Source organism: uncultured Altererythrobacter sp. (assembly GCF_913057185.1).
GTDB lineage: Bacteria > Pseudomonadota > Alphaproteobacteria > Sphingomonadales > Sphingomonadaceae > Erythrobacter > Erythrobacter rubellus.
In genome coordinates this window covers 1,075,983-1,189,984 of record NZ_CAJXNK010000001.1, presented here as the reverse complement: position 1 = coordinate 1,189,984, position 114,002 = coordinate 1,075,983, and the positions used below count along the sequence as shown (strand labels likewise).

Below are 114,002 nucleotides of genomic sequence, written 5' to 3'. Positions count from 1 at the left end.
CGGGTAACCCGCCAGGTCGTGGTTTGATCGCTGCGCGATCCGCCAGATCCTGAGAAATGGCCGTTAGCGTAGCGCCCGTATCGACGAGGAAATTTGCCGGCACACCGTTAATCTGTGCGCGCAGCCAGAAATGCCCGTCAGGTGCCATGGGGATGCGGGTTTCGCCGCCTTCAACGATTTGTTCGGGCAAGCCAAACTGCGGAACAGCTATCTCCAGACGTGAATCGAAGCGCGACAATTGCAACACAACGACCAGCAGAACGCCGCCCAATACAACCGTGCTGGCGCGCCGAACCATCAGCCCCAGTGGCACTTTCCGGCGAACCATTAGCGATCCGATCGCGCTTACGGCGATTGCCGCGACCACCATCAACAGCAATCCCGAACGCGGGATCGCGGAAATGGTCATCGCCAGATATTCCCAGAGGGCCTTGATCGACATCACCGGAATATAGGAAGCTAATGGGCGCAGGTCCATCTGCTGCCAACTAGGGTGCGCTGCGCGGGATCGACGCGTCGGCCAACACGAGCGAGAAGCGTTCCTTGCTATCAAGCCATCGATGTGTTGGTGTCCACCCACCTGCCAACAGCAATGTGTTCCCCGTACGTCGGCTGAATTTGTGGCTGTTTTCAGTGTGCAAACTCTCGCCTTGAGCCAGTGCAAATGGCTGGCCTGACACGCTGAAGCTAATGTCTTTCTGCGCGACCAAGTGCATCTCGATCCGCGCAAAGTCATCATTCCAGCGCGCTTCATGCCGCAAGAATTCAAGCGGAATGTCGCCATCGAGCTCACGATTAATCCGACGGACAAGGTTGTAATTGAATTCAGCGGTTACACCCGCCGCATCATCATAGGCGGCGATCAGGACATCGGGATCCTTGATCAGGTCCATACCGATCAAGAGCTTTGAGCCCTCGCCCAGCGTTTCGCGCACTGTCCGCAGCAGATCCACTGCAGTACGCGCGACCATATTGCCGATGGTGGAACCCGGGAAAAAACCAAGTTTGGGCATGTCCGAAACTGCATCAGGCAGTGCGACCTTGCGCATGAAATCCGCCTCGACCGGATAGACTGGAAGGCCGGGAAACTTGGCTGCGAGCTCAGCGGACGAAGCGCGCAGAAAGTCACCAGAGATATCAAGCGGCACATAGGCCGCAGGCGCAATAGCAGACAGCAAAAGCGGAGTTTTAACGGAACTGCCAGAGCCGAATTCGACCACTGCCCTGCCCGGACCGATCAATTCCGCGAATTCACCGCCGCGCGTTTTCAGAATATCGGTCTCCGCGCGTGTCGGATAATATTCGGGCAGCTGCGTGATTTCCTCAAACAATTGTGAACCGGCATCGTCATATAGCCAGCGTGCCGGGATCGCCTTGGGGACTTGCTTCAGCCCTGCCAAAACGTCCTGCCTGAACGCGCGGTCCACGCCATCTTCGTCAAGATTGATCAGCCTCATGCCTTCAGACGCGTTCATCAAAAGTCCTTTGCCAAGCGCAGGCCAGTGAATTGCCAACGCTGATGCGGGTAGAAGAAATTGCGATAAGAGGAACGCGAGTGCCCGCGCACCGTAGCGCAGCTGGCACCTTTCAACACAAACTGGCCGCTCATGAATTTGCCGTTGTATTCGCCCACTGCGCCCGGCGCGGGCTTGAAGCGGGGGTACGGCAAGTAGGCCGAGCGGGTGAATTGCCAGCAATCGCCGAACAGACTGTCGCCGCCAGTGGGTTGCACCCCGCTTGCATCATCCAGCTGGTTACCTGCCGCAGAGTCTTGTGCCTGTCCCATAGCTTCCCATTCGAACTCGGTCGGCAATCGGTTACCAGCCCAGCTGGCAAAGGCATCAGCTTCGAAATAGGAGATATGCGTGACCGGCGCGTCGGGATCGCGATCCTGCCATCCGTTCAGAGTGAATTGCTCGCCTTCGCGCCAATAAAGCGGCGCAGAGATGCGATCGCCTCGAACCCAGGCCCAACCATCAGACAGCCAAAGCGAAGGATTGGTGTAACCGCCATCCGAAATGAACTCTGCCCATTCGCGATTGATCACAAGCCGTTTTGACAGTGCAAAGGGTTCCAGCAAGACCCGATGGCATGGCCCTTCATTGTCGAACGCAAAGCCACTGCCTTCGTACCCAATCATTGCGATACCGCCAGGATGTTCGTGCCAGCCTTCTTTCGCTGATCCCGATTCTGGTAAAGCGCCGTCAAACATCGCTGGGCCGAGCGGGTTCTGGAACAGCGCATGCTTGATATCTGTCAGCAGCAATTCCTGGTGCTGCTGTTCATGCGCGATACCCAGTTCAATCAGATCGCTGTGCGCCGGATCATCAAGCAAACGCTCCATCGCAGCGTCAACATGTGATCGCCATTCGAGGATTTGCTCCAAAGTCGGGCGCGACAGCATCCCGCGCGAGAAACGGGCAATCCGTTCGCCCTCTGCTTCGTAGTAGGAGTTGAACAGGAATGGATACTGCTCGTTGAACAGCTGATACCCGCGCGCATGACCGCGCAGCAGGAATGTTTCCCAGAACCATGTCGTGTGGGCCAGATGCCACTTCGCTGGCGAAGCATCTTCCATCGACTGGATCGTGGCGTCGGCATCGCTGAGCGGCGCAACCAACGCTTTGCTCAAACGCCGTGTTGCGCGAAATCTATCGGCTAGCCCAGCCGCCCGATCAACAACAGCGCTGGCAAGCGATTCAGGCACGTTACTTCTCCCGCGTCAGCTTGTGCTGGCAAGATCATGCCCGAAAGGCGTTACAATTGAAAGGCATGCCCAGCGACTGAAGGTGGCAAACGCTGGTCAGGCCGCGTTGGCCTGTTGCTCGTTCACTTGCTGGTTGAGCATCTCCGCGATCAGGAATGCCAGCTCTAGCGACTGCGCCGCATTCAAACGCGGATCGCAATGGGTGTGATAGCGATCGCCTAGCGCCTCATCTGTAATCGCCACTGCCCCACCGACACATTCGGTTACATCCTGCCCGGTCATCTCGATATGGATGCCGCCCGGATGAGTCCCTTCCGAATGATGCACATTGAAGAAGCCCTTCACTTCCGAGAGGATGCGATCAAACGGACGGGTTTTGTAGCCGCTGTCCGACTTGATCACATTGCCGTGCATCGGATCACAGCTCCAAACCACCGGATGCCCTTCGCGTTTCACCGCGCGCACGAGTTTGGGCAGCCCCTCCTCGACCTTGTCATGGCCAAAGCGGCTGATCAGCGTGATCCGGCCCGCTTCTCGCGATGGATTGAGCACGTCGAGCAGTTCAAGCAGAGCGTCCGGTTCGAGCGACGGTCCGCACTTCATACCCAACGGATTGCCGATGCCGCGCGCAAATTCAATGTGCGCGCTGCCCGGGAAGCGTGTTCGATCGCCGATCCAGACCATATGCGCGCTGGTGGCGTACCAATCTCCAGTCAGAGAATCTTGGCGCGTCAGAGCTTGCTCGTATGGCAGCAGCAGCGCTTCGTGGCTGGTATAAAAGCTTGTGCCCTGCAATTGCGGGACAGTTGCCGGATCAACGCCGCAAGCTTCCATGAAATCGAGCGCGTCGCCAATCTTGTCAGCGGTTTCCGCGAACTTTTCCGCCCAGGGCGTGCGCCCCATGAAATCGAGCGTCCACTGGTGCACCTGACGCAGGTTGGCATAGCCGCCACCGGCAAACGCGCGCAGCAGATTGAGCGTCGCGGCCGCTTGTGAATAGGCCTTTACCATCCGCGCCGGGTCATTGCGGCGCTGCACCGGATCGAAATCGATCCCGTTGATGTTGTCACCGAAATAACTCGGCAATGTCAGGTCGCCTTGCGTTTCCGTTGCGGAACTGCGCGGCTTGGCAAACTGACCAGCCATGCGGCCGACCTTCACCACTGGCCGCTTGCTGGCGAAAGTCATCACAACCGCCATCTGCAAAAGCACGCGGAAAGTGTCGCGGATATTGTTCGGGTGGAATTCGGCAAAGCTTTCCGCGCAGTCACCGCCCTGCAACAGGAATGCATGGCCGTTGGCCACGTCTGCCAGATCCGCCTTCAACGCACGTGCTTCGCCGGCAAAGACTAGCGGCGGATAGACGGACAGCGTCGCTTCCGCCTCGGCTAGTTCAGCTGCGTCTTCGTAATGCGGCAAATGCCGCGCTTCATGGGCTTTCCAGCCGTCGAGTTTCCAGTTGTGCGCCACTGTCACATTCTCATTCCATTAAAATTCAGTCAGAGCGTTAACACGCCCGGACTAAGAAGCACAAAGCACAATATGGACAAAAGGTAACAAAATTTCACGTCATGACCCAAGCTTTGCTTGTCTATCGGCCCATTACAGCAGGCGCCGCTGGCCGGATTGTAGGCGTAGTTTCCGCCAATTCCTGCCCGTGCGGAATCACCGCCAATTGCCATCCGGGACGCGCCGCCAGATAACGTCGCGCTAGCAATTGCATTATTTCAGGCCGCGTGCTGGAATAGTCTCGGATCAAGGTTGGTACCAGCTTTACCCGCTTGGGATCAGTGCTGGCACCTTCCAATTGCAGCAGCCAGAAAAAGTTGCTGGTCGCCGCCCTGCTGTAGAGTTGCCCCAATGGCTGCGTGGCGCGCGCGATTTCCTCTTCTGTCAGTGTTGTTTCGGCCAGATCCTTTGCGATCTGGTTAGCCTCAGCGAAGAACACTGGAACATCTTGCGGCTCCAGCTGAGCCAGAGCCATGATTGTCCCGCCTTGCGGGATGTCGGCCGGCCAGCGAGAGATAGCTTGCGGCGCATAGCTAGCGCCCAACTTCTCTCGCAGCGCATCCATCAGGCGATTGTTGAATATCTCTGTCAGGATTTCGAGCTGGCGAGATTCGCGCAGACGAATAGTGCCGCCTCCAGTGGGCCAAGCGATGACCGCTGCGGCCTGGTTGGCATCGCCGCGATGAGCCAACACCTCGGTCGGCGCGTCAGGTGCGGGGAATGCTGGCAATCGATTGGCGATTTCCGGCGTCAACGGCATGCGCGCTGGCAAGGCACCAAAGGTTTCGCGCAATGTCTGGACCACAGCTTCGCGGTCAAATTCGCCGAATACCAAAACTTCAACCGCCCCTTCTTTAAGGCGAGGCTCCCACACCTCGCGGAAGCCCTCAGGTGTTACCTTTGCCATCATTTCCGGTGTCGATGTGGCCCACCGTTCATCCTTGTCACGCAAGAGGTAATCCAAATCGCGCGAGATCATGGAAGCCGGGCTGGATGAGTAGGACGCATAACCGATCTCTGCTGCAGCCTTGGCGCGCAAGACCGGGTTGGGATCCCAGCGCGGCATGCCCAGTTTGGCCGCGAACAGATAAAGTTGATCTTGCACATCTTCGGAACGGGTTTGCGCCGTGAATGTGAAGACTGCGTCTTCGATCGAGAAATCGAAGCCCATTTTGCGACCGTTTGCGAGACGATCGAGATCATTTTCGTCAATCTCGCCCAGACCCGAGGATACAAGCGCGATTTCGCCGAGCGAAACATAAGGTGCGTCTTCGGCCTCGAATGCGCGATAGCCCGCGCCAAACCGAACCTTGGCCGACACGCGGCCGGGCTCGTCATTGTTCGACCACAAGATGACATTCACACCATTGGCAAATGTCAGCTGCTCAATGTCCAGCAGGCCAATGTCCTTGCGCTCGAGAATCGTCCCGATCGGCCCAATCGCAGGCAATTCGTCGAATGAGATTGTCCTGTTGGCCAAACGCGCATTCTCATCGGGCGATGTGTCGCGGGCCAAAGCCAAACGCAAAGCTGCCTCTTCGGCTTCGCCACTAACAGGTGTTACATAGACGCCGCGAACAACGTCGCCCTCGAACAGCTTTTGCGTTGCAGCGAAAACTTCAGCGGGGTTGAAACGCGGATTGGTCCCGCGAAAGATGTCGAGCGCAACCTGCGCCGAAGCAACCGTCTCGCGAATATCAACCGCGCGCACGATATTGTCAGCCAGCCGCCCGCCTGCAGTCACGCGGGATTGCTCGACCTCGCTGGCAAAGGCGATGTCGAATTCAGCGACCTCGCGGTCGATCTCTTCCTGGCTGGGCGGTGTAGCCAATGCATCCGCGACCACGCCGCGAACATCGGCCAGGGCTGCGTTCCAGTCCCCACCCAAAGGCGCGAAGCTGATAATCGTCGCATCGGCAGAGCGGGAAATGTCGTCTTGCTGGACTTGCGCATAGAGGAAGCTTCCCCCGCTGCGTGCGCGGGTCTCAAGTCGGCGATTGATGATCGCCTGCGCAATGGCTTCGATCATCAGGCCTTCGTTGTAGACCACGGTGTCTTGCACCGGGCGCCACGGGCGCATCACTGCATAAGTCAGGCTGCGCGGCATGTCCGGCTCTGCAATGACGGCAAGCTCGCCCACCGTCGTACCGCCGCTTGACCCAGCCAGCGGGATCGGATCGCCAAAGTCGGGAGCAGGGGTCAACGGCCCCTCGCCCTGCCAATCTCCGAAATAGGTTTCGATCAGTTTAGCCAGGAGCAGCGGATCAACATCGCCCACCGCAACTACCACGGCGTTCTCGGGCCGATACCAGCGCGCATGGAAGGCCTGAACAGTCTCGCCCGTTGCTGCGCCCAGCGTTTCCGGCGTGCCAATCGGTCGACGGTTGGCCAGGCGTTGTCCTGCAAACAGCGTTTCCAGCGTTTTCTCACTGACCCTTTGCTGCGCCCCGCCCTGCTCGCGCATTTCGGCGAGCACGATCGGCACCTCTGCTGCAACATTGGCATCGCTCAACACAGGTTCGCGGATCATGCCCGACAGCAATTTGAAGCTCTCTTCAAGATTCGCTGGGGTAAATGCCGGCAAATTGATGTTGTAGACCGTAGCAGTGGGGCTGGTGCTCGCATTGGTGTCATGCCCCAGCGTCGCGCCCAGCCGCTGCCAGCGAGGGATCGCTTCGCCCTCACCAAGGTATTTGCTTTCACGGAACAGCATATGCTCTAGCAAATGCGCAAATCCCTGCTCGCTATCTTCTTCATGCAAGGAGCCAGCATCGATGCGAACGCGGATCGAAACCTGACCCGGCGGAACGCCATTGTTGCGCACTGCATAGCGCAAGCCATTGTCGATCTCGCCGAACTGCCATTCGCGGTCCACCGGAACATTGCTGCCTTCATACAGCCACGGTGTTTCGTCTTCCGCCTGAAGGAATTGCGGATCAGGCGCGGATTGCTGAGTTGCCGCAATATCCTGAGCCAAGAGCTCAGAGGCGAACACAACCGGAGTTGAAAGGAGAATGATTGCGCCAAATGCGCCGGCAATTGATTTCATGAAATTCACTATAGGGGCGCAACAAGTGAAGGGATAGTGAATGATCGCCAAGCTTTGCTGCCTTGTCGGCAGGCTGCGTCGCGCCTACATTCACACCTATGTTCATTGAAACCGAAACGACACCCAACCCATCCAGCCTCAAATTCCTGCCTGGCCGGCAGGTTATGAGCGCAGGAACGCACGAATTTGCGACACCCGAGGCCGCCGAAGCGAGCCCCTTGGCGCAGGCCATCTTCGACACCGGCGAAGTCACCAATGTCTTTTTTGGAGCAGACTTCATCAGCGTCACATCAGCGCCCGGCGTCAGTTGGAGCGATTTGAAGCCGCAAGTGGTCGCGATCCTGCTCGACCATTTCGTTTCAGAAGCGCCGCTGTTTGCTGGCGGTGACGCATCGGGGATATCAATCCCCGCAGACGAAGCAGACACACTGGTTGTCGAAGATGATCCGGCCAATGCGGACGTCGTGGCTCAGATCAACGAATTGCTGGAAACGCGAGTGCGCCCTGCGGTTGCCGGTGACGGCGGCGATATCGCCTATCGCGGTTTCAAGGACGGCGTGGTCTACCTAACCCTGCAAGGGGCATGCTCGGGATGCCCTTCCAGCACAGCGACGCTCAAGCACGGCATCGAAGGCCTGTTAAAGCATTATGTTCCCGAGGTGCTGGAAGTGCGCGCAGCCTAACACTCAAGGACGATTGATGACCAAGCAATTTCATGGAACCGTGTTGTCTGTCGACGCGCTCGATCAGCTGTTCAACGAAGCGCGCACCTATAATGACTGGCTCGACAAGCCGGTGACTGACGCGCAATTGCATGCGATCTGGGACCTGCTGAAAATGGCGCCAACATCGGCGAACATGCAGCCTGTGCGGATTGTCTGGGTCAAATCTGACGAACAAAAACAGGCGCTTGCAAACTGCGCCATGGAAGGCAACAAGGCAAAGATCCTTGCCGCGCCAGTGACTGCCGTGATCGGTTACGATATCGATTTCCATGAAGAGCTGCCCTGGTTGTTTCCGCATAGCGACGCGAAAAGCTGGTTCGAAGGCGACGAAGAAGGCCGCAAGGAAGGCGCGTTCCGCAATTCTACGCTTCAGGGCGCCTATCTGATGCTGGCGGCACGCGCGGTCGGGCTCGATTGTGGGCCTATGTCGGGCTTCGATGCAGACGCAGTCAACGCCGCATTCTTTGCCGATGAACCGCGCCACCGCGTCAATTTCATCTGCTCGGTGGGCTATGGCGATCTGGAAAGCATCTTTGATCGCAGCCCAAGGCCGGATTTTGACACGTTCAACACAATCGTCTGACTTGAAGCGTTTGGCCGCTTGAGGCATCGCAACTTCCATGCGGACGCCCAAACGAACACTCGCAATCGAAACAGCAACTGAGGCCTGCTCGGTCGCCGTGTTCGAGGGAGACCAATTGCTGGCGGGCCAACATGTTGTATTGGGCCGCGGCCATGCCGAACGGCTCGTGCCGATGATCCAAGCGCTGCCCGACAATGGCAAAGCGGACCGTATCCTGGTCTCGCTTGGCCCGGGTAGCTTTACCGGCGTCAGGATCGGGATCGCTGCAGCGCGCGCATTGGGCCTTGCATGGGATGCTGATGTGCAAGGTTATCCAACACTCACGCTGCTCGCAGCAATGGCTCAGAGCGAGCGACCGGATGCGCCGCTTATGGTCTGCATGAATGGCGGGCATGGCGAATGGTTCGTTCAGAACTATTCGCATGGCAGCAATCCTGAAAGCGAAGTGCAGTCACTTACGCCGGATGAAGCTGTCGCTGTCTGCAACTACCAAGTCATTGCAGGAAATCGGGCGCAGGAAATGGCTGATCAATTGGGAGGTCAGAGCGTGGCACTCAATATACTGCCCGATGCCCGCAAGACCTACCTGCTCCGCGAAGCCCACCTAACAACCAACCTTGCGCCGATCTATGGCCGCGGGCCTGATGCGAAGTTGCCAACCGGATGAACAAGATCAGCCAAGTCGATCAGATCATGGCGGTTATGGAGACCGCCTTTGACCCGCAATGGGGCGAAGCATGGAACAGGCGCCAAGTCGAAGATGCGCTTCTTCTTCCCAATACTTTTGCCATTCTCAATACTAGCGACAGCCAAGATGAAACAGCAACCGGCTTTCTTATAACGCGCCACGCTCCGGGGGAAGAAGAGCTTCTGCTGATCGCGGTCGATCCAAATTATCGAAGACAGGGTACAGCAAAGAAAATGCTATCGCAATTGAAGGTTGACGCACGCACTCGCGGGGCATCACATATTTTTCTTGAGATGCGCGAGAACAACCCAGCCAAAGTATTATACCTTCGGGCAGGCTTTGAACCCATCGGCAGACGCAGGGCATACTACTTGCTTTCAGACGGAAATCGTATGGATGCCATTACTTATGGATTGTCTATTTGATGTGAATTAGTACTCATTTATGTAGAATTTCACACATACACGCCTTGAAAATCTCGCAGATTAGGTGCATCCGAAACAAATCGGGGGGCTACACTCCGAAGGGCAAAATATAATAAAAGTGAGGAACTCTATGGATATGACCGAAGTAGACATGAAAGAAACGCTGATCACGCTGACTTCGGATATTGTCGCTGCACATGTCAGCAACAATAATGTCGATGTCGAAAGCGTACCATCGCTGATCAGCAATGTGTATTCAGCTCTCTCGACGCTTGGTGGGGTGGCCGGCGTAAAGGAAGAGCGCCCAGAGCCTGCTGTTACCGTCCGGGCTTCAGTGAAGAAGGATCACATCGTTTGCCTGGATTGCGGCAAGCGCATGAAAATGCTCAAGCGTCACTTGTCGACAGAGCATGGCATGACGCCTGACGAATACCGCGCCCGGTGGGAGCTCGGACCCGAATATCCTCTGGTCGCGCCGAACTACGCAGAAACGCGCCGCAAATTGGCCAAGGAAATCGGCCTTGGCCGCATGCCCGGCCAGAAGCGCGGTCGCCGTAAAAAGACCACCTAAAGACGCAGGCCGTGGTCTGTTGAAGAGCGCCTTGTTTCGCCGCAGCTTGTGGCTATACAAGGCGTACTCCAACACTAGCGGAGGCAGGATTGTCGCAGAAAATCGATCTTGAGCAGCTTTGCGCCGACAAGGGGCTGCGTATCACAGAGCAGCGCCGCGTGATCGCGCGCGTGCTGTCGGATAGCGAAGATCACCCTGACGTCGAGCTTCTGCATCAACGTGCTTCTTCTATCGATCCGAAGATTTCGATCGCCACCGTTTATCGCACAGTCCGCCTGTTCGAAGAGGCGGGAATCCTGGACAGGCATGACTTTGGCGATGGCCGCGCGCGCTATGAAGCCGCGCCGGAAGCTCACCATGACCATCTGATCGACGTCGAGACGGGCAAGGTCGTCGAATTTGTCGATCCTGAACTGGAAGCCTTGCAAAAAGTTATAGCAGAGAAGCTCGGCTATCGCTTGGTCGACCATCGAATGGAACTGTATGGCGTCCGCATCGCGCGCGAAGACTGACGCCGAGTTACGGGCAGCCGCGGCGCGCGGTGAGCCAACTCCAATATCGCCAATGGGCTGGGTGCGTCTGGGCAGGCGGGTATTCCTGCTGTTCCTGGCATTGCTGCTGCTCGTACCAGTGCATTACCTGTATCGAGCGCTCGCCTATGGCTCGCCTTTTCCGATGTACTTCCTGCGCTTCGCCGCATGGGTCGCCGGGGCGCGAGTCAAAGTGATCGGCACACCCTTGCGCCGCGATGTGTTCTTCATATCGAACCATCTATCATGGCTTGATATCCTGGCGCTGGCTGGCGCGAGCGGCACCGCATTTGTCGCCAAGGCAGAACTCAACGAGGTGCCAATCGTCGGATGGCTGTCGAGGCTCAACCGCACGGTTTTCGTTAAGCGTGAGAACCGCATGGGCGTAGCCGAGCAAATCAACTCATTGCGTGAAGTGCTTTCGGACAATTGGTCCGTCACGGTATTTCCCGAAGGCACTGTAACCGATGGCCAGTCTCTGCTGCCGTTCAAGACTAGCATGTTGCGCGTGCTCGAGCCGCCGCCGCCAGGAGTGCTCGTTCAACCGGTCATGCTATTCTACGGCGAGATTGCAGAATGGGTTGGCTGGGTCGGTGATGAGACCGGGCTTAACAATTTCAAACGCGTCATGGCGCGCAAGGGCACATTCCCGCTTGAGCTGCATTTTCTGGAGCCGTTCAGCCCGGAAGATCATCATGGACGCAAGGCGATTGCCGCAACGGCTCGAAACGAAATCGAGTCCGCACTGGTCAATGCGCTCGGCAAACCTTTGCGCGAATTCGAGTTTTCGGTTGATCCGGTGCGTTATCAAGCGCCGGAAAAGATTTTCCCGATCGAATAGCGGGCTTAAAGCCCCGCACTGACCAGCCAATCGTGGAACAGGCGGACAGGCCGTTCTTCCAGCGCGGTCGGCTTGCACACAAACCAATAGCTGTACGGGCTTTCAACTTCCGCCCCATATAGGTCAGTAAGACGATTGTCGGCCGCACGGCGCAAATGGTCATCATGCATGATTGCTATGCCAAGACCCTGCGCCGCTGCTTCCAGCATCAACTGGCCAGAGTCGTAATGGTCGATCGCTGCAGGCTCCAGATTCTCCAAACCAAGTGCCCGCTTCCATGCTTCAAAACTAAATGGCAGCTCGTTGTGGATTAGGAAGGTTTGCTTGCCGAGCTTGTCGATATCAACCTCGTCCCCCAGCGTGCCCGCCATTTCCTTGCTGCAGATCGCGTGCACCATGTTGTGATCGAGCCGCACCGCATGAAGGCCTTGCTCTGGCCCCTGGGACAGGATGATGGCTGCATCGAGAGTATCGCCAACACGGCCCTCCAGATGCGGCCCGGTGTCGATGTCGATATGCAGCAAGGGGTGCCGCTTACGCAGCTCGCCCAGCCGTGGAAACAATCGCTGACTACCAAACAGTGGCAGCACGCCCAACCGCAATCGCAGCAAGGAGATATTGTCCGATTGGCTTTCCACCGCACGAGCGAGCGCTTCCATGTGCGGGTTCACCGCTTCGTAGAACGCCTGACCTTCGTCGGTAAGCTGCATCGATTGGCGCGCCCGGGTGAACAGCTTCTTGCCGACGAATTCCTCAAGATTGGTGATCCGACGCGACAACGCCGAAGGGCTCAGGCCGATCTCTTCAGCGGCGGCACGAGCAGAGCCCAGGCGGACTGTTCGCATGAACGCTTCAAGAGCGCGGAGTGGGGGTAGGCGACGAGCTGGCATTTCAATTTCTCTCTTTCCAAGAAAGATACGCTTACGCCAGTCAAAAGATGCAAAAAATCGAAGAAAAGCCCAAATTTGTTAGGCTTTTGTTGTTGTTTCCGCATCCTTTGGCGCGTGCAAACGCAGCCGCGTGACGTGGGTTTCATCGCCGTCTATCACTTCGATGCGCCACCCACTGGAATGTTCAACCACTGCGCCAACCGGCGGAACCTGTTCGGCCAGAACGAACGTCAGGCCGCCCAAGGTATCAACCGATTCAGCAACTTCTGCCAAGCGCGGGTCCACGATTTCAGCGACATCATCCAGCTCGGCACGCGCATCACAATCCCACATACCGTCACCAATCGGCACGATCAGCGCTTCTGGCGCATCGTCATGCTCGTCTTCAATGTCACCGACAATTTCTTCGACCAGATCTTCAATCGTGATGAGGCCATCTGTTCCCGAGAATTCATCGAGGACAACTGCCAGATGAACGCGCCGTGCGCGCATGTCGGCCAATACATCCAATGCGCCGCGCACCTGCGGCACATAGAGTGGTTGCCGCATCAGCGTGGTCCAATCCGCCGGCGGCGGCTTGCCATTTGCAAGGAAAGCAAAGACGTCCTTGATGTGGATCATTCCGATCACATCATCCAGTTTTTCACGGTAAACCGGCATGCGCGAATGGCCATGCTCGCTAAATGCGGCGACCAGCTCATCCCAGCTGATCGACGCTTCCACAGCGATGATTTCGCTACGCGGCACCGCCACGTCATCGGCATCGTGTTCGCTGAAGTGCAGTAGATTGCGCATCATCTGCCGTTCAACCGGCGACAGATCGCCACCAGCATCTTCGGATGGAGCGGCATCACAATTGCCGTCTTCATGCTCATCAATCGCATCTTCGAGCTGCGCGCGAAGGCTGCGATCGCCATTGCCGATCTTTAGCAAGTTCTTGAGAGTGGTCATCAGACCGCTGCTACTGTCCGCGTCTCCCGCGGTAGATGGGGAATCGGGCATGGCCCTTAGTGGCTACTCCTATCAGTCACGATCCATATATGGGTCTGCGATACCAAGTTTTGCAAGTATTGGGATCTCCAAAGCCTCCATATTGTCCGCATCTTCTTCACTAATCTCGTGGTCGTAGCCCGCAAGATGCAGCAATCCGTGGACGATCAAATGCGCGGCGTGATGGTCCAGCGGTATCGATTTCGCCCCTGCTTCGCGAGCGCAAGTCTCATACGCAAGTGCCAGATCCCCCAGCATGACAGGCGGGCCGTCAGGCGCCAGATCGAGCAATTCTTCGCGGGTCAGCATGGGAAAGCTTAAAACATTGGTGGGTTTGTCACGACCCCGCCACTCGCGGTTGAGCGTGCGAACCTCTTCGTCCGAGGTGAACAGCAGGCTTGCGCTCAGGCGCACATTGGCAAGCTCGGGCGCGTTGTCTCCACAAGCCTGCGCAGCGCTCGCGGCCAACGCCTCCCAATCGCCCGAAGGCCAACCATCAATGTCGGTGTCTAGTTCCACCTACTCGGACGGGCCCTCATAGGCCTCAACAATACGGCCCACGATCGGGTGGCGCACCACGTCTGCGCTGGTGAAGCGCGACACCGCAATCCCTTCAACATTCTCCAGCTTGGTTACTGCATCCGCGAGGCCGCTCATCCGGTCACCACCCGGAATGTCGATCTGTTTGGGGTCGCCGCAGATCACCATCCGGCTGTTCTGGCCAAAACGGGTTAGAAACATTTTCATCTGCTCGCGCGTGGTGTTCTGGGCCTCATCCAGGATTACAAATGCATCGGCCAGTGTCCGCCCGCGCATGAATGCAATCGGCGCGATCTCGATCTCTCCACTTTCGATCCGTCTTTCCACCTGTTCTGGCGGCATGCAATCGAACAGCGCGTCATAAAGCGGACGAAGATAGGGATCGACTTTGTCCTTCATATCGCCGGGCAGAAAGCCCAGCTTTTCGCCAGCTTCCACCGCCGGGCGCGACAGGATCAGGCGTTGTACGCTGCCCGTTATCAACTGACTGACGGCCTGTGCCACCGCGAGATAGGTTTTTCCGGTCCCCGCTGGGCCCAATGCAAAGATGATATCATCCTTCGCCAGTTGCCGCATGTAAGGGATCTGCCCGGCACTGCGCGGCACGATCGTCTTGCGCCGGGTCCGGATCATCACCGGCGGGCCATTGTCCTCATCGCCCGAGATGATCCCCTCCAACGTCGGCTCATTCGACATTGCGATCAGCGATTCAATCGCGCCAGCATCCAGATCCTGCGCTTGGGCGAGCCGGTCATACATTGCTTGCAACGTATCGCGGGCGCGCGCCACGCTGTCTTGCGGCCCCTCGATCTGTAGCTGGTCCCCGCGGGCAGAGATAAACACGCCCAGTCGGTTTTCGACCTGCACCAGATTGGCATCGAACTCGCCGAACAATGGGACCAGCAACGACTGATCCTCAAAGCTCATTTCGATCCGCGCGCGGCGCGGCCTGGCTGCTGCTGGAAAGGGCGAAACCTTCGATCCGGTTTCGCGGGGCGATTGATTGGCGGGTTTACGTGCCATGCGCTCCTTTGGCGTTAACGCCAGCTGTGTTTCTGAGTCGAAAATGTAAGCGGGTTTTCGCCGCTGGCAAGCGCGCGCCCTTCACGAAGCGGTGGAAAGTCACTCAGCTGTCACGCAATTCCCTCAGGCGAATACCGGCTGCTTGAGCTTGCCCATCAACGAATTGGGGCCGCCTTCAACGATCTCAACCGTTACCATATCCCCTATCTGGGCGTCATCCTCGAACCAGACCGAGGTAAGCCAGGGCGACTTGCCCAGCCATTGGCCGTCCAGCTTGCCCTTGCGCTCCACCAGCACGTCGCAAGTTTTGCCGACCAGCGCTTGGTTGAATGCATGCTGGTCGCGATTAAGCCGCGCCTGCAAGCGCTGAAGCCGGTCATCCATCACCTCTTTGGCGAGCTGATTCTCCATCGTAGCTGCGGGCGTGCCGGGACGCGGCGAGTATTTAAAACTGAACGCCTGAGAATAGCGGACCTCGTCCACGATCTTCAGCGTGTCTTCAAACTCGGCCTCGGTCTCCCCTGGGAATCCGACGATGAAATCGCCTGACAGCGCGATATCAGGGCGCACTTCACGGAACCGCTCAAGCAGCCGCAAATAGCTTTCCGCGGTGTGGCTGCGGTTCATCGCTTTCAGCACGCGATCATTGCCCGACTGCACCGGCAGATGAAGATAGGGCATCAGCTTGTCGACTTCGCCATGCGCCGCGATCAGCGCATCATCCATGTCATTGGGGTGGCTTGTTGTATAACGAATGCGTTCGAGCCCATCGATCCTGGCTAGCGCATGGATAAGGCCCGCCAGACCTACTGTGTGTCCCTTTGTGTCCTCTGCGGACCAGGCATTCACATTCTGCCCCAGCAACGTGATTTCGCGCGCGCCGGCTTCAACCAGTTTCTGCGCTTCAGTGATCAGATCATTGAATGGACGCGAGATTTCCGCACCGCGTGTGTAGGGTACCACGCAATAGGTACAGAACTTGTCGCAGCCTTCCTGGACCGTGAGGAATGCGGTGGGGGAGCGACGCTTGCGCTGAGGCAAGCTGTCAAACTTCGCAATCGCAGGCATGTCGGTATCGGTCGCGCGTTCGCCCTTCACTGCCCGGTCCAGCATTTCAGGCAGTCGATGATAGGCTTGCGGCCCAACCACCATGGAAACTGCCGGCGCGCGCTTCATGATCTCTTCGCCTTCGGCCTGCGCCACGCAGCCAGCGACCGCAATCATCGGCGCTTTTTTCTGCGTCTTGCCTTTGGTCAGGCGGCCAATGTCCGAATAGATCTTCTCCGCTGCTTTCTCGCGAATATGGCAAGTGTTAAGAACCACCAGATCGGCGTCCTTGCCTTCGGGTGCCTCAGTAATGCCTTTTTCAGTAAGCAGTTCCGCCATGCGTTCGCCATCATAGACATTCATCTGGCAGCCGAAGCTTTTGACGCGGTACGTCTTGGGGGTCTCTGTCGGTCTCATGATGGCGCGCGCTTTAGCGGGAAGACCGCGCGGGTTCAATCATTCTGCTATAGAGGCGGCGCGGCGCACGTCCTTCTCGCGGCCAAAGTCGCACCACCCGCCCGGCTCCATCCGGCAGGGGCTGCGCGACCGGGTGATGTCAGGATATGTGACGCAACCGCTGAGCAGCGATGCCAGCAGGACCAGTGCTGCTCTGCGGTGCGTCATGATAGTTGGATCAGGAAACCGTGGCTTTCACGATTTTGCTCGGATTGGCTGGTGGTTCACCCACTGCCAAACCATCGATCAATTCCATGCCGCTCTCGACCTGGCCCCAAACGGTGTATTGGCCATCAAGGAAATGCGCATCATCGAAACAGATGAAGAACTGGCTGTTCGCGCTGTCCGGAACTTGCGTGCGGGCCATAGAGCATGTGCCGCGCACGTGCGGCTCTGCATTGAATTCCGCCTTCAGGTCAGGACGGTCGCTGCCGCCCATGCCGGTCCCGGTCGGATCGCCGCCCTGCGCCATGAAGCCGGGAATCACGCGGTGGAACACCACGCCATCGTAAAAGCCTTCCTGTGCCAGATCGGTAATGCGTTCAACATGGCCCGGTGCCAGATCGGGGCGCAATTTAATCACAACATCGCCGGATTCGAGGGTAAATGTCAGCTTCTCAGCCATGGGTAGAATCTCCTTTGTTGGCGCAGCGGTATAAAGAGTTGTGAGCGTGAGTCACCCTGCACCTTGCCTTTTCCCCCTGCCTGCCTAGACCAAGCGCTATGTCCGATGATGCGCGCCTTGAAGAGGAAGACCTGCTGACGGCTGAAATGCCGGAAGAAGACGGCCCGCATCCTGACGACCGCATCGATGACGAGCGGCACGATGAAGAAAACCGGCTAAAACCCAAATATATCCGCAGCGTACGTGACGCATTTGAGTCGGGTGACAACAATGCCGTGTATGATCTGGTGGAGCCGCTTCACCCAGCTGACGTCGCCGACTTGCTGGAGCTGTTTGACAAGGATGAGCGCGGACAGCTCGCCGCTGCGATAACAGACTTGATGAGTTCTGAAGTGGTCGCCGAGCTGAACGACCACGTGCGCGAAGACATGATGGAAGCGCTCGCGCCTGAAGCGGTTGCGACCATTGTCGAGCAGCTCGAAACCGATGATGCGGTTCAGCTGATCGAGGATCTGGACGAAGACGATCAGCAAGCAATCCTTGCCGAGGTCGATTCCGAAGACCGCGCGGCGATTGAAAGCGCGCTCGCTTATCCGGAAGAAACCGCTGGCCGTTTGATGAGCCGGCACTTTGTGGCGGTACCGGAACATATGAATGTCGGCGGTCTGATCGACTATATGCGTCACGAAGGCGATCTGGCTCAGGAATTCTACGAAGTATTCGTCGTGGATGAACGGCACCATCCGGTTGGCACTTGCGCGCTAAGCTGGGTGCTGACCACGCCGCGTCACATCAAGCTGACCGATGTAATGAAACGCGATCAGACTCTGATTCCGGTCGATACCGATCAGGAAGAAGTCGCGCTGATGTTCCAGAAATACAATCTGATATCAGCCGCTGTGGTCGACGAGAGCGGGCGCCTGGTCGGGCAGATGACAGTGGACGACATCGTCCACATTATCTCCGAAGAAGCCGGTGAAGATGTGCTGCTGCTGTCGGGCGCGGGCGATGGCGATATTAACGAGCCGATCCGCGAAGCTTTTTCCAGCCGCGTGCGCTGGCTGATCGCGAACCTTGGCACAGCCGTGGTTGCCTCTGCCATCATCGCCTTCTTTGGTGCCGCGATCGAGAAACTGGTCGCACTCGCGGTGTTGATGCCGATCGTTGCCAGTATCGGCGGCAATGCCGGTACACAGACCATGGCTGTCGCTGTGCGCGCAATCGCGACCAATCAGCTGACGCGGGCCAACACTTGGAAAATCGTGAGCCGCGAATTGCGCGTTGCGTTGCTGAACGGTGTAACCATCGCTGTGCTGATCGGAATCGCAACCGCAATACTATTCACGCCTCAGCTAGGTACGGTGATCGCGGTTGCGATGGTGATCAATATCATCGTTTCCGGCATGGCCGGCGTTCTGGTGCCGGTGATGTTTGAACGTCTGGATCAGGACCCGGCTGTGGCATCATCAGTTTTCGTGACGATGATCACTGACAGCATGGGCTTTTTCGCCTTCCTTGGCCTGGCTGTCCTTGCTGGCCTTGCCTAGCGGCAGTTTTTCTAGCGGGCGCGGCTGCCTCGCTATCTACCTAATCGCCACCGGATTGATCACCGCTTGCACTGATCCCGCAAATCGCGGCTGACCCAGTACAAAGAAGAACTCGTGCACACCGTCTGCTGCAAGATCGTTCGTATTCATGGTCTCCAGAATGTAGACACCGGCATCCACCAACAGGAATTGGTGGACAGGAAAGACACGGCCCTCGCCGAAGTCCTGCGTTTCAAGCCCTGAGCTATCCGCACCGATGGCCACAACGCCCAGTTCGGCAAGATACTCCGCTCCGTCCATATTTATGCCCGGCTGCTGCTCGATATAGGCTTTTGGGTCTTCGTCCGCCATCGAGAGCCATCCGGTATGGAACAGCACAATATCGCCCGCTTCGATGGTTACACCCTGCGCTTCGGCAGCGGCGGAAATCTCCTCGCGCCCGAAACCCTGCATGGGAGCAAGCCGGTCCACGCCGAAATGCTTTGCCATATCGAGCATGATCCCGCGCGTGGCGATGGGCGGAATGTGCTCTATTCCTAGAGCCTTCAATCCATCTTCAGAAAAGATATCCTCACGCCGGACCCCTCCATAGTGCACTCCGTCACGCCCGATATGCCCGAACCCGTCGATCTGGCTGCCGATCCCGACATGCGTTTCGAGCCGGTCATCATGCGCGGTGGCTTTGTTCGAACCCATCGGCTCATTAATGCCTACAACACTGATTGAATAGCTCCGCCCCGGATAAGGAACCGTGTCAGGGCCGGTGATCACCCCCAGCGCATAGGTTTTGCCTTCAGTGACCAATCGCGCAGCGCGCGCGGTCATTCCCGGCGTGATCGTGGTCACCATGCCCAGCTGAGGATCAGGTTCGCCAACAGCGACGGGAGCATCCTGCGTTGGAGCTTGCGAGCAAGCGGCCACCGCCAAAAGTACTCCGGCAAGCACGCCGCCTTGGAAATTCTTCGTATTCATTGAAACTCTCCCCTAACAAAACTGCCCCAGCGGGCTTGAATCTGCGGCCTCATGTGCCAGATCATACCCATGCCGCTCAATTTGACCAAGATTGCATTTGGAGCGCAAAGCTTCGACGATATCGAGAGCTGGTATGCCGGACGGCGCAGCCCGCATCTGACGACAAAGTATCGGCCCACCAAGTGGGAGCAATGCATTGGCGGATCACTTTACTGGATTCATCAGCACAATCTGGTCGCGAGATCGAAGATCACAGGATTTTCACAAACCGACAGCGGCCGTTGGCTGATCGAGTTGGAGCCGAAGCTGATCCGGGTGCACCCCCAACCCAAGCGCGCGCATCAGGGTTGGCGCTATCTCAAAGGCGAGCCACCGCGTGACTTGGAAGACGACGAAGACATCGGCGATGCGCTGCCCGGAAAGATGGCGGTCAAGTTGCAGAAACTGGGGCTGATTTAGGACGGCACTGCGCGATGGTTGACCCTGTAGAAGCATTCAAACGCCAGTTCGATCCAGTCGATGACGGATATCTCTATTACCCCTCCCCCAATAGTGGCGGGAAGCTCGTTAGCCACGAGGAGTATGAGGGTCTCCTGCGAGACTGGACGGATGCGAGCAAAGGAAAGCGATTCTGGTTGATGCTTGGCGCAATCATTGGCGCCATTTTTGTATTCGTTGCAGTTGAACGAACGCTGGCCCTGCCAGAGTGGGGTTCTGGAGTATTTCTGGCCACAGTCGTATTGGCTGTAGTGGGCTGGCTTTTCTGAGCATCATTTGCCCCACGCCGACTTGTGAAAGGTCGCCCCGACTTCGGGCCGCCGCGCTCAAAAGAACTCAACCGGCAATTGGCGCATGAAGCAATTCCCTAGAGACTGATCTCTTTTGTCTTTATCTTGAGCGGCACCATATTTGGAAGCAAGCTCCTTGCAGGTCCAAAGAGCCTTGGTGATTGGTTGTGGACCGGCGGAGCGGCCGTCTTTTTTGGGATGTATCTGATTGTCGGGTACCGAAAGTGGCACGGCTGGAATTGATCTAACCCTCGCGCGCTTTCATCAACTGCGCCATCACCAATTGCACATCGTGCTTCGCGTCTTGTTCCGGCGGCAGCGCATATTCGGCGTAGCTCTCGGCAAGTTGGTCCATCCGTTCGGCGATGCGCACCATGTTGTAGCCATGGCTGACCACAAAACGTCGTCGCGCAAGCAATTGCGGCACAACGATTCTGGCATATTCATCGACCGGCATACCCAGCTTCATAAACTGCTCGGGACCAAGCGGGGTGAAGACCCAGCCGGGCACAATCAAGCCGGCATGGACGTGATCCGGCAAATCCTCCCGCAAGCTTTCCGTCATGCCCAGCACAGCATGTTTCGCGGCAATATAGGCTGCGGATTGCTTGACCGCACAGAACCAGCTGTTTTCGCTGCCCGTGTTATAGATCGCTGAATGGGCTTCTTGTTCGATCAAGCGCGGCGCGAATGCTTTGCAGCCGTGCCAAACGCCCCAGAAATTGACGTCGAAGTGCTTGCGCGCCGCCTCTGGATCGACTTCCCACATCTTGCCGCGAACGCCGCCCTGCCCCGCGTTGTTCAGCACCAGATGCACTTCGCCGAGCTGGTCAAATGCCACCTCTGCAAGTGCTTCAACCTGTTCCAGATCACTCACATCGCAAGGCTGCGCGATGGCCCCGTCAAGTGACGAAGCGGCCTTCTCGAGCTTGTCTCCAGGTAAGTCTGCCAGCATGACCTGAACGCCGCGCGCGGTAAGGTCCTGAGCGATCGCAAAGCCTATCCCGCTCGCCCCGCCGGTTATCACCGCAGTGCGAGGGGTGAATCCACTCACGCCACAGTCTTCTCGGCAACTCGCCGCAGTGCGTTGACGTAGGTTTCGGGCGATTGCGCGCCCGGGATCATGAACTTCCCGTTCACAATCATCGCCGGGACGCCAGATATGTTGAGATCCCACGCCTGACGCTCTTCAGCGATTACGCGCGCCTCCAATTCGTCGTCCGTCAGCGCGGCCTTCGCCGCTTCGCGATGCAAGCCGATACCTGCCGCGACATCCAGCAATACGCCCTCGTCAGATACGTTTTGCCGCTCGTTAAAATGTGCCTTGAACAGCGCGAGCTTCAGGTCGGTTTGCACCGAGGGCCCTGCCTCTTCTAGCGCCCATGTCAGCAGCTTGTGCGCCGCGCGCGTATTCCACATCATTGCCGGCGGCGCTTCGCCGGAACCCTCATAGCTCAGCGAAACCCCCGCACTGTCTGCAATCGACTTCAACTGGCCACGAACTGCTGCGCCCTCTTCAGCGCTGCGGCCATATTTGCGTTGCAGATGCGCTTCTTGTTCCTCGCCTTGTTCCGGCATATCAGGATTGAGCTCAAAAGGGCGCCAGCGCAGTTGCGCTTCGATCTCTCCGTCAAGTTCACCAAGCGCTTTGGTCAGCTGGCCATAACCGATCAGGCACCACGGGCACATGACATCCGAATAAATGTCGATGGTCATGCGGTGCGGTGCGGGATCGGTCATTTTTCAAGCCACCATTTCATAAGGTTGTAAGCAATAGCATGCAGCGGCGGAGCACGAAATGGCCCGTTGCCTGCAAGCGAGGATTCGACCTGTTCGCGCGTGAACCAGATGATCTCCGCCATTTCGGTTTCATCAATGACCAATGCGTCGTCATCGGCATAGCTATGGCATCCGATCATCAACTGGCTGGGAAACGGCCACGGTTGGCTGGCAATGTAAGAGACATCGCGCACGCGCACCCCCGATTCCTCGAACACTTCGCGTTGCACAGCTTCCTCGATGGTTTCGCCGGGCTCGACAAAGCCCGCCAAGGCAGAGAACGCGCCCTCCGGCCATCCCTTGCCTCGACCAAGCATCAGCCGCCCTTCATACTCGACCAACATGATTGTGACCGGATCGGTTCGCGGGAAATGCTGCGCGGTGCAGCTTTCACAGCCGCGTTGCCAGCCGCCCTTGGCGACCTTGGTGTTGCCGCCGCACTCCGCGCAAAAGCGATGGCGCGCGTGCCAGTCTATCAGGCTGCGTGCCCCGCCATAGAGCGCAAGGTCACCAGCATCGAGCGTTGCCATCAGTGCCCATAGCTGCGGGTTCGCCATGCGCGGACTCGCGTCGCCTTTTGCCGGGACAGCCGCAAAGCATGGCTTCTCCCCGCCGTCGGTGCGGTCAATGCCCAGGAACACCAACTCGGCATCTTCGGGCGCATCAGCCAGCGTGCCCCAGACAAGTCGGTTGTTATCATCCAGCGACGGCATCAGCTGATCAAGAGCGAGCAGCCGCGCTTTCCAGTTCATCATCCCGGCCAACGCATCGGGATCCGCACGCAAATTGTCCGCACGGTCAATTGGCGAGCCGGAAAAGGCGATCGGTGCGCGTTGCCCCATTTAAGCTGCACCCCGCATTACAGTAAGGTCTTGCTCGATGGCCGAAAGGAAATCTGCCCGGATCGAATAGGCTTCAGCCGGCATGTATTGCGTGAACAGACCAACACGCATGTCTAACCCGAAATCTACGCTGGCGAGTGTGCCGGCTGCCCCGCCCCAGCCAAAGCTGGTGCCAGTCGAACGACCGCCTGCACCATGGCCTTCGCCTTCGATCCAAGAGCCCGCTGTGTCCACCGATTTTGGCAAAAGGTTGGATGTGCCGACGCGCACCGCAAGTTCGCCCATAACGCGGCGCCCATCGATCTTGCCATAGCCCAGCAGCATGCGCAGGAACCGGTCATAGTCGCGCGCGGAGCTGACCAAGCCGCCGCCACCGGACGGCACGCTTGGCTTGTCGAGGTAAATAGAAGTGGCCCCAGGATCGATTGGCAGCGGAACGGGCAGCATTTCATTCACACCATAATTGGTGGTCAGTCGGCCAACCTCGCTTTGCGGGACAGTGAAACATGTACTGCCCATACCGCACGGTTCAAAAATCCGCTGTTGCAGGAAGCTTTCAAAATCCTGCCCTGATGCAACTTCGATAACCCGGCCCAGCAAGTCGATGCTGGCTGAGTAAATCCATTTCTTGCCCGGCTGTGCGACAAGGGGCAGGCTCGCCAGCCGCTCTGACCAGGTTGCCAGATCGGGCGCAGGTGTAACCTCGGGCAGACCGGGAATAGGCATGCGGCTAACCCGCCCGCCAACCAGCCCGTTCTGCGCATAGGCTGCGAGTAGAGGCCCCTTCACGCCAATGATGTATCCCAACCCTGCGGTATGGGTCAGCAACTGGCGAATTGTGATGGGCCGCTCTGCCGGTACAGTGTTGTCGAGTGAACCCTCGGGATCGACCATCACTTGCATATTGCTGAATTCAGGCAGGATTTCCGCAACCGGCTGATCCAGGCCGATCTTGCCTTCGTCGACCAGCATCATGGTCGCCATGCCTGTGACCGGCTTGCTCATCGAATAGATGCGATATAGCGAATCTAGATCAACTTGCTGCGAGCTTCGAAATGATAGCGTTCCGCCGCCAACCGTATGCGCGATATCGTCTTGCCCTCGGCCGAATGCGACAAGCAGGTTCGGCACCTTGTTGGAACTAAGATAGCTTTTTGTCATCGCCGCGACATTGGGCCACATCGCGCCGACATCGTGGGCTCTCAGAATGCTGCCCGAAAGTGGCAGCGTCGTAAGCGCGCCGCCAGCGGCGAGATAACCGCCGCCTCTTAGAAGTGAACGGCGGGAAATTTGGGGGGAATCAAACTCGCGGAATGCCATTTATGCGTACTCTTTCGAAATCTATTTCCGAGGGTGTTTGAGCGATTGGGCACGCTTGGTCAATTGATCGATAGATTGAGTCTTGAAACTGTTCGGTGTTGTGGTCATATAACACACATGTTCAACGTGCTCTCATACATCATCGGCATCATCTCTCTGGTGATTGTCATCCCCGCAACTATCCCTTTTCTGGGCTGGGCCAACTGGATCGCGCTTCCGTTGATCGTGATCGGCCTGATTATAGGCCAGATATCTTCGAGTGACGGCGGGCGGAATTTCTGCCTCGTTATTCTCTTGATCGCGGCTGTCCGTCTGACCCTTGGCGGTGGAATTTTCTAACGCTGCGCCAGCGCCAGTCGCGCAGCCTTGGCGAAGAGTGTCGGTAGCCCCACATCCTCTATTTTCTGGAGCGGCCACCACTCGCCCTCACCCCCCGGCGCCGCGTCGAGCCGCACCACTTCAAGCGTGAGTGACGCATGAGTGAAGACGTGCCGCACCGCACCAAGCGTTTGGGCAGCTCCCGCGAAAGGAGCCATGCCTGATCCGTCTGCCTGCGCGCTCCAGCCGTCATCGGGCAAGGCGCGCATCCCGCCCAACATGCCAGTGCCGGGGCGTGTGACCAGCCAGATCTCTGTGCCATCGGGGCCATCCCGCTCGATCCAGAATGCGCGGCCCTTGCGCTCGGGCTTGGGCTTCTTGGGTGCCTTGACGGGTAGCCTTGCCGGATCGCCGCCCGCCTTGGCCTCGCACATCCCGGCCAGCGGACACAGCAGGCACTTGGGATCGCGCGTGGTACAGAGTGATGAGCCAAGGTCCATCATCGCTTGGGCAAAATCGCCCGCGCGTTTCGCGGGGGTGATCTCCTCCGCTCGCGCTCGGATAGCCTTGCGGGCACCGGGCAATGGCTCTTCGATATTGAATAGCCGCGATACTACCCGCTCGACATTTGCATCAACCACCACGGCGCGCTCATCAAACGCGATCGCGGCAATCGCAGCGGCAGTGTACGGGCCCAAGCCCGGCAATTCGCGCAGTTCAGCCTCTGTTTTCGGGAACCCTCCGCTTGTCGCCACTTCGCGCGCACATTTCACCAGATTGCGGGCGCGCGAATAATAGCCCAGCCCTGCCCAGGCGCTCATAACATCGGCTTCGTCGGCCGCTGCGAGAGCCTCGACCGTCGGCCAAGTCTCAATAAACTTCGCAAAGTAGGGCTTCACCGCAGCCACAGTGGTCTGCTGCAACATCACTTCAGACAGCCAAACGCGATAAGGCCAAGCGGGATCATTCGGCACAGCCCGTCGCGGCGGATTGCGCCAGGGTAGATCGCGCGCATGCACATCATACCAGTGGAGCAAAGCGTGCTCGATTGTCTTCGTACTGGCGGTCACGTGCCCGCTATGGCATTGGCTTTGCTGCAATGGAACGGGACAAAACCTCCAAAACCACAAAAGGGCACAAAGCGAAGACCGCGAAACCGTTTCAGCGGCGGCGCGGTGGCACGGCGAAACCTATTGGCGAGCTGATGCCGCAAATCGGGCGAACAGCCTTTCGCCGGTTCGGCTTCGTGCAAAGCTCCATCGTGACACGCTGGCCCGAGATCGTCGGCCCGACGCATGCCAGAGTTTGCGCGCCAGAGGCGATCCGTTTCCCCCCTGGAGAGAAATCCGAAGGCATATTGCAATTGGTGGTCGTGCCCGCGAATGCTCCGCTGATCCAGCATGTGATCCCGGAAATTATCGAGCGGGTGAACCGCTTTTTCGGATATAAGGCGGTGTCACGAGCAAAGATCCGGCAAGGCGCGGTTAAGCCGCCATCTGCTGAAACGCCCGCCAAAGCGCCGCCGTCGCTCAAGCCGATCCCGATGGAATTGGGAGACAGTTTGCGCGATATTGGCGATCCTGAAATGCGCGCTGTGCTGGAATCGCTCGCGCGAACGATGACAGATAAAGAGGAAAGATCGGAATGAAGGCTGCAAAGACAGCGTTTTTGGCTGGTGCGATGGTGCTGAGCACCGGGTTTGCCACCAATTGGGCCGTAACCGTCACTGAGACCCCTGCAGGGCATTTGATCGGTAACCCCGATGCGGAAATCAAGCTGGCAGAATATGTCAGCTATACTTGCAGCCATTGCGCCGAGTTTGCTCGCAGCGGCGACCCTGTGCTGAAACTCGTATATGTTCGCTCTGGCAAGGTATCGGTCGAGATCCGCCATATGCTGCGCGACCCGATTGATCTGACCGCGGCCATGCTGACCCATTGCGGCGCCCCTGATAAGTTTGCGCAGAACCACTCGATTTTCATGCTGAAGCAGAACGAGTGGTTCCCGATTGCCGTCAATTCCACGCCGGCCCAGCAACAGCGCTGGTCAGTACCCGATCGCGCCGCAGCCCACCGCGCCATCGCCAGCGACCTCGATTTCTACGAAATTATGGAAACACGCGGCTATCAGCGGTCAGAAGTTGATCGATGCCTGGCAGACAGCGCCAAGGAAACCAAATTGATTCAGGCCTCACGAGCCGACTCAGAACGCCTTGGCATTCGCGGAACGCCCAGTTTTACCATCAATGATCGACTACTGGACGGTGTCCATCGCTGGCAGGAACTTCAGATCGCGCTGGACGAACGCACCAAACCTGCGCCCGCAGACGGACAATAATGCCGGGTCGTTAACCACAGACTCCTGTGGAAGCGCCTGTGGAAAGCAGGTTTCCACGCTTCACCCCCAACACGGCTTGGTATAGCCTTCACCGTTCGAGACAAAGGACTCACAAAGCTTATGAAACTCTCGCGCCGAATTCTCTCCGCCACCCTCGCTGGCAGCCTTGCTCTTTCGCTGGCAGCCTGTGGTGAAACCGAAGATGCAGATACCGCGGCTCTCGATGGTGAGCCAATTGCGGCGATTGAAGCGCCTGAGGGCCAAAGCTGGACCGATGTTGTTACGGTAACCGAATCTGACGGCTATCTGATCGGCAACCCCGATGCACCGCTGAAACTGATCGAATATGCCAGCCACACTTGCGGCGGTTGTGCCTATTTTTCTGAGAACGGCGCCCCTCCGCTCAAAGAGAATTATGTTTCGACAGGTGTTGTGAGCTTGGAGTTGCGCAATTTGGTGCGTGATCCGATCGACCTCACAATTGCCTCGCTGGTTCGTTGTGGCCAGCCGGAGAATATGGAACCACTATCTTCACAAGCATGGAACGCGCTCAACGATATCTTCGCCAATGTGAACCAAAACGGTGCTGCATTTGAGGCCGCTTCGAGCCTCCCGGAAGACCAACGTTTTGTGGCAATCGCAGAGGCTGCTGGTTTGATCGACTTCTTCAGCGCGCGCGGTTTGAGCGCTGATCAGGCGCGAACCTGTCTCGCCGATGCGGACGCCGTGCAAGCTATCGCGACCCGCTCTCAGGATCAGGTCAACGAGTTGGGGCTGACTGGTACGCCAACCTTCATCCTCAACGGACAAAAATTGAACGTAAACCAGTGGGAAGCCCTTGAGCCGATCCTACAACGCGCTGGCGCGCGATAAACCGCACTAGGGAGGGGCAATAGACACGCATGGAGATTCACCGGCTAAAGCTCAGTGGTTTCAAGAGCTTTGTAGAGCCGGCTGAATTGCGTGTGGAGCCGGGCCTAACCGGCGTTGTCGGCCCCAACGGTTGCGGAAAATCCAACCTGCTCGAAGCGATCCGCTGGGTCATGGGCGAAAACTCGCCCAAATCCATGCGCTCGGGCGGGATGGATGATGTTATCTTTGCAGGCACAGAGACACGGCCACAGCGCGACTTCGCCGAAGTCATTCTTCAAGGTCGCGACGATGACAATGAAGAACTGGAGGTCACCCGCCGGATCGAACGCGGGGCGGGCAGCGCCTATCGCGTAAACGGGCGGGACGTGCGTGCGAAAGACGTGGCGCTGACCTTTGCCGATGCCGCGACCGGCGCACACAGTCCCGCGCTCGTGAGCCAGGGCAAGATCGCACAAGTCATCTCTGCCAAGCCGACCGAACGCCGGCAAATGCTGGAAGAAGCAGCCGGCATTGCCGGACTTCACGTGCGCCGAAAGGACGCAGAGAGCAAGCTACGCTCGACGGAAAAGAACCTGGAGCGGCTTGAAGATTTGATGGCCGGGCTGGATTCGCAAATGTCGTCCTTGCGGCGACAGGCAAAGCAGGCAGAGCGCTACACCAAACTATCCGAACAGATCAAAGTGGCCGAGGCCCGCTTGCTCTATGCCCGCTGGCGCGATGCAGCGCGGATGGCTGAAGAAGCGCGTGAGGCTGCTAAAAAGGCTGATGATCGCGTGGTCGCCGCAAAGCAAGCTGCGGACGAGGCGCAAAAGGCCCAGGCCGCTGCAGCACACACCGTAGCTGAAGCGCGCGACGAGCTGGCGGACCGGCGCGATGATGCCAGCGCGCATGGACACCGCATGGCGGCGCTCACCAGCCAGCTGGAAGCAGCCGAACAACGGTTAGCGGACCTTGATCGGCAAAGGACCCGGTTGGAAGAAGACCGCGGCGACGCAGGCCGCATTACGACTGATGCGACCGAAGCGCTGAAACGGCTGGAGCGCGACATTGCTGCTAGCAAGGCTGCGCTGGAGGAAGACGAGGCACGCCGCCCGGAAATCGCGCGCAAGGCCGAAGAAGCCGAGCGCGTGTCACGCGCCGCAGAGCTGGCACTGGCCAAGGCGACCGCCGATCATGCGGGTGTCGAGGCTGAATGGCGTGTTGCCGAGGCCGAGATTGCGCAAGCCAAGTCTCGCCTTTCTCGGCTGCAGGAAGATCAAGCGCGCATCGAACGGCAGCTGGAAGAGCTGACCGGAAACGGTGATCCAATCGCCGCGGTTGAGCAAGCGCGCAAAGATGCCGAGCGTGCTGCGAAAGCACTGGCTGACTTGCGCAGCGAACTGGAAACCGCGCAGGCGCGCAAGGCGGAACTGCAGGAGCAGCGCGATGAAGCAGGATCAGCGACAGCCTCTGCCAAGGCTGAACTGGCCGGGATCGAGCGCGAATACAATGCGCTGGTGCGTGATCGCGAGGCGCGTGAACGCCAGGCGAAGAACCGTGCTGGCCTTCCCGCCGCGCTCGACAATATCGCCGTCAAAAGGGGCTATGAGCGGGCATTGGCTGCCGTTCTGGGCCGCGACGGTAAATCACCATTGGGCAGGCCGGAAGACGGCAGCGACGGACGTTTCTGGACCGGCGGCAACGCTCCGTCAAACGTGCCTGACAGCATGCTTACGCACATTACCAATTGCCCTGCCGAGCTGAAAGCACGGCTTGCGCTGGTCCATTTTGCCGAAAGCGATGACGGTCGCGATTTGCAGCCGGGCGAATGGCTGGTCACGCGCGGTGGGCATTTGCGCCGTTGGGACGGGTTTATCGCGCGCGGCGAAGGCGCAGCGCAGGCCGCACGCCTTGAAGCGGCGAACCGGCTGGAAGAGCTGGAGAAGCAATTGCCAGCGCTGCGCTCGGCAGCCGAAACCGCAGAAGCATCCGAGCGAACCATTCGCGATGAGTTGACCGCGCTACAGACCAGCCTGGTGGCACGTGAACGCGAATTGTCCGAAGCGGCAAATGAAGAACGGCAGGCCTTGCGCGCGCTCGACCAGGCCGAAGCAGTGCGCGAACGCCAAGCGCTGCGCAGTAAAGAGCTAAGCGAAGCCAAGGCAGGTCTTGCGGACGATCTGAGTGCAGCCACCAAGGAGTTGGAGGCCGCAGAGGCGAAGCGGGCGGATCTGCCCTCTCCCGACGCAGGCCGTGCGTCTCTGGAAGCAGCCCAGGCACGCAATGAAGCGGCGCGGAGCGGAGTACAGGGTACAGCAGCGGAACTGGCCGCGCATGACCAAGGCCTGGCGGTTGCACGAGAGCGCTTGGCCGCGCAATCCTCTGACAAGGCCAATTGGGAAGCGCGCTCAGGCGAAGCCGAACGCCGCTTGGCCGAAGTCGCACGGCGGCTCGAAGAGATTGAAGAAGAGCGCAACGTTGTCGCGGCCAAGCCAGCCGGCCTGATCGAAGAGATCGAGCAAGGCGATGTCATGCGTGAAAAGCTCGGTAAAGAGCTTGCACAGGCAGAAGACGTGGTCGCTGAAACACAAGCCAAGCTCGACGCCGCCGATCGCGCCTTTGCCGAAGTCAACGAAACGCTCGCAACCCAGCGCGAAGCCCGCGCTGGCCTCGCCGCACGCGCTGAAAACGAAGAAGCGCGGCGCGGCGAAATGGCACGTATTTCAGGCGAGCGATTCCAATGCCCACCCCCGATGCTGGCTGAACGGTTCGAATTTGAACCCGAACAGATCAAGGATGCCAGTGCGGAATCGGACGAGATGGAACGTCTGACCGCCAGCCGTGAGCGTATCGGACCGGTCAATCTCGTCGCGGCTGAAGAACTGAAGCGGATCGAGGAAGAGCATGGCGCCAGCGCGACCGAACAGGCCGAGCTTGCTGAAGCGGTAAACCGTCTGCGCGGTTCGATCGGTAATCTCAACCGCGAGGGACGCGAGCGTCTGCGCGCGGCGTTCGAAGAAGTCGATGGCCACTTCCGTAAGCTGTTTACGCGGCTGTTCGAAGGCGGACAGGCGCATCTCGCGCTGGTCGACAGCGATGATCCGCTGGAAGCCGGGCTGGAGATCTACGCACAACCGCCGGGCAAGCGATTACAGAGCCTCAGCCTGTTATCAGGCGGCGAACAGGCCCTGACCGCAACAGCGCTGATCTTTGCCTTGTTCCTGACCAATCCAGCGCCAATCTGCGTGTTGGACGAAGTCGATGCACCGCTTGATGATGCCAATATCGAGCGGTTCTGCGACTTGCTCGATTCCATGGTGCGCGACACTGCGACGCGATATTTGATTGTGACCCACAATGCCGTCACAATGAGCCGGATGCACCGCCTTTTCGGCGTGACGATGGCCGAGAAGGGCATCTCGCGACTGGTCAGCGTCGATCTGGGCGAAGCGGAGTTGATGGCCGCAGAATAATCGAAGGAGGGGATGATATGATGCGAATGATGGCAGGAACTCTAGGAATGGGGTTTGTTGCCGCGGCATCTCTATCCATTCCTTCCGCAACGCAGGCGTAATCCAACCGAACCGAGCAACAGGTGCAATGCAGCCGCACTGTGCTTCACTACACTGAGCGGGGCTTTGCGTTCGAATGCGCCGATTCAAGGAATGAGAATTTCTTCCTCTCCGTGGTCAAGCCCGGTCAGGGCTATGATCGTGTGTCGGAAGTGATTTCCATACTGCGCGAACACAACACACGTGCTGCTCCATCTGGACGAACGCGCACGTTGAACGGTCTGTGGGTCAAGTACCGCAATGCAGGCGGGCCAGATCAAGCAATCTGCGCGGATGTATGGCGCCAGTTCGGCTCCAATGCGCAGTGCCGCGTCGCAGTCGACGTCGCGTTTCGCTGAGCGCGCTAGGCCTCTAGCGCAGCCTCCAGCCGGGAACGGATCGATTTCAGTTGCGCAAGCACATCGCCAACATCGTTATTCGTTGCGACTGAAATAACCGAACTGGCTTGCTCGGCAAGTGACGGCCTTGTAGCCGCACCTTTGCCTTCTCGAATCGCCGATTTGGCGCCTTTGAGAGTGTAACCTTCGCGGTTCACAAGCCGGTCGATCGTTTCAACCAGCTCAACATCAGCAGGCCGATAGTACCGCCGCCCGCCGCTGCGCTTCAAAGGTTTGAGCATCGGGAACTGTTGCTCCCAATACCGTATAACGTGCTGCTTGATCCCGAAAGCGTCGCTGACTTCGCCGATGGTTCGGAGAGCTCCTTCGTCCTTGCCATCTGCGAAGTCACTCATCGCTTAGCTCGCTTTCGCAATCTTCTCTTTGAGCAGCTGGCTCGCGCGAAATGTCATGACGCGGCGCGGCGTAATCGGAACTTCAACGCCGGTTTTAGGGTTACGGCCGATCCGCTGGCGTTTATCGCGCAGAACGAATGTACCAAAGCCCGAGATCTTTACGTTCTCACCCGCTTCCAAAGCTTTCGACATCTTTTCAAGAATTGCTTCGACCATATCGAGCGACTCTGCGCGCGACAGCCCCATCTTGCGATTAATCGTCTCTGCCAGATCCGCGCGTGTTAGTGTGCCCACCGAACGCATCATACGCATTCCCCCCAATCTATATCCCCTATCGATCAACCTACTTTATGATTTTGCCAGAATTTTGGCAAATTTCAGGACATTGACCAACTAACTTGTTCACATGCGCGCGAGGCACGCCCCCCAGGTGAAGCCGCCGCCCATCGCCTCGAACATCACCAGATCACCAGATTTGATGCGGCCATCCCTGCGCGCAACGTCGAACGCAAGTGGCACAGATGCGGCCGAAGTATTGGCGTGCTGATCGACTGTCACGATCACTTTCTCACTCGCAATGCCGAGCTTCTTCGCGGTTGCATCCAAAATGCGCTTGTTGGCTTGATGCGGAACAACCCAGTCGATTTCATCAACTGAAACACCTGAATCTTCAAGGACTTCGCCTAATACCTCAGCCAGATTCACGACGGCATGGCGGAACACTTCGCGGCCTCTCATGCGCAAATGACCCACCGTTTGCGTGGTCGACGGCCCGCCATCGACATAGAGCAGATCATGCTGCGCGCCATCTGCGTGTAGCCGGCTACCGAGCAGCCCGGCGCCTTTCGAGTCTTCAGCTTCAGAGGCTTCCAAAACCACCGCGCCCGCGCCATCACCGAACAGAACGCAGGTCGTCCGGTCTTCCCAATCGAGAATGCGGCTAAATGTCTCTGCGCCAATGACCAAAGCGCGCTTTGCCGTGCCGGTGCGAATCAGCGAATCGGCTGTGGTCAGCGCGTATAGAAAGCCTGAGCAAACCGCAGCGACATCGAAAGCGATCCCGCCATTGCAACCAAGCGCGTTCTGCACTTTGGTGGCGGTTGCTGGAAATGTGTTGTCCGGTGTCGCGGTTGCCAGAACGATCAGGTCGATGCTCTTCGCATCTATTCCCGCATCTTCAAGCGCCGCGCGCGCAGCTTCGGTCGCGAGGCTCGATGTCGTTTCGCCCTCTCCGGCGATATAGCGTTGGCGAATACCGGTGCGTTCGACGATCCATTCGTCGGTCGTATCAACCCGATGTGCAAGCTCCGCATTGGTGACGACCTTCGCTGGTAGCGCAGAGCCGCTGCCGCGGATGACGGAACGGATCACTTGGCACCCTCTGACCCATTGGCGGGCTGGGTGCGCAATCTGTCTTCGCCCAATTCGGCCAGATCATGCGCAATACGCTCGGTCAGCTTGTTTTCAAGCAAGCGAGCTGTGACGGCGACCGCATTGGCAACGCCGGCCGCACTCGCACTGCCATGGCTTTTGACCACCACGCCATTCAGGCCCAGGAAAACGGCGCCATTGTGATTGTTCGGATCAAGGTGATGCTTGAGCAGCTCTGTTGCCGGGCGTGATACCAGAAACCCGATCTTCGAACGCAGCGAGCTTGTGAACGCGCTGCGCAGCAAATCCGTGACGAAGCGCGCTGTGCCTTCGATCGCCTTCAATGCGATATTTCCGGAGAATCCGTCGGTAACCACCACATCCACCTGACCGCGATTGATCTTGTCGCTCTCGACAAAACCATCGAACTGCATCGCCAAAGTGCCAGCCGCTTCCTGAAGAACAGACGCCGCATCGCGCAGCGCCTCTGTACCCTTAATCTCTTCGGTACCGATATTAAGCAGCCTGACGCGCGGCTCTTCCCGGCCGGTAATGATGCGGGAATATGCCGCACCCATGATCGCGAACTGAACCAGGTTGCGCGCATCGGCATCGGTGTTCGCGCCCAGATCGAGCATGACCACGTCATCTTCTTCAAGCGTTGGCAAAACTGCGGCCAATGCCGGACGATCAATTCCTGGCATAGTGCGCAGCGCAAGCTTGCTCATTGCCATCAGCGCGCCAGTGTTGCCGCCGCTCACCGCGGCACCTGCATCGCCTTGCTTCACCGCATTGACGGCCAGCCCCATGCTGGTGGTTTTTGCGCGACGTAAAGCGCGGCTGGGCAACTCATCGCCGCCCACCACGTCTTCACAATGCAGAATTTCCGATGCCCCGCGCATTTGCGGGTGCGTATCGAGCGCAGCTTTGATCTGCGTCTCATCGCCAACCAGCAGGAATTGGAACTTGTCATGGCGGCGGCGAGCCAAGGCCGCACCTTCGACCATTACGCGCACGCCTTCATCGCCGCCCATCGCATCAATCGCGATACGCGGCAGGCTCATTCCACAATCTCCAAATCAGCGGTGATTACAAACCGACCGCAACGACCTCGCGACCGTTGTAGAAGCCGCAATGCGGGCACAGATTGTGCGGACGCTTCAGTTCGCCACAATTGTTGCACTCGTGGAAGGCTTCAACCTTCAACGCATCATGCGAACGACGAATGCCACGGCGGTGTGGCGATACTTTTCTCTTAGGGACAGCCATCTCGGCACCTGTTCCTTAATAAATCGGTCAAATCGTGAGCCGCTCTAGTGCAGGAACCGAAGGCGCACAAGTCATGCACACCAGAATCGATCCCGGCTTTGGCGGTAAGCGGCGCGCTATAACGCAAAAATCCAAGGTTGCAACCCGTAGCAGCACCGCATAGCACACTAGCGGAACGAAGTTTGAGGGGAGCTCTCATGGCAATTATTCTACCGGTTACACTGTCCGCAGTCGCCGCGGCGGCGATCATCAATATCTGGCTGTCGATTCGCGTCGGGCAAATGCGTGGCAAACTGAAGGTGATCCACGGCGATGATGGCGGTGGCCCACTCACGCGCCGGATGCGCGCGCAGCTCAACTTTGTCGAGAATACTCCCTTTGTGCTCGCGCTGATTGCAGCGATCGAATTGACCGGGCGCGGCGAACCATGGCTGGCCTATGTGGCTGGCATCTACATGCTCGGGCGTGTTGCGCATGGCATCGGGATGGATGGCGAAGGCCCGACCAAACCACGCATGATCGGCGTGCTGATTACCATGCTGACACTGCTCGGCCTGGCTGTGGTTGCGCTTCTGATCCTGATGGGGGTCATGTAGAGAAAGCGCCAACTGGTTCGCTCCCAACGGCGAGCGACCAGCGAGCCGCAAGGGCGCCCAAAAGTTCTGGCGCCCGCCCGCAGCGATGCGGCCTTCAGGTCGCGTGAGCGAGGAAATCGCACGCCGGATGTCGTGCGGAACTAGGAAAGCGCGTAGTCGCTCACAAACGCGTTGGTCTTGCGTTCCTGACCAAATGTGCTGGTCGGGCCGTGGCCGGGGATGAACATCACGTCATCGCCCAGCGGCCATAGTCGCTGGGTGATGGCATCGATCAGATCCTGATGATTGCCACGCGGGAAATCGGTGCGGCCAATTGACCCCTGGAACAGCACGTCGCCGACAATCGCAAAGCGGCTCGGCCCGTGATAAAACACGACATGGCCGGGCGTGTGGCCGGGGCAATGGATTACGTCCAGCGTCAGCTCACCCACGGTTACCGTATCGCCATTTTCCAGCCAGCGCGTGGGCGTGAAGCTTTTGGCTTCCATGCCATAACGCGCACCGTCATTGTCGAGCTGCTCGATCCAGAACAGGTCATCCTTGTGCGGGCCTTCGATGGGCAGGCTCAACTCGTCTGCCAGCATTCCCGCCTGCCCGCAGTGATCCAGATGCCCATGCGTGATGAGGATTTTCTCCAGCGTCACGCCGGCCTTCTCGACACCCGCCTTGAGCTTGTCCAAATCCCCGCCTGGATCGACCAGCGCAGCCTTCATCGTCTTGGTGCACCAGATCAGCGAGCAATTCTGCTGCAACGGCGTAACCGGCAGGATCGCGGCGCGCATTGGGGGTGTAGGCTTGGATGTGTCAGTCATGGGATGCGATGTGGCGGGAGGAGGAGAGGAATGCAAGAAATCTTCAACGTCCGCTAACGACCCAGTTGCGGACGTTGATCCTCGTGGTAGCTTTGCGCCCCAATGTCGGACATCAAAGCTTCGAGGATGGATACCCAAGAGCGGACTCGCATCGAGACGTCGGGTTCGCCTGAAGCGGTCATCGCTTGAGCTTGCCGTTCATTTGAACAAGGCTCGTCTTTCGTCAGTAGGGCGAATACCAAATCGGAGACGAATATGCTCTTTCCTGCGTGATAGTGGGCACATAATCCGGAAATTGGATCCCAAAGCGCTTGGCATCGTAGGTGGTCCAGCGCGGCGTTGGGATCTGCAGAACGCGCACGTAATAGAATGCATTCTGCCTTGGATTGAACTGCGGATCGCGCCACATGGTGACGAGCTGCGTTGCGCCCACACTGTCATCATAAGTGGCGTTTTTCATATCAACATTGCCGGCGATCTTGGGCGGCTTGCCGTCGGCCCCGCGCTTACGTTTGTCCGGATGGCTCCAGGCGACATCGAAGACCTTTTCTTTGCGATTACCTTCGGTATCGAGCCAGCCCTTGATCACCTGGATCCGGTCGAGCGAGGCGCCGTTCGGGTCGCGCAGGGCCTGAATCAGGAAACTCGGAACCTTGCCAGGAGCCCTGGCGCCCAGATCACCTCCCATCGGAACCCCTTTGACATAACCTGTGGCTGCAAGATCCGCACCTCTTGCATCAGCATCGGTGAAAGACCAGCCGCCGAAGAAGCGCAACCTGATCCGTGGTCCGGTGGTTGCATAAACTTCGCGCCGCTTGAAGGCGTCCCATATCTCAGCGCGCGTATTCTCTCGGGCCCAAACCGCCGTGTAGCCCGAAGATGCCATCATCCAGCCCGGCACCGTCAGCTCGCCGCGACCGCCTACCGCGTCCTTCCAACGCGTCGGGCCGGGCTCCATCTCTGCGCTGTGCTTGCCCCAGAAATTGTCTTCATCCACCGCAGCGAGCGCCGTGTGCGCATCAGTCGAGCCGATCAGACCCATTTTGTAAGGATTGGTGCCAAAGCGTTGTTCGATTGTCAGGCCGCGAAGCAACGCCGAACGTGCATACTCTGCGGGCAACATGTCCTTGGTCTTCGGTACACCAGCAAAATCGCCCCTGTCCCACGTTTCATAGTCGGCGAAATCGTCATCAGCGGAAAGGAATGGGTGAGTCTCGCCGTCGCCCTTGATCTGCGTGACTTCATAGGCCGGTTCCCATCGCGCGCGCGCGCTGGCATATTCCGCAGTCATTGGGCCGCCAAACTCCAGCGTGTTGAGCGGAAACATTGCCCCGTTCGAGATATTGCCATTGTGGGCGACAGCGAGCACCCTGCCGCCCGTCTTCTGCTCATACGCCTGCAGATAGGACCAGAGTTCCTGAGGCTCATCGGTCTGGCGTGCAGAAAGCGGCAAGGTTTGCAGGGTACGCTCAGCCCCGTCGCGGAACATCACCACTCGGTGAAGGTTGCGCCCACCATCTTGCGCGGTCCATTCGAACCCAATGAAAGACGTGAACTCGCCCGGTTGGTTCGCTTCCTCCGCCGCAGCAATTGTCTTGGCCCAATAGGTCCCCCGAATCTCGTCCGCATCAAGTTCGGCAGGATTTGATTGTTCTGTCTGGCGACCTTCTAGCGAAAGTCGCTCGGCACGGGTGGGCAGGCCGAGAATCCGCAGCCACTCTGCGAGCGTCGAGTTGGCTAGCAACTTGGGGCTGCGGTTACGCAGTTCGACCAGCGAGCCAAGGTAATCGCTATGGTCAGAAACCATCAGGAAATCGAGCGGGGCTTCCAACTGGGCTTTCATGCCGTTGGAAGCGGTAACCGCCTCCCCCTTTGCAAAGCGATATGCATCGTCCGGCGAAAGGCGCACGCCAAACGTGTTGGCATCCATCGAATACTCGGTGTGGAGATGGATGTCGCCCCACAACAACTCGTCGGGATTGCCTTGGGGCGCGACCGCAGCCGCGTCCACAAGCTGCTCTCGCTCACGGCCATCTCGGTCGCCCGGAGCAATGGCACAGCTTCCCATGAACGCGATGGAACTAATTCCCAATGCCATCCTGATCAGATTATCCATTGGCCAATCCCCTTAATTCGCATGCGTTATATATAGCAGCTTCACGCAGCCTCCAGAAACCGTCCATATCCCTGCTCCTGTCCGAGTGCAGGCGCAACCTGTTCGTCCTCGACCGCGAGCTTGCCGTTGATAATCACGGTTTGCACCAGCCCAGGATTGCGATTGACGAGCCGCTCGAGCCCAAAGCCCTCCATGTCCGCCCATTGAACCTTCTCGAGATCCTGTTCGAAAGCGTTGGGGTCGATCACCGCAACATCTGCCCGATCACCAACACGGATCTTGCCTGCTTCGATATTCAGCCAGTCGGCCTGTTCGCCGGTCATCCGCCAGATTGCTTTTTCGAATGACATGATTGGCTTGCCCTCATCATGGCTCTCTTTCACCAGTTTGAGGAAACGTAGCGGGAGGTTGTAGAACGCCATGTTACGGATATGCGCGCCGGCATCCGAGAAGGTGATCAGGGTATTCTTGTCCTGCACCATCTTCTTCAGCTTGGCGCGATTGTGGTTGCCCACGGTCGTGTACCAACGCAGCTTCTTGCCGTGCTCGACGACCAGATCGAGGAACAGGTCGACGACGTGGATCTCGCGCTCTGCGGCAATCTCGGCAAAATTGCGCCCGACCAGGGTCTCGTCGGGGCATTCGAGCACGATCGCATCACCGAAGTCGCGTTGCCACACGCGCGGGCTGAGCTTTTCGCCGTAGAACTTGCGGAAACTGCGACGATAGGTCTCGTCCTTGAGTAGCGCATCGCGCTCGACCTTCTCCTTGAGATCCAACGCCATTTCGCCAGCGCCAAACTCCTCGAAGAAGACTACATCGATGCCGTCGGCATATACGGTGAACGGCGTTGGTAGCAGCTGCCAGCGGAAGTTTCCGCGCACAAGGTTGGCCATTTTGGCAGCGAAGGAGGCGAGCGGCTGGAGCGTCTTGTTGCCCTTTAGGTCAAGCATCGAGATCAGCGTAGTCTTGAGCGGACGGCGCCATAATCCTATCGTCTCCCACAGGTATTGGGTGATCTGAAGCGGATTGGCCGCATTAGGCGCACCTTGGTGCACTCGCTTGCGCTTGCGCAGTTGCCTATTGAGCCGCGCGATCTCGCCCCAACGGGCATAGGTGCTGGGCAGGCTCTTCGACCATTCGCGGTCGCCATCGACCTTGTCCCATTTGAGACACATGGTCGACAGGCCGAGATAGCCTTCGTCGAGCGCCTCTGTGAGGATCGCGTCCATCCTCTCGAGCTCAGCCTTGGTTGGCTTGACCGCGCGATCGGTAGCGCGATGGAGGCCCATCACACCAACTCGCATGTCGCTGTGTCCCACGAACGCGATTACGTTTGGCCCCATTGGTGAGGAATTGACAAAGTCCTTCCATTCTTTCGGTGTGCTCCAGCTCTTGTGCTCTTGAAGAACGGGAAGGACCTTCTCGCGAGGGACGGTCTCGACGCGGGTGAAGATGTCGGATGCGTCTTCCGCCTCACTGCAAATCATGCTGAGCGAGCAACTCCCCATGAGTACGGTGGTCACGCCATGGCGGACGCTTTCGGACAGCGAGGGCGCGACGATCACCTCGGCATCGTAATGTGTGTGAGTGTCGATGAAGCCTGGGACGACCCATTTTCCATCGGCATCGACGATCCATTCGCATCCAGTCTCGTCAAGCGGGACCTGCTCGACCGATGCAATGCGGCCATCCTTGATCCCGACATTGCGGATGGCGGATGCTCCGCCAGTTCCATCGAAGTATCGTCCATTCTTGATGATAATGTCGAACGCGGCGCTCATCGCCCCTCTCCCAGTTCACTTCCCGACGAAACCAATAGCAAGGAGCGAGCAATATACTTGACATATTGCGAAGGAAGAGTTGACATATTGCGAATCATGGGTGGCCTATGAAGTATTTTGCGCGTGCCGGATCACTTGTCGGCTTCGAAAAACTGGTGACCAGCCTCGGCGGCAATCCGGCCACTTTGCTCCGCTCGGTCGGGCTAAGCCCGGTTATTACCCGCACGCCGGAAATCTACATTCCTTACACGGTACTCGCAGAACTATATCATCGTACTGCTATTAGTCTCGATCGCGGCGACTTTGGTCTGTTGCTGGGAGAGAGCCAGGGGTTGGAGGTGTTCGGAGCTCTCGGGTCGGCCGCATGTCTACAACGCGATATGCAAAGCGCACTGCTGATGATGCAGCAGTCCTTGGGCTTTCATGCCCGGGGGGTCAGATTCGACATCAATCCGGAAGACGAGAGCGTCATCCTCGAGCTTGGATTTGATTTCGAGGACCAGGTCGATTGCACCCAGCTCGCCGCCGTAAGCATCGCGCTTTCAGTAAGTGCGATCGCCCAACTCAGCGGAGGCAAGGTGTCACCGACACGAGTCGAGTTTGCTCGCCCGAACTGTAGCGCATTGCGTAAGACCAGAATACACGGAGCGGAGATGGATTGCGGCAGCTGGCGCAACGCGGTTCACTATCTGCCGGAACTTCTGGATACGTCGGTCGCGATCAGCAAAGAAGTTCGGCAATCACTTGATGCGGCCTGGCAATCGGCGGCCGAAGGCATGCTGGACCTCGATCTCGAAGATCGGTTGCGATTGGCGATTGAATCTCTCCTACCCACCGGGGAATGCCAACTCCCTCTAGTCTCGCAGCTCCTGGGCGTAAGTCCCCGCGTGATGCAATTGCGCCTGTCTGAGCGAGGGACCAGCTTCGAAACAATCCTCAGACGCAGTCGTGAGAGATTGGCAAAAGCGCATCTCCAGCATGGGAACATGAGCGTAACCGAACTGGCGCTAAATCTCAGCTACAAGGATACGTCTGCATTCAGTCGAGCGTTCAAGAGCTGGACTGGTGCTTCGCCACGCAATTGGCAGCAGTCCTCGAACTCTGCTTGAGTGGCTTTTGCAAATGCCATGTCACGTTGGCCATTGCTGTCACTCACGAAACCTGCGCCACTCCGAGTTCCGTTAGGTCGCGTTCCCTTACCGCTCGATCCGAAAGCGGTCTTTCCGCTTACGGCCCAAGGCCAGCCGGCTAACTCACTCTGCTGAACGACCGCTTTCCACCCCAAAAACAGTCATTCAAACCCGCCCGCCTTTCCAAACCACGCGGCCGATAATCTCGACCTCATCCGCCGCAACTTCAACCGGTGGGTAGGCGAGGTTCTGGCTGAGTAGCGCCAGCCGCCTTGCCCGACCACGAGTTCTCGATCCCCGGGCAATTGGTAGCGAATGCGACAGTCAGTGAAGTGACAAGCAGCACGCTGCCCTACCCGCGCATGGTGGTGACCTGTGTGTTGCTGCTGCTCGAAGATGCTTGATCAGTAGCCGAGCGCGGGATCGAAGATCGGGCCGATCGGCTCACCCTTCAGATACTTATCCAGATTGTCGAGGAAGCGATCAGCGGAGCGCTGAAACATCTTGTCCTGCGCGCGGCCAGACAGGTGCATGGTGATATGCGCATTGTCGAGCGCCCATAGCGGATGATCGGCGGGCAGTGGTTCTGGTGTCGTGACGTCCAGAAACGCTCCGCCGATTGTCTTGGCCGTGAGCGCGTCCACCAACGCGGGCTGATCGATCACCGCGCCGCGCGCGATGTTCACCAACACTGCGTCCGATTTCATTGCCGCCAGCTCTGCAGCACCGATCATGCCATCGGTTTCCGGCGTGGCGGGCACGGCAAGGATCACCCAGTCAAACTCGCCAAGCTTGTCGCGCCATTGGTCTGGTGTCAGCACACCTTCAGCTGGAGTGCGCCGCACCACGGTCACATCGACATCGAAGCCCTCAAGCCGCGGCTTGATCAGCTTCCCGATCGCGCCATAACCCAGCAGCAGCGCCTTCGATCCCGCCAGCTCGCGCTTGCCGGGGCTGTCGAGCAACCATTCGCGGCGTTCCTGCGCACGCACGACATCGCGATATCCCTTGGCGATATTGAGCATGCCCATCACGACATATTCGGCGATGGTCAGCGCATTGATGCCTGCGCCATTCGTAACGGTGATCCCGCGCTCGATCAGCACATCCATCGGCAGGAAATCGAGCCCTGCGTAGATCGAGTTGAGCCATTTGAGATTGGTCGCGGCGCGCAGCGTTTCGGCCATCGCGTCCTGCTCATACATGTCGAACCAGCCGATTTCGGCCTCGGGCACGGCCTTGAGAGCCTCTTCCTTGGTCATGAACCAGCGGACATCGAGCCCTTCGGGCAAACGCGGTTCGAGCAGCGGGCGGATCAGGCCGGATAGTGCGAGAATTGTCATGCCGCGCTTGTTAAATCGGCAGTTGCGGGAACGCTACCCCCACAATGGATGGCAGCATCAATCGAGCTTCCACTCCCAACCCAGCGGATCGCCATCCATCACTTCGACGCTCTTGGCCGCGAGTTCATCGCGGATGGCGTCGCTGGTGGCGAAGTCTTTCTCAGCACGCGCAGCCTTGCGGCGGGCGAGCGCGTCTTCGATCTCGGCCTCTGTGATCTGCGCATCCTTGGGCCGGATGCGTAGATCGGTGCGGGTGATCTTGAAGAGGTCCAGGCCAAGAACTGCGTCCATGTGCTCCACAACCGCGCGCTTGATCCCGGCATCAACCTTCTTGACCGCCAATGCATCTTCAAGCGCCGTCAATGCGATCGGGGTGTTGAGATCATCAGACATGGCCTCTTCGAATTTCGCAAGAGATGGGGCGAATTTGGGATGCTCCGCCATGGGCTGCGCGGGCGCATCCGCCAGCCGCTCAACCGCCATCACAATCCGCTTCAGCCGGGTCAGTGCGGCCTGCAGCCCTTCCCAGCTAAACTCCAGCTCGCTGCGATAATGCGCCTGCAGACACATCATGCGGTAGGCGAGCGGGTGATAGCCCTTATCGATCAGCAATTGCAGGCGCAGGAACTCGCCCGCGCTCTTCGACATCTTGCCCGATCTTTCGACCAAGAAGTTGTTGTGCATCCAAATCTTTGCGCCCGAATTGGTCGCTTCCGACAGGCCACCACAGCCGCAGAACGCCTGGTTCTGCGCGATTTCATTGGGGTGGTGGATCTCGCGGTGGTCAATCCCGCCGGTGTGAATGTCGAACGGGAAGCCGAGCAGCTTTTCCCCCATCACCGAGCATTCAAGATGCCAGCCGGGAGCGCCCTTACCCCATGGGGAATCCCATTCCATCTGCCGCTTCTCGCCAGCCGGCGTGTTGCGCCAGATCGCGAAGTCCTGAGGGTTGCGTTTGCCGTCGACCGTATCGATCCGGCCCTCTCCATCCTCGGTAACGGCCCGTGCAAGCCGCCCGTAATCTTCGATGGTTGAGACATCGAAATAGAGGCCGCTGTCTAGCTCGTAGCAGTGCTTGTCCGCGATGCTTTTCGCGAAATCGATCATCTCGTCGATGTAGTCCGTCGCGATCGACCATTTCGCTGGCTGACGGATATTGAGCGCCTTCACGTCCGCCCAATATGCCTGCGTATAATGCTGTGCGATGTCCCAGATGGATTGCGCCTTTTCAGCCGCCATCTTTTCCATCTTGTCCTCACCCGCATCGGCATCGTCAGTCAGATGGCCGACATCGGTGATATTGATGATGTGGGTGAGCTTGTAACCCTTCCAACTCAGCGTACGGCCCAGCACGTCGGCAAAGACATAGGCGCGCATATTGCCGATATGCGGATAGTTGTAGACCGTGGGGCCGCAGGTGTACACGCGCGCCTCACCCGGATGGACAGGCTGGAAGGTCTCCAGCTGGCGGGTCAGGCTGTTGAATAGTTGTAGCGGCGGCGTGTCAGTCATGTGGAGGCCTTTGCCGAGGCGCGCCGAAGCGGTCAACCGATCAGAAGCCGAGGAACTTGACCTGATCGTCTAGCCGCACACGTTCACGCTCGAAATTGTTCACTGGCGCGTCCGGATCGCGATAGCCGATCGCCATGCCGCAAAAGACCATATAGCGGTCATGATCAAGGCCCAGAAAATCGCGGATCGTCTTGGGGTAAAGCCCCATGAATTCCTGAAAACAGCTGTCGAGCCCTTCCTCGCGCAATAGCAGTGCCACCGTCTGCAGCCACATGCCGGTGTCAGACCATTGCGCTTCTTTCATCAGGCGCGGAAAATAACACAGCAGCAGCACGGGCGCGTCAAAACTGGTGACGTTGCGGCCCATCGCCGCCATGCGTCCCGCCTTGTCTTCGCGTGCAATGCCCATCGCGCCAAACATTCCGGAAGACACGGCATCCAGCCGTTTCTTGTACGTCTCTTCCTGACCCGGTGCGGTCCAATCATATTCGGGCTTTTGCGGGCCATCAGCCGCCAGCTTGGCCTGCAGTTCCTTTAGCGGCTCTCCGGTGAGGATGCTCGCTTCCCACGGCTGATAATTGCAGCCCGAGGCGGCCCAGCGCGCGGTATCCATCACGCGGCGGATCGTTTCGAGATCAACCGGCTTGTCTAAAAATTCTCGCACGCTGCGGCGGGATTTAACGGCTTCGGTAACGTTCATCTGCGTCCCTTCTCTTCCTCAAACAATTCCGCCAGCTGCTCGATAATCGTGCCGCCCAACTGTTCGACATCCATGATGGTCACCGCGCGGCGATAGTAACGCGTCACATCGTGGCCGATACCGATCGCGACGAGTTGCACCGGCGAAACGCGCTCGATCCAGTCGATCACTTTGCGCAAATGCGCCTCGAGATAGCCCGCGCTGTTCACGCTGAGCGTTGAATCATCGACCGGCGCACCATCCGAAATCACCATCAGGATGCGGCGATCCTCTCGCCGCGCCATCAGCCGGTTATGCGCCCACATCAGCGCTTCGCCGTCGATATTCTCTTTGAGCAAGCCCTCGCGCATCATCAGGCCGAGGTTGCGGCGCGCGCGGCGCCAAGGCTCGTCGGCTTTCTTGTAAATGATGTGCCGCAGATCATTCAGGCGACCAGGGTTTGGCGGCTTGCCATCGGCGAGCCATTGTTCACGGCTTTGCCCGCCTTTCCAGGCGCGGGTGGTAAATCCGAGGATTTCTGTCTTCACGCCCGAACGCTCAAGCGTGCGAGCCAGGATATCCGCGCTGATCGCGGCGATGCTGATCGGGCGCCCGCGCATCGAACCGGAATTGTCGATCAGCAAGGTCACGATGGTGTCCTTGAACTCGACATCCTTCTCGATCTTGTACGCCATCGACGTCCCGGGCGAGACAACCACGCGCGCCAACCGCGCAGCGTCGATCACACCGTCTTCCTGATCAAAATCCCAGCTGCGGTTCTGCTGCGCCATCAATCGGCGCTGAAGCCGGTTGGCAAGCCGTGTGACAATCCCTTGCAGCCCGGTCAGCTGGCTGTCGAGATAGGCGCGCAGACGGTCGAGCTCCTCTGCATCGCATAGTTCCTCGGCCGGAATTTCCTCATCATAAGCCTCGGTGTAGGATTTATAGTCGAGATCCATCGGAATCTCGCCTTGCGGCCGATTGGGGCGCACCGGCATCATGCCGTCGTCACCTTCTTCGCCCGGCTCGCCATCCTGCATTTCGGAATCGGACGACATTTCCGTGTCGCCTTCGCCGTCGGAATCGCCTTCGCTCATCTCGCCGGCCATTTCGGAGGACTGCGCGTCGCCTTCGCCTTGATCCTGATCGCCCTCCTCTTGCTCTTCCTGCCCCTCTTCGTCGTCGCCTTGATCGTTATCGGCTTCGTCAGGGGAATCGCTCGGCTGGGTCAGATCAAGGTGCTGCAGCATGTCGAGGCTGAGCGACTGGAAGGTTTCCTGATCGTCCAGCGAAGTCAGCAGGTTTTCAAAGTCATCACCGACCCGCCGTTCGATAAACTCGCGCACCAGCTCGACTCCGTGCTGCGCAGCCTCTGGCACGGCCTCGCCGGTCAGTTTTTCACGCAGCATCAGTGAAAGCGCGGTCTGCAGCGGCACATCTTCGCGAGTTTGCGCACGCGCAATCGGATCGGACAGTACGCGCATCTCGGTTGCGCTTTCGAGGTTCGCTTTTATTCCGCCGAAATTGTTCGCGCCCAGCGCTTCGTAGCGAACACGCTCAAACTCGTCATAGCAAGCCCGCGCGGTCGCTGCCGGCGGCGCGTTCTTGCTGTGCAGGTCGGCATCGTGATGGCGCAACTTCAGAGCAAAACTGTCTGCAAATCCGCGCGCTTCAGCGACCTGTTCCGGCGGCAAATCGCGCCCCGGCAAAGGCACGCGGAAATTATTGCCGCTGGCAGACGGGGAATCCGCACTCCAGGCAACTTCCACCTCCGCTTCACGTGCAATCGCGCGGCTGGCGCCGGTCAGCGCCTGCTTGAACTTATCGAGAGGTGTTTCTTCCGCCAAAGACGGCTCCGAACATTAAACTATTGATTGCCCGGTCGCTTGCCAGTCCTTCAGGAAGCCTTCAATCCCTTTATCTGTCAGGACGTGATTAAACAGCGCTTTGATCACCTTGGGCGGCGCAGTCATAACGTCGGCTCCAATCTTCGCACTTTGCAGCACATGGGTGACATGGCGCACACTTGCGACCAGGATTTCCGTGCCAAAATCGTAATTGTCGTAAATCAGACGGATATCTTCGATCAGCTCCATTCCATCAAAGCCATTGTCATCGTGGCGGCCGACAAAGGGGCTGATGAAGGTCGCACCGGCTTTCGCCGCGAGCAGAGCCTGATTGGCGCTGAAGCACAGCGTGACATTGACCATCGTGCCATCGCTGGTCAGCGCCTTGCAGGTCTTCAAACCATCAATCGTCAGCGGCACTTTGATACAGACATTGTCCGCGATCTTACGCAGGACTTCTGCCTCTGTCATCATGGTTTCATGATCCAGCGCGACGACTTCTGCAGAAACGGGCCCATCGGTGATCCCACAGATTTCCTTCGTCACCTCCATGAAATCTCGGCCCGACTTGGCGATCAGCGAGGGATTAGTGGTGACACCATCGAGCAGGCCGGTCGCGGCCAGTTCCTTGATGTCGTCAATTTCGGCTGTGTCGGCAAAGAACTTCATGGCTTGGCTCCGCATCATGGATTCGAATCGCTTATGCTCTAGCGCATGCTGGTGCCCCGCGGACAGTGCGCGCACCGCGAAAGCCACAGTTGGGGCGAATTCAGGATGGTTAACCCGGTGTTAGGCATAATCACCTAGACGCCGGGCGATGAACAAATGACCGTTGAGGAAAAGTGCGATAAAACCCGCAATTCTGCCAAAACTGATGCTTGGCCTGTCGCTCGCAGCGATGACCACTGCTGCGCATGCTACCGATGATGCCTTCGAAGTGTGGCTCAACCCTTCGATCGAGTATGATCTGTCGAAACATGACTCGATCGAGCTGGAAACGGCGCAACGATTTCGCAGCGCAAGCGACGGCAGAGCCGATACTTACTTCGTTCGGGCATGGCTGCACCATGATTTGAACGAAACCTTCACCCTCTCCGGCGCGCTTGAACAACGCGAGAATGACGGTGGCTTTGACGAAGTTCGGATGATCCAGCAGCTTTCAAGCAAACATGGCTTCATACGCACACGCGTTAGATTGGAAGAACGCTGGGTCGAAGATCAAAGCCGCATGGGCTTTCGCATCCGTCCGCGCTTGGGCGTTGTGGTACCCATCAACGATAGCGGCGACTGGAGCTTTAGGACCGATGCAGAACTGTTCCTTACCGTGCGCAGCACCAGCAAGGGCGGACAGGACGGCCTGACCGGCCTGCGAACGCAGTTCGGTGTGGCGCATGATGTGAATGACAAACTGTCGCTCAGCCTGACCTATCTGCGTCAGCAGGACTTCCACGACAATGCGCCAGATCGGGTCGGCCATGCACCGCTGATCGGGGTGTCCTACACGTTCTGATACGCGCGGCGGTACGCTTAGCCGTTCATATCGCGGGCATCCCCGCTTGTAGTTGATGGCATGAGAGGCCCATATTGGCAGGCTCTTATGCGACGTATCCGCCTTCTTGTTTTCAACCGTGCTTTGGGTGTGCTGGATTACCGCGTGCCCGAAGGGGTTGAGGTTGTGCCCGGCAATGTCGTTATCGCTCCGCTTGGCCCCCGCCAATTGACCGGCATAGTTTGGGAACCTGATCGGCTTGTTACTGATGAAGTACCCGATCACAAGCTTCGCCCGATTATTGAAGTCCTTCCGGTCCCGCCTCTCTCAAGCGCATTGCGCCGCTTGATAGAGTGGACAGCAGACTATTACTGTGCCCCGATGAACTCGGTCGCACGGATGGTAATTTCGTCCGGCGGCGCACTCAATGGCCCGGCCACCATGACCGAATATCGGCTGTCAGGCGGGATACCCGAAAGGATGACGCCGCAACGCGAGCAAGCGATCGAAGCGTTGCAAGGCGAGCAAGCAACAATTCGCGAGCTTGCAGGCATCGCAGGCGTATCCGAAGCTGTTCTGCGCGGGATGGTTGGGCAAGGGGTTATCGAGCCGGTCTCTGTCGCAATCGACCGTCCATTCCCGCCCGCCAACCCGGATCATGATGTACCTGATCTGTCACCCGACCAACGCGAAGTGGCAGACCGGCTGGTTCAAGCTGTGGAGGCCGAGGAATTTGCGCCTTTCCTGCTCGACGGGGTGACCGGATCGGGCAAGACCGAAACCTATTTCGAACCGGTCGCAGCGGCCATTCGCAAGGGCAAGCAAGTGCTGGTCCTGCTGCCTGAGATCGCGCTGACAGAGAATTTTCTCAATCGTTTCGAAGGACGCTTTGGCGCAGCGCCGGTGCAATGGCATTCATCGCTAAAGTCCACTGAACGACGTCGCGCATGGCGCGCGATTTCTGAGGGTTCGGCGCAAGTCGTGGTCGGCGCGCGATCGGCGTTGTTCCTGCCCTATGCCAATCTCGGCCTGATTGTGGTCGACGAGGCGCACGAAGTCAGCTTCAAACAGGATGACGGCGTGCGCTACAATGCGCGCGATGTCTCTGTAATGCGCGCGCGGTTTGAAGGCTTTCCCGTGGTGCTCGCCAGCGCAACGCCTGCCTTGGAAAGCCTGCAAATGGCCGAAAGCGGCATCTACGAAAAACTCGATCTGCCCAGCCGCTTTGGCGGGGCACAGCTTCCGCATATCGACACGATTGACCTGACTGAGGAACCGCCCGACCGGCAGCGCTGGCTCGCGCCGCGATTGGTCGAAGCGCTGGAAGATCGGCTTGCGAAGAAAGAGCAATCGCTGCTGTTCCTCAACCGGCGTGGCTATGCCCCGCTAACGCTATGCCGCAATTGCGGGTTCCGGTTTCAATGCACAAATTGCAGCGCGTGGCTGGTCGAGCATCGCCTGTCTCAGCGGCTGGCGTGCCATCATTGCGGACATGAGGAAACGCCGCCCGCGACTTGCCCCGAATGCGGCGAGCCCGATTGTCTGGTCGCTTGCGGGCCCGGGGTTGAACGGATTGCCGATGAAGTGCGCGAACTGTTTCCCGAAGCGCGCATCGCGGTCGCAACTTCGGATACGCTCAACTCACCTGAGAAAGCCGCCGAGTTCATCGCCGCGGCAGAGGCTGGTGCGATCGATATCATCATCGGTACGCAGCTGGTAACCAAGGGCTTTCACTTCCCCGAACTGACGCTGGTGGGCGTGGTCGATGCGGATCTGGGCCTGGAGGGCGGAGACTTACGCGCGGGCGAGCGCACCTATCAGCAAGTTTCCCAAGCCGCCGGACGCGCGGGACGCGGAGCAAAGCCGGGCGAAGTCCTAATCCAGACGCGCCATGTTGACGCGCCGGTTATCGCCGCATTGGCTGAAGGCAACCGGGACGCTTTCTATGAAGCCGAAACCGAAGCCCGGCGATATGTCGGCGCGCCGCCATTCGGGCGCTGGGCGGCGATTATCATCTCGTCTGAGGACGATGCGGAAGCCCGGCAAGCGGCAAACCGGCTGGGCGATATTCGCCCGCATGTGGACGATGTCGCAATCCTGGGCCCTGCCCCGGCTCCGCTCGCCATGCTGCGCGGGCGATACCGCCACCGCTTCCTCGTCAACGCGCGGCGCAGCGCAAACCTGCAAAAGGTCATAACGGAGTGGATCGCAACGCAGGAATTCCCGCCCGGCGTGCGCATCGGGATCGACATTGACCCCTACAGCTTTGTTTGAGGCACCAATCTCGTGCTCGCTCATTGAGTAGCTATGCCTCAACCGATCCTTGTCCCCATCCTCGGCGATCAGCTGACCCGCAATCTGGCCAGCCTTCGCGGACGCACGCAGGACGATACCGTCATCCTGATGATGGAGGTTTGGGACGAGGCGACCTACGTCAAACATCACAAGCAAAAGATCGCGCTGATATTCTCCGCGATGCGGCATTTTGCGGCCGAACTTCGGGAAGCCGGATGGACGGTCGATTACATAAAGCTGACCGATGCGGACAATTCGGGCAGCATCACCGGCGAAGTCGCGCGCGCAATCGGGCGCTATGATCCCCGCGCAATCCATGTGGTGGAAGCGAGCGAGTGGCGCGTGCACCAGATGCAGGACGAATGGCCAGACAAGTTCGTCTGTGACGTCGAGATTCTGCCCGATGACCGTTTCCTTTGCTCGCATGCCGAATTCGAGGCATGGGCCGAGGGTCGCAAGCATCTGACGATGGAGTATTTCTATCGCGAAATGCGCAAGAAAACCGGTTTTCTCATGCGCGGCGACGGCAAGCCTGTCGGCGGTGAATGGAATCTCGACAAGGAAAACCGCCAGCCTCCCAAAGACAGCATGGACCCGCCCGCACGGCCGAAATTCGAACCGGACGAAATTACACGCGAAGTGATCGAATTGGTCGAAGGCCAGTTTGGCAATCACTTTGGATCGCTGGAGCACTTCGAATGGCCCGTTACGCGCGCGCAGGCAGAGGAAGCCGCCGATGCCTTCTTCGCAGAACGGATCGAGAAATTCGGCCCTTATCAGGACGCGATGGTGCACGGGTCTGACGATCTCTACCACTCCATGCTGTCAACGAGCATCAACCTGGGCCTGCTCGACCCGCTGGAACTGTGCGAGCGTGCTCAGCAAGCCTATGAAGAAGACAATGCGCCGCTCAATTCGGTTGAAGGCTTCATCCGCCAGATCATTGGTTGGCGCGAGTATGTCCGCGGCTTCTACTGGCACTTCATGCCAGAACTGGAGAGCCGCAACGCACTGAACGCCCAGCGCGCCCTTCCCCAATTTTACTGGACCGGCGAAACCGACATGCGGTGCATGGCAGACAGCATTCGCTCTACGCGCGAAAACGCGCACGCACACCATATCCAGAGGCTGATGGTGCTCGGGAATTTCGCTCTGCTTGCCGGCATCAATCCACGCGATGTGCAGGACTGGTTTCTGGCGGTCTATGCCGATGCCTATGACTGGGTTGAGCTGCCCAATGTGGTTGGCATGATCCTGTATGCCGATGGCGGGAAGCTCGCGACAAAGCCTTATGCGGCGAGCGGAAATTACATCAACAAGATGTCCGATTACTGCAAGCAATGCCGCTATTCCGTGTCGAAGAAAACCGGCGAAGGTGCCTGCCCCTTCAACCCGCTCTATTGGCATTTCATGGACCGAAATCGCGACCAGCTGGAAAGCAATCACCGCATCGGGCGAATCTATTCGACCTGGGACCGGATGGGCGAAGAGAAACGGCGCGAATATCTTGATAGTGCGGAGAATTTCCTCGACTCTCTGCAGCCGGCCAGCAAAGGCTGGGCGCGCTACACCTAGGGAGAACCAGACATGCTGACCGTCCACCACCTGCGCATTTCGCAATCCGAACGTATCGTCTGGCTTTGCGAGGAGCTGGGGCTCGAATATGATCTGAAGCTCTATAACCGCGATCCCGAAACACGGCTTGCCCCACCCGAACTCAAAGCGCTCCATCCAATGGAAATTGCGCCTGTAATTGAGGATGGCGATCTCGTGCTGGGAGAAAGCGGGGCGATCATGGATTACATCGTCGGCAAATATGCGCCTGATACACAGCTGGTGCCCGGCCCCACCGACCCCGATTTTGCGCGCCACCTCTATTGGTATCACTTCGCCAATGCGACGCTGATGACCAATGGCATGATGATGATCGCGGTGAATGCAGTTCAAGCTGAAATGCCCCCGCCGCTGATGAAGCGCGTTACCAATGCCTGGGCCCATCTGGAAGCCACGCTTGGTGAAGCGGACTATTTCGGCGGATCAAATTTCACGACAGCCGACATCATGCTGGGATTCTCACTCACGACCGCGCGCGCGTTCAACGACATGAGCATCGATCACATGCCGAACCTGAAGGCTTATCTTAAGCGTATCGGCGCGCGCGATGCCTACCAGCGTGCGATGGCGAAATGCGAGCCGGGTTTCCCGCCCAAGCTGGACTGACTCTTCGCACTTGCAAAATAACGCAAGCCAAGTGGAGCAATTGTCGCTATAGGGCGCGGCACGGGCGTTTGCGGCATTGGCCGTCGCCCGTTTGAGATGAGTGCAAAGAGCGCGTTATTCTCATGCCTCTCTCCCTCCGCGCGAACTCCTGCGCCGTTACCCAAGTGAAATACCATGTCTTTTGAATCCCTACCACCGATCCTGGGCGAGGCTCTGGCCGAGCGCGGCTATTCTGCACCCACCCCTGTTCAGGCCGCTACCATCGCACCCGATGCCGCGGGACGCGACTTGATCGTTTCTGCGCAGACCGGCTCTGGCAAAACGGTCGCGTTTGGACTGGCACTTGCGCCCGAACTGCTCGGAGAGATTCGCGGGACACCGTTGACCGAACGCCCATTGGCGCTCGTCATCGCGCCGACACGCGAACTGGCCCTGCAAGTCAGCCGCGAACTCGGCTGGCTCTATGAAAAGGCCGGCCTGCGCATTGCAAACTGTGTGGGCGGAATGGATGCGAGCAAAGAACGCCGCGCGCTTCGTTCCGGCCCAGCCATTGTTGTTGGTACGCCGGGCCGCTTGCGCGACCATCTGGAGCGCGGCGCGCTAGACCTCTCTGCCCTGGTCGGGGTTGTGCTCGATGAAGCGGACGAGATGCTCGACATGGGCTTCCGCGACGACTTGGAAGAAATTCTCGATGCAACGCCGGATACGCGCCGCACGCTGCTGTTTTCGGCCACTATGCCGCGCGCGATTGTGCGGCTGGCAGAACGTTATCAGTCCAATGCGCTGCGCCTTTCTTTGGCGGGCGAAGATCGCGGACACGGTGACATCAGCTATCAGGCGATCACCGTTGGTCCGTCTGAAATCGAAAACGCCGTCGTCAACCTGCTGCGTTTTCATGAAGCGGAATCAGCGATCTGTTTCTGCGCAACGCGCGACAGCGTGCGGCGGCTGCATGCGACTTTGCAGAACCGCGGTTTCGGTGTGGTGGCGCTGTCAGGCGAACACTCCCAGCAAGAGCGCAATCAGGCATTACAAGCCATGCGCGACCGCCGCGCCCGCGTTTGCGTAGCAACAGACGTTGCCGCACGCGGCCTCGATTTGCCGACGCTTAGCCTAGTGATCCATGTCGAGACACCGCGCGATGCCGAAACGCTTCAGCACCGCTCTGGCCGGACAGGCCGGGCAGGCAAAAAAGGCACCGCTGCAATCATCGTGCCTTATAATCGCCGCAAGCGCGTGGAGAGCATGATGCGCGGTGCAAAGATCGAAGCGAAGTGGATGGATGCGCCGACCCCGGAGGCGGTCCACAAGAAAGATCACGCGCGGCTGATGGAAAAGCTGACTGCACCGGCTGAATATGAAGATGATGACCGTGCGATCGCAGCTGAATTGATGGAACGGCTTCCGGCAGAGGACATCGCCGCAGCACTTGTGCAAGCGCACCGCGCGAAGATGCCGCAACCTGAAGAGCTGCTCGCCAACACACCCGAAGCACGCGAAAAGGCCAAGGCCGAACGTCACCGCCCCGGTTTCGAGGATGTGGTCTGGTTCAAAATGGGCATAGGCCGCCGTCAGAATGCAGAGCCGCGTTGGTTGATGCCGCTGATCTGCCGGCGTGGACATGTTACGCGCAATGAAATCGGCGCGATCCGGGTTGGCCCGAACGAGAGCTGGTTCCAGATCCCTCGCGCAATCGCACCAAAGTTTGCGGACACCTTGAAACGTACCGAAGCGAGCGAAGACGAGCAGGATGCGATCCTGATCGAGGAATCCGCTGAAGGGCCGCGGGTGGAAGCGCGCAATAACCGCAAGCATGGCGCGCCGAATGTGCGAGCCAAGCCTTTCCGCAAGGGGCCCGGTGGGAAGGCCCCCGGTGGTAAGGGTGATGGCGGCAAGCCTCGCTTCAAAGACAAGCGCGACAGGAAGGATACGCCGCGCTCTGGCGGCGAAGGCAGAAGCGACCCATTCACCGGCAAGCCATCTTCGGGAAAACCCAAATCAGGTTTCAAAGGCAAGGGTGCGGGCAAGCCCAAAGGCAAGCGCGCCGGGCCTAAACAAAAATAGGCTTCGGCTTCGGAGACTGCTCCGACATGAGGTCCGGATTTCGAGGGAACTCTCTCCTACACAGCGCGAACTGGCGATAAGGGCGAAGACTCTTTCAAAGTGTTGATAATACAGTCAAATCGCCTTTCGCAGAACCGAACAGGTTTCGCGCCTGAACTGTATTCCATGTGTTCCGTGCTGTTGGAATAGTGGAGCGGTTTGCTCCAGTTCTCCCTAGAGTGCACGCTCATAGAGGTTAAGCAACTCGGCCCAGGCTCGTTCCGCTTCCGCTTCGGTATAGGCGGGGCTATCGGGCACGCACCAACCGTGGTCACCGGCAAAGACTTCAACCGTCGCATCGCGTCCGGCAGCCGCAGCGGCCTCGCGCAGTGTGTCTTTCTCTTCCGGTGCTTCAGCATCGTCATCCTGCGCAATCGCGATAAGCAGGCTTGCGTCCATCTGGCCAAACAGTCTGTGCGGGCTATTTGGGTTGCCTTCACGCACCAGCCCGCCCCCGTGGAAGCTGGCTGCGGCCTTTACGCGAGATGGGACAGCGGCGGCGCTCCACATTGTGAAGGGGCCGCCCATGCAATAGCCCTGCGTTCCGATGCCGCGTTCGCTGTCGACTTCCGCACTGCTGTCAAGGAAGGCAACGGTAGCGTTTGCGTCGCGCATGATTGCATCCGCATCCAACTTCCCGCGCATTTCACGGGCGCGTCCCCAGCCGCCATTTCCCGCAAAGTCGGCGAAATCCTTCCAAATGGGGGCTGGCGTATCGCGGTAATACTGGTTCACCACGAGCGCTGTGTATCCGCGGTCAGCCAACCGCCGGGCCATGGCTTTCTTGCTCTCTCTCAAACCAGCGATATCGGGCCAGATTATTACGGCAGGTGCAGGGCCCGATGTGGGGGAGACAAGCCAGCCATCCATCGTACCATCGTCGGTGACGAAACTGACCGCCTGCTCGGTCCACGCGGGGAATCCTGGCGAAGACACAGTCTCTACCTGATCTTGGGCCATGCCATTGCCAGGAGCGCAGGCCGCGACCGCCGCAGTGGCGCCAAGCACACCAAATTCGCGCCGTGTCAGCCCTTCGCGAGCCCAACGGGTGATCTTTTCTTCATCGCACATAACTCTGGCTCCGCTGTTCGAGAAACTCTCTTACATTGCCAACGGAGAAAACCAGCAAAAGGTTTCAATCATTGCGCTCGCGCTTCAGAAGTTCGGCCTTGATCTCGGGTCCATAGGCATAGCCGCCCACGCCTCCGCTCGCCGGCACAACGCGGTGGCAAGGGATCAGCACCGCAATGTTGTTTGCGCCATTCGCGCTACCGACGGCACGGCTCGCCTTGGGATTGCCCAGCATCGCCGCTTGATCGCCATAACTGCGCGTTTCACCAGCCGGGATCTGCCGCAAAGCCTGCCAGCAGCGCTGCTGGAACGCGGTGCCCTTCACATCCAGGGGGATGTGCGAATTGTCGAGCGTAGGGTCTTCTACGGCAGCGATAACCTGCTCAAAAAGTTCGCGAAATGCATCACCACCGCCGATCAGTTCCGCGTTTGGGAAGCGGGCGCGCAACTCCTCTTCACCCTTGTTGAAGCTTAGACAGCACACACCCTTGTCGGTTGCAGCGACAAGCATGGGCGCAATCGACGTTGTGACCACTGTCCAATGGATCACACGGCCCGCACCGCCGTTTTTCCAGTCGCTGGCGGTTATGCCCATCTTGCCTTCCACTCCTTCATAAAATCGGCTCGGCGCTTCGTATCCGGCATCGTAAATCGCATCGCTGACCCGGTTTGCGCCGATCAAGGCATCCTTGGCTCGTTCTTCGCGCAATGCCCTTGCATAGGCTGCCGGCGACAGTCCGGTCGCCCGCTTGAACACCCGTTGGAAATGTGTGGGCGAATAGCCGGTGATGGTCGCAAGCTCGTCCAGCGTCGGCGCGCCCTCCGACGCTTTGATCTCTTCAATCGCGGCCAGCACCGCTGCTTCATCGCGGCCGACATCGTCAGGCAGGCATCGCTTGCAAGCGCGAAGCCCCGCCGCCCGTGCTTCTTCACCAGTGGCATAAAAGCGCACGTTCTTGCGGTCCGGATGCCGCGCAGCGCAGCTGGGCCGGCAATAGATGCCGGTGGTCAGCACGCCGGTTACAAAGCGGCCATCAAATGCGCGGTCCCGCCGCATAACAGCGGACCATGCGGTTTCGTTAGGGATCAATTCATCGGTCATGTTCAGATTAATAGGGTAATGCGCCATTCACTGCATCCCGAAGCTTGCGATCAAAGCCCGCCCGCGTCAAATATGGCGTCTATGGGTCGGATAATCACTCTCTTTGCCGCTTTGATTGCGCTGCTCACGCCACATATCGCGCTGGCCGATGGTGCAGATATTGACGCCGCCGCACGCGGTGTGGTGCGCGTGGTCATCGTCGGCAGCGACGGACGCGAAGTCTATCCGGTCAGCCATGGCTCTGGCTTTGCGGTCTCCCCGACGCGGATCGTCACCAATGCGCATGTCATTCGCGAAGCATTGCAGGATGACACATTGCGAATTGGCGTAGTCCCATCCGAGGGTGACGACGCAGCCTATGCCCGCGCCATATCCGTCAGCCCGCGCAACGATCTGGCACTGATCGAGATTATCGACAATGCCATGCGCCTGCCGCCGCTTACCATCTCCGGCAGTCTTGTCGGCGACATGGGTGAAGTTTCAGCCGTTGGTTATCCGATGAATGTCGATCGTGCCCAGGGACTGGAGATTAGTGACATTTTCCTTGCGCAACCGCCGGTGAAAAGCCGCGGCTTCCTGTCTGGCGCGCGGCCCAGCCGCCAATTTGACACGATACTGCACACCGCGCCGATCGCGCGCGGCAACTCGGGCGGGCCGCTGCTCGACAGTTGCGGCGGGGTGTTAGGCGTGAACAGCTTTGGCGCGGATTCGGATGGGTCGGATGCCGAGTTCTACTTCGCTGTATCGATCCGCGAACTGCTGCCTTTCCTGCGCGAGAACGACGTCGAACCGAGCGTCAATGCATTGCCTTGCCGCAGCATCGACGAGGTTGAAGCGTCGGAGCGCACGCGGATCGAGCAGCAACGCGAGGAAGCCCGCGAACGGATCGAAGCGCGCAAAGCCGAACTGCGCGAACGCCGCGACCGCGCCCAACTGGAAGCTCAGCTGTCTGTGCAAAGCGAGCGCGAGAATGCGATGGCTGCTGCGCTGATCCTGTTGATGATCGCAATTGGCGCGGGCTATGTCGCGGCCAATGCGCGCGGAAAGGAAGGCGCTGAACGGCGCTTTATGATTGCAGCCGGTATCGCAGGCGTGGCTTTCATTGGCGCATTGATCCTGTGGATCAGCCGGCCAGGCATTGACGAGATTGACCGCCGAGTCGAGGCCGCACTCAACAAGGGCGAGAATGGCGAAGCGCCGCCCATCGCCTCAAATGCAAGCGAAGGCACGATGATCTGCACTCTGGTGCCCGAACGCAGCCGTGTTACCGGCGCGCGTACAGATGATGTCGAGTTTGACTGGGCTGCGGATGGCTGCGTCAACACACGCACGCAATATGGGCTCAACTCGGGCGAATGGACCCGCGTGCTTGTTCCGGACGATGAGGAAGTCGTTTCGGTCAATCGCTACGATCCGGCAACACGCACCTTCCTCAGCGAGCGCTATCTTCTGGGCCGGAATGATATGGCACAAGTGCGCGACATACGCGCCAACTATGAAGCGCCCAGATGCAGCGTCAGCGAGGCGGCGAACAGCCTTGGTGAGCGACAGCAAAGCGTGATCTCGTTGCTTCCTGCACGCCCGAACGAGCGGTTGGTATATTCCTGCGAGCCGCGTGCTACAGCGGGTGGTAGCGACCTGGCGGCCAGCGAGGAATGACTGCTTAAGCTGCCAGCGCTTCCCCGCTTAGCGTGATGCGGTGCATCTCGCGGCGGTGGCCCTGATAGTCATTCATCGCATTGTGCCACGTGGTGCGGTTGTCCCAGATCGCAATCGTGCCGGGCTTCCATTGCAGGCGACACTGATTGTCGTCGGTTAGCGCTGCATCGAGCAGCTTTTGCAGCAGCGGCAGACTCTCTTCTCGGGACTGACCGACAAAGTTGATCGTGAAACCGCCGTTGACATAAAGCATTTTGCGGCCGGTATGTGGATGGCGGATCACCACCGGATGCACTGCGCCGGTCTTCAGATCCTGCCCGCGCAAATTTTTGCCCATGTCGGTCTGCGCATAGATGCCGTCGGCCTTATATACATGATCAGCGGTATGGAACGCTTCCAACCCGTCAATCTCCTCTTTGATATCGTCGGGCAGAGCATCATAGGCCGCGCCCATATGCGCCCACAGCGTGTCCCCGCCCTGAGGAGGCAGCTCGCGCGCCACCAATACGGAACCCATCGCCGGGATCTGGTCATAGGAATGATCGGTATGCCAGGCGCCGCCAATATTGGTCTGCTCGTCGGCTTCCTTCTTGACGATAGCGATCTCGTTATACTCTTCCTGTAGCGGAAAATAATTGTTCACATCGATCCCGCCCCAACGCTTGCCAAAGCGAATGTGATCTTCGGGTGAGAACTCCTGATCGCGAAACACCGCCACGCCATGCTCATAGATGACCTGCTTGATCTCATCCATTTCAGAATCGCTGCATGTCGCCAGCGTAACACCTGAAATCTCGACCCCACATTTGGGCGCCATCGGCGTCAGTTTCATCGTCTCTCTCCCCTGCGAATTCCGCTGTTTCACCGGCTTCTGCAGAGTTACGCCAAATGAGTCCATAGATTCCCGCTCAATCGGGTTGCATCGCAGCATATGCGATGCTAGGCGCGCGCCAGCTTTGCCGGGGTGCTCCAACGCATCCGGAACGGTTTAAGCGTTGCATCGTTATTTTCGCAGATCCAATCGAGGACCTTCAGCGCGTGGATATTTCCGCCGGTATTCAGGCTAGCCTTGCAGGGCGTTACGCCTCAGCATTGTTCGACCTCGCTTCTGAAAGCGGGACAGTCACGGCCGTTGAGACGGACCTTGAAAAACTGTCTGCTGCGCTTTCCGAATCGAGCGACCTTCAGGCAGTCACAACCAACCCTGAATTGAGCCGCGCCGCGCAAGGCAGCGCGATTGCAGCGGTTGCCGATCACCTTGGCGTGAGCGGACTGACAAAGAATTTTCTTGGTGTTCTGGCTAGCAATCGCCGGCTGTCGGCGCTGGGCAACATGATCCGCGCTTTCCAGATGATTGCAGCGGCTCAGCGCGGGGAAGTGACTGCAGAAGTCACCACTGCGCATGCTCTGACAGATGGGCAGCTCTCAGCTCTGAACGACAAGTTGACGGCCCGCCAGGGTCGCGCAGTCAAAATCAACCCGAGTGTCGATCCGGATCTTCTGGGCGGACTCGTCGTCACCATTGGATCGCAGCGCATTGATGGCTCGATTCGTACCCGTTTGAATTCCCTAGCGCAGGCAATGAAGGCCTAAAGGACTAAAGACATGGAAATCCGCGCCGCAGAAATCTCCAAGGTCATCAAAGACCAGATCGCCAATTTCGGCACTGAAGCAGAAGTCAGCGAAGTTGGCTCCGTTCTCTCTGTGGGCGACGGTATCGCCCGCATCCACGGCCTCGACAATGTCCAGGCCGGTGAGATGGTTGAGTTCGCCAATGGCGTTCAGGGCATGGCTCTGAACCTTGAAGCAGACAACGTCGGTGTAGTTATCTTCGGCTCTGACGCAGAGATCAAAGAAGGTGACAGCGTCAAGCGCACCGAAACCATCGTGGACGTTCCGGTTGGCAAGGCTCTGCTGGGCCGCGTTGTTGACGCTCTGGGCAACCCGATTGACGGCAAGGGCCCGATCGAAACAACCGAGCGTAGCCGTGTCGAAGTGAAAGCGCCGGGCATCATCCCGCGCGAATCGGTTTCCGAGCCGGTGCAGTCGGGCCTGAAAGCCATCGACGCACTTGTTCCAGTTGGCCGCGGCCAGCGCGAGCTGATCATTGGTGACCGCCAGACCGGCAAGACCGCTGTCGCAATCGACACCTTCATCAACCAGAAGGGCCCGAACCAGAGCGACGACGAAAGCAAGAAGCTCTATTGCGTCTATGTAGCTGTCGGTCAGAAGCGTTCGACTGTTGCGCAGATTGTGAAGCAGCTCGAAGAAAACGGCGCGATGGAATACTCCATCGTGGTCGCTGCAACCGCTTCAGAGCCTGCACCACTGCAATATCTCGCACCGTACACCGGCTGCGCGATGGGCGAATTCTTCCGCGACAACGGCATGCACGCTGTGATCGTGTATGACGATCTATCGAAGCAGGCTGTTGCCTATCGTCAGATGTCGCTTCTGCTTCGTCGTCCTCCGGGCCGTGAAGCCTATCCAGGTGACGTTTTCTATCTCCACAGCCGCCTGCTTGAGCGCGCAGCGAAGATGAACAAGGATAATGGTGGCGGTTCACTGACAGCGCTGCCAATCATTGAAACGCAGGCAGGCGACGTGTCGGCCTACATTCCGACCAACGTGATCTCGATCACGGACGGCCAGATCTTCCTTGAAACCGACCTGTTCTTCCAGGGTATCCGCCCGGCGATTAACGTGGGTCTGTCGGTTAGCCGTGTTGGCGGCGCCGCCCAGACAAAGGCTATGAAGAAGGTTTCCGGTTCAATGAAACTGGACCTGGCGCAGTACCGCGAAATGGCGGCTTTTGCGCAGTTCGGTTCTGACCTTGATGCGTCGACACAGAAGCTGCTTAACCGCGGTGCACGCCTGACTGAACTGCTGAAGCAGCCGCAGTTCAGCCCGCTGCCGTTTGAAGAGCAAACCGTGTCGATCTTCGCTGGTACCAACGGATTCATCGATCCTGTCGATGTTGATCGCGTGACCGACTACGAAGAGCAAATGTTGGCTTACTTCCGCAGCGAGCACGCAGACATTCTTAAGGACATTCGCGAAAGCACGAAGTTCGAAGATGATGTGAAGGACCGCACGGTCAAGGCGCTCGAAGCCTTCGCCAAGCAGTTCGCTTAAGCCTGAGAGAGACTGACTAGGGAGCCACCATGGCCTCGCTTAAAGAACTCAAGGATCGGATCGGGTCGGTAAAATCGACTCAGAAGATCACCAAGGCCAAACAGATGGTCGCAGCGGCGAAATTGCGCCGTGCGCAGTCAGCTGCCGAAGCTGCACGCCCATACGCAGAGCGTCTGGCGGCGGTGATGGCATCGCTCGCGACCAAGGTTAGCGGCGATAGCGCGCCGAAACTGCTGGCTGGCACTGGTTCGAACCAGAAACACCTGCTGGTCGTGGTCAACACGGACAAGGGCCTGTGCGGCGGATTGAACTCGAACATCGTCAAGGAAGCCAAGCTTCAGGCGAAGAAGCTGATTGCTGAAGGCAAGGACGTTCAGTTCTATCTTGTTGGCAAGAAAGGCCGCGCACCGATCAAGCGTGATTATGCGAACAAGATCGCGAAGCATTTCGACACCTCGAACGTGAAGACGCCAGGATTCGAAGAAGCAGACGCGGTCGCAGACGAACTCATCGCGATGTTCGAAGATGGCGCGTTCGATGTTGCCCATCTTGTCGCCCCTACCTTCCAGTCTGCGCTGGTTCAGACTCCGACGACAGCACAATTGATCCCGGTTCCTTCTCCAGAGGAAGCAAGCGGCGGCGATGCAGTTGTTGAATATGAGCCAGGCGAAGAGGAAATCCTCGAGGAATTGCTGCCACGATACGTGAAGACGCAAATCTTCGGCGCACTGCTGGAACGTGAAGCATCCGAGCAAGGCGCTTCGATGACTGCGATGGACAACGCCACGCGTAACGCAGGCGACCTCATCAACAAGCTGACCATTCAGTACAACCGCAGCCGTCAGGCCGCGATTACCACTGAACTGATCGAAATTATCGCTGGCGCGGAAGCGCTTTAACAACAGGACGAAACAGTGAAGAAGATCATCCTCCCGCTTCTCCCCGTGTTCGCTCTCGCGGCTTGCGGTGAAGAACCCGCACCTGCGCCAGAAGCAGAAGCAGTTGTCGAAGCGCCGGTTGAACCCGCACTTCCAGCTCCAAATCAGGAAATTTTCTCAACCGTTTTCGCGGCGTCATGCCCGAACGCAAAGCCGGTTAACACCGCTGCCTGCCGTCGTGCAGGCATGGGCAGTGACGACGTGATTTGCGAGTACGGTTTGGGTGAAGACGAATACCTCCGCAATAAGGCAACCTTAACCGCAGGCGATGGCGAGTGGGTGTTGACCGACACTGAAACAGTTTGCGCCACCGGCGCGTAAGTATTTGACCAAGGCAGGACATAGAAAATGGCCACCGCACCTGTAATGAACAAGACAACCACTGGCAGAATTACCCAGGTCATCGGCGCTGTTGTCGACGTGACCTTCGAAGGCGAACTGCCCGCGATTCTCTCCGCGCTGGAGACGATGAACGGCGACAAGAAGCTGGTTCTAGAAGTTGCCCAGCACCTGGGTGAAAACACCGTTCGCACAATCGCGATGGACTCGACCGAAGGTCTTACTCGCGGTCAGGATGTATCCAGCACTGGCGCGCAGATTTCTGTGCCGGTTGGCCCGAAAACACTCGGCCGCATCATGAATGTGGTGGGCGAGCCGATTGACGAGCGCGGCCCGATTGGCGCTGAAAAGACCTCGCCAATTCACGCTGAAGCACCACTGTTCGTCGACCAGTCAACAGAGGCCGCCATCCTCGTGACCGGCATCAAGGTTATCGACCTTCTCGCTCCTTATGCAAAGGGCGGCAAGATCGGCCTGTTCGGCGGTGCCGGCGTGGGCAAGACAGTTCTGATTCAAGAGCTGATCAACAACATCGCAAAGGGTCACGGCGGCGTGTCCGTGTTTGCTGGCGTGGGTGAGCGTACCCGCGAAGGTAACGACCTTTATCACGAGTTCCTCGACGCAGGCGTTATTGCCAAGAATGATGCTGGCGAAGCCATCAGCGAAGGCTCTAAAGTGGCGCTGGTGTTCGGCCAGATGAACGAACCTCCTGGTGCGCGCGCACGTGTTGCTCTTTCGGGTCTGACCATGGCGGAATACTTCCGCGATGAGGAAGGCCAGGACGTTCTGTTCTTCGTCGACAACATCTTCCGCTTTACGCAGGCTGGTTCAGAAGTGTCCGCACTTCTCGGCCGTATCCCGTCGGCTGTGGGCTATCAGCCGACCCTGTCGACTGACATGGGTAACCTGCAAGAGCGTATTACTTCGACAACCAAGGGCTCGATTACCTCGGTTCAGGCAATTTACGTTCCTGCCGATGACTTGACCGACCCTGCGCCAGCAACTTCGTTTGCGCACTTGGATGCGACCACCACGCTGTCGCGTGCGATCTCCGAACTCGGCATTTATCCGGCGGTTGACCCGCTGGACTCAACCAGCCGCGTTCTTGAGCCGCGCGTTGTCGGCACCGAGCACTACGAGACTGCTCGCCGCGTTCAGGAAACGCTGCAGAAGTACAAATCGCTGCAAGACATCATCGCCATTCTCGGCATGGACGAGCTTTCGGAAGAAGATAAGCTGACCGTTGCGCGCGCGCGCAAGATCCAGCGCTTCCTGTCTCAGCCGTTCCACGTGGCCGAAGTCTTCACCAACATTCCGGGTCTGTTCGTACAGCTCGAAGATACGATCAAATCGTTCAAGGCTGTTGTTGATGGCGAATATGACCACCTGCCTGAAGCGGCCTTCTACATGGTTGGCGGCATCGATATGGCGGTCGAAAAAGCTAAGAAAATGGCTGAGGAAGCCTAAGCCGGGCCAAGGAAAAGACAATGGCACTGCACTTTGAACTCGTTACTCCGGCCAAGCTGGTCCGCTCGGAAGACGTCCATATGGTCGTCGTCCCCGGCACCGAAGGTGAATTCGGTGTACTGGAAGGCCATGCGCCTTTCATGTCGACCATCCGCGACGGTGCGGTTCAGGTTTACGCCAAGGAAGGCGTAGAACCTGAGTTGATCGAAGTGCGCGGCGGTTTCGCCGAAGTGGGCGAAAAAGGGCTGACAGTGTTGGCAGAAAAGATCGAAGAATAACCCTCCTCGACACAGATGAAATTGGAAAGGGCGGCCAATTGGTCGCCCTTTTTCGTTGGAATCTCCTTCACATTCGACGTTGCAACCGCCACATAACTATCGACGGAATTCCCCCAAAGGAGAGGATATTTGAAAATTGTTTCGACAATTGCCCTGGCAGGTGCACTTGCCATGACCACATCCCCGGCATTTGCAGATGGCCACGGCCACCACGAGCATGAGGCTGAAGCCGCCGAAGACGGTGTGCCTGGCCCTGAACAGGATCCCTATATCTGGCTGGAAGAAGCCCGCAGCGAAGAGGCGCTTGCCTGGGTACGGGCAGAGAACGAACGCACCTTGGCGCATATGGAAGCCGATCCGCGCTTCGAACAGCTTAAGAACGATGCTTTGGAAATCCTCGATAGCGAGGACCGCATTCCTTTCGTCTCCTTCCGCCCGGATGGCCTCTACAATTTCTGGCAGGACAAGGAAAACCCGAAGGGTCTACTTCGCCGGACAACTCTGGAAAGCTATCAAACCGATGATCCCGAATGGGAGATCATCCTTGACGTTGATGCCCTCGCAACGGCTGAAGGCATGGAATGGGTCTACAAAGGCTCATCCTGCCTGCCCCCGGCACTCAACAGATGCATGATTGCACTTTCGGATGGTGGCGAAGACGCGACTATACTGCGCGAATTTGACACCTCGTCGAAGGAGTTTGTCGAAGATGGATTTGTGCTGGATCAAAAGAGCCAGGGCGGCATCCAATGGGTCGATGAAGACACCATGCTCGTCACACGCAACTTCAGCGAAGAACTGCAGACCGAGAGCGAATATCCCTACACAACCCGCATCTGGACACGTGGCGCATCAATTGAGGATGCGCCGGAAATCTTCCGCGGAGAGAAGACCGATGTATCTTCGGGCGCCTATCTGCTTCGCGACAATGACGCGACGGTGCATGCCCGGATCGCGTATAGATCAGTCAGCTTCCATGAGGTCGAATACTACGTCGAGAAAGATGGCGAGTGGCTACGCCTTGATATTCCACTCAAAACATCGCCCTACGGCATTGTGGACGGCCACATTCTCTATTCGACCGATGTCGATTGGGAGGTTGATGGCCAAACCTTCCCGGCGGACAGCTTGATCGCGGTCGATCTGGAAGAATGGAAAGCCGATCCAAACGGCGCGAAGAAAACGCTGGTATGGGCTCCCGCTGAACGCCAGACGAAACGCGGCGGCGCTATCACGGGCAATTCGCTATTCGTGGGCATGCTCGACAATGTCGTTGGCAAGGTCGTCCAATTCGATTTCGAAGATGGCGCGTGGGTCAGCAAGCAGGTTGATCTGCCAGACAATGCAACCGTAGGCATTGCGGCATCGTCTTCTGAAACCGACCAGATCATGTTCACGGTTACGGATTTCCTCAATCCTACCACGCTGTATTATTCGGACGGCGGCACTCCACTGGCGCTCAAGCAGTCACCCAGCCGATTTGACAAGGCGGGTATGGAAGTCGAGCAGCACGAGGCCACGAGCGCTGACGGGACCAAGATTCCTTATTTCATCGTCAAGCCAGAAGGTATGGAGATGGACGGCATCACAGCAACGCTGATGACCGGTTATGGAGGCTTCCAGGTTCCGCGCCTGCCCGGCTACCTTGGCACGACAGGCAAGCTGTGGCTTGAAAATGGCGGGGCCTATGTGCTGGCAAACCTGCGCGGGGGCGGTGAATTCGGCCCCGGCTGGCACCAGACCGCGATCCGCGAGAACAAGCAACGCACATGGGATGACTTTATCGCTGTCGGTCAGGATCTGGTCGACAAGGGCTTCACCTCGCCTCAGCACCTCGGCATTCAGGGAGGCAGCCAAGGCGGATTGCTGGTCGGAACCGCCTTCACACAGCGCCCTGACCTGTTCGGCGGCGCAATCGTGCAGATCCCATTGTTCGATATGCTGCGCTATCACCTGATCGGGCGCGGCGCCTCGTGGATCGGCGAATATGGCGATCCACGCATTCCAGAGCAACGCGCATGGATCGGGGGTTACTCTCCCTATCAGAAGATCGTCGAAGGCGTGGACTACCCCACTCCGTTCCTATGGGCATCGACGGCAGATGACCGCACCCATCCTGCGCACGCGCGCAAGGGTGCAGCCAAGCTGAAGGAATTGGGCCAGCCTTACTTCTACTTCGAAGACATGACTGGCGGGCACTCGGGCGGCGTCGATAATGAACAACGCGCGAAGCTACAGGCGCTGCAATATGTCTATCTCATGCAACAGCTGATGGACAGTGGTGACGGCGAGTAAGTTACTGAAAAACAAATGCATAAGGGCGGCCTGTTCGGGTCGCCCTTTTCATTTGGGGGTTACTCGGCAACCGGAATCAGCACCTCGTTACGACGATATTGGGGCGGCACCATCGGGCTGTCATAAAAGGCATATTCAGGCGCGCCGATCGCTTCGATATCCTTCTCATTCATCCATTCGCGCAGAATGACCTCGGCCCGTTCCAAATTGCGGCTGCTCGAGGCGCCGGCAAACCGAACCACAGCCATCCTGCGCGCAGGAACTTCGGACAACGTGATGTCCTCTGCCGCTTCTGGCAGTGTCTCCAAGGTGTATTTGCGGGGCATCACGAACCGCGTGCGCCATGCCCCCTCTTGGCCGGGATCCTGCATCACAGGTGATGTCATCGCGATCTCTTCGGTTTGATCGACGATAACCGGAGAAGTCATGGCGATAGCTTCGCTCTGATCATCGCCCTGGTCGCGGCGAGGCCGTTCTTGAGCGAAAATGTAAGCGGCAAGGCGGCGGAAACCCGCATTCAGCGCTCTGCCCCGTTCGCCGCGATGGGTGACTTCAGCGACCAGCATAGGCTCATACTGACGAACCTCAAATCGATCCTCTTCAACCAGCGCTTGATACGCTGGCTGCTCCTCATCCTCCTGAGCGTGGGCGGGCGCAAAGACGAGCCCCGCGGCTGCAGCTCCAGCCAATGCCAAGAACACTTTCCCGAATGCCATACGAATCCCCTTCGTCTTGAGATTTCAAGCGAATGAGAAGCGTATTGGTTCCATCTTTGCACTGACCCGTCAGCTAACCCGGATAACCTTGCGCGGTTCGTCGCATAAGCAGCACCGATCGAGTGTTTAACTCAAAAAGAACCATCTTTCGAAAGTCCGAATTAACTCAGAAAATCCACGATTTGTTTCCGCGGGGGTTATGGTTTTGTTGGAGAAAGTCGATGGTATACGCCCCAAATGAGAATGTGACTGACGCAATCAAGCGTGCCGGTCTGCCTCGGAATCACGATATTCACTGGTCCAAAGCGCGCAAGGAAGAGGTTGTGCAAGCCGTACGAGAGAAGCTGATAAGCTTCGACGAAGCGCGGTGGCGCTATCTGCTGAGTCACGCGAGTTCCGCCAGTGGGAACAGCAGGTGGATGCCCGCCACGCACAGAAGGTCACTCCAAAACAACCGCTGGAGCTGCGCAATCGCGAGCTGGCCAGAGGCGGAGAGTTGGAAGAAGCCTGAGGTTTAGTCCGACAGGGTCGCAGCTACCAAGGGTCGCAACCCGTATCGTCACGCTAGCCGCCTGATCGAACGCACTATTTCCTGGTCGGTGCGTGAAAGTCAGGCGGCTTGGAGCTGACCCAATTCACGAATTTGGCAATCTCCGGATGGGCGCGGATCGCCCCCTGATCTGCGCCCATTCTTGCAAGTTCGGCATTGGTAAAGTTCGCGTGGATCGCCTTGTGGCAGATCGGATGGATAGCCACAGTTTCGCGGCCCTTCTTCGCCTTCGGAACCGTGTGGTGCCACTGCATAAGCGTTTCGAACGGACGTTCGCACAACCAGCAGGTGAGGCAAGCGGCTTCGCTCACACGCGCCTCAATCTTTCTTCGCCGCTTTCTTCTTCTTCATCGCGTCGTGAAACCGGTCCGCCCAGCCGGGCTTCACGATCTGCTCTCCACGCACCATGCGCAGGTCCCCGTCGCCAACGTCACGGCTGACCGCGCTGCCCGCAGCCACAATGGCATCCGCACCGATCTTTACCGGCGCGATAAGCGAACTGTTCGATCCAATGAAGGCGCGCGGGCCAATCTCGGTCTTGTATTTGAAATAGCCGTCGTAATTACAGGTAATGGTGCCCGCACCGATATTGGCGTTTTCGCCCACTGTTGCATCACCCAGATAGGTGAGGTGGCTGGCCTTTGCCCCGGGGCCGAGCGTCGCTTTCTTCATCTCCACGAAATTGCCGACAAAGGCATTCTCTTCCAGCACTGCCCCCGGGCGCAGCCGAGCAAAGGGGCCGACTTGCGCGCGCGTACCTATATTCGCGCCTTCGATATGGCTGAAGCTCTTGATCCATGCCCCATCGGCGACCGTAACGCCCGGACCGAATACGACATTAGGCTCAACCATAACGTCGCGGCCCAGCCGGGTGTCATGGCTGAAGAAGACGGTTTCGGGCGCGACCAGCGTTGCGCCATCGGCCAGCGCGGCTTCACGGCGCGCAGCTTGCCACGCAGCTTCGGCAGCAGCCAATTCGCCGCGGCTGTTGATCCCGGTTACTTCGCTCGGATCATCGCATACCACCACCGCGCAAGCCCGGCCGTCTCCGATCGCGATATTGACGATATCAGGCAGGTAGTATTCACTCTGCGCATTGTCATTGCTGACCCGCGCGAGCAGCGCGAACAGATCTTCGCTCCTGGCGGCGAGTAGGCCAGAGTTACACAGACTGCAGGCACGCTCTTCCTCGCTAGCATCCTTGAATTCGATCATTTTGGATATGCTGCCAGCATTGTTGGCAATGACGCGGCCATAATGCCCTGGATCGGCGGGCTCGAAGCCCAAAACCACACAAGCGGGCTCATCTGCGCCATGCAGACGCTCCAGCATCGAGCGCATTGTTTCTGCGCGAACGAATGGGACATCTCCGTAAAGCACCAGCACATCACCGCTAAAGCCGGTGAGCGTATCCTGCGCATTCTGCACAGCATGGCCTGTGCCCAGTTGTGGCTCCTGCGGGACGGTTTCAGCCCGACCTCCAACCGCCCGCGCAATCTGATCTGCCTTGTCGCCGACCACGACGACGGTCTGTTTCGGTGCCAGCTCGTCCAGCGATGCAAGCAGATGGTCAAGCATCGCCCGTCCAGCAATCGGGTGCAGCACCTTGTGCAGGTCGCTCTTCATTCGTGTGCCCTTGCCCGCAGCAAGAACGATCGCAGCTAAATCACTCATATGAGCGATATGGCACCAAACGCTTGCGGTTTGAAGAACCATCCTCCACGGCGCGGTGCATGACTGATTTTCCCTTTGATGGTGTCGGGTTCGATCTCGACGGGACCTTGCTCGACACATTTCGTGATTTGGGCGCAGCGGTGAACCATGCGCTCAAGCTAGGCGGCATGAAACCCGTGCCCGTGGACAGTTCGAAAGACCTGATCGGCGGTGGGGCAAAGATCATGCTGGCAAAGGCGGTCGAGGGACAGGGCGGTATGCCCGAAGACGATTTCCGCGCGCTCTATAAGGAGATGCTGCGATATTATGCGGAGCACAACGCGGTCTATACAGCTCCATACCCACATGCCGAAAGCGTGCTTGATGAACTCACGATGCGCGGTGTCAAAATGGCGGTGGTGACCAACAAGTTTGAAGAGTTTGCGACCAAGGTGCTGACAGAGCTTGGTCTGGCTCACCACTTCGTAGGGATCATTGGCGGGGATTCGATGGGGCGCGGTGAGGATGGCAAGTTTCTCGCCAAACCTGCACCTGATCCGGTGATTGAAGCCCGGAAAAGATGCGAAGCGCAACGTTTCGTATTTGTCGGCGACTCGACCTATGATGTAAAAGCCGCGCAAGGAGCGGGTGTACCGGTTGTCGCTGCAGCCTACGGCTATTGCGATCTGCCGGCACAGGATCTGGGCGCGGATGCGGTTATTGATTCGCTCAAAGCGCTGATTCCGGCTCTGGAAGCGCTCTGAGACGCACGATTGCCGCTACGGAATACAGCCTCGCTGCAACCGCCTGTTGCAACGCAGCAAAGAAAGTGCCACGCAGGCCGCATATTACGTAAACGGAAGGCCTGAGGCGGCCGGATAAGCAGGAGAGGATCCCCCATGAGCATCAACTTCAAGGACAAAGTAGCCATTGTAACCGGCGCTGGCGGCGGTCTGGGCCGTGAGTATGCGCTGGAACTGGCACGTCGCGGTGCGAAGGTCGTGGTGAATGACCTTGGCGGTTCGCGGGATGGCACAGGCCATTCGGACATGGCGCTGAAAGTGGTCGAGGAAATCGAGGCCATGGGCGGCGAAGCCATGTCGAACGGCGGTTCTGTCACTGAATACGAACAGATGGAAAAGATGGTCGCCGACGCCAAACAGAAATGGGGCGGCGTGCATGTCTTGATCAACAATGCCGGTGTGCTTCGCGATAAGACCTTCGCAAAGATGAGCCCGGAAGATTTTGAGTTTGTGTTGAAGGTACACCTGACCGGCTCAGCGTTCGTCACCAAGGCATGCTGGGAAACCTTCCGTGAGCAAGCCTATGGCCGTATCTTGATGACAGCATCGTCGACCGGCCTGTTCGGCAACTTTGGCCAGGCTAACTATGGCGCAGCGAAACTGGGTCTGGCTGGCCTCACCAAGACGCTTCAGCTTGAAGGCGCGAAGTACAACATTCGCGTGAACACGCTGTCGCCGGTTGCGGGTACACGCATGACGGAAGACCTTTTCCCGGAAGAAGCATTCAAGCTATTCGATCCGGTCAACGTTGTTCCTGCTGCGCTGTTCCTGGTCAGCGAAGATTCGCCCACCAACGCAATCGTTGGCGCGGGCGCAGGCGGCTATCACAGCAGCTGGACCGTTATGAATGATGCGGTTTGGCTCAAGGAAGAAGACCGCACAGTCGAAGGCTTTGCCGCGAACTGGGACAAGATCAGCGAATTCTCGAACCTCACTGCCCCGCAATCGGGCAGCGAACAGAGCGGTAATATCCTGAAAGCGATGCAGAAAGTGCTTGGCGCAGACGCCGCACCGTCCAGCGCACGCGGATAATTCTCGCTGTAGAGCTGAATGTTGCGCTGACTGCGCTGGTAATCGGCTCTGCCCTGCTCACACTGTCGGCGTTCTGGACTCCGATCCGCTGGGCCGTTGTCCAGCCTCTGCCGCAGGATCTTCAGGCCCGTCTGCCGATAACAGCAGCGGCAACGTAATACTCGATAACTTCGAGTTGGACCGGAAAGGGCTCGTGCCTAGGCGCGGGCCCTTTTTCCTTAAGGCTTAGATATCGATTGCCCTCACCAGCCGCCGTTCGATCGGCGCCAGCACGCCGGCCAGCTCGTGCCCGCGCTTTAATACCTGGCCTTGTTCGCCAAACAGCGCCCACATGCCTTGTTTGCCGCGCAAGGCAGGGCGTTTCTCGATCCGTGTTTGAGGTTGCTCGGCTGTGCGCCGAAAGGCCGCAAACACCGCTACGTCCTTGGTGAAATCCATCGCATAGTCACGCCATTCACCGGCCGCGACCATTCGGCCATAGAGATCGAGAATGCGTTGTAATTCTTCGCGGTCAAATGCAATCTGGTTTGGAGCACGTCCGGGAAACGCGACGACTGATCCAGCCATCCCCGAACGCATACGAGAATTCATCAATCGTCAGTCCCGCTGCGTTGTGGGGGCACATTGAGCTCGTGTTCGGCCTTCAATGCTTCGATCTCTGCTTTCAGGACTTTCAATTCAACTTCCAGCTTTTCGATGCAATCGATGCGATTGCCTTCAGCATCTTCGCATTCCGGCGTAATGCCATAAGGAACAAACTCGCGCATCCATTCCTCGGCCGGGATCAGGGTCGAGCGTGCCTTGAACCCCACCATGGTTGCTCCCGCAGGGACATCTTCCACAACAACTGCATTTGCACCGACGCGTGCACGCTCACCCAAGGTGATCGGACCGATGATTTGCGCGCCCGAACCGATGATGACATTGTCCCCGATGGTGGGATGGCGCTTGCCCCCCACGCCGTTGGTCGGGTTTGTCCCACCTAATGTCACATTCTGGTAGATCGTGACATTGTCACCGATTTGCGCTGTTTCTCCAACCACCGTGAAACCGTGATCGATAAAGAAATTCTTCCCGATTTCCGCCCCGGGGTGAATATCGATTGCTGTCAGAAATCGCGAAAAATGGTTCACGAACCGCGCTAGAAAATAAAGCTTGGCTTCGTACAACCAATGCGCGACGCGGTGGAGCCCCAGCGCCCAAACACCTGGATAAAAAAGGATTTCCCAACGCGAACGCGGTGACGGATCGCGCGCCTTGACTGAGTCCAGATAGCCTTTGAGCTGGTCGAACATATTCAAATACTCCCACCAAACAGCCTTTAAAGCAAGCGTGCCTGCTCCGGGCCCCGTGTGCCTTCTAATGCGTCCCGCCACAGCGACATGGTGGCAGGGGCTTTGCGTTCAAGGCTCAAACGATCAATTGCAACCACGAGTCGCTCAATTCCCGCGAAGCTGCGCTCCGCCCGTGGAACCAGATAATCGACAGCTCCATCAGCCAGTGCAAGCCCGCGCTGAACAGCGATCGCTTCGATCAGATGCGCCGCCATATCGTCATCCGGCACACCAATCTCAAGCTGCAACGAACCACTCAGGCGGGATTTCAAATCGGGCAATGTGATGTCCCACGGCTGGCGATTTGAAATCAATAGAAGCGGCTCACCCGATTCCTGCGCGCGGTTCCAACGGTGGAAAAGTTCCGCTTCATCCCAGGCGTCAGCACCATCGACTACCGCTATGCCCTGCCCCAGCGCCCATTTGCCGAACAGGCTTTTTCCGGAACGTTCAGGTCCGGTGAGGACCGCCGTGTTGAAGGGCCAGCGCTCGGGCTTCAATAGCGCTTCATAGGCCGCCTTATTGGCGTTCCCAATCACTATGCGAGAAGGGTCGCCTGAACCGGAAAGTGATAATGGAAGCGCAATCTGTGACGGCATGGTGGGGCTCTTTCGAACCTATCGACTGATTGCGAGCGCGTCTGCGCCTTGCGTCACATTATAGCCGCGCTCTCGCAGGCCCTGCGCCAATGCATCAAGCGATCCGCCAAAGCTGACACGCATGACCGAAGTGCCGCCAAACGCGAGGCTGGTTGTTGCCGCTCCGCGAACGCCGGGCACACTGCGCACCGCAGCCAATGTCGCGTCGATCGAGGCCGCATCGGGGCTGCCAAATTGGACGACATAGGAACTGACGATTGCGGGTTCGGTCGCGTTCGGCGCGACTGCGGGAGCTGTCGGATCCAGCTCTCCGGCTGTAATGGCCGCTTCTCGGCTTTGGATCGCTCGCCCGATTTCGATCAGCCGTGCCAAAGCGGGATCCATCTCAGCCGTCGTACTGATGTTCAAAGTCGGGTCTGGCCGCAATACACCTGCGGCCAAAGCTGCTTCGAAAATGCTGTCCATACGTGACACTGCTTCAGATAGCATTTCGGGCAGTTCCGCCGGCGATACCGCGTCCATGGTAAAACTGTCGAGATAGCGGTTATCCGGGCCGTAGCGCGCAGTGAACGTCCCCTCTACGGGCCCGCCCGGGTAAGAATACTCAAGCCGCGCGACCGGCACGAGCACATCGGCGGCTGCAAATTGATCGAGGATCACGCGCCACCAGGTTCGGCTGCGGCGCATGCTCTGCCCATGGTTGAGCAGCAGCAAGTCTCCACCGGCGCCAGCAGGGCGAACATAGTTGATGCGGCTGGTGCCCGGATTGAATTCCGCCCAGGCCCGCTGCCACGGATTGCGAACTTCATACATGGTGTAGGTGCCCGCACTCGCAGTCACCGGCAGCAAGAGCATCGGTGCAGACGACCGACCACGTGAACCACCGCCAAGGTACTGGCCTGCGCGATTGCGATCAAAAATAACGCCGAGGCTGGCACGGTAGCGGCGCGGCCCGATGAGTTCCCGCTCGATCACGATGGCCGAGACCATACCGTCAATCTGCGAATCCGGTAGGTTCGGCCCACCAATCTTCGCCCAAGCATCGCGCTGAGCCTTGCGCCAGCCGGCTGCGCGCGCCTCTTCAGCGGTGTCACCGCGCACGTCGACCTCAATTCCTGTCACATCGATGTCACTGCTCGACGCGACCGGCGCAATTCCGCGATCCCCGGTGACCTGTGCTGTCAGCGCAGCAAGGCCCGCGACAAGCGCGATTACGCCGAGAATCGCAACCACAATTGTGCGGCTTGGAAGCGGTTGCGTAAGGCGCATGAAGGCAGATGATACAGTCATAGGGGAAAAGCTGATGCCTTTTGCCCAAAGGCGAGTGGAATTCCAAGCTCGAAAGGCTAAAGAGGTGGACATTATGGCCAATAACACACCGCCCGAAAGCTATACTTACGAAGACGCAGGCGTCTCGATTGATGCCGGCAACCGCTTGGTCAAGGCGATCGGTTCCCTGGTGAAAGCGACAATGCGCCCTGGTGCGGATGGCGAAATCGGCGGATTTGGCGGCTTTTTCGACCCCAAGGCGGCTGGCTATAAAGACCCTCTACTGGTTGCGGGCAACGATGGCGTCGGCACCAAGCTGAAGCTGGCGATCGATCACGACCGGCATGACACAGTCGGGATCGATCTGGTCGCCATGTGCGTCAACGATCTGATCGTGCAAGGCGCAGAACCGCTGTTCTTCCTGGACTATTTTGCCACCGGCAAGCTGGAAAATGGGGTTGCGGAACGCGTGATTGCGGGCATCGCCGAAGGCTGCAAACAAGCGGGATGCGCGTTGATTGGCGGGGAAACTGCTGAGATGCCCGGCATGTATGCCGCAGGTGATTATGATCTGGCTGGATTCTGTGTTGGCGCGGTTGAACGCGGCGAACAGCTGACCGGAGAGAAAGTTGCGCCGGGCCATATGTTGATCGGGCTTGCTTCCTCGGGCGTGCATTCGAACGGGTATTCGCTGGTGCGGCGTCTTGCTGCCGACAAGGGATGGAAACTGGATCGCCCTGCCCTGTTCGATTCAGATCGACTGCTGATTGATACGCTGATCGAGCCAACGCGAATCTATGTCACATCGCTGCTGCCGCTGGTTCGCGAAGGGTTGATCGACGGAATGGCGCATATCACCGGCGGCGGATTGCTTGAAAACATCCCGCGCGTTCTGCCCGAAGGCGCGCATGCGATGGTCGATGCCGATAGCTGGGAGCAGCCCCGGCTGATGGCCTTCCTGCAAGCGCAGGGGAATATCGAACCGGCGGAAATGGCGCGTACCTTCAATGGCGGCACCGGAATGGTGCTTGCGGTTGCGCCGGATCATCAGGATGCTGTCCTTACCCGGCTGGCAGATGCAGGCGAGAATGCCTTCACCATCGGCACAATCGAAGCGGGCGATCGGGGCTGCACCGTCAAGGGCAGCCAAGGGACATGGTCGGCCACGACCGACTGGGAAGCAAAGCACCTTGCCTAAGGCAAAGGTCGCCATTTTTATTTCCGGCAGCGGCACTAATATGGCCGCGCTGCTTTACGCCAGCAGGCTGCCAGATTGCCCCTATGAAGTCGTTCTAGTCGCCAGTAACCGGCCAGGCGCAGACGGGCTTTCGTTGGCTAGAGCCGAAGGCATTGCGACCTTTGCCCATTCGCACAAAGGCTTGGAGCGCGCCGATCACGACGCGGTGATGGAGCGCGCGGCGCAGGATGCGGACGCGGACTATATCGTTCTGGCCGGATACATGCGCATCCTGTCCGAAGAGTTTGTCTCGCGCTGGACGGGCAAGATAATCAATATCCACCCTTCGCTGCTGCCCAAATACAAAGGGCTAAACACGCATGCACGTGCGATTGAGGCTGGCGACAGGCATGGCGGCGCGACCGTTCATCTGGTGACGCCGGAACTCGATTCAGGCGCAATCCTTGAGCAGGTAAAAGTCACCATTCTGCCCGAAGACACGCCTGACACGCTCGCCGAGCGGGTCAAGCTGGCTGAGTATCAGCTCTACCCCCGCGCACTGGCAAGCTATGTAGCCCGGGCAGCCCAGGTCACCGCCTGAGCGTGGGTGTGCTGCCTCCAGAGCGCCCGCACCCATTGGCGCGGACGCCCTTGGTCGACAAAGCCTGCGCCGCGCTGGAATTAGGATGGGCTAAAGGTGTGGCCCCACCTTCTATTGATCCCAATGATCTGTGGCGCCGCGCCGCCAAGGGCACCAGAATCGCTGCTGAACATGGCGGACGAAGCCAAGAGGACGTGATCGATTTTCGCGAACGGTTGATTGCTTTGTGCAGCGCCGTATCTGCTGAATCCAAACTCAATGCGCTTGGCAAAACCATGGCGCATGGTCAGATCGTACGGGTAATCAAACAGCGGCTGGGTCTGGGGCAACTTTGGTCGAACAAGCCTGAATTGCTGAAAACTGAACTGGCGCCGCCGATCATAGTGATTGGCCAAATGCGCAGCGGGACAACGCGTATTCACCGCTTGCTGGCGGCTGACCCGGCACACAGCGCCACGCGGTTTTGCGACAGCTGGAACCCGGTGCCACGAAGGCCTGATATGCGTCCGCTATCGGGCGCGATGATGCTCGCGATAGCGCGAAAGCTCGACCCTTGGATTGATGCGCTCCACCCGATGGGTTCACGGCGCGCTGAAGAGGAACTCGGCTGGCTTGCAAGCGCATTTGGTCACAGTACCTATGACACGCAATGGCATGTGCCGAGCTTCACGCGTTTTTGCGAAGAATGCGACCCTTCACCGCTTTATCGCGAATTTGCCAGAATTTTGCGCATCGACGCCGCGCATCACGGCAATGCCGACAAGCCCCGCGTGTTGAAGGTTCCACAGATCGCCGAAGAACTGCCGGCTCTGCTTGCACAATTCCCCAATGCCCGGTTGGTGGTGGCGAACCGTCATGACGAGGATGTCTTGCACAGTTCGATGTCAGTAGTAGCCAATCAGATGGCGATCCAGTCGGACGAAGTAGACCTTGAGTGGATCGAAGCCGAATGGCGTCGCAAGCTGGAGCTGCGCCATTCGCGCGTCCAGGCAGCGCTTGCAGATTTCAATGGCACAGTCGCGCATGTCCATTTCGATGAGCTGGGTGCCGATTGGGAAAGCGAGATTGCGCGCATCTATCGCGAACTCGATATCGAGCTGACGCCGCAGGCGAGCGCTAAAATGCTCAAGGAAATGACGAGCAGCAAAGGCGGCGCGCACAGAGCGCACGCCGCCCAGTTGCAAAGGTTCAAATCAGGAAAACCGGTTTAGGGGACTTTGCCGATCCCCGGCAGGAACGCACCGACCCGCTTGCGATACTCGGCATATTCCTGGCCAAAGACATCCAGCAAATCTCGCTCCTCATAGGCAATCCCGATCACGATGTAGATCGTGAACCCGGCGGCCATGAAGGCATGACTGTATGTCATGTCAGGCGTCGCCCAAAGCCCCAGGAAGAAGCCGGTGTAAAGAGGGTGACGCACCAGCTTGTAGAACAGCGGCGTACGCATCTGCGGCGGCGATGCATTCTTTCCCGTGAGATTGTGCCAAGCCTGCTGCAATCCGAACAATTCGAAATGATTGAGCAGGAAAGTCGACAGCAGCAGGATCGCCCAACCAAGCCAGAACACAGCCCAGATTGCCGTGCGCGCTGCTTCGTTCTGGATCGACCAGATGGTTCCTTCGATCGGGTGCCAGTAATGAAATAGTGCGCCCAATACCAAAACAGTAGCAAGCAGGTAAAAGCTGCGCTCGACCGGCGCAGGAATTACCTTTGTCCACGCTTCCTTGAAAGTGGGGCGAGCCATTACGGTGTGTTGAACGCCAAAAAGTGCAATCAGGCCGACATTGACCAACAGAGCAGTAGCCAATGGACCTTCGCGTCCCTTGTCGACTGTTAGCGGCATGAAATCGAACGCGCCGACCCAGCCGATCAGAAAAAGTAGAGCCGCAACGGCGGCGGTATAAAATGTCAGTGAAACCAACATCAACAGCAATCTGCCCATGATTCCCTCCCCCAGAATCATTCAGGTGACCCAAATCAGGATAGCTGATTGTGTCTTGCAGCGCGAATCCAGCGCTCAAGCCCCTGAATCGAAAAGGCCCCGCAGCATTTCTGCTGCGAGGCCTTTTCAAATACGCCTTGTAAGCGCGCTTAACCGACGATTTCTTCGGGTTTGAAGAAGAAGTCGATTTCGATCTTCGCATTCTCTTCGCTGTCCGAACCGTGGACCGAGTTTTCGCCGATCGACAGTGCGTGTTCCTTGCGGATGGTGCCTTCAGCGGCTTCAGCAGGATTAGTCGCACCCATGATGTCGCGATTGCGTTTCACAGCGTCTTCACCTTCGAGGACCTGAACAACAACCGGCTCACTCATCATGAAATCAACCAGCTCACCGAAGAAAGGACGCTCGCTATGAACCGCGTAAAAGCCTTCGGCCTGCTCGCGGGTCATGTGAATGCGCTTCGATGCGACAACGCGCAGGCCCGCGTCTTCGAGCATTTTTGTGATCGCACCGGTCAGGTTACGCTTGGTCGCGTCCGGCTTGATGATCGAGAATGTGCGGGTAACCGCCATGGCATGTGTTCCTTGCGAATATTTGGGGGTAATTTTGATTGCGCGCGCCACTAGCGCCGAGTTGCGTCAACTGCAAGCCCTAGCGAGCCTAGCGCCCTGCTCCGGCCCCTGCCTGCCAACGCCCGTTCTCATCCTGCTTGTGGATCTCGCGCTCAACATTTTCGGCGTCGTCCAGTTCTCGCCACAACCCGCGTGCAGCCTCCGTTGCTTCGGAATCAAAAAGCAGCAGCGCGCGCTCAAATTTCAGGGCTTCAGAGCGCCATTTCCCATCAACGAACATCACCATGCTAGCGCCATTCGCCGCATCCATGCTGTCCGATAGCAAGATTGGCTGATTGTTTGCATGAGCTGCATCGGCCTGACCATTGGCGAGGAATTCTTCTGCGCCCCCGCCGCGCCACAATTCCTTGCCGATCGCTGCGCGCTGACCGGGATTGTCACTGACAATCAGCAGCCGCTTGCCCGCTTGCAAGACCTTGCGGGCCAACATGACCGCGACCTGTTCTACCGGGTCACGGCTGAGCTGGTAGAAATCAACTCTCGCGCTCATCCCGTCGATCCCTTGCTCCTGCGGCAACGCTCCGAACAATAGAGCACATTGTCCCAGTCACGTTCCCACTTCTTGCGCCAGGTGAACGGTAGCCCGCAATGCGCACAAGTCTTGCTGGGCAGCTCGGACTTTTTGCGCATACGGGCCATCAGAAGCTGGCTTACCCCTCAGCCGTGTTGCGAATAAACGCATCAAGCAAGCGCGTGCCATAACCGGTTGCCCCCTTGTCCCACGTGCGGCCCGCCTTGTCAGAGAAAACCATGCCGGCGATGTCCAAGTGCGCCCAAGGCGTGTCGTTTTCGATGAAACGCTGCAGGAATTGCGCCGCCGTGATCGATCCGCCTTCGCGCGGGCCGATATTCTTCATGTCGCAGATCGGCGAATTGATCAGCTTGTCATATTCTGGGCCCAGCGGGAGGCGCCACAATTTGTCACCAACCTGCTTGCCCGCCGTAGCCAGTTCATCGGCCAGATCATCATCGTTGGCAAACATACCCCCATATTCCTTGCCCAGTGCGATGATCATCGCGCCAGTAAGGGTCGCCAGGTCGACAATCCGCGAAGGCTTGAAGGTGCGCTGCGTCCAAGTCAGCGCGTCGCACAACACAAGCCGCCCTTCAGCGTCGGTATTGAGCACTTCGATCGTCTGTCCGCTCATCGAGGTCACAATGTCCCCGGGGCGCTGCGCATTGCCATCCGGCATATTCTCGACCAGCCCGACCACGCCGACGATGTTGGCTTTGGCTTTGCGCTTTACCAGAGCGAGCATCGCGCCCGCCACTGCCCCAGATCCGCCCATGTCCCATTTCATATCCCACATGCCGACAGGCGGCTTCAACGAAATGCCGCCAGTGTCGAATGTTACGCCTTTGCCGACAAATGCGATCGGCGCATCGCCGTCCTTGCCGCCATTCCATTTGATCGCAAGCATACGTGAAGGCTGAGTGCTGCCCTGCCCTACTCCGAGCAGTGCGCCCATGCCGAGCTCTGCCATCTGGTCTTCGTCAAGCACTGTCAGCTCAGCGCCTGTGCCTTCAAAACGCTTCTGGCACATCTCCACGAAGCTGACCGGATATAGCTTGTTGGCAGGTTCTGCGATCAAGTCTCGAGTGAATTCGACACCCTCGGCCACGGCCGCTGCTACATCCCAAGCAGCTTCGGTGCCTTCACTTGCACCCACCACAATCGCGCTATTCAGGGAGACTTTCTGCTCATCCTTCAGCTTCGTGCGATACGCATCATGCCGCCAGCTGCGCAGACGCAAGCCAAGCAAGACAGATGCGGTTTCCGCTGCGTTCAGGCCCGCTTCGCTCAGGTCCAGCACAATCTCGTTCTCACCCGAGGTCAGATATTTGGCCGCCAGAGCTGCACCTGCTTTTTCCAACGCCTCTTCGCGTTTGGTCGCGTCTGCGCCTGTATCCCCTGCCCCCGCGATTGCCACGCGAACCGTGTGATCGCAACGTTCAACGAAGCCTTCGAAAAACTGGCCGCCGCGCCCCTTGAAACGCGCCGCTTTCGCTCCGTTAGACAGCACAGGTTCAACTGCCGCCGGCATGCTGCCTTGATTGACGACATAAGCAATAAGGCCGGGATTAGAGGGTGAAGTGTCTGAGAATTTGATCTGCATGAAGGCTCCAGAACGATTGAATGCATGTTAGTCTGCGGCCAGTTAAACACCGTTGTGGAACGGTATGGCCAATCGCGATTGCGATTAGGCGCGAGCGGTGCGATAGGCAAGCCATGTCCCTGCCTTTGCAGCATTGCCTGCCTGCCCACTCACGTCTCAAATTGTCGCTTAGTGCGGTGCCCGCCGCGCTGGCTTTGTTCATGGGCGTACAGCCGGCGCTCGCGCAGGATGAAGCGGGCATCGCTCCCGACGCGCTGAAGCCGCTCGAAGAACAAGTCACCGAGCTTGATCCAGAGGCATTGCCGCCGGTTACAGACGGTCGGATCATCGCATTTGAAGCGGACAATCTCGATTACGACAACGAGAATGACGGCGAGGTCATAACTGCCAGTGGCAATGTGCTGCTTTCGAGCGAAGACCAATCTGTTCGTGCCGACAATATCCGCTGGGACCGTCAGAGCGGCACAATCTACGCCTCGGGCAATGTGCGCCTGGTCGATGAAAGCGGCAATCAGCTGTTGACGGATTCGCTCGAGCTGACCGAACGTTTCGAAGCTGGCGCGATCAACGAATTGCTCGTTTCGCTTCGGGCGGGCGGAAGATTGGCTGCGCGTGGCGGGCAGCGTGCAGCTGATGGCGATGTCATCTTGAACGATGCTGCATATACGGCATGTGCAGTCACCACTCTGGAAGGTTGCGATAAAACGCCCAGCTGGCGGATCACCGCCAAGCGGATAATCTACAATCCTGAAGACAGCACGGTCAGCTTTGACGGCGCCGTTTTGGAATTGTTCGGCGCACGCATTCTGCCCATGCCGGGCTTGGCGTTCCGAACCGACGGCAGCGCGATCTCCGGTTTTCTGGTTCCCGATCTAAGGATATCGGAATCGAACGGCGTGGAGGTCAGCGGCGAATATTATCTGCGGCTTGCCGACAACAAGGACCTGACGCTCGGCACGCGGTTCTTCACGCAGGCAACCCCGCTTGTGTCAGCGGAATGGCGCCAGCTGACCAAGAAGGGTGCCTATCAGATCAGCGGATATGGAACGCATAGTCGGCGTATCTCAACCTTTACCGGCAATCCGACGACAGAGCGCGATTTGCGGGGTTATCTGTTTGCGAACGGAAGATTCCAGTTCAATCCAGAGTGGAGCCTGACCGGATCAATCCGCCTCGCGAGCGACCGCACATTCCTGCGCCGCTATGACATCAGCCGGGATGACCGGCTGCGTTCGACTTTCAATATCGAGCGGACGAACGATCAGACCTATTTCTCGATAGCGGGATGGGCCACTCAGACATTGCGATTGGATGCGCGCCAGGGTCAGGTGCCGATGGCACTGCCCGCGATCGATTTCCGTCATCGCATGGCCGACCCGGTGCTTGGCGGCACAGTTGAGCTTCAAGCCAACACTCTGAGCCTGGTGCGTGACGAAGGCCAGGACACGCAGCGCGCGTTCGCCGGTGCGAGATGGGATCTGCGTCGACTCACAGGACTTGGTCAGGTTGTGACATTCAGCGCACTTGCGCGAAGCGATGTCTATCACAGCGATGAGAACGGTTTCACCACCACGGAAATCTATCGCGGCAATGAAGGCTGGGAAGGCCGCGCGATCGCGATGGGTGCGGTGGACGTCGAATGGCCATTCGTCGGCGAAGCTTTTGGCGGCACGCAAGTATTCAAGCCCCGGCTTCAGCTGGTCGCAAGCCCTGCTATTCGTAATCTTGAAATTCCCAATGAGGATTCGCGAGCGATCGATCTGGAAGACTCAAATCTCTTCGCGCTCAACCGTTTCCCGGGGTATGACCGCGTCGAAGATGGCGTGCGCTTAACTTATGGTCTCGATTGGGAATTGCAGCGTCCCGGCTGGCGCGTCAAAACCACAGTCGGTCAATCCTATCGCTTCGACACGCAGCGCGCGATTTTGCCCGATGGTACGGGATTGTCGGAACGCGTCTCGGACTTCGTCGGGCGTGCAGAGCTGCGCTTCAAAGACACAGTCAAGCTGACCCACCGCTTCCGCATCGACAAAGACAATTTCCAGGTGCGCCGCAATGAATTCGACGCGACTGTGGGTAACTCACGCACCTATGTCGAAGTGGGGTATCTGCGATTGAACCGCGATATCGAGGACTTTGAGGATTTGCAGGACCGCGAAGAATTGCGTGCCGCGGCCCGGGTCGCGTTCGCGCGGCATTGGTCCATTTTTGGATCGGGCATCGTCAACCTGACAGACCGCAATGAAGACCCCACGTTCTCAAGCGATGGTTTCGAGCCGATCCGCACAAGGTTGGGCATCGCCTACCGCGATGAATGCCTGGAATTCGGCTTCACTTGGCGGCGCGATTATGTGACTGCGGGCGACGCGGAACGGGGCGACACATTTCAGCTGACGTTTGCATTGCGCAATCTTGGCTTGCGATAAGTCGCGATAGCCCAGCTTCAACCGTTGGCAGGCGCGCTGAAAGCGGTTATCTGCCGCATGAATAGAGGGGGCCCAATCAGGCTCAGCTCGGGTTCAGCCAGTTTTTGCCAATTGGCGTGAATAGACGGGGCGAAGATTTCGCCAGCAAATGGATTGACTAAGTGACACGTAATATCTTGAAAAATTGTCTTGTTTCACTTGCAGCCTTGGCGCTTTTGCCGGCCTCTGCATCTGCGCAAACCTTGGATGACCCATTGGGCATTCCAGCTGATATTTCGCTGCTCGGCGAAGCTAACCCCAATGTCCGAACCGCAACTGCGATTGTGAATGGCCATGTCATTACCGGCACGGACATCGATCAACGTGTTGCTTTGGTGCTTTCCGCATCCAACAATCAGTTGTCGGAGGAAGAACTCGCGCGGCTGCGCATGCAGGTCTTGCGTAATCTGATCGATGAAACGCTGCAGATTCAAGCAGCGCAATCGCAAGAGATCGAAGTGACACAGGCGGAAGTAACCGACCGCTACAGTACCTTGGCGGTACAAAACTTCGGCCAGGAAACCGGCGCGATGGACGAATATCTGATTTCGATTGGTTCGTCGCCAGCTTCGCTCAAACGCCAGATCGAAGGCGAATTGGCTTGGTCGAACCTGCTTCGCCGCAACATTGCACCGTTTGTGAACGTGTCCGAGGAGGAAGTTAACGAGCTTCTCAAGCGGATGGAAGAATCGCGCGGAACCGAAGAATTTCGCCTTGCTGAGATCTTCCTTGCTGCAACACCTGAAAATGGCAACGCAGTGCTCGAAAATGGTCAGCAGATCATGCAACAACTCCGCCAGGGCGGTAGTTTCCAAGGCTACGCGCGTCAGTTCTCGCAGGCATCGACAGCGGCCACTGGCGGCGATCTTGGCTGGCTTCGCCTTGCACAATTGCGCTCGACCCAGCTCGAAGCGATCGTAAACGAAATGCAGCCGGGCCAACTGGTCGGCCCCGTCGAAATTCCGGGCGGCTTCTGGATTGTATATCTGGTCGACAAGCGTCAGGTGCTGATGGCTGATCCGCGCGATGCGGTGCTGAGCCTGAAGCAAATCTCGATCAGTTTCGAACCGGGAATCAGCGAAGAATTGGCGGCACAGCAAGTCCAGGCATTCTCGACCGGTGTTCAGAATATGCGCGGATGCGGTGATGCGGATGCGGTTGCAGGTTCTCTGGGAGCAAGTGTTGTAACCAATGACCAGATCCGGGCGCGTTCGCTGCCGGAGCAGCTGCAGAACATCGTGCTTAATCTTCAAGTTGGTCAGCCCACACCTCCATTCGGGTCTATCGAGGAAGGCGTGCGGGTTCTGATGCTGTGCGGTCGTGACGATCCTGAAGTGGTTGGCGGGCCAAGCTTTGATGATATGATGAACCAGCTCGAAGATGAACGGGTTAACAAACGCGCACAGCGTTACCTGCGCGATCTGCGCAATGACGCGTACATCGACTACAATTGAGCAGCACAGGCGAACACCTTCCTTTAGCGATATCACTCGGTGATCCATCGGGCATTGGGCCTGAAATCATCGTGCATGCGTGGCGCCAACGGTCAGAAATGGGGTTGAAGCCATTCGCCGTTGTTGGCGGTAGCGGAGTATTGCGCGCTGCGGCAGAAACGCTTGGTGTTGATTGTCCGATCACTCAGATCAGCTCGCTTTCACAGGCTAGCAACGTCTTTGATACCGCGCTGCCGGTGCTTGGTGACAAGGATGTCGCCTGTCACCCCGGCGCACCCAGCACCGCAGGCGCAAAGCTCGCGCTCACTTCACTGGAGCAAGCCACGCAGCTGGCCGTGGGCGGCATGGCAAGCGCTGTTGTGACCGCTCCGATCGCCAAGAAGCTACTCGAAGAAGTGGGCTTCCAACATCCAGGGCAGACCGAGTTTCTCGCGGCAGCTTGCGGATTGCCAGAGAATACCTCTGTGATGATGCTGGCCGGGCCAAGCCTGCGTACTGTCCCGCTGACAGTCCACTGCCCGCTGGCTGATGTTCCGAGCCTGATCTCGACCAACCTGATCGCCACACGCGGCCGCATTGTCGCCGCCGCATTGAAGCGCGACTTTGGCATCGAAAACCCCCGCATCGCCGTCACCGGGCTAAACCCGCATGCTGGTGAAGGCGGAAAATTTGGCCGCGAAGAGATTGAGACGATCGCACCAGCCATCGCTGAGTTGCAGAGCGAAGGGCTCAATGTAACCGGGCCGCATTCCGCCGATGCGATGTTCACACCGCGTGCCCGGTTGGGATATGATGCCGCGCTGTGCATGTATCACGATCAAGCGCTGATCCCTTTGAAAGCGTTGGAATTTGATGAAGGCGTGAACGTCACGCTGGGCCTGCCGATTATCCGCACATCGCCCGATCACGGAACCGCTTTTGACATCGCTGGCAAAGGCATCGCTGATCCGGGTGCAATGATCGCCGCGATCCGCATGGCCGGCGAAATGGCTGCGCGGCGCTACGCCCATGGCTGAGCTTCCTCCGCTTCGTGAAGTTATCGCCCGGCACGGGCTCAGCGCGTCCAAGGTGCTGGGGCAGAATTTTCTGTTCGATGCGCAATTGCTGGACCGGATAGCCGCCATTCCGGGGGATCTGCACGGCCAGTCTGTGCTGGAAATTGGTCCCGGCCCTGGCGGGCTGACCCGCGCCTTGCTGAAGGCTGGCGCGCGCGTTACCGCGATCGAGATGGACAGCCGATGCTTGCCTGCGCTGGCCGAACTCAGCGACGCATTTCCCGATCAGCTTTCCGTGATCGAAGGCGATGCGATGAAGATCGACCATGGCCAATTGATGGGCGGAGAGCCTTTCCACGTGGTGGCAAACCTGCCCTATAATGTGGGTACGGCGCTATTCGTAAGGTGGCTCGGTGGAGAGACTTGGCCGCAGCAATGGGTTTCGCTTACACTGATGTTCCAGCAAGAGGTCGCGCAGCGGATTGTCGCCAAGGAAGGCGGAGGTGCTTACGGGCGACTTGCTGTGCTGGCGCAATGGCGCAGTCAGGCCAGACTGGCTATGAAAGTGCACCGCAGCGCCTTCACACCGCCACCCAAAGTGATGAGCGCAATTGTTCATGTGACGCCGGTCAACGCACCAGAGGGTGTGAGTTCCCGCACGCTAGAACGTTTGACCGAGGCCGCCTTTGGCCAACGCCGCAAGATGCTTCGCCAAAGCCTCAAATCCGTGCCCGGAGCGCTAGAAGCCTTGGAAAAAATCGGAATCGATCCAACTCGCCGCGCGGAGACATTGAGTGTCGACGAATTCGTCGAACTTGCCCGCGAACTCAGCTAGCCTTCTTGACCAGCCGCCACTGATGCAAGAGCGGTTCGGTATAGCCAGACGGCTGCTCCACGCCTTTGAACACGAGGTCGCAGGCCGCGCGAAACGCTGGGGCATCTTCATTGCCTACCATCGGCTCGTAAAAAGGATCGCCTGCGTTCTGCGCGTCGACCTTGGCCGCCATACGGCGCAGACTGTCCATCACCTGATCCTTTGTCACCACACCGTGCAACAGCCAGTTCGCCATATGCTGAGAGCTGATGCGCAAGGTTGCGCGGTCTTCCATCAGGCCAACATCATTGATGTCCGGCACTTTCGAGCAGCCAACCCCTGCATCCACCCAGCGCACGACATAACCCAGTAACCCTTGGGCATTGTTATCCAGTTCCTCGCGCAGCTCGTCTTCAGACCAGTTGGTGCCTTCGGCCAACGGAATAGTGAGCAAATCATCGAGCGGCGGAACATCTGTGACATGCGCTTGCTCTGCAAACACATCACAGGCGTGATAGTGCAGCGCATGCAGGGTGGCGGCGGTGGGCGATGGAACCCAGGCGGTGTTCGCGCCTGCTTTCAGATGACCGATCTTCTCCGTCATCATCTGTTTCATCAAATCAGGCGCAGGCCACATGCCCTTGCCGATCTGCGCGCGCCCGGAAAGGCCATGTTTGAGGCCGATCGCAACATTGCGCTTCTCATAAGCGGCAAGCCACTTGGAGCCCTTGATCTCCCCCTTGCGCATCATCGGGCCCGCTTGCATCGAGGTGTGGATTTCATCGCCTGTGCGATCAAGGAAGCCGGTGTTGATGAACACCACGCGGTCTTTCACTGCATGGATACAGGCGCCGAGGTTCGCGCTGGTGCGGCGCTCTTCGTCCATCACGCCAACCTTGATCGTGTGACGCGGCAGGCCGAGCAGATCCTCGACCGCATTGAACAGGTCATTGGTGAAGGCGCATTCTTCCGGCCCGTGCATCTTGGGCTTCACAATGTAGATGCTGCCGTGTTTCGAGTTGCCGTATTTCGCGTGACCTTCAACATCCAGTGTGCTGATCGCACTCGTGAAGACCGCATCCATAATGCCTTCGGGCACTTCCCCGCCAGTGGCCAACCGGATCGCCGGATTGGTCATAAGATGGCCGACATTGCGCACGAACAACAAGCTGCGCCCGGGGAGGCTCTGGTTGTTCCCGCCCCGGTCAGTGTATGGCTTATCATCAGACAGTTGGCGGGTCAGCGTGCGGCCGCCCTTGTCAAAGCTTTCCTGCAGATCGCCGCGGATCACGCCCAGCCAATTGGTGTAGGCGAGCAGCTTGTCCTCGGCATCGACCGCCGCGACAGAATCCTCGCAATCGGCAATTGCTGTGAGCGCGCTTTCGATGATGATGTCCGCAATGCCAGCTTTATCCGTCTTGCCGACCGGATGTTCAGCATCGAACACAACTTCGATGTGCAAACCATTGTTCTGGAACAGCAAGCCACGTTCTGTCTTGCCGACATATTGACTTTCATCCTGCAATTTTCCGTCGTTCTCGTCCGCCAGATCTGCCCAACTCTGGTCCACGAGCGGCAAAGCGGAATCGAGAAATTCGCGACCGCGTGCAATCACTGCGTCGCCGCGGGCCTGATCATATCCCCCCGGTTGCACAGGAGGTGCGTCCAGCGCGTCTGTGCCATAGAATGCATCATACAGGCTGCCCCAGCGCGCATTGGCAGCGTTTAGCAAGAAGCGCGCATTGAGGATCGGAACCACCAGCTGCGGCCCGGCCATAGTTGCGATCTCCGCATCAACGTTCTGGCTGCCAATAGTGAAATCGTCTGGTTCCGGAACGAGGTATCCGATCTCGCGCAGCAAGGTTTGATATTCGCCTTGATCAAGTGGCTTGCCGCGGCGTTCAGAATGCCATGCATCGATCTTGGCTTGCAGCTCTTCGCGCTTGGCAAGCAGTGCTGCATTGCGCGGGGCAAATACGCCCAGCAAATCCGCAAACCCCTGCCAAAACGCGCCGGCATCGCGCTCAAGCGGCGCCAGCACTTCAGATTCCAGGAAAGTCGCCAGTCGGGGATCGATCCTAATCCCGGCACGGTTCACAAATTCGCTCACTTCACGCCCTCGTACAGATAGAGCCACCGCTTTGCGCGGCAGGCAGTCATTTGAATTGTACCCGGGGAGGAGCGAGGGCCGCTATGGCCAAAGCCTTGCGCCTTTGCAACCGTACTTTCACGCGCAATCAACACACGACTTGGCCTAACGTTACGGCACGGCTAGAGCAGCGGGCAATGCAAGAAAATCCATCATCCAATGCCGCCGCTTTGATGGAGCGGATCGATTCAGTTGCCATGCTGGAACAGGTGCAAAGCTGGTGCGCGATCAACACCGGCACTGCCAATCTGGAAGGGCTAGCGCAGCAGGCAAACGTTCTGGCGGAAGCCTTTTCAGCGCTGCCCGGTGATGCCGAACTGGTTGAGCCTGCACAGGTCACAGCCATCGATCCCAATGGTCGCGAGTTTGAAAAGCCACATGGCAAACATCTGGTGTTGCGCGTGCGCGCTAAGGCCAATCGCCGCATTCTCCTCACTGGCCACATGGACACAGTCTTTCCGGCCGATCATTCATTCCAGAATCAGACCTGGCTTGATGATGATACTTTGAACGGGCCAGGCGTGGCGGACATGAAGGGCGGGATCGCCGTCATGCTGCATGCCCTTATAGCGGCGGAGGCCAGCGGCGCGATCGGATCGCTGGGTTATGATGTGCTGATCAATTCAGACGAGGAAACCGGCTCGCTTGCGTCACGCGATCTTATCGCAGAATTGGCGCAAGGTAAACTCGCGGCGCTTACCTATGAGCCAGCCGCATTGCCCGATGGCACACTGGCCCATGCGCGTGGCGGCACAGGCAATTATTCGATCACTTTCACCGGCAAAAGCGCGCATGCAGGCCGCAATCCGCATGAAGGCCGCAATGCTGTCGTCGCCGCAGCTGACCTGATCCTGCGCCTTAAAGCAATGGAGCGCGATGATATCACGATCAATCCTGCAAAACTGGAAGGCGGCGCGGCGAACAATGTGGTGCCGGACCACGCAGTGCTGCGCTTCAATATTCGCCCAAAGTCAACCGAAGCGATGGAGGGCTTTGACCACAATCTGGCCGATGTCCTGAGGCAGGTCGAAGCAGAGCACGAAGTGGGCATCCATCGCCATGGTGGCGTCACCAGACCGCCCAAGCCGGTTGATGACCGCGCGCAAGCTCTGTTCGATCTCGTCAAGGCATGCGGCGCAGAGCTGGGCCAAGACATCAAGTGGCAATCCACCGGCGGGGTGTGCGATGGCAACAATATCGCGGCTTGCGGCGTGCCAGTGGTCGATACTATGGGTGTGCGCGGAGGGGCAATCCACAGCCCGGAAGAATTTCTGATAGTGCCAAGCTTGGCAGAGCGTGCATCGCTCTCTGCTCTGGTCATCACTCGCATTGCGAACGGAGAGCTGCATTGACTTTCCGCCTGCGCGCCGCGCGCGCCGCCGACCTGGAGCCGCTTTACGAGATGGCAAAGCTGACCGGGGGCGGGTTCACCAACCTGCCGCCTGATCGGGCAGCACTGGGCGCAAAACTGGAACGCGCGAGCGAAGCCTTCGCGAATGATGGTGATGAAATCGCTGATGAACAGTTTGTGCTGGTATTGGAGAACGCCCAAACAGGTGCAATCCGCGGCACGTGCCAATTGATGACACAAGTGGGCCAACAATGGCCGTTCTATTCCTATCGCCTGAATACCCTGACTCAATATTCGCAGGAGTTGGACCGCACGGTTCGCGCTGAATTGCTGAGCTTGGTAACAGACCTTGAAGGCTCTAGCGAAGTCGGCGGGCTGTTCCTGCATCCGAATGAGCGCGCCGGTGGGCTAGGCCTGCTGCTCGCGCGCAGCCGCTATCTGTTCATTGCAATGCATCGCAGCCGGTTTGGCGACCGTACGCTGGCGGAACTGCGCGGGATTATTGATGAACGCGGCGGCTCGCCCTTCTGGGATGGCGTGGCAGGCCGCTTCTTCGGCATGAGCTTTCAGGACGCAGACTATTTCAATGCGATCAATGGCAATCAGTTTATCGCCGATCTGATGCCCAAGCATCCGGTCTATATTGCCATGCTGAACGATGACGCGCGCAGCGTGATCGGCGTGCCGCATCCCACCGGACGCGCCGCCATGCGGATGCTGGAGAATGAAGGCTTTCGCTACGAAAACTACGTCGACATTTTTGACGGCGGACCAAGCATGATTGCCCGCACTGACGACATCAAGAGTGTCAAGGAAAGCGTGCAGCGACAGATCGCAGGCATCAACCTCGAGCAAGGCGAACGCGCGATTCTGGCCACCGGCAGGCTCAGCACTTTCCGTGCCTGTTATGGCGCGCGGGCGCTAAACGAAGACGGCACGATCTCTATCGACGCACAAGCCGCAGATGTATTGGACGTCAAGGCTGGTGATCAGGTCTGGAGCGTGGCGCGGTGAGCGTAACCGAGATCAATTTTGACGGGATTGTTGGCCCTTCACACAATTATGCCGGACTAAGTCTAGGCAATATCGCCAGCGCGAGCCACAAGGGCGACCCGTCCTATCCGCGCGCGGCGGCGCTGCAAGGCGTGGAGAAAATGCGCGGCAATCTGGCCCGCCTTGGCGTGCAGGGTTTCCTGCTGCCCCTGCCGCGCCCCAATGACAGTCTGCTGCATTCGCTGGCTGTTGACGAGACCGCCGAGCGCGCTCTGCTCGCTGCTGCGTGGTCCGCAAGCAGCATGTGGACCGCCAATGCGGCCACCGTCAGTCCGGCTGCCGACACCGCTGATGGCAAATGCCACCTCACCCCGGCAAACCTTGTGACAATGCTCCATCGCAGCCAGGAATGGCCGGACACCAAGGCTATGCTAGACATTGCATTTGGCAATGCAGACCATTTCACAGTGCACGATGCCGTGCCGCCGACGTTCGGTGATGAAGGCGCTGCCAACCATATGCGCTTGTGCGAGAAACATGGCGAAGCGGGTGTCGAAGTGTTCGTGTATGGCAAGCAAGGCGGCAAATTCCCGGCGCGCCAGCATGAACAGGCCAGCCGCGCGGTTGCGCGCTTGCATGGACTAGATCCCACGCGCGCCGTTTTCATCGAACAGAACCCGGCAGCCATCGAGGGAGGTGCATTCCACAATGATGTGGTGGCGGTCGCCAATGAAACCGTGGTTTTCGCACATGAACTCGCCTTTGCAGATCGTCAAGGCGCCTATGACGCCATGCGCGCGGCCTTTCCCGCACTACAAGTGGTGGAAGTGCCTGATAGCGCGGTGAGCCTGGCAGATGCGATCAAGACTTACCTCTTCAACGCGCAATTGCTGACGCTGCCAGACGGCGGGATGGCGCTGATCGTGCCGGAGGAATGCCGCGAAAGCGCGAGCGTCTGGCGCTGGTGCGAGCAGATGATGGCCAGCAACGGTCCGATCCGTGAGGTGATCCCGGTCGACGTACGCCAATCAATGGCCAATGGCGGCGGACCCGCGTGTTTGCGCCTGCGCGTTGTATGCGATCCAGCGACGGTCGACCCGCGCTTTCTGATCAACGAGGCCAAGGCCGATTTGATCGAGTCGGTGATCGCGGCGAATTGGCCGGAAAAGATCGATCCCGCCGATATGGGCAATGAAGCCCTGAAAAACAGTGTCAGATCGGCACGTTATGCACTTCTGGAAGCGCTTAACCTTACCGAACTGGGTTAACGCACTTTACACCAGAGACGCTTTGCATAGGATAACCTTTCATTCACCAGTCGCTGTCTGCGGTTGGAAGGCGAAAGGAACCGCATGCTGCGCAAGATTGGCCGGCTGTTTGTGATCAAGACGCGCTGGGAAGCGTATCTGATCATCTATGCGTTGGCCCTTGGCGCAATGACTCGCGGCGTGCATTACACGCTCGAATATCCCGGTTTTGGCGGTTATCTGTTGTGGGCAGCCACTGCCGGCGCGGTGTTCCTGGGCGGCGCGAAGATCCTCGATGCGATCACATACGAGCAGGAAAAGCGCGCAGCCGAAGCGGCAGAAACCTCTGTACACGAATAGCGCCTAAGCGCAGCTCCCGTCCATCGCCGCGATCCACTCTGCAATCAGTTGCGTGCCCTCTGCATGCGATAGGGAACGCCCCAGTTCGGGCATCATGATCGAAGGGTCGGTCGATTCCATCCGGTAAGTGAAGATCGATTGATCGGCCTTGCCCGGCACAATCCCGAACAGACGCCCGCCTGTGCCCTTCCCTGCTGCAATCGGCAGTTTGCACAGGCCCAACGAAGGGCCGACCGGCGCATCATGCTCCAGCAGCAGGCCTGATGTGTCCGCCGGACCCACGCGATTATGGCAATGTGCGCAATTGATATCGAGATAGGCGCGCGCGCGGCTCTCCAATGACAGACTCGCATCGCTCCAAACCGCGTTTCGCGGCGCTTCGCCCGGTTCCGGCGCGCCGGACAGCAGGCCTAGCCTGCTCCATTCAGCCAGCTGGTTTTCCGCACCTTCCGCATAAGAAAAATCGCGGTTGAGATGCCGAGCCTTGGGGCCAATCGGCATCACTTCGCGCGTCGTCGCATTGGTCGCATGACAACCGGCACACTGGTTCGCGTTGGGCACGATGTATGTAAACTCGCTCGAAGAACCGTCTCCGCTGGTTAGCGTCAACGTCTGCGCGTCGCCGGTGCGCTTGAGCACCGCGTCTGTTTGCTCCGCATTCCAGACATAGGGCAGCGCTTCCCACCCTGCCTCTCGCCGGACGAGCAAACGCGTTTCGATCAGCCGCACATCGGCCAGCGCAAAGCCGCTGTTCAAACGCTTGGCAGTCGTGTCATCCGCCAGCAGAACCGCGTCGCCTTCGCGCGGGTAATAGAACGTCTTCGAGATGACCGTGCCAACCGGGAAGTCGAATGTCTCTTCGCCATCGTATTTCGCCGCCTCGCCAGCGGGCAGCCACACCGTGCGCAACTTGTGTGTGTAGTCGGTGAAGAGTGAGGAATTAAGATCATAAGCGGTCACGCGGTCGTTCAGTACCAATCCGCCATCCGCAACCCGCAACAGGTTCCACTCGCTCAGCTTCTCAGGTCGCCCCTCGGCGTGGAAAACCGGCACAGTCGACGCAATTACATCCGGCCCGCCCTGCGTGGTCTCTCCGCACGCAGACAGCGCCAGAGCCGCGCCAGCCGCCGCTGCCAGCAATCCAGCACGCATTGTCTCGATCATGCGTCAGCGTTCTCTAACTTGACACCAGGAAGCTTGGGCAGTGTGCACCGGTGATCGGCATCTTCGGTATTGGGATTGGCGAATTCATTCGGGCCATCGACATTGATGATTCCCACGCTGCTATCCTCAATGCAGATCCGCTGATCCACCGGCAGTTTGCCATTCACCACCTTGTCCGGATTGACGAAGCCATCCCACAGCACGTCAGGGAAGCTGCCGTTAATGCCGAACATCATGGTCTTTAGAGCCTTGAGATCGAGCCCGTCAGGCGAATCGCCCCCGCCTTCCAGCGTGTTGCCGTAGATGTAGATGCCTTCAGGATATGGATCGTAGTTCGGCTGAGCGCTGAGGCCGGAATAATTGGTCGAAAAGACACTTGAGATGATGATATTGGCGGTCTGGTTATTCCTGATTTCGTTATCGAACACTTCAACCTTGTCGTTGGAGGTGATGACGATGCCAGAGCCAGCAGGCACACTGGCCACTGGGGTGCCTTCATGGCCGAAGTTCTCTGTGTTGTTGTCCACCACCCGATTGTTGAACACGCGGGTGCGCTCTCCCAGCTGGGGCAGGTTGGGCATGTTGAACACCAGGATACCGCCGGTGTTATTAGTCGCGACATTTTCGTAGACATCGGCATCGACAGTATTTTCGATCTCAATCCCGGCGACGTTCCATTCCGCGCGGTTGCGGCGCACGATGACATTGGCGGACTGTCCGACATAGATGCCTGCGTCTGACGCGCCGATTGCGACATTGTCTTCCATCAGCACATTGGTCGTCTGCACGGGATAAATGCCGTAAGCCCCGTTTTCGGTCTTGTAGCCATCAGTCCATTCAGTGCGCACACCGCGGATCGTAATGTTGTTGCCTTCACTGATTTTCAGCGCATCTCCGATCGTGTCTTCGATCGCCAGCCCTTCGATTGTAAAGTCGGACGCGGTAACGAGCAGCCCTTCCGCGCCAGATACCTGCCCTTTGAATGAAAGGATCGACTTATCCATGCCGGCACCGCGAATGGTCACGCCGTCGACCGTCAGGCTGAGGCTGCGCGTTATCGGAAATTTGCCTTCGGGGATCGTGATGACATCGCCCGGCTGCGCATCAAGCAGTTGCGCCATAAGCACTTCTTCATAGCCCGGGTCGCCCAGCGGCATTTCATCGGCAGATTCCTGAGCAGAACATGCAGCAAGCGCGAATGACAACGCCGTGACGGCAAATAGCTTCTTCATTGTGATCCTCTCCCGGCGCTTGAACACAGCTCAGCGCCATCAATCCCGAAATGAAACTGGAGCAGTTTTCAAAACTTGGCAAGGCCATGAAGAGGCCGAGAGTTGGAATGGTAATGGGAACAGGTGGGGGGTTCTGTTGCTAGGCCCCCCCGGGCCCCCGGAATCCGCTTCTGTTGCCCGGTGGGTCCAACCGCGCTTTAGCTTTGTAAATTCAGACCGTTAGGCCTTAAAATTACGCTGCAACTGCGAGTGCTTCATTATCATTGGCACTTGTGTGTAATGAGCCTTTAACGGGGTTTCTCAACCCGGACGAAAACAACGCTTTTCAACACACGTCGATCCTAGTTCGGCCCCGTCAGAACACCCTGATTTCAGGGCTTTATGGTGGAGCCGCCGGGTACTGCCCCCGGGTCCGTTGTGCCTATTGCACGCCGCAATTTATCGTCATAGTCGGCCGAAACCGACGCGCCCTATATAGGCGCATTCAGCTTAATGGGAAGTGATCAGCTCAAAAAGCGCGATGTCTGGGCGATGCGATGGCGGACATGCTTGAGCAGATCAAACGCGGTTGCATCGCAGAAGGAATGGCAGCGGGCGTTCGCGACATTGGTGAGGTGCTCGCCCAACAATTCCCGCGCGATGAAGATGACCAGAACGAGTTGCCTGATCGATTGATTGAAGTTTAAGACCCCGCTCCATGAGCGATCCAGACGCGAGCAAGCCCGAAAACATCGAGTGGCAGGGCAAATTCATCACCACCAAGACCCGCGGCCGCTGGGAATATGTTGCCCGCACCCGAGGCATTCGTGCCGCTGCGATCATCGCGATAGATGACGGCCACGTGATCTTGGTCGAGCAGTATCGCGTACCGCTAGGCAAGATATGCCTGGAAATCCCAGCTGGCCTGATCGGAGACGACGAAGGCAAAGCAGGCGAATTGGCCGAAGACGCTGCCAAGCGCGAGTTGGAAGAGGAAACCGGTTATCGCGCGGAACGCATGGAGAATCTGGGCGAGTTTTACTCCAGCCCCGGCATGGTCTCTGAAAGTTTCACTCTGTTGCGCGCGCATGGTCTTACGAAAGTGAGCGAGGGTGGCGGAACCGCCAGTGAAGACATCACGGTGCACCGCGTAAACTTGCGTGACCTGCCGCAATTCGTTGCAGATTGGCGCGCAAAGGGCCACGGTGTGGATGTACGTATCGCCATGTTGATGGCTGCGACCGGACTTATCAGAGAGGATTGAAACAAATGGCTGGAAGATGTGCGGGCAAGCTCGCTTTGGTGACTGGCGCGGCGCAAGGCCTTGGCGCTGCGCATGCGAGGCGGCTAGCAGAAGAAGGCGCGCGCGTTCTTTGTACCGATATCAATGGTGACGGTGCGCAGGCGACCGCTGCTTCAATTGTCGAAGAAATGGGTGCCGGCCACGCATATGGCATCCAGCATGACGTAACCAATCCCGATCATTGGGAGCGCGCGATCGAAACGGCAGATGCAGAACTTGGCGGATTGAATGTCCTCGTCAACAATGCCGGCATCGGCGTTGCCGGCAATATCGAGACCTGCAAGTTCGAAGACTGGCAGCGCTGCTTTTCCGTCAATGTCGATTCGATTTTTCACGGCTGCCAGAAGGCCTTGCCGCTCATGCGCGAACATGCGCCCGGCTCTATCATCAACATCAGCTCGATTGCCGGCTTGATCGCCAGCGACACGATGCCGGCCTACAACGCGTCAAAAGCGGCCGTTTGGATGCTGTCCAAATCGATCGCGCTGCATTGCGCCAAGAACAATATGCAGATCCGCAGCAATTCCATCCACCCGACTTTTGTCGACACGCCGATCCTGGACGGGACAGCAAAGGCACATAGCCTCGACAAGGATGTTTTGCTGGAAAAGCTGGCGCGTCAGATCCCGTTGAAGTTCGTCGGCGAACCCAACGATATCGCCAACGCAGTGGTCTATCTGGCAAGCGATGAAAGCCGCTTCATGACAGGCGCTGAGATAAAGCTGGATGGCGGTATCTCCGCGATGTGATTTTTCCCAACATTCGGGATTGGTGATTTCTTAGTGCTGCACGATGGTCAATTCGCGGCGAAATGCTAAGCGATGCAATGTAATATGGCGCTTGATCGCATCGCCCTTTCCCATTTTCGCAACCACCGCCAGACCGAGCTGCGCGGGACAGCGCAACTCAACCTGTTGTGGGGAGAAAACGGCGCGGGCAAAACCAATATCCTTGAGGCGATCTCTCTGCTTGCCCCCGGCCGCGGATTGCGGCGTGCGCCACTGTCAGACTTGCCCGGGCAGCAAGGGGAAGGCGGTTTCCAGATCGGCGCCAGCCTGATCGAGCAAGGGCACGAAAGCGCGCGGCTCGGCACCTATGTTGAAGCAGATCGTCCCGGACGCCGCCTGGTCCGTATCAACGGCGCAGAGACAAGCGCGCAGTCCTTAAGCGAATGGCTCGCAATCGGATGGCTGACCCCGGCGATGGACGGGTTGTTCATGGACAGCGCGGGCGCACGGCGGCGTTATCTGGACCGGTTGGCGCTTGCATTGCGGCCAGATCACGCTCGCCATGTCTCACGCTATGAAACCGCTCTGCGCGAGCGGAACAAGCTGTTGGAGGAGAACCGCGAGGCAACTTGGCTCGACGCAATCGAAGCGCAGGTCGCCGAGTATGGTGCAGCCATCAGCGCCAATCGCGCGGAACTGGTGGCAACGCTGACGGACGAACTTACCGCCCTGCCCGACGCCCCTTTTGCCAAACCAAACCTGACCTATCTGCCCGGCGGCCCGGCCGGGCGCGAGGAACTGCGCGCAGAACTGGCCCGCACCCGAGGGCGAGACCGTGCGGCGGGACGCACCCTCACCGGTCCGCATCGCGACGAATTGGACGTGGTGATGACTGGCAGCGGTCAAGCCGCCGCGTCCTGCTCAACTGGCGAGCAGAAAGCGATGCTGATCGCGCTGACACTGGCGCATGCCGTGCTGGCAGCGGAGGGGCGCCCCGGCGTCCTGTTGCTCGATGAGGTCGCCGCACATCTGGACCCTGTCCGGCGGGCCGCGCTGTTCGAGCGTCTGCGGATGGGCAAAGCGCAAGTCTGGCTGACCGGGACGGAGGCCGGCCCGTTTGAGGATATTCTCGAAGAAGCCGCTGTGTGGCTGGTTAGCGGCGGAACAGTGGAGCGAGTCTAGCCTTCATCGTCAGGCAAGGCGCCCTGCACTTGCTCGACTGTCGCCCCCACAAGCCGCTCAATCCCGATCTCAGTCGGATGAATGCGGTCAGACTGAAACAACGTCGGATCCTGATAGATCGATTCCAGCCAGAACGGGATCAGCGCAGTGCCATATTCGCGCGCAAGATCGCTATAAAGTGCATCGAATTCAGCCTGATATTCAGGGCCATAGTTTGGCGGCGCACGCATTCCCATCAGCAGCACCTGAATGCCGCGTCGCTGAGCTTTCTCGATCATCGCGGCAATGTTCGCTCGCGTTTGATCCGGCGAAAGTCCGCGCAGCAAGTCGTTTCCGCCCAGCTCAATGATCACTAGCTCGGGCTCATAGTCCTGCGCGTCCAGTGTAAAAGCAAAGCGCTGCAATCCAGCCGCGCTCGTATCGCCCGAAATGCCGGCGTTGGACACGCGCGCATTTACGCCCCTCGCCCGCAATGCATTCTGCAATTTCGAGGGATAGCTATCTTCCTTGTCGACATTGTAGCCCGCGAACAGGCTGTTGCCGAACGCGACAATATCCATTTCAGGGCCCATGACGGGAACCGGAGGCGCCTCTGCAACATTGGTGTCCGAACCCGTGCTTGCTGGCCCCTCAGCAGGCACTTCGCTGCTGCAGGCCGCCAGTGAAAGGGCCAGTATGATCGACCAAACGCCTTTTTGCATCTGCGAGTCTCCTTGTGCGGATGTAACCCCTATGCGAATGCGAACCCTGTGACCAAGCCCCCTCTCGCAATTTCCGCCCGAAATCTCACTCTAACGCTGGGCAGCAGTGCCGCGCCGGTTGAAATCCTGCGCGGGATCGACCTTGACGTTGCGCAAGGAGAGATCGTCGCGCTGCTCGGCGCATCCGGTTCTGGCAAAAGCTCGCTGATGGCGGTGCTTTCCGGACTGGAGCGCGCCAGTGGCGGCAACCTGATCGTGGCAGGTGAAGACTTCACCAGCATGGATGAAGATGCGCTGGCGCAGGCCCGCCGTGGCCGCATCGGCATTGTACTTCAGGCGTTTCACTTGCTGCCAACCATGACAGCCGCTGAAAATGTTGCCACGCCGATGGAATTGGCTGGCACCGAAGGCGCAACGGCTCGCGCCGAAGCGGAGCTTACCTCTGTCGGTCTGGGCCACCGGCTGCACCACTATCCAACCCAGCTTTCCGGCGGAGAGCAACAGCGCGTAGCGATTGCGCGCGCGATCGCGCCACGCCCGCAGCTGATCTTTGCCGACGAGCCGACCGGCAATCTGGACGCGACAACCGGGCAAGACATCATCGAATTGCTGTTCGCACGCCGCGCAGAGACCGGCGCGACACTGTTAATGATCACGCATGATCGCGCACTGGCTGAGCGGTGTGAGCGCGTGGTCACGATGGCAGACGGCGTGATCGTTTCTGACACCGCCTCTGCCAGCACAGCAGCATGACCGCCGCATCTGCCACTCCGATGAGCTGGGCGATGGCCTGGCGCATAGCCAAGCGCGATCTCAATGCGCGCTTCAAGGGCCTACGCCTGCTGCTGGTGTGCATATTTCTGGGTACGGCGGCGCTTGCTGCGATAGGAACGCTGACAGCTGCGATCGAGCGGGAACTGGCCAATCGCGGGCAGGAGCTGCTCGGCGGCGATCTGGAAGTCGAAGTCTGGCAGCGCGATCTGACCGACGAAGAGAAGACGGGGCTGGGTCAGTACGGCACGCTATCGGGCGGCACGCGAATGCAAGCCATGGCGAGTACCGATGACGCAGCAGCGCCAGTGCAACTGAAAGCCGTCGATGAACGCTGGCCGCTGTATGGTGTACTTACTTTGGCAGATGGGCGCGAAGTGGGCGCCCCCGCCGCTGGCGAAGCATGGCTTGGCCAAGGCGCGCTGGACCGGCTCGACATCAAATTGGGCGAATCATTCCGCGTTGGCACAGGTACTTTGACCGCTGCCGGTGTGATCGCGAACGAGCCGGACCGTTTATCGGAAGGCTTCCAGCTAGGGTCGCCTATCATTGTCGCTGCGGATTATCCACTGCGTGCGGGCCTGATCGCGCCCGGCGCGCTGTATGAAAGCAAATACCGCATCGCCTTCGACAGAAGGCAAGAACCCGATGCAGTGCGCGAACAGCTGGAAGAGCGTTTCCCCAATTCAGGCTTCGATTTCCGTGATCGTGACCGCGCATCTCCCGGCGCAGACCGGTTTGTTAGCAATATGAGCGATTTCCTGACGCTGGTCGGATTGGCCGCACTGGTAATCGCCGGAATCGGCATAGGTGGCGGCGTTTCGAGCTATCTTGACGCTCGGCGCAACTCCATCGCGACATTCAAGGTGCTTGGCGCTTCCAGCCGAGACATTGTAAAGATCTACGCACTGCAAATCGGCGCGGCGGCGCTTGTCGGCAGCTTGGCAGGCATCGCCACCGGCGTTCTGGTCACCCCGCTGCTTGGTACGGCACTCCAAGGCCTACTGCCGGTTGAAGGCGGGTTTGTGATCGAGCCCGCTCCTCTCTTGCTCGCCGGCGCTTACGGCCTATTGGTCGCGTTCTCCTTTGCTGCAACGCCGCTGCTGCGCGCAAAAACGTTTCCGGCGATGGCGCTGATGCGGGCACGCGTTTCCCCCCTCGCCCGCGATCTGCGTGCTCTAGTCTGGACTGGCCTTGGCATCGTCGCCATTTGCGCGCTGGCTTTGCTGACAACCAATCAACCCATGCTTTCAGGTGGCTTCCTGATCGGTGCTGGTGGCGCGTTGATCGCGCTGGCCCTGATCGGATTTGCGATCCGATTGGCAGCTAGGCGTGCACCGCGCACGAGCAACCCTTTGCTGCGTTCAGCAGTCGCCAATCTGCACCGTCCGGGCGCGCCGACAGGGGCGCTTGTGACGGCTCTGGGCTTTGGCCTGGCGTCCTTCGTCCTGCTTGCAGCCATCCAGAGCGCGATTAACGGCAATATCGAAAGCCGCGTGCCGCAAGAAGCGCCGGACTATTTCGTACTCGACATCCCGCGCGATGGCGAAGCCGATTTCCGCAATCTAGTGACCAATCTCGACAGCGAAGCCACGATCCGCACAGTACCTGCCTTGCGCGGCTCTGTGCTGGCATTTGGCCCACAGGATGACATGGTCCGCGTTGCAGACCTCGAGAAAATACCCGATGGCGCTTGGTTCCTGCGTGGTGAGCGGGGCCTCACCTATACAGACACGCTACCACCAGGAAATTCACTGGCTGAAGGTGAGTGGTGGGACGAAAGCTATGACGGCGAACCGCTCGTCTCTATCGAGGCTGACGCGGCGCGCGCGGCTGGGCTTGAAATAGGCGATTACATCACGATCGGCGTGTTGGGCATCGAGCGCGATGTCCGCATTGCAAACCTGCGCGTCATCGATTGGGAGAGCATGGGCTTCAACTATGCGCTGGTCTTCAGCAGCAATGCCATTGCCGATGCTCCGCACAATCTGGCAGCCACAATCGAGCTGACCGATGACAGTCAATCGGGCGCCCTGCTGCGCCAGATGGTTGCAACTTTCCCTTCAAGTTCCGTGATCGAAATCGGTCAGGTGCTGATCGAAGCTCGCACAATTCTGGAACAGGTCGGCGCAGCGACGCTTGCGGCGGCTTCTGTGGCGGTGTTGGCTGGTCTTGCTGTGCTGATGGGCGCCATAGCGGCTGCGCGTGCTTCGCGTACCTATGACACCGTCGTTCTGCGCGTTATGGGCGCCAGCCGGCGTCAAGTTTTGGGTCTGCAGCTCGTGGAGTATGGATTGCTGGCGCTACTGCTGGCTGCTGTGGCGTTAGCGCTTGGGTCAACACTCGCGTGGTTTGTCATCACCCAACTGTTTGAGTTCGACTGGCTGCCGGACTGGACGCAAGTGCTCAGCGTGCTCGGCATCGGATTGGTCCTCGTGCTGGCATTCGCAATAGGCGGGTCGCTCCCCTTGTTAAGAGCAAAACCCGCCCAAGCGCTTAGAGAGCTCTAGGAGCGGGCCAGAGCCCGCTCCTAACAATCAATCAGTCAAATACTGTCGGGTCGACGGAGCCTTCGCCCGGGCGCCCCTTTACCACCAATGTGCTGCAGATCATGTCATGCAGGCCTTGCTTGCGCTCTGTGAAGGCAACCATGATGTGGCCGATGAGCAAGACTATTCCGGACAGAATCTTGGCAAAGTAACGGCCAAGCGCACGCAGCCAGGTAATACGGTTGCCGTTCGTATCAGTTACGATGATGCCCACCGCCATCTTGCCCAGTGTGCCTTGCTTGGAAGAGCTTTCCATCAAGACGAAGTACGCAATCGAACCGACAATAACCAAAGCATAAGTCACGAGCCCGATTGTCGTTGTGAAGATTTCATTCGCCTCAGGGTCGAGCGACGTCGCGCCGAAGACGCTAATTCCCATCACCGAATATATCACAAATTGCGCGGCCACGCGTATCCAGAAACCTGCATAGTTGCTCATTGTGACACTCCCTCGAACTGTATGTCCTTGCGAAGTGTGCCGGCAATTCTTGCAAAATCGATAAAAAGGGGCCGGTTTTCACCGACCCCCTTAAACTCAAACCAAGTCCGTGTGATCAGAACTTAAAGCGTACTACGCCGCCATAGGTGCGCGGTGCACTTGGGTAGCCAGATACAGTACCAGCCTGAGCCACACCATCGAAGATGGTCAGAATGTACTGATCATCAAACAGGTTGCGGCCCCAGATGCCGACTTCGATACCGTTCTCCATAGCAAAGGTCATTGACGCATTCACCAGATTGACTTCACGCGTGAAGTTGTTCGGGCCGAATGTTGGCAGACCGTTGTTGATCGGTGTGTCGCTCTCGTGGTTGTAATCCACGCGGGTAATCAGACGGTTGCCCGACAGACCAAACTCATGCGTGTAAGTTGCCGAAGTGGCAATTGCCCAGGCAGGAATACCGGCCGGACGTACACCTGTCAGATCACCCAGAACGCTGCCGGGGAAATCGTCAAACAGCGGATCAAGGTGCGTTGCCGCAAACGTCAGGACCAAGCCATCTGTCGGACGGATATTGACGTCCATCTCGAAACCGCGAACCGACTGCTTACCAGCGTTCCGAAGCGCAAAGCCCGTGCCGGTGAAGGCAAAGCTTTGGAACCCTTCGATACTCTGGTCAAACAGCGCGAGGTTGAAGTTCACGCCTTCGATTGAAGCCTTCAGACCGATTTCGTAGACTTCCGCCTCTTCCGGACCTGCGAAACGCGAGCCTGAAACCAGGTTTGGAACAGCCAGACCTGCATTCAAGATTGGCGAAGATGGCGCAAGGATTGTCGAGCCGCCCGGACCAGCCGTAAAGTCTGTATTGAGCGGGCGACTGTCACGCGACAGGTTGACAGAGCTTGCCTTGAAGCCGGTTGCGTAGCTGGCGTAGACATTGACTTCCGGCGTAACCTCGTAAGAAGCGCGGAAGAGATACGTCAGCTTGTCATCGCGGGTCTTGCCGTCTTCGACAGCATTCGGGATGGCAAGGAACGGCGGTTGGAACTGAAACGCTTGAAGCGCGAGAAGCGGGTTCTGAGCTGGATCAAGCGCTGCAGCAGTAATCGCCTGGAAAATCGGCGCTGTCGCCGGATTCGAAGCAAATCCGGCAATAGTTGCCGCATCGACACTGCCTGGCGTAACCATAAGTGCTTGCGCAATTCCGCCAACGATAAATGCGTCAACCAGATTAACCTGACCAAGCGGATCGAAAGACGTCTGGCTTAGCGCGAAGTCTTTCTTATCGTCTGTGTAGTTGAAGCCCGCGGTGAACACGAGGCCATCAACAGGCTCAAAGTCGACCGTACCAAAAATCGACCATGACGTGTTATCCATGCTGAACGTTTCAGATGTCAGCAACGGCGTGAGGAAAATGCTTTCCTGCGGCAGGCCGAGAGCAGCCTCTACTCCGTTAAACACGCTGGGTGCACCCGTCAAAACATCGACTGGATTGCCGCCAGCGAGCAATTCAAATACGTTGCGGATCTGGCTGCCATTCGGGATCGCACTGTCTTGGTTAATCTTCTCATCAAAGTAGAAACCGCCAAGCAGGAAGTTGATCGGACCGTCGAAATCCGACGCGATGCGGAGTTCTTGCGTAAAGGTCTCAACTGCCTGATCGCGCGTTTCAGTCGCGATGTCGGCGCTTGTGTAGTCGATGTCTGACAGGAAGAAATTTTCCAGCTCACGATAAGACGTGATCGACGTGACGCTGATGGGGCCAGTGTTCCAGTCTGCCTGGATTGAGCCGCCGTAGTTCTTCACTTCGTTGTTGGGCACGAAGTTCAGGAATGCTTCGTAACCGAAGAAGTCCGTGCTCAATTGTCCACCAACCGCGTTGATCGCACCGGTCACAGGGCCCGAAACGAGCGTTGCCACCTGGCAACAAATTTCATCGATTTCCGAGTAGTCAGCGATTGCGCGAATGCGCAGGTCAGGGGTTGGCTCAAACAAAAGCTGTGCACGAGTCGCCCAGCGATCACGATTGTTCTGCTCTTCGTCGAGGTTGACGATCGTCGCATAGCCGTCGCGCTTGTTGTAGCTGCCATCAATCGAAAATGCGATGTTGTCAGTCAATGGACCGGTTACATCGCCCTTCAGAACGATTGCATTGAAATTGCCGTAGCTGGCTTCAACGCTGCCGCCGAATGTAAACTGCGGTTCGCGTGTGATGACCGAGATTACACCGGCCGACGCGTTTTTGCCGAACAATGTCGATTGCGGGCCGTTCAGGACTTCGATGCGTTGAACGTTTGAAAGGTCAGACAGCGCGGCTGCTGAACGCGAACGGAAAACACCGTCGATGAATACGCCAACCGATGGCTCAATGCCGAAGTTGTTATCGCCGTTGCCGAAACCGCGAATTATGAAAGTTGATGCAGACGAAGTTTGAAGCTGGCTGACGCGCAGCGATGGAGTAACCGTCTGGAGATCGAGAACGTCACGAATCTGTGCATTTTCAAGCGTTTCGCCTGAGGTCACAGAAACCGAAATCGGGGTTTCCTGAAGTGTCTGCTCACGCTTTGTCGCGGTAACTACGATAACGGGTGCACCGCTGAATTCATCTTCAACACTCGTGTCGTCGTCAGCTGTGTCTTGCGCGTGGGCCGCGGCGGGCATGGCAAACGCAAGGACCGCTGCACCGCTCATCAGGGCAAAGCGAGTTGATCCGGCAAAGCCGGTCTTATCAAAGTTCATTGAGTTCTCCTCTCAAAAGCGACCGGTGGGGTGCGCGACATTTATTTTGAACGCTTTATACCGATCTCGACCTGTTCAATACGGAAGTGATTAACAAGGCACAAGTAAATCAGCGGCATATAGACGACGCAATCATCCTATGTTGCGTGCTAGACACACCTTCCGTTACGTCACCTGCTTGTTAAGTGATGCAGCTTAGGCTAGAGGCGCGCCAAATTGTGCGGCGCAACATGCCGTCCCCCTCTTTATATTCGAAAGTTCGTTATGTCTCGCTCGCTTCGCAATATCGCGATCATCGCTCACGTTGACCATGGCAAGACCACTTTGGTTGACCAATTGTTCCGCCAGTCCGGTACCTTCCGTGAAAACCAGCGCGTAGAAGAACGCGCGATGGATTCAGGCGATCTGGAGAAAGAGCGCGGCATCACTATTCTGGCTAAATGCACCAGTGTTGAATGGCATGGTGCCGATGGCGAAACCACGCGCATCAACATCGTTGATACACCTGGCCACGCTGACTTTGGCGCTGAAGTTGAGCGTATCTTGAGCATGGTCGACGGTGTGATCCTGCTGGTCGATGCGGCTGAAGGTGCAATGCCGCAAACGAAGTTCGTTACCGGCAAGGCGCTGGCGCTGGGGCTCAGGCCGATTGTGGTCGTCAACAAGATCGACCGCCCTGATGGCCGCCCTCAAGAAGTTCTGGACGAAGTTTTTGACCTGTTCGTAAGCCTTGATGCAAATGACGAGCAGCTCGATTTTCCGGTGCTATACGCCTCTGGCCGCGATGGCTATGCCAGCGAAGATCAGGAGGCGCGTGAAGGCACGCTTGCTCCGCTGTTCAAACGGATTGTTAGCCACGTCCCATCCCCTGGTCTGGATGAAGACGGGCCGTTCAGTTTCCTTGCCACCTTGTTGGACCGCGACAATTTCATGGGCCGGGTTCTGACCGGCCGCGTGCAGTCAGGCTCGCTCAAGGTGAATGATCCGATCCACGCCATCGACATGGACGGCAATGTAGTTGAAGTGGGCCGTGCGACCAAGCTGATGAGTTTTGACGGGCTTGAGCGGGTTCCGGTGGAAAGCGCCGTGGCAGGTGACATCATCGCCTTGGCCGGGCTTGAGAAAGCTACCGTTGCAAACACCATCGCTGATCCGGCTGTCAAAGAGCCGATTGCCGCGCAACCGATCGATCCGCCAACGCTGGCAATGCGATTTGCCGTCAATGACAGCCCGCTGGCGGGGCGCGAAGGCACCAAGGTGACCAGCCGCATGATCAGGGACCGCCTTCTTCGTGAGGCGGAGACCAATGTCGCAATCCGCGTGACCGAGTCAGAAGACAAAGATGCATTCGAAGTTGCCGGCCGCGGCGAATTGCAGCTTGGCGTGCTGATCGAAACCATGCGCCGCGAAGGCTTTGAGTTGGGCATTTCCCGCCCGCGAGTCCTGTTCCGCGAAGAAGACGGCAAACGCATGGAGCCTTACGAAACTGTGGTTATCGACGTTGATGACGAGCATTCCGGCACCGTTGTCGAGAAGATGCAATTGCGCAAAGCTGATCTGACTGAGATGCGCCCATCGGGCATGGGCAAGACCCGCATAACTTTCTCTGCGCCTTCGCGCGGCCTTATCGGTTATCACGGTGAATTCCTGTCCGACACCCGCGGGACCGGCATTATGAACCGCCTGTTCGAAAAATACGGCCCTTACAAAGGCGCTGTCGGCGGCCGTAACAATGGCGTTCTGATCTCCAACGGAGATGGCGAATCCAACGCTTACGCGCTCAATATGCTCGAAGATCGCGGCGAAATGTTCATTGGCGCACAGATGAAAGTCTACGAAGGCATGGTGATCGGAGAGAACGCCAAGCCGGACGATCTGGAAGTAAATCCGATGAAGGCGAAGCAGCTTTCCAACGTGCGTTCGTCAGGCAAGGACGATGCCATCCGCTTGACACCGCCGCGCCGGATGAGCCTCGAGCAATCGATCGCTTATATCGATGATGATGAAATGGTCGAAGTGACGCCGCATTCAATCCGCTTGCGTAAAGCGCTGCTGTGCCCGCACGAGCGCAAGAAAGCCAAGCGCAAGAAGGACGCAGCGTAAGCTCTTCCCAGACTGAGACGAGAGCGGTAGCCATTACGGCTGCAGCCTGTTACCCGCCTGCTTCATGCAGACAGGTACCCTGATAACACTCGCGCTTCTCAAATGCCTGGGCCGGATTTGGGGCAGCGTTCGGCCCGCTGATCATCCTAGCTTTGACGTGGGACAAGATGACCGGCGCGGGCGCGGTGGCTGGCCTTGTCACGGGCGCTGCAGTTGTTGCGATCTGGATCGCAAGCGGCCTCAATGCCAGCTTTATGGGCGGCCAATATCTGTATGAAATTGTGCCGGGATTCATTGCTGCGTGGCTGGCAATTGTGATTGTCAGCAAGGCGACAGGAACCGCTCGGCCTGCCCGAGGTTGATTGCACACGATATCGGAGAGAGACATGAAACCGACCAAACTCACCTTTGCTGCACTGGCCTCGATGGCACTGACCGCACCGACACTTGCAGACGACCATTCCGCTGAAGAGCAGAAGGCCCGACCGGTGCACGAACAGATCGGTGCAGGCGGACGTCCGGTCGGCGCGCCGTGGTCACGCAGTCCGGTCCATGCACAGCATGGCATGGCAGCTACTGCGCACCCGCTCGCGACCCAGATCGCACTCGATATTCTGAAGGACGGCGGCAACGCGGTTGATGCGGCGATTGCGGCTAATGCGGCGCTTGGCCTGATGGAGCCGACCGGCAACGGCATCGGGGGCGATCTCTTTGCGATTATCTATGACCCCAAGTCTGACCAGCTTTACGGCATCAATGGCTCCGGCCGCAGCCCGGCTGGACAAACATTGGACCAACTTCTGGAAAAACTGGATGGCGGAGACAGCTTGCCGCCGGTTGGACCACTGCCTGTCACTATTCCCGGCACGGTTGATGGCTGGTTCGAAATGCACAATCGCTTTGGCCAATTGCCGATGGCAGACGTGCTTGCCCCAACCATCAAATACGCCCGCGAAGGCCATCCGGTTGCGCCCATCATCGGCCACTATTTCGAACGGAATCTGCGCGCCTTTGAAGCTCGCTCAAACCTGTTCGACTTTGCCAACGCGCGCGCCACCTGGTTCGCAGACGGCGCGCCGAAAGCTGGCGAAATCTTCAAGAACCCTGATCTGGCCAACACGCTGGAGCGGATCGCCCAGAATGGCCGCGATGAGTTCTACAAGGGCGAGAGCGCACGAGTGATGGTCGATTACCTTCAGCGGCAAGGCAGCGCCTACACGCTGGATGACTTCGCCAGCCACCGGTCGGAGTGGGTAGAGCCAGCCTGCGTAGGATACCGCAACGGGTTCGAACTGTGCGAATTGCCACCCAACGGGCAAGGCTTCGCAGCGCTGCAAATGGTCAACATCCTGAAGAATGTGGACCTTGCCCAGTGGGAACGCGGCAGCCCTGAGGTGATCCACTATATCACCGAAACCAAGCGGCTCGCCTATGCCGATGTCGCGCGTTTCTATGCCGATCCCGACTTCGGGGCTTTTCCGATGGATCTATTGAGCGACGCATATGGCAAAGCTCGTTTTGACTTGATCGATCCGGCACGCGCCACGCCGGAGTTCGCACCGGGCGAGCCAAAGCCAGAGCCCAAGCTGGAAGGTCCCGGCGACACGACCTACCTAACCGTGGTTGACGGGGACGGGTTGATGGTCAGCCTGATCCAGTCAAACTATCGCGGTATGGGCGGCGGGCTGACGCCCGACGGCCTCGGCTTCATGTTTCAGGATCGCGGAGAGTTGTTCAGCCTCGATCCCGCGCACCCCAATGCATATGAGCCGAACAAACGCCCGTTTCAGACCATTATTCCGGCCTTCGTGAAGAAGGACGGGAAGCCGTTCATGACACTGGGTCTAATGGGCGGCGGTATGCAGCCGCAAGGCCACGTCCAGGTGCTGATCAATATCGTCGACTATGGCATGAACCTGCAAGAAGCGGGCGATGCTGCGCGTATCAATCATGACGGCGGTCGCCAACCGACCGAACCGTTAACCGGCCCAGCGAAGGATCCGCTGGGGACGTTGAATGTTGAACCTGGTATTCCGGCAGAGACCATCGCAGCACTAGAAGCGATGGGTCACAATGTCCGTGTGGTGACCAACGGCATCATGTTCGGCGGTTATCAGGCGATTGCACGCGATCCGGACACCGGCGTGCTCACCGGCGCGACAGAGATGCGGAAAGACGGGCAAGCACAAGGCTTCTAACGCACTATTTCTTCTTTTCGCGAGTGTGTTTAGACTCGCCGCAAGGAGAGCGAAAATGGCTAAGATTACCGGGCTTGGCGGCGTGTTTTATATGGTGGAAGACCCCGAAGCGACACCTGCATGGTATCGCGAAAAGCTGGGGCTGGATGGCGAATATGGCCCGCAGTTGGCGTGGAGCTAGGAAACCAAGCGCAACCCCTATTCGCTGATCAGCCATTTCAAGGATGACACCTATATGAAGCCGGGCACGCGCGGTTTCATGATCAATCTGCGGGTCGATGACCTTGATGCCTTCGTAAAACAGATCAAGAAGAAGGGCGTGAAAGTGCTCGACACGGTGGACGAAGGCTATGGCAAGTTTGCATGGATACTGGACCCCAATGGCGTGAAAATCGAACTTTGGGAGCAGGTCGCAGAAGAGCTGCCTAGCTAAAACAGCTGTTCCCACGTTTACTTTTAGTTAATCATATATCCTCAAAATCCCAGCCATGTTCGCTCGCTCATCAATCCTGTTACTCGCCACATTGACCTTGGCAGCTTGCGGCACCGTGCCTGGCGGATCGTCATCCACGCGAAACCCGCAATCCGCGCCTCGGCCCGTTGCTGTTAGCCCGGATGCTCAAATGTGCCTGGCTGCGATCACCGAGACAGGCTCGCGCTACTCGCCCATACCTGATGAGTACAATGGAAACGGGTGCGCCATCACTCGCGCTGTCCAGCTATCCGCTGTGCGCGGAGATGCATCCGATCTGGGCATCAGCAATATCGGCCCGGTTCAATGCGAGACGGCGAAGATTTTCATCGCCTGGGCCCGGTTTGGAGTCGATCGCGCAGCACGGAAGATCCTAGGTTCGCCCATCGATCGGATCGAGACCATGGGTAGCTACTCATGCCGCAATGTCGCCGGCACTTCGCGCAGATCCGCCCACGCCACGGCGCAAGCGATTGATGTGGGCGCATTTGTGCTGCAGGATGGCCGTCGCATTGACGTAAAAAGTGCCTGGTCCGGTGGAAGCCGTGAAGAGCGCGAATTCCTGCGCGTGGTGCATAACAGCGCTTGCAGGCGCTTTGGCACGGTGCTGGGGCCAGACTATAACGCGGCGCATCGCGACCATTTGCATGTCGAGATCAGCGGTGGCGGATTTTGCAGATAACTGCCCAATTTGACGCGTCTTAAAGCTTTGCTTCCAGCTTGAGCCGCACTGCCTAGGCCGCGTGTTGCGCGCCTAACTTCGCCATCATATTCGCACGGTGGATTTCGACAGTGCGGGGGCCGATCTCGAGTTCGCGCGCTATCACCTTGTTGCTGCTACCCGCGCTCAACCATTCCAGCACTTGGCGTTCGCGGCCTGAAAGGCTCTCAATCCGGTTTCGCGCCTCGATCACCCGCCTGCGCGCCAAAGGGAACTCTTCTGCTTCGGGCTCAAGTTTCGAGAGTGTACGCAGCAACTGATCAGGCTTTATGGGCAATGCCAGATAGTCCAATGCGCCAGCCTTGATCGCAGCAACGATATTCTGCGCAAGTAAGAAAATTGTCATATCAAATTGTGCGAAATTCTCTGACTAAGGTCAGAAAGCATCGTTGCGAATCTGCGCGATGTCCCCCATATGTTCCGCTATGGCTGAATTGGTGATCAGACGCGGGCTGAACGAGCCGGAGACCGGCGAGGAATTTGTCCCGCACCGCCCTGCCCGCCCGGAAAAATCCATGCCCGGCAAGAAGTTCGAGCTGGTCAGCGAGTATCAACCCGCGGGTGACCAGCCGACTGCCATTGCAGAGCTGGTTGGCGCGGCCAATGATGGCGAGCAGACGCAAACCCTGCTCGGCGTGACCGGTAGCGGCAAGACTTTCACCATGGCAAAGATGATCGAGGAATTGCAGCGCCCCGCACTGGTGCTTGCGCCGAACAAGATCCTCGCCGCGCAGCTCTATGGCGAATTCAAAAGCTTCTTCCCCAACAACGCTGTCGAATATTTCGTCAGTTATTACGACTACTACCAGCCAGAGGCCTACGTCCCGCGCAGCGACACCTATATCGAGAAAGAGTCGAGCGTAAACGAAGCGATCGACCGGATGCGCCATTCAGCCACGCGTGCGCTGCTTGAACGTGATGACGTGATCATCGTCGCGTCGGTTTCATGCCTTTACGGCATCGGCTCGGTCGAGACTTATTCAGCGATGGTGTTCGACATCAAGAAAGACGAAGTGGTCGACCAGCGCGAATTGATCCGCAAGCTCGTAAGCCTGCAATACAAGCGCAACGATACCGCTTTCGCGCGCGGTTGCTTTCGCGTGCGCGGGGACAGCCTGGAACTTTATCCCAGCCATTATGAAGATATGGCATGGCGGATCAGCTTCTTCGGCGATGAAATCGAGGAAATCAGCGAATTCGATCCCCTGACAGGCAGGAAGGGCGCGAGCCTCGATAAGGTTCGCGTCTTCGCGAACTCACACTATGTCACCCCTGGCCCGACCATGAAACAGGCCACCGAAGCGATCAAATTTGAACTTGAGCATCGGCTGAAGGAGCTGGAGGCCGAAGGTAAGCTACTGGAGCATCAGCGGCTAGAGCAGCGCACCAATTTCGATCTGGAGATGATCGCGGCAACCGGCTCTTGCGCAGGGATTGAAAACTATTCGCGCTTTCTCACCGGGCGCTTGCCGGGCGAGCCACCACCAACGCTGTTTGAGTATTTGCCCGAGAACGCGCTGTTGTTCGTTGACGAAAGCCACCAGACAGTGCCGCAGATCGGCGCGATGGCGCGGGGGGACCACCGCCGCAAGATCACGCTGGCCGAATATGGATTCCGCTTGCCGAGCTGTATCGACAACCGTCCGCTGCGGTTTAACGAGTGGGACGCGATGCGCCCGCAGACCGTGTGCGTGTCTGCAACGCCCGGTGGCTGGGAGATGGAGCAGACCGGCGGCGTATTCGCTGAACAGGTAATCCGCCCGACCGGCCTTATCGATCCACCGGTTGAAATCCGCCCGGTCGAAGATCAGGTGCAGGATTGCATCCAGGAATGCCTTGCAACCGCCCAAAAGGGCTACCGAACGCTGGTCACCACGCTGACCAAGCGGATGGCGGAAGACCTGACCGAATTCATGCACGAAGCGGGCGTGCGCGTGCGCTACATGCACTCCGATGTCGAGACGCTGGAGCGGATCGAGCTGATCCGAGACCTGCGACTGGGCGTCTATGATGTGCTGATTGGTATCAACCTGCTGCGCGAAGGCTTGGATATTCCCGAATGCGGTCTTGTGGCAATCCTTGATGCTGACAAGGAAGGTTTCCTGCGCAGCGAGACATCGCTGATCCAGACGATTGGTCGGGCGGCGCGCAATGTCGATGGCCGCGTCATTCTCTATGCTGATCGCGTGACCGGAAGCATGGAACGCGCAATGGCAGAGACCGATCGCCGGCGCGAGAAGCAGCGCGCCTACAATGAAGAGCACGGTATCACGCCGCAGACGATCAAGCGCGATATTGCCGATATTGTGGCGCACACGGCCAGCAGGGATGGCGTGGTGGTCGATACCGGCGATG

111 protein-coding genes, 1 other RNA gene and 3 pseudogenes (2 of these 115 cut by a window edge) are annotated in these 114,002 nt (G+C 58.3%); 60 read left to right on the top strand and 55 right to left on the bottom strand.

The features are described from left to right. The 5 genes from QZ487_RS05945 to QZ487_RS05925 all read right to left on the bottom strand — a co-directional run. Positions 1-442, bottom strand: the 5' portion of a protein-coding gene (locus tag QZ487_RS05945; RefSeq protein WP_296023776.1) for a TIGR02281 family clan AA aspartic protease. It extends 230 nt beyond the left edge of the window; the window shows 442 of its 672 coding nt (coding positions 1-442); it begins with the start codon at positions 440-442; the stop codon falls past the left edge of the window. A 46-nt stretch (positions 443-488) separates the two neighbouring features. Further along, on the bottom strand, positions 489-1,475 hold the full coding sequence (egtD, locus tag QZ487_RS05940; protein ID WP_296023774.1) for an L-histidine N(alpha)-methyltransferase: 987 nt from the start codon (positions 1,473-1,475) through the stop codon (positions 489-491). Next, positions 1,475-2,707, bottom strand: coding sequence for an ergothioneine biosynthesis protein EgtB (gene egtB, locus QZ487_RS05935; RefSeq protein ID WP_285976832.1), 1,233 nt, complete (start codon positions 2,705-2,707; stop codon positions 1,475-1,477). Before egtB ends, egtD begins: the two co-directional genes overlap by 1 nt. Positions 2,708-2,803: 96 nt before the next feature. Further along, complete coding sequence (locus tag QZ487_RS05930; protein ID WP_296023773.1) at positions 2,804-4,177, bottom strand: class II 3-deoxy-7-phosphoheptulonate synthase; 1,374 nt, start codon at positions 4,175-4,177, stop codon at positions 2,804-2,806. Between the two features lie 121 nt (positions 4,178-4,298). After that, positions 4,299-7,265 (bottom strand): pitrilysin family protein, encoded by a 2,967-nt coding sequence (locus QZ487_RS05925; protein ID WP_296023771.1) that lies wholly within the window; start codon positions 7,263-7,265, stop codon positions 4,299-4,301. Between the two features lie 98 nt (positions 7,266-7,363). Between QZ487_RS05925 and QZ487_RS05920 the strand changes: the two genes are divergently transcribed. The 7 genes from QZ487_RS05920 to QZ487_RS05890 all read left to right on the top strand — a co-directional run bounded on the left by QZ487_RS05920 (position 7,364) and on the right by QZ487_RS05890 (position 11,628). After that, a complete protein-coding gene (locus QZ487_RS05920) occupies positions 7,364-7,948 on the top strand; it encodes a NifU family protein (protein WP_285976829.1) in 585 nt (194 codons plus the stop codon). A 16-nt stretch (positions 7,949-7,964) separates the two neighbouring features. Further along, positions 7,965-8,573, top strand: coding sequence for a malonic semialdehyde reductase (locus QZ487_RS05915; protein WP_296023770.1), 609 nt, complete (start codon positions 7,965-7,967; stop codon positions 8,571-8,573). A gap of 37 nt (positions 8,574-8,610) precedes the next feature. Continuing rightward, positions 8,611-9,240 (top strand): tRNA (adenosine(37)-N6)-threonylcarbamoyltransferase complex dimerization subunit type 1 TsaB, encoded by a 630-nt coding sequence (gene tsaB / locus QZ487_RS05910; RefSeq protein WP_296023769.1) that lies wholly within the window; start codon positions 8,611-8,613, stop codon positions 9,238-9,240. After that, the gene (locus QZ487_RS05905; protein ID WP_285976826.1) at positions 9,237-9,686 is read left to right on the top strand and encodes a GNAT family N-acetyltransferase; all 450 of its coding nucleotides are present in this window, start codon (positions 9,237-9,239) and stop codon (positions 9,684-9,686) included. The genes tsaB and QZ487_RS05905 overlap by 4 nt, the downstream gene beginning before the upstream one ends. A 130-nt stretch (positions 9,687-9,816) precedes the next feature. Then, complete coding sequence (locus QZ487_RS05900) at positions 9,817-10,257, top strand: MucR family transcriptional regulator (protein WP_285976825.1); 441 nt, start codon at positions 9,817-9,819, stop codon at positions 10,255-10,257. A gap of 89 nt (positions 10,258-10,346) precedes the next feature. Next, the gene (locus QZ487_RS05895) at positions 10,347-10,769 is read left to right on the top strand and encodes a Fur family transcriptional regulator (protein ID WP_285976824.1); all 423 of its coding nucleotides are present in this window, start codon (positions 10,347-10,349) and stop codon (positions 10,767-10,769) included. Further along, positions 10,741-11,628 carry a 1-acyl-sn-glycerol-3-phosphate acyltransferase gene (locus QZ487_RS05890; RefSeq protein ID WP_296023767.1) on the top strand — a complete coding sequence of 296 codons (888 nt, stop codon included), beginning with the start codon at positions 10,741-10,743 and terminating at the stop codon, positions 11,626-11,628. The genes QZ487_RS05895 and QZ487_RS05890 overlap by 29 nt, the downstream gene beginning before the upstream one ends. A 5-nt stretch (positions 11,629-11,633) precedes the next feature. Here the strand turns inward: QZ487_RS05890 and QZ487_RS05885 are convergent, their stop codons facing one another. The 7 genes from QZ487_RS05885 to QZ487_RS05855 all read right to left on the bottom strand — a co-directional run bounded on the left by QZ487_RS05885 (position 11,634) and on the right by QZ487_RS05855 (position 17,199). Further along, positions 11,634-12,518, bottom strand: coding sequence for a LysR substrate-binding domain-containing protein (locus QZ487_RS05885; RefSeq protein ID WP_285976822.1), 885 nt, complete (start codon positions 12,516-12,518; stop codon positions 11,634-11,636). A 78-nt stretch (positions 12,519-12,596) separates the two neighbouring features. After that, on the bottom strand, positions 12,597-13,469 hold the full coding sequence (locus QZ487_RS05880) for a hemolysin family protein (protein WP_285976821.1): 873 nt from the start codon (positions 13,467-13,469) through the stop codon (positions 12,597-12,599). 72 nt (positions 13,470-13,541) lie between these two features. Continuing rightward, complete coding sequence (gene ybeY, locus QZ487_RS05875; protein WP_285976820.1) at positions 13,542-14,027, bottom strand: rRNA maturation RNase YbeY; 486 nt, start codon at positions 14,025-14,027, stop codon at positions 13,542-13,544. Beyond that, a complete protein-coding gene (locus tag QZ487_RS05870; RefSeq protein WP_285976964.1) occupies positions 14,028-14,975 on the bottom strand; it encodes a PhoH family protein in 948 nt (315 codons plus the stop codon). A 219-nt stretch (positions 14,976-15,194) separates the two neighbouring features. After that, a complete protein-coding gene (gene miaB, locus QZ487_RS05865; RefSeq protein WP_296023765.1) occupies positions 15,195-16,535 on the bottom strand; it encodes a tRNA (N6-isopentenyl adenosine(37)-C2)-methylthiotransferase MiaB in 1,341 nt (446 codons plus the stop codon). A gap of 39 nt (positions 16,536-16,574) precedes the next feature. After that, a complete protein-coding gene (locus tag QZ487_RS05860) occupies positions 16,575-16,742 on the bottom strand; it encodes a hypothetical protein (RefSeq protein ID WP_285976818.1) in 168 nt (55 codons plus the stop codon). A 10-nt stretch (positions 16,743-16,752) separates the two neighbouring features. Next, entirely contained in the window at positions 16,753-17,199 is a 447-nt protein-coding gene (locus QZ487_RS05855) for a peptidylprolyl isomerase (RefSeq protein ID WP_285976817.1), read from the bottom strand. A gap of 98 nt (positions 17,200-17,297) precedes the next feature. Between QZ487_RS05855 and mgtE the strand changes: the two genes are divergently transcribed. After that, a complete protein-coding gene (gene mgtE / locus QZ487_RS05850) occupies positions 17,298-18,746 on the top strand; it encodes a magnesium transporter (RefSeq protein WP_285976816.1) in 1,449 nt (482 codons plus the stop codon). Positions 18,747-18,782: 36 nt separating this feature from the next. On the opposite strand, the gene QZ487_RS05845 is transcribed toward mgtE, so the two are convergent. After that, positions 18,783-19,718 (bottom strand): cyclase family protein, encoded by a 936-nt coding sequence (locus tag QZ487_RS05845; RefSeq protein WP_285976815.1) that lies wholly within the window; start codon positions 19,716-19,718, stop codon positions 18,783-18,785. A 69-nt stretch (positions 19,719-19,787) separates the two neighbouring features. Between QZ487_RS05845 and QZ487_RS05840 the strand changes: the two genes are divergently transcribed. Together QZ487_RS05840 and QZ487_RS05835 are read left to right on the top strand one after the other, a co-directional pair. Then, a complete protein-coding gene (locus QZ487_RS05840) occupies positions 19,788-20,177 on the top strand; it encodes a DUF1489 domain-containing protein (protein ID WP_285976814.1) in 390 nt (129 codons plus the stop codon). Positions 20,178-20,191: 14 nt separating this feature from the next. Continuing rightward, complete coding sequence (locus tag QZ487_RS05835; RefSeq protein WP_296023763.1) at positions 20,192-20,485, top strand: hypothetical protein; 294 nt, start codon at positions 20,192-20,194, stop codon at positions 20,483-20,485. Positions 20,486-20,750: 265 nt separating this feature from the next. Here the strand turns inward: QZ487_RS05835 and QZ487_RS05830 are convergent, their stop codons facing one another. From QZ487_RS05830 to QZ487_RS05815, 4 genes are read right to left on the bottom strand one after another with little or no spacing between them, the layout of a single operon-like run. Further along, positions 20,751-21,560 carry an SDR family oxidoreductase gene (locus QZ487_RS05830; protein ID WP_296023761.1) on the bottom strand — a complete coding sequence of 270 codons (810 nt, stop codon included), beginning with the start codon at positions 21,558-21,560 and terminating at the stop codon, positions 20,751-20,753. Next, positions 21,557-22,246 carry a DsbA family oxidoreductase gene (locus tag QZ487_RS05825; RefSeq protein ID WP_296023760.1) on the bottom strand — a complete coding sequence of 230 codons (690 nt, stop codon included), beginning with the start codon at positions 22,244-22,246 and terminating at the stop codon, positions 21,557-21,559. Before QZ487_RS05825 ends, QZ487_RS05830 begins: the two co-directional genes overlap by 4 nt. After that, positions 22,243-23,127 carry an NAD(+) diphosphatase gene (gene nudC, locus QZ487_RS05820; protein ID WP_296023759.1) on the bottom strand — a complete coding sequence of 295 codons (885 nt, stop codon included), beginning with the start codon at positions 23,125-23,127 and terminating at the stop codon, positions 22,243-22,245. The genes QZ487_RS05825 and nudC overlap by 4 nt, the downstream gene beginning before the upstream one ends. Then, positions 23,128-24,447, bottom strand: coding sequence for a serine hydrolase (locus QZ487_RS05815; protein ID WP_296023758.1), 1,320 nt, complete (start codon positions 24,445-24,447; stop codon positions 23,128-23,130). It abuts the gene before it with no gap. Positions 24,448-24,564: 117 nt separating this feature from the next. On the opposite strand from QZ487_RS05815, the gene QZ487_RS05810 reads away from it, so the two are divergent. Beyond that, on the top strand, positions 24,565-24,786 hold the full coding sequence (locus QZ487_RS05810; protein ID WP_285976808.1) for a hypothetical protein: 222 nt from the start codon (positions 24,565-24,567) through the stop codon (positions 24,784-24,786). On the opposite strand, the gene QZ487_RS05805 is transcribed toward QZ487_RS05810, so the two are convergent. Beyond that, positions 24,783-25,835, bottom strand: a complete 1,053-nt coding sequence (locus QZ487_RS05805) for an A/G-specific adenine glycosylase (RefSeq protein WP_285976807.1) — start codon at positions 25,833-25,835, stop codon at positions 24,783-24,785. The two genes, QZ487_RS05810 and QZ487_RS05805, sit on opposite strands and share 4 nt — an antisense overlap. Before the next feature lie 29 nt (positions 25,836-25,864). Between QZ487_RS05805 and QZ487_RS05800 the strand changes: the two genes are divergently transcribed. The 5 genes from QZ487_RS05800 to QZ487_RS05780 all read left to right on the top strand — a co-directional run bounded on the left by QZ487_RS05800 (position 25,865) and on the right by QZ487_RS05780 (position 31,864). Next, positions 25,865-26,413: a DUF721 domain-containing protein gene (locus QZ487_RS05800; protein ID WP_285976806.1), complete on the top strand. Its 549-nt coding sequence runs from the start codon at positions 25,865-25,867 to the stop codon at positions 26,411-26,413. Beyond that, positions 26,410-27,102 (top strand): thioredoxin domain-containing protein, encoded by a 693-nt coding sequence (locus QZ487_RS05795; protein WP_285976805.1) that lies wholly within the window; start codon positions 26,410-26,412, stop codon positions 27,100-27,102. The genes QZ487_RS05800 and QZ487_RS05795 overlap by 4 nt, the downstream gene beginning before the upstream one ends. 120 nt (positions 27,103-27,222) lie before the next feature. Continuing rightward, complete coding sequence (locus tag QZ487_RS05790; protein ID WP_296023756.1) at positions 27,223-27,975, top strand: thioredoxin domain-containing protein; 753 nt, start codon at positions 27,223-27,225, stop codon at positions 27,973-27,975. A 29-nt stretch (positions 27,976-28,004) separates the two neighbouring features. Further along, positions 28,005-31,427 carry an AAA family ATPase gene (locus QZ487_RS05785; protein ID WP_296023755.1) on the top strand — a complete coding sequence of 1,141 codons (3,423 nt, stop codon included), beginning with the start codon at positions 28,005-28,007 and terminating at the stop codon, positions 31,425-31,427. Positions 31,428-31,567: 140 nt separating this feature from the next. Then, the gene (locus QZ487_RS05780) at positions 31,568-31,864 is read left to right on the top strand and encodes a hypothetical protein (protein WP_296023753.1); all 297 of its coding nucleotides are present in this window, start codon (positions 31,568-31,570) and stop codon (positions 31,862-31,864) included. A gap of 5 nt (positions 31,865-31,869) precedes the next feature. Here the strand turns inward: QZ487_RS05780 and QZ487_RS05775 are convergent, their stop codons facing one another. From QZ487_RS05775 to rpmF, 5 genes are all read right to left on the bottom strand, one after another. Next, positions 31,870-32,259 carry a MerR family transcriptional regulator gene (locus QZ487_RS05775; protein ID WP_296023752.1) on the bottom strand — a complete coding sequence of 130 codons (390 nt, stop codon included), beginning with the start codon at positions 32,257-32,259 and terminating at the stop codon, positions 31,870-31,872. 3 nt (positions 32,260-32,262) lie between these two features. Then, positions 32,263-32,565 (bottom strand): integration host factor subunit alpha, encoded by a 303-nt coding sequence (locus QZ487_RS05770; RefSeq protein ID WP_296023750.1) that lies wholly within the window; start codon positions 32,563-32,565, stop codon positions 32,263-32,265. A 96-nt stretch (positions 32,566-32,661) separates the two neighbouring features. Next, positions 32,662-33,630 (bottom strand): beta-ketoacyl-ACP synthase III, encoded by a 969-nt coding sequence (locus QZ487_RS05765; RefSeq protein ID WP_296023748.1) that lies wholly within the window; start codon positions 33,628-33,630, stop codon positions 32,662-32,664. Next, positions 33,627-34,694, bottom strand: coding sequence for a phosphate acyltransferase PlsX (plsX, locus tag QZ487_RS05760; protein ID WP_296023747.1), 1,068 nt, complete (start codon positions 34,692-34,694; stop codon positions 33,627-33,629). The genes QZ487_RS05765 and plsX overlap by 4 nt, the downstream gene beginning before the upstream one ends. 25 nt (positions 34,695-34,719) lie before the next feature. After that, positions 34,720-34,899, bottom strand: a complete 180-nt coding sequence (gene rpmF, locus QZ487_RS05755) for a 50S ribosomal protein L32 (RefSeq protein ID WP_285976797.1) — start codon at positions 34,897-34,899, stop codon at positions 34,720-34,722. A 197-nt stretch (positions 34,900-35,096) separates the two neighbouring features. On the opposite strand from rpmF, the gene QZ487_RS05750 reads away from it, so the two are divergent. Then, positions 35,097-35,495 carry an MAPEG family protein gene (locus QZ487_RS05750; RefSeq protein WP_296023746.1) on the top strand — a complete coding sequence of 133 codons (399 nt, stop codon included), beginning with the start codon at positions 35,097-35,099 and terminating at the stop codon, positions 35,493-35,495. Positions 35,496-35,635: 140 nt separating this feature from the next. Here QZ487_RS05750 and QZ487_RS05745 read toward each other — a convergent pair whose 3' ends face one another. The 3 genes from QZ487_RS05745 to QZ487_RS05735 all read right to left on the bottom strand — a co-directional run bounded on the left by QZ487_RS05745 (position 35,636) and on the right by QZ487_RS05735 (position 40,207). Continuing rightward, complete coding sequence (locus QZ487_RS05745) at positions 35,636-36,307, bottom strand: MBL fold metallo-hydrolase (RefSeq protein WP_285976795.1); 672 nt, start codon at positions 36,305-36,307, stop codon at positions 35,636-35,638. A 223-nt stretch (positions 36,308-36,530) separates the two neighbouring features. Further along, the gene (locus QZ487_RS05740; RefSeq protein ID WP_296023743.1) at positions 36,531-38,423 is read right to left on the bottom strand and encodes a DUF3604 domain-containing protein; all 1,893 of its coding nucleotides are present in this window, start codon (positions 38,421-38,423) and stop codon (positions 36,531-36,533) included. Between the two features lie 41 nt (positions 38,424-38,464). Next, positions 38,465-40,207, bottom strand: a complete 1,743-nt coding sequence (locus QZ487_RS05735; RefSeq protein WP_296023742.1) for an amidohydrolase family protein — start codon at positions 40,205-40,207, stop codon at positions 38,465-38,467. A gap of 107 nt (positions 40,208-40,314) precedes the next feature. Here QZ487_RS05735 and QZ487_RS05730 point away from each other — a divergent pair, with 107 nt between their 5' ends. Next, positions 40,315-41,316 carry an AraC family transcriptional regulator gene (locus tag QZ487_RS05730; protein ID WP_296023741.1) on the top strand — a complete coding sequence of 334 codons (1,002 nt, stop codon included), beginning with the start codon at positions 40,315-40,317 and terminating at the stop codon, positions 41,314-41,316. 186 nt (positions 41,317-41,502) lie between these two features. On the opposite strand, the pseudogene QZ487_RS05725 reads toward QZ487_RS05730, so the two are convergent. Further along, positions 41,503-41,613 (bottom strand): annotated as a pseudogene (locus tag QZ487_RS05725) (transcriptional regulator); the annotation flags it as partial. Here QZ487_RS05725 and QZ487_RS05720 point away from each other — a divergent pair. After that, a complete protein-coding gene (locus QZ487_RS05720) occupies positions 41,610-41,741 on the top strand; it encodes a hypothetical protein (RefSeq protein WP_296023740.1) in 132 nt (43 codons plus the stop codon). The pseudogene QZ487_RS05725 and the gene QZ487_RS05720 sit on opposite strands and share 4 nt — an antisense overlap. Here the strand turns inward: QZ487_RS05720 and QZ487_RS05715 are convergent, their stop codons facing one another. The 5 genes from QZ487_RS05715 to fsa are packed head-to-tail and all read right to left on the bottom strand — an operon-like array spanning position 41,742 to position 47,387. Beyond that, positions 41,742-42,680, bottom strand: a complete 939-nt coding sequence (locus QZ487_RS05715; protein WP_296023738.1) for a D-2-hydroxyacid dehydrogenase — start codon at positions 42,678-42,680, stop codon at positions 41,742-41,744. A gap of 57 nt (positions 42,681-42,737) precedes the next feature. Next, the gene (cysS, locus tag QZ487_RS05710) at positions 42,738-44,192 is read right to left on the bottom strand and encodes a cysteine--tRNA ligase (protein WP_296023737.1); all 1,455 of its coding nucleotides are present in this window, start codon (positions 44,190-44,192) and stop codon (positions 42,738-42,740) included. Positions 44,193-44,232: 40 nt separating this feature from the next. Next, positions 44,233-44,892 (bottom strand): nitroreductase, encoded by a 660-nt coding sequence (locus QZ487_RS05705; RefSeq protein ID WP_296023736.1) that lies wholly within the window; start codon positions 44,890-44,892, stop codon positions 44,233-44,235. Further along, entirely contained in the window at positions 44,889-46,718 is a 1,830-nt protein-coding gene (gene cobT, locus QZ487_RS05700) for a cobaltochelatase subunit CobT (protein ID WP_296023735.1), read from the bottom strand. Before cobT ends, QZ487_RS05705 begins: the two co-directional genes overlap by 4 nt. 15 nt (positions 46,719-46,733) lie before the next feature. Beyond that, the gene (gene fsa, locus QZ487_RS05695; RefSeq protein WP_296023732.1) at positions 46,734-47,387 is read right to left on the bottom strand and encodes a fructose-6-phosphate aldolase; all 654 of its coding nucleotides are present in this window, start codon (positions 47,385-47,387) and stop codon (positions 46,734-46,736) included. A 229-nt stretch (positions 47,388-47,616) separates the two neighbouring features. Here fsa and QZ487_RS05690 point away from each other — a divergent pair, with 229 nt between their 5' ends. The 5 genes from QZ487_RS05690 (at position 47,617) to QZ487_RS05670 (ending at position 54,786) form a co-directional block, all read left to right on the top strand. Next, positions 47,617-48,228 carry a DUF2490 domain-containing protein gene (locus tag QZ487_RS05690; protein ID WP_296023731.1) on the top strand — a complete coding sequence of 204 codons (612 nt, stop codon included), beginning with the start codon at positions 47,617-47,619 and terminating at the stop codon, positions 48,226-48,228. Between the two features lie 87 nt (positions 48,229-48,315). After that, positions 48,316-50,481, top strand: a complete 2,166-nt coding sequence (locus QZ487_RS05685) for a primosomal protein N' (RefSeq protein WP_296023730.1) — start codon at positions 48,316-48,318, stop codon at positions 50,479-50,481. Between the two features lie 33 nt (positions 50,482-50,514). Continuing rightward, complete coding sequence (locus QZ487_RS05680; protein ID WP_296023728.1) at positions 50,515-52,077, top strand: cryptochrome/photolyase family protein; 1,563 nt, start codon at positions 50,515-50,517, stop codon at positions 52,075-52,077. 12 nt (positions 52,078-52,089) lie between these two features. After that, positions 52,090-52,722: a glutathione S-transferase family protein gene (locus tag QZ487_RS05675; RefSeq protein ID WP_296023727.1), complete on the top strand. Its 633-nt coding sequence runs from the start codon at positions 52,090-52,092 to the stop codon at positions 52,720-52,722. 174 nt (positions 52,723-52,896) lie between these two features. Continuing rightward, positions 52,897-54,786 (top strand): DEAD/DEAH box helicase, encoded by a 1,890-nt coding sequence (locus QZ487_RS05670; protein WP_296023726.1) that lies wholly within the window; start codon positions 52,897-52,899, stop codon positions 54,784-54,786. A 213-nt stretch (positions 54,787-54,999) separates the two neighbouring features. Here QZ487_RS05670 and QZ487_RS05665 read toward each other — a convergent pair whose 3' ends face one another. Both QZ487_RS05665 and QZ487_RS05660 read right to left on the bottom strand, forming a co-directional pair. Further along, positions 55,000-55,896, bottom strand: a complete 897-nt coding sequence (locus QZ487_RS05665; RefSeq protein ID WP_296023725.1) for a dienelactone hydrolase family protein — start codon at positions 55,894-55,896, stop codon at positions 55,000-55,002. A gap of 64 nt (positions 55,897-55,960) precedes the next feature. Then, the gene (locus QZ487_RS05660; protein WP_296024119.1) at positions 55,961-56,998 is read right to left on the bottom strand and encodes a bifunctional transcriptional activator/DNA repair enzyme AdaA; all 1,038 of its coding nucleotides are present in this window, start codon (positions 56,996-56,998) and stop codon (positions 55,961-55,963) included. Between the two features lie 81 nt (positions 56,999-57,079). Here QZ487_RS05660 and QZ487_RS05655 point away from each other — a divergent pair, with 81 nt between their 5' ends. Continuing rightward, the gene (locus QZ487_RS05655; RefSeq protein ID WP_296023724.1) at positions 57,080-58,657 is read left to right on the top strand and encodes a serine protease; all 1,578 of its coding nucleotides are present in this window, start codon (positions 57,080-57,082) and stop codon (positions 58,655-58,657) included. Positions 58,658-58,661: 4 nt separating this feature from the next. Here the strand turns inward: QZ487_RS05655 and QZ487_RS05650 are convergent, their stop codons facing one another. Further along, positions 58,662-59,489, bottom strand: coding sequence for a TauD/TfdA family dioxygenase (locus QZ487_RS05650; RefSeq protein WP_285976781.1), 828 nt, complete (start codon positions 59,487-59,489; stop codon positions 58,662-58,664). A gap of 206 nt (positions 59,490-59,695) precedes the next feature. Here QZ487_RS05650 and QZ487_RS05645 point away from each other — a divergent pair, with 206 nt between their 5' ends. From QZ487_RS05645 to QZ487_RS05615, 7 genes are all read left to right on the top strand, one after another. Then, positions 59,696-60,250 (top strand): F0F1 ATP synthase subunit delta, encoded by a 555-nt coding sequence (locus QZ487_RS05645; protein WP_296023722.1) that lies wholly within the window; start codon positions 59,696-59,698, stop codon positions 60,248-60,250. A gap of 12 nt (positions 60,251-60,262) precedes the next feature. Beyond that, positions 60,263-61,792 (top strand): F0F1 ATP synthase subunit alpha, encoded by a 1,530-nt coding sequence (gene atpA / locus QZ487_RS05640; RefSeq protein ID WP_285976779.1) that lies wholly within the window; start codon positions 60,263-60,265, stop codon positions 61,790-61,792. Positions 61,793-61,821: 29 nt separating this feature from the next. Further along, a complete protein-coding gene (locus QZ487_RS05635; RefSeq protein ID WP_285976778.1) occupies positions 61,822-62,691 on the top strand; it encodes a F0F1 ATP synthase subunit gamma in 870 nt (289 codons plus the stop codon). Between the two features lie 15 nt (positions 62,692-62,706). Beyond that, positions 62,707-63,051: a hypothetical protein gene (locus QZ487_RS05630; protein WP_296023720.1), complete on the top strand. Its 345-nt coding sequence runs from the start codon at positions 62,707-62,709 to the stop codon at positions 63,049-63,051. 27 nt (positions 63,052-63,078) lie between these two features. Continuing rightward, on the top strand, positions 63,079-64,536 hold the full coding sequence (atpD, locus tag QZ487_RS05625) for a F0F1 ATP synthase subunit beta (RefSeq protein ID WP_285976776.1): 1,458 nt from the start codon (positions 63,079-63,081) through the stop codon (positions 64,534-64,536). A gap of 20 nt (positions 64,537-64,556) precedes the next feature. Continuing rightward, on the top strand, positions 64,557-64,814 hold the full coding sequence (locus tag QZ487_RS05620) for an ATP synthase F1 subunit epsilon (RefSeq protein ID WP_296023718.1): 258 nt from the start codon (positions 64,557-64,559) through the stop codon (positions 64,812-64,814). A gap of 171 nt (positions 64,815-64,985) precedes the next feature. Beyond that, on the top strand, positions 64,986-67,109 hold the full coding sequence (locus QZ487_RS05615; protein WP_296023717.1) for a prolyl oligopeptidase family serine peptidase: 2,124 nt from the start codon (positions 64,986-64,988) through the stop codon (positions 67,107-67,109). Between the two features lie 59 nt (positions 67,110-67,168). Here QZ487_RS05615 and QZ487_RS05610 read toward each other — a convergent pair whose 3' ends face one another. After that, positions 67,169-67,825, bottom strand: coding sequence for a heme-binding protein (locus tag QZ487_RS05610; protein ID WP_296023716.1), 657 nt, complete (start codon positions 67,823-67,825; stop codon positions 67,169-67,171). Positions 67,826-68,046: 221 nt separating this feature from the next. Between QZ487_RS05610 and QZ487_RS05605 the strand changes: the two are divergent. Both QZ487_RS05605 and QZ487_RS05600 read left to right on the top strand, forming a co-directional pair. Next, positions 68,047-68,157: pseudogene (locus tag QZ487_RS05605) on the top strand (hypothetical protein); the annotation flags it as partial. Between the two features lie 35 nt (positions 68,158-68,192). Continuing rightward, positions 68,193-68,336 carry a hypothetical protein gene (locus QZ487_RS05600; RefSeq protein ID WP_296024129.1) on the top strand — a complete coding sequence of 48 codons (144 nt, stop codon included), beginning with the start codon at positions 68,193-68,195 and terminating at the stop codon, positions 68,334-68,336. A gap of 74 nt (positions 68,337-68,410) precedes the next feature. On the opposite strand, the gene QZ487_RS05595 is transcribed toward QZ487_RS05600, so the two are convergent. Both QZ487_RS05595 and glmU read right to left on the bottom strand, forming a co-directional pair. Further along, a complete protein-coding gene (locus QZ487_RS05595; RefSeq protein WP_296024118.1) occupies positions 68,411-68,629 on the bottom strand; it encodes a hypothetical protein in 219 nt (72 codons plus the stop codon). Between the two features lie 64 nt (positions 68,630-68,693). After that, positions 68,694-70,049, bottom strand: a complete 1,356-nt coding sequence (gene glmU, locus QZ487_RS05590) for a bifunctional UDP-N-acetylglucosamine diphosphorylase/glucosamine-1-phosphate N-acetyltransferase GlmU (RefSeq protein ID WP_296023715.1) — start codon at positions 70,047-70,049, stop codon at positions 68,694-68,696. Between the two features lie 59 nt (positions 70,050-70,108). On the opposite strand from glmU, the gene QZ487_RS05585 reads away from it, so the two are divergent. Both QZ487_RS05585 and QZ487_RS05580 read left to right on the top strand, forming a co-directional pair. Beyond that, positions 70,109-70,792, top strand: coding sequence for an HAD-IA family hydrolase (locus QZ487_RS05585; protein ID WP_285976770.1), 684 nt, complete (start codon positions 70,109-70,111; stop codon positions 70,790-70,792). Between the two features lie 135 nt (positions 70,793-70,927). Further along, positions 70,928-71,863, top strand: a complete 936-nt coding sequence (locus QZ487_RS05580; protein WP_285976769.1) for an SDR family NAD(P)-dependent oxidoreductase — start codon at positions 70,928-70,930, stop codon at positions 71,861-71,863. A 225-nt stretch (positions 71,864-72,088) separates the two neighbouring features. Here the strand turns inward: QZ487_RS05580 and QZ487_RS05575 are convergent, their stop codons facing one another. From QZ487_RS05575 to QZ487_RS05560, 4 genes are read right to left on the bottom strand one after another with little or no spacing between them, the layout of a single operon-like run. Then, positions 72,089-72,454 (bottom strand): DUF2794 domain-containing protein, encoded by a 366-nt coding sequence (locus QZ487_RS05575; RefSeq protein ID WP_296023713.1) that lies wholly within the window; start codon positions 72,452-72,454, stop codon positions 72,089-72,091. Further along, positions 72,454-73,158 (bottom strand): serine O-acetyltransferase EpsC, encoded by a 705-nt coding sequence (gene epsC, locus QZ487_RS05570; RefSeq protein WP_296023712.1) that lies wholly within the window; start codon positions 73,156-73,158, stop codon positions 72,454-72,456. The genes QZ487_RS05575 and epsC overlap by 1 nt, the downstream gene beginning before the upstream one ends. Positions 73,159-73,184: 26 nt before the next feature. Then, complete coding sequence (locus tag QZ487_RS05565; protein ID WP_296023711.1) at positions 73,185-73,796, bottom strand: DnaA/Hda family protein; 612 nt, start codon at positions 73,794-73,796, stop codon at positions 73,185-73,187. A gap of 18 nt (positions 73,797-73,814) precedes the next feature. Then, on the bottom strand, positions 73,815-75,086 hold the full coding sequence (locus tag QZ487_RS05560; protein WP_296023709.1) for a heavy-metal-associated domain-containing protein: 1,272 nt from the start codon (positions 75,084-75,086) through the stop codon (positions 73,815-73,817). Between the two features lie 73 nt (positions 75,087-75,159). Here QZ487_RS05560 and purM point away from each other — a divergent pair, with 73 nt between their 5' ends. The 3 genes from purM (at position 75,160) to QZ487_RS05545 (ending at position 78,054) form a co-directional block, all read left to right on the top strand. After that, entirely contained in the window at positions 75,160-76,263 is a 1,104-nt protein-coding gene (gene purM / locus QZ487_RS05555; protein ID WP_285976764.1) for a phosphoribosylformylglycinamidine cyclo-ligase, read from the top strand. Then, complete coding sequence (purN, locus tag QZ487_RS05550; protein ID WP_367114433.1) at positions 76,256-76,843, top strand: phosphoribosylglycinamide formyltransferase; 588 nt, start codon at positions 76,256-76,258, stop codon at positions 76,841-76,843. Before purM ends, purN begins: the two co-directional genes overlap by 8 nt. Positions 76,844-76,941: 98 nt before the next feature. Beyond that, positions 76,942-78,054: a sulfotransferase gene (locus QZ487_RS05545; RefSeq protein WP_296023708.1), complete on the top strand. Its 1,113-nt coding sequence runs from the start codon at positions 76,942-76,944 to the stop codon at positions 78,052-78,054. Here the strand turns inward: QZ487_RS05545 and mddA are convergent. The 5 genes from mddA to QZ487_RS05520 form a co-directional block, all read right to left on the bottom strand. Further along, positions 78,051-78,788 (bottom strand): methanethiol S-methyltransferase, encoded by a 738-nt coding sequence (gene mddA, locus QZ487_RS05540; RefSeq protein ID WP_285976762.1) that lies wholly within the window; start codon positions 78,786-78,788, stop codon positions 78,051-78,053. The two genes, QZ487_RS05545 and mddA, sit on opposite strands and share 4 nt — an antisense overlap. A 149-nt stretch (positions 78,789-78,937) precedes the next feature. Beyond that, positions 78,938-79,360 carry a nucleoside-diphosphate kinase gene (ndk, locus tag QZ487_RS05535; RefSeq protein WP_285976761.1) on the bottom strand — a complete coding sequence of 141 codons (423 nt, stop codon included), beginning with the start codon at positions 79,358-79,360 and terminating at the stop codon, positions 78,938-78,940. Between the two features lie 88 nt (positions 79,361-79,448). Continuing rightward, positions 79,449-79,910 carry a DNA polymerase III subunit chi gene (locus QZ487_RS05530; RefSeq protein WP_285976760.1) on the bottom strand — a complete coding sequence of 154 codons (462 nt, stop codon included), beginning with the start codon at positions 79,908-79,910 and terminating at the stop codon, positions 79,449-79,451. Next, a complete protein-coding gene (locus QZ487_RS05525; RefSeq protein ID WP_285976759.1) occupies positions 79,907-80,059 on the bottom strand; it encodes a DUF2256 domain-containing protein in 153 nt (50 codons plus the stop codon). Before QZ487_RS05525 ends, QZ487_RS05530 begins: the two co-directional genes overlap by 4 nt. A gap of 11 nt (positions 80,060-80,070) precedes the next feature. Beyond that, complete coding sequence (locus tag QZ487_RS05520) at positions 80,071-81,537, bottom strand: leucyl aminopeptidase (RefSeq protein ID WP_296023706.1); 1,467 nt, start codon at positions 81,535-81,537, stop codon at positions 80,071-80,073. A gap of 113 nt (positions 81,538-81,650) precedes the next feature. Between QZ487_RS05520 and QZ487_RS05515 the strand changes: the two genes are divergently transcribed. From QZ487_RS05515 to rsmA, 4 genes are all read left to right on the top strand, one after another. Then, the gene (locus tag QZ487_RS05515; RefSeq protein ID WP_296023705.1) at positions 81,651-83,963 is read left to right on the top strand and encodes an LPS assembly protein LptD; all 2,313 of its coding nucleotides are present in this window, start codon (positions 81,651-81,653) and stop codon (positions 83,961-83,963) included. Positions 83,964-84,169: 206 nt separating this feature from the next. After that, on the top strand, positions 84,170-85,456 hold the full coding sequence (locus QZ487_RS05510) for a peptidylprolyl isomerase (protein WP_296023703.1): 1,287 nt from the start codon (positions 84,170-84,172) through the stop codon (positions 85,454-85,456). After that, entirely contained in the window at positions 85,453-86,472 is a 1,020-nt protein-coding gene (gene pdxA, locus QZ487_RS05505; RefSeq protein WP_296023701.1) for a 4-hydroxythreonine-4-phosphate dehydrogenase PdxA, read from the top strand. Before QZ487_RS05510 ends, pdxA begins: the two co-directional genes overlap by 4 nt. Further along, complete coding sequence (gene rsmA, locus QZ487_RS05500) at positions 86,465-87,286, top strand: 16S rRNA (adenine(1518)-N(6)/adenine(1519)-N(6))-dimethyltransferase RsmA (RefSeq protein ID WP_296023700.1); 822 nt, start codon at positions 86,465-86,467, stop codon at positions 87,284-87,286. Before pdxA ends, rsmA begins: the two co-directional genes overlap by 8 nt. Here the strand turns inward: rsmA and QZ487_RS05495 are convergent. Next, positions 87,279-89,375 (bottom strand): malate synthase G, encoded by a 2,097-nt coding sequence (locus tag QZ487_RS05495; RefSeq protein ID WP_296023699.1) that lies wholly within the window; start codon positions 89,373-89,375, stop codon positions 87,279-87,281. The genes rsmA and QZ487_RS05495 overlap by 8 nt on opposite strands. 176 nt (positions 89,376-89,551) lie before the next feature. Here QZ487_RS05495 and QZ487_RS05490 point away from each other — a divergent pair, with 176 nt between their 5' ends. The 4 genes from QZ487_RS05490 (at position 89,552) to QZ487_RS05475 (ending at position 93,365) form a co-directional block, all read left to right on the top strand. After that, entirely contained in the window at positions 89,552-90,766 is a 1,215-nt protein-coding gene (locus QZ487_RS05490) for a hydrolase (protein ID WP_296023697.1), read from the top strand. Then, positions 90,763-91,779 (top strand): arginine N-succinyltransferase, encoded by a 1,017-nt coding sequence (locus QZ487_RS05485; RefSeq protein ID WP_296023696.1) that lies wholly within the window; start codon positions 90,763-90,765, stop codon positions 91,777-91,779. The genes QZ487_RS05490 and QZ487_RS05485 overlap by 4 nt, the downstream gene beginning before the upstream one ends. Continuing rightward, the gene (locus QZ487_RS05480; protein ID WP_296023694.1) at positions 91,776-93,026 is read left to right on the top strand and encodes an N-succinylarginine dihydrolase; all 1,251 of its coding nucleotides are present in this window, start codon (positions 91,776-91,778) and stop codon (positions 93,024-93,026) included. The genes QZ487_RS05485 and QZ487_RS05480 overlap by 4 nt, the downstream gene beginning before the upstream one ends. Before the next feature lie 84 nt (positions 93,027-93,110). Then, a complete protein-coding gene (locus tag QZ487_RS05475) occupies positions 93,111-93,365 on the top strand; it encodes a hypothetical protein (protein WP_285976750.1) in 255 nt (84 codons plus the stop codon). A gap of 3 nt (positions 93,366-93,368) precedes the next feature. Here QZ487_RS05475 and QZ487_RS05470 read toward each other — a convergent pair whose 3' ends face one another. The 3 genes from QZ487_RS05470 to ssrA all read right to left on the bottom strand — a co-directional run bounded on the left by QZ487_RS05470 (position 93,369) and on the right by ssrA (position 96,264). Then, complete coding sequence (locus QZ487_RS05470; protein ID WP_296023693.1) at positions 93,369-94,529, bottom strand: SO2930 family diheme c-type cytochrome; 1,161 nt, start codon at positions 94,527-94,529, stop codon at positions 93,369-93,371. Then, a complete protein-coding gene (locus QZ487_RS05465) occupies positions 94,526-95,761 on the bottom strand; it encodes a parallel beta-helix domain-containing protein (RefSeq protein ID WP_296023691.1) in 1,236 nt (411 codons plus the stop codon). The genes QZ487_RS05470 and QZ487_RS05465 overlap by 4 nt, the downstream gene beginning before the upstream one ends. A gap of 158 nt (positions 95,762-95,919) precedes the next feature. Then, positions 95,920-96,264, bottom strand: a transfer-messenger RNA (tmRNA) gene (ssrA, locus tag QZ487_RS05460). 33 nt (positions 96,265-96,297) lie between these two features. Between ssrA and QZ487_RS05455 the strand changes: the two genes are divergently transcribed. The 4 genes from QZ487_RS05455 (at position 96,298) to recF (ending at position 98,953) form a co-directional block, all read left to right on the top strand. Beyond that, positions 96,298-96,447, top strand: a complete 150-nt coding sequence (locus QZ487_RS05455; protein WP_296023690.1) for a hypothetical protein — start codon at positions 96,298-96,300, stop codon at positions 96,445-96,447. A gap of 11 nt (positions 96,448-96,458) precedes the next feature. Continuing rightward, on the top strand, positions 96,459-97,004 hold the full coding sequence (locus QZ487_RS05450) for an NUDIX hydrolase (RefSeq protein WP_296023689.1): 546 nt from the start codon (positions 96,459-96,461) through the stop codon (positions 97,002-97,004). 5 nt (positions 97,005-97,009) lie between these two features. Then, positions 97,010-97,792, top strand: coding sequence for an SDR family oxidoreductase (locus QZ487_RS05445; protein ID WP_296023688.1), 783 nt, complete (start codon positions 97,010-97,012; stop codon positions 97,790-97,792). 84 nt (positions 97,793-97,876) lie between these two features. Continuing rightward, complete coding sequence (recF, locus tag QZ487_RS05440; protein ID WP_296023686.1) at positions 97,877-98,953, top strand: DNA replication/repair protein RecF; 1,077 nt, start codon at positions 97,877-97,879, stop codon at positions 98,951-98,953. On the opposite strand, the gene QZ487_RS05435 is transcribed toward recF, so the two are convergent. Then, positions 98,950-99,654, bottom strand: a complete 705-nt coding sequence (locus tag QZ487_RS05435; RefSeq protein ID WP_296023685.1) for an arylesterase — start codon at positions 99,652-99,654, stop codon at positions 98,950-98,952. The two genes, recF and QZ487_RS05435, sit on opposite strands and share 4 nt — an antisense overlap. 48 nt (positions 99,655-99,702) lie before the next feature. Between QZ487_RS05435 and QZ487_RS05430 the strand changes: the two genes are divergently transcribed. Next, positions 99,703-100,407, top strand: coding sequence for an ABC transporter ATP-binding protein (locus tag QZ487_RS05430; protein WP_285976740.1), 705 nt, complete (start codon positions 99,703-99,705; stop codon positions 100,405-100,407). Next, positions 100,404-102,935 carry an FtsX-like permease family protein gene (locus QZ487_RS05425; RefSeq protein WP_296023684.1) on the top strand — a complete coding sequence of 844 codons (2,532 nt, stop codon included), beginning with the start codon at positions 100,404-100,406 and terminating at the stop codon, positions 102,933-102,935. The genes QZ487_RS05430 and QZ487_RS05425 overlap by 4 nt, the downstream gene beginning before the upstream one ends. Before the next feature lie 31 nt (positions 102,936-102,966). Here the strand turns inward: QZ487_RS05425 and QZ487_RS05420 are convergent, their stop codons facing one another. Further along, entirely contained in the window at positions 102,967-103,413 is a 447-nt protein-coding gene (locus tag QZ487_RS05420) for an RDD family protein (protein ID WP_296023682.1), read from the bottom strand. Positions 103,414-103,528: 115 nt separating this feature from the next. Next, positions 103,529-106,153 (bottom strand): TonB-dependent receptor, encoded by a 2,625-nt coding sequence (locus QZ487_RS05415; RefSeq protein WP_296023681.1) that lies wholly within the window; start codon positions 106,151-106,153, stop codon positions 103,529-103,531. 264 nt (positions 106,154-106,417) lie between these two features. Here QZ487_RS05415 and typA point away from each other — a divergent pair, with 264 nt between their 5' ends. The 6 genes and pseudogenes from typA (at position 106,418) to QZ487_RS05390 (ending at position 111,608) form a co-directional block, all read left to right on the top strand. After that, positions 106,418-108,256, top strand: a complete 1,839-nt coding sequence (typA, locus tag QZ487_RS05410; RefSeq protein ID WP_285976737.1) for a translational GTPase TypA — start codon at positions 106,418-106,420, stop codon at positions 108,254-108,256. A 98-nt stretch (positions 108,257-108,354) separates the two neighbouring features. Further along, a pseudogene (locus QZ487_RS05405) lies at positions 108,355-108,618 on the top strand (sodium:proline symporter); the annotation flags it as partial. 24 nt (positions 108,619-108,642) lie between these two features. Then, the gene (ggt, locus tag QZ487_RS05400) at positions 108,643-110,454 is read left to right on the top strand and encodes a gamma-glutamyltransferase (RefSeq protein ID WP_296023679.1); all 1,812 of its coding nucleotides are present in this window, start codon (positions 108,643-108,645) and stop codon (positions 110,452-110,454) included. Positions 110,455-110,509: 55 nt separating this feature from the next. Beyond that, positions 110,510-110,635, top strand: a complete 126-nt coding sequence (locus QZ487_RS11475) for a hypothetical protein (RefSeq protein WP_367114432.1) — start codon at positions 110,510-110,512, stop codon at positions 110,633-110,635. 54 nt (positions 110,636-110,689) lie between these two features. Next, positions 110,690-110,887, top strand: a complete 198-nt coding sequence (locus QZ487_RS11470) for a VOC family protein (RefSeq protein ID WP_367114431.1) — start codon at positions 110,690-110,692, stop codon at positions 110,885-110,887. Between the two features lie 55 nt (positions 110,888-110,942). Next, positions 110,943-111,608, top strand: coding sequence for an extensin family protein (locus QZ487_RS05390; RefSeq protein WP_296023678.1), 666 nt, complete (start codon positions 110,943-110,945; stop codon positions 111,606-111,608). 52 nt (positions 111,609-111,660) lie between these two features. On the opposite strand, the gene QZ487_RS05385 is transcribed toward QZ487_RS05390, so the two are convergent. Further along, positions 111,661-111,993 carry a LuxR C-terminal-related transcriptional regulator gene (locus QZ487_RS05385; RefSeq protein ID WP_296023676.1) on the bottom strand — a complete coding sequence of 111 codons (333 nt, stop codon included), beginning with the start codon at positions 111,991-111,993 and terminating at the stop codon, positions 111,661-111,663. Positions 111,994-112,072: 79 nt separating this feature from the next. On the opposite strand from QZ487_RS05385, the gene uvrB reads away from it, so the two are divergent. Further along, on the top strand, positions 112,073-114,002 hold the 5' portion of the coding sequence (gene uvrB, locus QZ487_RS05380; RefSeq protein ID WP_296023675.1) for an excinuclease ABC subunit UvrB. Its footprint extends 257 nt past the window's final position; 1,930 of the gene's 2,187 nt are visible here — the first part of the coding sequence; the start codon lies at positions 112,073-112,075; the stop codon falls past the right edge of the window.

Bases quoted from the DNA above. Each gene is read 5' to 3' on its own strand.
- atpD (WP_285976776.1), top strand. From the start codon at position 63,079: ATGGCCACCGCACCTGTAATGAACAAGACAACCACTGGCAGAATTACC.
- QZ487_RS05560 (WP_296023709.1), bottom strand. From the start codon at position 75,086: ATGACTGTATCATCTGCCTTCATGCGCCTTACGCAACCGCTTCCAAGC.
- QZ487_RS05475 (WP_285976750.1), top strand. From the start codon at position 93,111: ATGCTGCGCAAGATTGGCCGGCTGTTTGTGATCAAGACGCGCTGGGAA.
- QZ487_RS05490 (WP_296023697.1), top strand. From the start codon at position 89,552: ATGCAAGAAAATCCATCATCCAATGCCGCCGCTTTGATGGAGCGGATC.
- QZ487_RS05615 (WP_296023717.1), top strand. From the start codon at position 64,986: ATGACCACATCCCCGGCATTTGCAGATGGCCACGGCCACCACGAGCAT.
- QZ487_RS05870 (WP_285976964.1), bottom strand. From the start codon at position 14,975: ATGAGCTTTGAGGATCAGTCGTTGCTGGTCCCATTGTTCGGCGAGTTC.
- QZ487_RS05525 (WP_285976759.1), bottom strand. From the start codon at position 80,059: ATGGCCCGTATGCGCAAAAAGTCCGAGCTGCCCAGCAAGACTTGTGCG.
- QZ487_RS05655 (WP_296023724.1), top strand. From the start codon at position 57,080: ATGGGTCGGATAATCACTCTCTTTGCCGCTTTGATTGCGCTGCTCACG.
- QZ487_RS05665 (WP_296023725.1), bottom strand. From the start codon at position 55,896: ATGTGCGATGAAGAAAAGATCACCCGTTGGGCTCGCGAAGGGCTGACA.
- QZ487_RS05650 (WP_285976781.1), bottom strand. From the start codon at position 59,489: ATGAAACTGACGCCGATGGCGCCCAAATGTGGGGTCGAGATTTCAGGT.
- QZ487_RS05705 (WP_296023736.1), bottom strand. From the start codon at position 44,892: ATGAACGTTACCGAAGCCGTTAAATCCCGCCGCAGCGTGCGAGAATTT.
- QZ487_RS05840 (WP_285976814.1), top strand. From the start codon at position 19,788: ATGCCGCTCAATTTGACCAAGATTGCATTTGGAGCGCAAAGCTTCGAC.
- QZ487_RS05465 (WP_296023691.1), bottom strand. From the start codon at position 95,761: ATGAAGAAGCTATTTGCCGTCACGGCGTTGTCATTCGCGCTTGCTGCA.
- QZ487_RS05785 (WP_296023755.1), top strand. From the start codon at position 28,005: ATGGAGATTCACCGGCTAAAGCTCAGTGGTTTCAAGAGCTTTGTAGAG.
- tsaB (WP_296023769.1), top strand. From the start codon at position 8,611: ATGCGGACGCCCAAACGAACACTCGCAATCGAAACAGCAACTGAGGCC.
- miaB (WP_296023765.1), bottom strand. From the start codon at position 16,535: ATGAGACCGACAGAGACCCCCAAGACGTACCGCGTCAAAAGCTTCGGC.
- QZ487_RS05845 (WP_285976815.1), bottom strand. From the start codon at position 19,718: ATGAATACGAAGAATTTCCAAGGCGGCGTGCTTGCCGGAGTACTTTTG.
- QZ487_RS05905 (WP_285976826.1), top strand. From the start codon at position 9,237: ATGAACAAGATCAGCCAAGTCGATCAGATCATGGCGGTTATGGAGACC.
- QZ487_RS05795 (WP_285976805.1), top strand. From the start codon at position 26,410: ATGAAGGCTGCAAAGACAGCGTTTTTGGCTGGTGCGATGGTGCTGAGC.
- QZ487_RS05520 (WP_296023706.1), bottom strand. From the start codon at position 81,537: ATGCAGATCAAATTCTCAGACACTTCACCCTCTAATCCCGGCCTTATT.
- QZ487_RS05670 (WP_296023726.1), top strand. From the start codon at position 52,897: ATGTCTTTTGAATCCCTACCACCGATCCTGGGCGAGGCTCTGGCCGAG.
- QZ487_RS05810 (WP_285976808.1), top strand. From the start codon at position 24,565: ATGTTCAACGTGCTCTCATACATCATCGGCATCATCTCTCTGGTGATT.
- fsa (WP_296023732.1), bottom strand. From the start codon at position 47,387: ATGAAGTTCTTTGCCGACACAGCCGAAATTGACGACATCAAGGAACTG.
- QZ487_RS05685 (WP_296023730.1), top strand. From the start codon at position 48,316: ATGCGACGTATCCGCCTTCTTGTTTTCAACCGTGCTTTGGGTGTGCTG.
- QZ487_RS05800 (WP_285976806.1), top strand. From the start codon at position 25,865: ATGGAACGGGACAAAACCTCCAAAACCACAAAAGGGCACAAAGCGAAG.
- QZ487_RS05855 (WP_285976817.1), bottom strand. From the start codon at position 17,199: ATGGCTGAGAAGCTGACATTTACCCTCGAATCCGGCGATGTTGTGATT.
- QZ487_RS05835 (WP_296023763.1), top strand. From the start codon at position 20,192: ATGGTTGACCCTGTAGAAGCATTCAAACGCCAGTTCGATCCAGTCGAT.
- QZ487_RS05920 (WP_285976829.1), top strand. From the start codon at position 7,364: ATGTTCATTGAAACCGAAACGACACCCAACCCATCCAGCCTCAAATTC.
- QZ487_RS05660 (WP_296024119.1), bottom strand. From the start codon at position 56,998: ATGACCGATGAATTGATCCCTAACGAAACCGCATGGTCCGCTGTTATG.
- QZ487_RS05530 (WP_285976760.1), bottom strand. From the start codon at position 79,910: ATGAGCGCGAGAGTTGATTTCTACCAGCTCAGCCGTGACCCGGTAGAA.
- ndk (WP_285976761.1), bottom strand. From the start codon at position 79,360: ATGGCGGTTACCCGCACATTCTCGATCATCAAGCCGGACGCGACCAAG.
- QZ487_RS05450 (WP_296023689.1), top strand. From the start codon at position 96,459: ATGAGCGATCCAGACGCGAGCAAGCCCGAAAACATCGAGTGGCAGGGC.
- QZ487_RS05825 (WP_296023760.1), bottom strand. From the start codon at position 22,246: ATGACCGATCCCGCACCGCACCGCATGACCATCGACATTTATTCGGAT.
- QZ487_RS05900 (WP_285976825.1), top strand. From the start codon at position 9,817: ATGGATATGACCGAAGTAGACATGAAAGAAACGCTGATCACGCTGACT.
- typA (WP_285976737.1), top strand. From the start codon at position 106,418: ATGTCTCGCTCGCTTCGCAATATCGCGATCATCGCTCACGTTGACCAT.
- QZ487_RS05740 (WP_296023743.1), bottom strand. From the start codon at position 38,423: ATGGATAATCTGATCAGGATGGCATTGGGAATTAGTTCCATCGCGTTC.
- QZ487_RS05595 (WP_296024118.1), bottom strand. From the start codon at position 68,629: ATGCAGTGGCACCACACGGTTCCGAAGGCGAAGAAGGGCCGCGAAACT.
- QZ487_RS05515 (WP_296023705.1), top strand. From the start codon at position 81,651: ATGTCCCTGCCTTTGCAGCATTGCCTGCCTGCCCACTCACGTCTCAAA.
- mgtE (WP_285976816.1), top strand. From the start codon at position 17,298: ATGTCCGATGATGCGCGCCTTGAAGAGGAAGACCTGCTGACGGCTGAA.
- QZ487_RS05435 (WP_296023685.1), bottom strand. From the start codon at position 99,654: ATGCAAAAAGGCGTTTGGTCGATCATACTGGCCCTTTCACTGGCGGCC.
- rsmA (WP_296023700.1), top strand. From the start codon at position 86,465: ATGGCTGAGCTTCCTCCGCTTCGTGAAGTTATCGCCCGGCACGGGCTC.
- rpmF (WP_285976797.1), bottom strand. From the start codon at position 34,899: ATGGCTGTCCCTAAGAGAAAAGTATCGCCACACCGCCGTGGCATTCGT.
- recF (WP_296023686.1), top strand. From the start codon at position 97,877: ATGGCGCTTGATCGCATCGCCCTTTCCCATTTTCGCAACCACCGCCAG.
- QZ487_RS05610 (WP_296023716.1), bottom strand. From the start codon at position 67,825: ATGGCATTCGGGAAAGTGTTCTTGGCATTGGCTGGAGCTGCAGCCGCG.
- plsX (WP_296023747.1), bottom strand. From the start codon at position 34,694: ATGAGCCTGCCGCGTATCGCGATTGATGCGATGGGCGGCGATGAAGGC.
- QZ487_RS05750 (WP_296023746.1), top strand. From the start codon at position 35,097: ATGGCAATTATTCTACCGGTTACACTGTCCGCAGTCGCCGCGGCGGCG.
- QZ487_RS05585 (WP_285976770.1), top strand. From the start codon at position 70,109: ATGACTGATTTTCCCTTTGATGGTGTCGGGTTCGATCTCGACGGGACC.
- QZ487_RS05730 (WP_296023741.1), top strand. From the start codon at position 40,315: ATGAAGTATTTTGCGCGTGCCGGATCACTTGTCGGCTTCGAAAAACTG.
- QZ487_RS05815 (WP_296023758.1), bottom strand. From the start codon at position 24,447: ATGGCATTCCGCGAGTTTGATTCCCCCCAAATTTCCCGCCGTTCACTT.
- QZ487_RS05425 (WP_296023684.1), top strand. From the start codon at position 100,404: ATGACCGCCGCATCTGCCACTCCGATGAGCTGGGCGATGGCCTGGCGC.
- QZ487_RS05745 (WP_285976795.1), bottom strand. From the start codon at position 36,307: ATGACTGACACATCCAAGCCTACACCCCCAATGCGCGCCGCGATCCTG.
- QZ487_RS05420 (WP_296023682.1), bottom strand. From the start codon at position 103,413: ATGAGCAACTATGCAGGTTTCTGGATACGCGTGGCCGCGCAATTTGTG.
- QZ487_RS05390 (WP_296023678.1), top strand. From the start codon at position 110,943: ATGTTCGCTCGCTCATCAATCCTGTTACTCGCCACATTGACCTTGGCA.
- purM (WP_285976764.1), top strand. From the start codon at position 75,160: ATGGCCAATAACACACCGCCCGAAAGCTATACTTACGAAGACGCAGGC.
- ggt (WP_296023679.1), top strand. From the start codon at position 108,643: ATGAAACCGACCAAACTCACCTTTGCTGCACTGGCCTCGATGGCACTG.
- QZ487_RS05455 (WP_296023690.1), top strand. From the start codon at position 96,298: ATGGCGGACATGCTTGAGCAGATCAAACGCGGTTGCATCGCAGAAGGA.
- QZ487_RS05635 (WP_285976778.1), top strand. From the start codon at position 61,822: ATGGCCTCGCTTAAAGAACTCAAGGATCGGATCGGGTCGGTAAAATCG.
- QZ487_RS05620 (WP_296023718.1), top strand. From the start codon at position 64,557: ATGGCACTGCACTTTGAACTCGTTACTCCGGCCAAGCTGGTCCGCTCG.
- QZ487_RS05790 (WP_296023756.1), top strand. From the start codon at position 27,223: ATGAAACTCTCGCGCCGAATTCTCTCCGCCACCCTCGCTGGCAGCCTT.
- QZ487_RS05715 (WP_296023738.1), bottom strand. From the start codon at position 42,680: ATGACAATTCTCGCACTATCCGGCCTGATCCGCCCGCTGCTCGAACCG.
- egtD (WP_296023774.1), bottom strand. From the start codon at position 1,475: ATGAACGCGTCTGAAGGCATGAGGCTGATCAATCTTGACGAAGATGGC.
- QZ487_RS05580 (WP_285976769.1), top strand. From the start codon at position 70,928: ATGAGCATCAACTTCAAGGACAAAGTAGCCATTGTAACCGGCGCTGGC.
- QZ487_RS05925 (WP_296023771.1), bottom strand. From the start codon at position 7,265: ATGAAATCAATTGCCGGCGCATTTGGCGCAATCATTCTCCTTTCAACT.
- QZ487_RS05445 (WP_296023688.1), top strand. From the start codon at position 97,010: ATGGCTGGAAGATGTGCGGGCAAGCTCGCTTTGGTGACTGGCGCGGCG.
- nudC (WP_296023759.1), bottom strand. From the start codon at position 23,127: ATGGGGCAACGCGCACCGATCGCCTTTTCCGGCTCGCCAATTGACCGT.
- QZ487_RS05385 (WP_296023676.1), bottom strand. From the start codon at position 111,993: ATGACAATTTTCTTACTTGCGCAGAATATCGTTGCTGCGATCAAGGCT.
- QZ487_RS05915 (WP_296023770.1), top strand. From the start codon at position 7,965: ATGACCAAGCAATTTCATGGAACCGTGTTGTCTGTCGACGCGCTCGAT.
- QZ487_RS05415 (WP_296023681.1), bottom strand. From the start codon at position 106,153: ATGAACTTTGATAAGACCGGCTTTGCCGGATCAACTCGCTTTGCCCTG.
- QZ487_RS05775 (WP_296023752.1), bottom strand. From the start codon at position 32,259: ATGAGTGACTTCGCAGATGGCAAGGACGAAGGAGCTCTCCGAACCATC.
- epsC (WP_296023712.1), bottom strand. From the start codon at position 73,158: ATGTTCGACCAGCTCAAAGGCTATCTGGACTCAGTCAAGGCGCGCGAT.
- QZ487_RS05470 (WP_296023693.1), bottom strand. From the start codon at position 94,529: ATGATCGAGACAATGCGTGCTGGATTGCTGGCAGCGGCGGCTGGCGCG.
- QZ487_RS05860 (WP_285976818.1), bottom strand. From the start codon at position 16,742: ATGACGCACCGCAGAGCAGCACTGGTCCTGCTGGCATCGCTGCTCAGC.
- QZ487_RS11470 (WP_367114431.1), top strand. From the start codon at position 110,690: ATGAAGCCGGGCACGCGCGGTTTCATGATCAATCTGCGGGTCGATGAC.
- QZ487_RS05575 (WP_296023713.1), bottom strand. From the start codon at position 72,454: ATGAATTCTCGTATGCGTTCGGGGATGGCTGGATCAGTCGTCGCGTTT.
- QZ487_RS05890 (WP_296023767.1), top strand. From the start codon at position 10,741: ATGGCGTCCGCATCGCGCGCGAAGACTGACGCCGAGTTACGGGCAGCC.
- QZ487_RS05680 (WP_296023728.1), top strand. From the start codon at position 50,515: ATGCCTCAACCGATCCTTGTCCCCATCCTCGGCGATCAGCTGACCCGC.
- QZ487_RS05880 (WP_285976821.1), bottom strand. From the start codon at position 13,469: ATGACCACTCTCAAGAACTTGCTAAAGATCGGCAATGGCGATCGCAGC.
- cysS (WP_296023737.1), bottom strand. From the start codon at position 44,192: ATGACTGACACGCCGCCGCTACAACTATTCAACAGCCTGACCCGCCAG.
- QZ487_RS05675 (WP_296023727.1), top strand. From the start codon at position 52,090: ATGCTGACCGTCCACCACCTGCGCATTTCGCAATCCGAACGTATCGTC.
- QZ487_RS05565 (WP_296023711.1), bottom strand. From the start codon at position 73,796: ATGCCGTCACAGATTGCGCTTCCATTATCACTTTCCGGTTCAGGCGAC.
- mddA (WP_285976762.1), bottom strand. From the start codon at position 78,788: ATGGGCAGATTGCTGTTGATGTTGGTTTCACTGACATTTTATACCGCC.
- QZ487_RS11475 (WP_367114432.1), top strand. From the start codon at position 110,510: ATGGCTAAGATTACCGGGCTTGGCGGCGTGTTTTATATGGTGGAAGAC.
- QZ487_RS05770 (WP_296023750.1), bottom strand. From the start codon at position 32,565: ATGATGCGTTCGGTGGGCACACTAACACGCGCGGATCTGGCAGAGACG.
- QZ487_RS05735 (WP_296023742.1), bottom strand. From the start codon at position 40,207: ATGAGCGCCGCGTTCGACATTATCATCAAGAATGGACGATACTTCGAT.
- QZ487_RS05690 (WP_296023731.1), top strand. From the start codon at position 47,617: ATGACCACTGCTGCGCATGCTACCGATGATGCCTTCGAAGTGTGGCTC.
- QZ487_RS05885 (WP_285976822.1), bottom strand. From the start codon at position 12,518: ATGCCAGCTCGTCGCCTACCCCCACTCCGCGCTCTTGAAGCGTTCATG.
- atpA (WP_285976779.1), top strand. From the start codon at position 60,263: ATGGAAATCCGCGCCGCAGAAATCTCCAAGGTCATCAAAGACCAGATC.
- glmU (WP_296023715.1), bottom strand. From the start codon at position 70,049: ATGAGTGATTTAGCTGCGATCGTTCTTGCTGCGGGCAAGGGCACACGA.